Source organism: Pedobacter chinensis, from assembly GCF_003339865.1.
Lineage (GTDB): Bacteria > Bacteroidota > Bacteroidia > Sphingobacteriales > Sphingobacteriaceae > Pedobacter > Pedobacter chinensis.
This window is the reverse complement of record NZ_QPKV01000002.1, coordinates 230,687-346,029: the sequence shown is the minus strand read 5'-3', so window position 1 is coordinate 346,029 and position 115,343 is coordinate 230,687. Positions and strand designations below refer to the sequence as shown.

The following is a 115,343-nucleotide window of genomic DNA, read 5'->3' as shown; positions in this document are numbered from 1 at the left end:
CCTTTTAACCCACTTTGAATCACATCTCCACTAACATCGAAACGGCTTAAAGGGAGGGAACTTCCATCATCTAACTTTAAATATCCACGTTCTGAGCCGTTTTTGGCAATCAATAAAAACGGTTGCCTTTTTAAATCAAATCTGGCAATGCCGTCTCCATCAGTTTTTGTAGTGAAAATAATTTGTTTCTGATAATCCATCAGCTCTAAACTTACCCCACTTAATGGCTTTGCCGTTAATAAGTCTGTTGCCACGATGAACATACTATTATCATTACCGCGTTTAGCAACCAAACCGATATTTGAGGCAATTAAATTTCGGCTGGCCCAGCGTTGAGTAGTGTAAAATGATTGTGTACACGGGTTGTCCCTATCATTCCAACGGTAATTATTTGGATAATAATTGTTGTAACGCATCCAAAAATCATCATCTTCATCAATCTTTTCGCCATAGCCATCATATTCTTCATATTCGTTTTTGCCATCTCCATCTTTTTCTTCTCCTGCTTTACAGTTGTATGCGTTATATTCTTGCCTGAAAGCGATGGTAACGCGATACATTGCACCGGGCTCGGTACGAATCATTTTATCCAAATCTAAAGTGAAACGATTTTTTTTATGGAGATTTAGTGCCTTATCTTCATCCAGTCGAATGGTTTTCTGTAAAATTGGTTTTGCTACACGACGAAGTTCGTTTCCGTCTTTATAACTGTTTGTCTGAAAAAATTGAGGGATATTATTTTCATACACTTTAATAACTGTAATATCAACAGCCTTAAGATTAATGGCCTCGAATGGTAAAACCAATTTGCCGGAATTTGGTAAAATGGTTCCTGCGCCGGCTATGGTAACGGCAGGAAGTTTATCTTCAAAAATAAGATTTGTGGTTTTGCCGCCTGTTAATGTTTTTCCATTGATATTTTTTACACCTGCATTTACATTCAAGGTATAATTTCCTTTTAGTTCTTCTGCAGCATAAACTTTAACCTGACTGGCATCTATTGTATAGCGTAGATCGCTTAAATTGCCAAGCGAAATCATTCCAGTTAGGTCCTGTCCGACACCAATAGGTTCTGAAAATTGCACCAGTGCATAATCTTCCTGGCCCTGAATGGCTTTTATAGCTAAAATCTCAAATTTATTTAAGGCAGGAATCCGAATTTCTTCACTGCCCTTTTGTTCAGCGTTAATGGCATCGCCATCCCAATTTATCTTTAATGTTTGGTCAGAATTTTTCTTCCTGATACTGTCAATTGTAAATTTTGATGTGTTTTTTGCCGGATCATGCTGCCATTTCACTTTTAATTTCTGGTCGGAATCCAATTCAATAATTTTCTCAATTCTGGAGGTTTCTTCAGCGTCAGCAGTAGCAACCTCTCCAGTTAATTTCATGTAATCCAATGAAGTATTATTTTGAGAAACCAAACCATTTTGCGAAAGCATTACACCGGGTGTAATTACTTTGAATGTAAAATCAAAATCTTCCAGACCTTTCTCCGTAACGGAAACTTCCGATAGCCTGAAAGTAGCCTCGTATTCTTTACCCGGCTTTAGATTTTCATCAGGTCTGAATTCCACCGTTTGTGGATCAATCCAATAAGTTTTACCAGAAATAGATGGAGAGAAATCAAATAGTTTACGTGAATCTGCTTTTCCCAAATCCTGCATTCCAGTTGCGGCATTTGCTAAATGAAGTCTGATAAAACTCTTTTTAGAGATAGTTCCTGATGTGTAAGCTTCAACATATTTTGCATAAGCCTGATTTTCTTCATTTGTTTTCTTTTTTCGATTGAAATAAATGAGCACTATTGCAGCAATTGAAATAGCAAGTAAACCGATAAAAATAAATTTCTTTTTGGAGGATGATTGGTAGGTAGAGGGTTGTTCCATTTTTGAAAATTACAATTAGATATAAATGGAAATTAACTAAAATTCTCGTTAAAAGAAATTATGTTGATAATTAAACGCCCAGGTTTTGTTCCTTTGCTATGATTTGGATAAGTTTACAACATCAACCTAATTTTAACCAGATATGATTAAAAAAATATTGATTTTTTCAGGCCTGATTTTATTTGCAAATTTCTCTTTTGCGCAAAAAAAAGAAGTAGAAGATGCCGTTACCAGGTTAACCGAATTGATGGTTTCGCCTGATAGTGCAGCTCTTGACAAAATGATTTTGCATAATTTAAGCTATGGCCATTCAAGCGGAAAGGTACAAACCAGGCAAGAGTTCATACATTCATTATTATCTGGAGAATCTGATTTCGTTGATATTAATTTAACTGACCAAACCGTAATTATTCATGGTAAAACCGCTTTAGTTCGTCATACCTTAAATGCTAAAACAAACGATAAAAATGTTCCTGGAGACGTTAAATTATATATTTTATTAATCTGGACTAAAGAAAAGGCAGGGTGGAAGTTGCTTGGCAGGCAGGCGGTTAAGGTACCTTAGGCCTGTTCATTAATTCATCAGTATCACTAGTTCATTGGTATCATTGTTCATGTTGTATACCTAATGAACTAGTGACACAAATGAACTATTTTATCATCACTCCAGGCCTGTTAACCAAGGGAATTTTAATCAAATTAGAATCAATAATACTTTCGGGTAAGAAGATGAATTTCTTATCGTAAATGGTTTTGCCGATATAGTAACTTAACCAGTATTCATTTGTCAGTCCAAAAACTTCAGGATCAATCGCTTCAACGCCAGCAAAAGAATTGGCGGTCATATCGCCTATAAAATGCCTCAAAACAGAAGTTTTAACTTGTTTCCCATCTTTTTCGCCATATCCTTTGGAGCTAATTAAAACATTGCTAATCGGCTCATTTTTTAAGTTTACAAGATATACCGTCCAGTTTTTTACTTCTGGAGTTTCGCCCATCAACACAACAGCCATTGCGATATCTTCAACCGTATTTTCAGGTAAATCTGCTTTCATAATAATAGTCTGGTCATCACTCTGAATTCATTTCAGAGTCTTTCTCGCAGAAAAATGCTGAAACAAGTTCAGCATGACAATATTATCTTTATTTCTTTTTCGCCACTGCTTTTTTAGCAGGAGCTTTTTTCTTTGCCGGAGCCTTCTTTTTAGTTTCAAAGGCATTCGGAACCTGTTCCTCAATCATTTTCTTAACTACATCCAAATCAATATCTGCAAGTTCTTCTGCAGTGTATTTCTGTTTTGTGGCCTCATTGTTCCTCAGTTTTAGCATGAGCTTTCCAAAACGGATGAATGGGCCCCAACGGCCATTTTCAATGGAAATTTTCTCGGCATCCCAGGTTTTGATATATCTATTGGCTTCTTTTTCTACTTTCTTACTGATCAGGGTTTCAATATCAGCCTGAGTGAGATTGTCGAAATCATAACCTTTTGCCGGAATGTTAATGAATAAATCGTTCCATTTTATAAACGGACCAAAACGGCCTTTACCTTTTGTTACACCCAAGCCCTCGTAATAAGCGATAGGCGCATCAGCATCCATTTTTTCCTGAATAATTTCTGCCGCTCTTTCATAAGTAACAGAAAGCGGGTCTTCATTTTTAGGCAATGAAATAAAAGCATCGCCCCATTTTACATAAGGGCCAAAGCGGCCAACCCCAATCATTACTTCCTTTCCTTCAAAATCAGGTAATTGAAATGGAAGCTTAAACAATTCCAGTGCATCATCTAAAGTGATGGTAGCTACCGATTGGTTTCTCATTAAACTTGCATATTGCGGCTTTTCTTCTTCGTCAAGCTCACCAATTTGTACCAATGGTCCGAATTTACCAACCTTTGTGTAAACGTTTTTACCAGTTGCAGGATCCAAGCCCAATAAACGTTCCCCTGTGGCACGTTCAGCATTTTCTAAAGTGGTTTCAACTTCTGAGTGGAAAGGGCTATAGAATGAACGCAACATTTTTGTCCATTCCTGCAAACCTTGTGCAATCTCATCAAACTCTTTCTCTACTTTGGCTGTGAAATTAAAATCTACAATTCCTTTGAAATGTTCAACTAAGAAATCGTTTACCACTTCACCAATATCAGTAGGGAAGAGCTTTGATTTTTCAGCGCCTGTAATTTCTGACTTTGTTTCTTTTCTTACCGTTCCATTTGCCAAAACGATAGAAGTGAACTGACGTTGCTTACCATCTCTATCCTCTTTAACTACATAGCCACGATTTTGAACCGTAGAAATGGTTGGTGCATAAGTAGATGGACGGCCAATGCCCAGTTCTTCTAATTTTTTAACCAAGCTGGCCTCAGTATATCTGGCTGGCGGGCGGGAATAGCGCTCCGTAGCCTGCATTTCTTTCAAAAATAATTCTTGTCCTTTAGCTAAAGGAGGTAAAATTGAACCACCTTCTTTTTCTTCTCCGTCTTCATCATCTGTAGATTCTAAATAAACTTTCAAGAAGCCATCAAACTTTAAAACCTCACCTTCAGCAACCAGGTATTCTTTTCTGGTTGATGCTGTTATTTGAGCTGTTGTTTTTTCAAATAAAGCCTCGCTCATTTGAGATGCAATGGAACGTTTCCATATCAAATCATATAAACGTTTTTCTGAAATATCTCCATCTACGGTATGTCGATCAAAATAAGTCGGACGGATGGCTTCATGAGCTTCCTGCGCACCTGCAGATTTTGTTCTGTAAACCCTTTGTTGGTGGTATTTATCTCCGTAAGCGGATTTAATTTCAGCTGCTGCAGCATTTAAAGCCGTTTCAGATAAATTTACAGAGTCAGTTCTCATGTAAGTGATTTTACCGGCTTCGTAAAGTCTTTGTGCAACTTGCATGGTTCGTGCAACAGAAAAGCCTAGCTTTCTTGATGCCTCTTGCTGTAAAGTTGAAGTGGTAAATGGGGCCGCAGGATTACGCTTAGCTGGTTTAGTTTCTAAACTGGTAATATCAAATGTTGCAGTGGCACAATCTTGAAGGAATTTTTCTGCATCCACTTCGCTCTCGAAACGTTGTGGCAATTCTGCCTTAACCGTTTCTTTTCCCTTTCCTGTAGAAAATTGAGCAGTTATTTTATATGCTGCAGCTGCCTTGAAATTTTGAACTTCTCTTTCCCGATCAACAATTAAACGTACAGCAACAGATTGAACGCGGCCTGCTGAAAGCGATGGTTTTACTTTTTTCCATAAAACGGGCGAAAGTTCGAAACCCACCAATCGATCTAAAACACGACGTGCCTGTTGTGCATTTACTAAATTATAATCAATGCCTCTCGGACTATCAATTGCTTTTAAAATGGCAGGCTTGGTAATTTCATGAAAAACAATGCGTTTTGTTTTTTCCTGTTTTAAACCTAAAGTCTCAAACAGATGCCAGGAAATCGCTTCTCCCTCGCGGTCCTCATCGGATGCTAGCCAAACCATTTCGGCTTCTTTAGCGAGTTTTTTTAGTTCAGCTACCAGGCTTTTCTTATCAGCAGGAACTTCGTATTTTTGAGCAAAATTGTTCTCAATATCAATCGCCATATCGCCTTTGGCTAAATCCCGAATGTGGCCATAGCTGGATTTCACCAGGAAATCTTTACCTAAATAGCCTTCTATAGTTTTAGCTTTTGCGGGTGACTCGACGATTAATAAATTTTTGGCCATGAAATACGTTTTTGTGCAAATAAAGCTATAATTAAAGTATAAATCCAAACCTTAGTAATAATTAATACAATTTTTTTTTGAAATTTTTAAATAATTGTTGTCATATTTTAAGATAAAATGTATTTAAATCATTGGTTTTTAGAATAGATTTTTGAAAGGCAATAACTTTGGTTCCTGGGTTTGGTCTTGCTCCGGCCGCTGTTTTAAATCTTCAACCTCATGCCCCTGCAATGACAGTGGTTAAAATGATTGGAGCTTGTGATGGAACAGAAATCACTAAACAGCTCTTGCTTAGATCTAAGTTTTTGAAATCACAATGTATTATTTACACCAACATTACTTCACTAAAATCTATTTGTACCTATATTCGTATATAAAAATAAAAAACAATGATAAGCACTATCCTCATCCTATTAAACTTTTTGGTGTCGCCGCCCAAAAATGTTTATGATTTCAGTTTTAAAACCATTGATGGCAAAGAAATCAAATTATCGAAATTTAAAGGCAAAAAAATTCTGATTGTTAACACCGCATCTAAATGTGGTTATACCCCTCAGTATGAAGATTTAGAAAAACTTCAAAAACAGTATGGTAAAAAAGTGGTTTTAATTGGTTTTCCGGCAGGTAATTTCGGCGGACAAGAATTTTCTACCAATGCGGAGATTAAAGAGTTTTGCACTGGGAAATATAATGTCTCATTCTTAATGGCTGAGAAAACAAGCGTAAAAGGAGATGATATCAGTCCGCTTTTTAAATATTTAACTGCTCAAACCAATACTGAAGAGCAAGGAGATATTAAATGGAATTTTGAGAAATTTTTAATTAATGAAAAAGGTGAATTGGTACACCGTTTCCGTTCTAAAACAAAACCTTTAGATGAGGTAATTGTAAAGAACTTATAAAGGTTAGGGTTTAGAGTTTAGGGGTTAAACTCTAACCTCTAAACCCTAACCTCTAAACCATACACTCACCTCGCTTAGTTTTTCTCCAAAATGGTTTTCCAGGCTACCGCGCTTAATATGGCTCCAGCTATCGGTGCTGCAACAAACATCCAAACTTGTTCCAGTGCTTCTCCGCCTGCTAATAATGCGGGGCCAATGCTACGCGCCGGATTTACTGATACTCCGGTAATTTTAATGCCAACGATGTGAATTAAAACCAGCGAAAGTCCAATGGCTAAACCGGCGAAACCTCCATTAATGTTTTTTGTAGAAGTTGCGCCGAAAATAACCAAAAGGAAAATGAATGTAAAAACAGCTTCTGCAATAAAGGCTGCAGTAGCATTGTATTCTGCCAGATAATCGGCTCCCCAACCATTTGAGCCCAAGGCCCAGGGTTCCATTTCGAAATTTGCTTGATTGCTCACGATTAAATAAAGTAATGCCGCTCCCGCAATACCTCCTAATATTTGTGCCACTATATAATAAGCTGCTTCACCGGCTTTCATTCTGCCTGCCACAACCATTCCAATTGAAATTGCAGGATTAATATGACAACCGGAAATATGTCCTATTGCATAAGCCATCGCGACAACTGATAAACCGAAGGCAAAAGAAATGCCTAGCAAACCTACACCCGTTGTGCCGTCTGCACCCGCAATTACAGCGCTGCCACAACCCATTAAAACTAATACTAAAGTGCCAAGAAATTCGGCACTGAATTTTGAGAATTTACTCGTTTCCATGTTATTTTTATTTAAAAGATTTTAAAAAAAACAACAATAGGGGGAGATTTAAATCAAATGTAGTAGAAAAATCGCAATATTAAAATTCTTAAATAATTAAGAATTCGATTTTTTTAACAAATTTTTTGGCAAGAGAAAGGGGCTTAAATCCTTAAGCCCCCAATAAACCAAACAAACTATTTATGAAGTATATAAATAACCAATACTTCAAAAAAAAGTTTTGAGAAAATACATTTATTCGTTTTCGTAGAATGGCAGATTATGAAAATGACCGAACTTTATTGAATTATCCGATTAAAAGAGAAGGAGTTGATCTGGTTGATATAATTCAGGATTAAAATGATAAGACGATTTATTCTCTTCATTTTTACCAATGTAAAACACTTCTGTTTCTTCATATCTGGAAGCCACCTTAACGAAGGTTTTGCCTGCCACACTTTTAAAAATACGCTCCACCAAATCCGGATCGTTATTATCTTTAGATAAATGGCTGAGCAAAAGATGGCTCATATAAGCAGGCTTATGGTTTCGGAACAATTCTAAAGCCTGTGCATTGCTCAAATGGCCATGACCACTGGTTATCCTTCTCTTCAAAAAATAAGGATAACTTCCATTCGCCAGCATTTCTGGGCAATAATTGGCTTCTAAAAAAGCTGCATGGCAAGTTTTAAACTCATTGATTAATCTATCGCAAACAGAACCAATATCTGTAAAAACACCAACCCTTACGCTATCACATTCAATGGTAAAGCTATAAGGATCTGCCGCGTCATGAAATTTGGAAAAAGCAGAAATATTTAAATTTCCAATTTGAAATTTTTGTAAATGAGAAATTGAAAAAGTATTGTTCTCGTTTAATAATAGTTTGCTGCTTTTTAAAGTAGGTGTGCTAATATAAACAGGGAGTTTATGTTTTTTGGCAAAAACACTTAATCCTTTTATATGATCGCTATGTTCATGAGAAATAAAAATGGCTTTGATTTTTTGAAGTGACAAACCAAGTCGGTTTATTCGAAATTCTACTTCTTTGCATGTTAAACCCACATCAACCAAAATGGCTTCATCATCGTTACCAACATAGTAACAATTGCCATTGCTTCCTGAATTTATTGAAGTAAAATATAATGCCATTTTCTGTGGCGCAAGATACGGGTTATTTGCTTACAGATAAAGGTAAATTATACTTTCGTTCCGTTGTGTTCAACCAACCTGGAAAGTAATGGTAAAAAGGCTTGTATTAATGTAATCTCTTCAGATGAAAATATTTTTTCCATTGTTTGCACAAGCCATTCTTCTTTTACTTTTCTGCTGGCAATAATATGTTTTTCTCCAAGTTTGGTTAAACTGATAAATACTTTTCGCTTATCTTCTTTACTGGGATACCTTTCTACGCATTTTGCATCAAACAAACGGTTAATAATTTGTGAAATGGCTTGTTTTGATACCCGCTCCATTTCGGCCAGTTCCGTTGACAACATTTTACCATGTTGCTCTAAAAGCGACATAGTCAGCAGTTCGGCATTGCTAAATTCAGAACTCACGTTCTGCTTGCGAAGCTGTCTTGTTAGGCGGGTAACTGTACTCCGTAATTTTGCGGCAATTTCTTGTGTTTGCGTAGGCATTATATAGTAAATAAACTTTACAAATATAGTTTTAATATATATAAAAAATGCGAAGTTGCCTACTGATTTAATTTGTTTTATGGTTTTAATATGATAAAAAAACAGGTTATCTGCTTTATTGAGTCAGGATAAATCATTACTTTTGTAAAGTTACTTTACTATTTTATACATGAGTATTTTTCGTTCATTAAGACATTATAATTACAGGTTATTTTTTACAGGACAAGCTATTTCTTTAGTTGGCACATGGATGCAACGAGTGGCGGTTAGTTGGCTGGTTTATCGTTTAACAGGTTCTGCGTTTCTTTTAGGTCTGATCACTTTTCTAAGTTTAATCCCATCTTTAATTTTGGCTCCATATGCCGGGAGTTATGTGGATAGACATAACAAATACAAGATCTTAATCATTACACAAGTCATTTTGATGTTGCAAGCCGGAGCATTAGCCATCATGATTTGGTTTAAAGTGTATGATATGTTTTGGATTGCAGCACTGTCATTAGTTCAGGGTTTGGTAAATGCCTTTGATGTAACGGCAAGGCAATCGCTAATGGTTAATTTAATTGATGATAAAGAAGATTTGCCAAATGCAATTGCGCTCAATTCATCGGTTTTTAATGCAGCAAGGTTAGTTGGTCCGGCTTTGGCAGGCGTAATTTTAAGCACCCTTGGCGAAGATATTTGTTTCCTTATTAATTTTGTCAGTTTTATAGCAGTACTTGGCTGTATGATCATGATGAAGTTAAAGCTTACCAAGCAAGTTAAATCAAAAGAAAATATTTGGTTTGATCTCAAAAAAGGATATGATTATTTAAAGGCTTCGCCAGATTTGGCCTCTATGGTGTTAATGATGGCAGGATCGAGTTTGTTGGTTATTCCTTTTACAACTCTGCTGCCTGTTTTTGCAAAAGATATTTTCAATGGAGATGCTACCACTTTTAGCTGGTTTGAAAGTGCAGCAGGTTTTGGTGCTTTTTTCGGTGCAATTTATATGGCCACATTGAAAGCTAATCAAAATCTACAAAAAATCGTAATTTTTTCCGGTATTTTACTTTCTGCATCGGTGGTGGCTCTGGCAATCTCGCCAACATTGATTATGGCGTTAATCTGTACAGGTTTAGCAGCTTTAGGATTAATGGCGCAAAACTCTTCTATAAACACTTATCTGCAAACCCATGCCGAAGATACCATGCGTGGCAGAACGTTAAGCTATTACATAATGGCCTACCAGGGAGTGTTGCCAATTGGAAGTTTGCTTATGGGCTATTTGGCACATCAGTTTGGTACGCAATCAGTGGTTGCTTTTGAAGGCGTTGCAGGTTTACTCATTGTTGGTGCTTTCGTTTATAATGAAAAGCATCGAAATGATATTAAACATAATGCAATTTCTTTAAGCTAATGAATCACTAGCTTACAATCTACCATTACCTTTTGATAATCCTGAATTCCGATTTCTTTATTGATTAATTGAAGCAGCAGCTTGATTGCATTTTCTCCAACAGATTCTGGATTTTCTTCAACTGACGCAATTGGGGGAGAATCCAGGTAGCTAATGAAAGAAGTGTTCCCAAATCCAATACATTCAATTTCTTCAAAATTAGGATGATTTGATGATCTCAGATACTTAATGGCATCAAATAATATCGGCTCTTTAAAAGCTACCAGGGCGGTTGGCATATTCTCAGGATTTGCGAACAGGTTCTTTATCGCTGAAACCGTATTTTCCTGATCAAAATCTGTATAAGCAACAAGTTCAGCAGAAAATGGCACATTATTGTCTTTTAATGCATTAATATAGCCGTTAAAGCGATCATGGGTAAAATTGATCATTTTTGGTCCTCCTAAATAAGCGATCTTTTTATGCCCCCTGTCAATTAAGAATTTCGTTGCCTGATAACATCCCTGAAAGGTATTCCCTAAAACTTTATGACAGTTTAAATTAAAACTTGGGTTTCTGGTATAATAAACAACCGGAGTGCCCATATTCTCAAACTGATCAAGATGGGCAAAATCTTGTGTGTTTTTAGAAATAGCTACAATTAAACCATCAACACGGCTTCTTAAAAGCATGTTGGCAGACTGGATTTCTTTTTGCAAATCATCATGAGATTGACTAATGATAACATTGTACCCATTTTTAGTGGCAAATTGTTCCACTCCATAAATACTTCTTGTAAAAAAGTGATCCAGCAGGTTAGGTAAGATAATACCAATAATCCGCGATTTTTTTTCCTTTAAATTAATGGCAGATTTATTCGGCGTGAAATGTAAATCACGAGCCATTTCCTGAACACGTTTCTTGGTATACTCGTTTATGGTTGGGTAGTTATTTAATGCTTTAGATACTGTTGATACTGACATCTTTAACTTTTCAGCCAAGAACTTTAATGTAACCGGGGTATTATTCGTCATCTTTTCCAATCTCAATGCATAGATAAGAAAAATTTTGCAATTATTTCAAACGTTTGAAATATGGTTAGAGTGTGTTTTATGGCGTTTTAAGCTATTTAAAAACGCTTTTATGTGTTTTCCTTTTCTAAATTCGTTACCGCTAACACTAACTAACCAAATAAATACGATGAAATCATTACTCAATCACCAGCATTCGGAAACAGCATTCAAAAAAATGTTCGGACATGTACAAAAAGTCAGGTCGTTTTTTATATCTGTAATACTACTTCCCGATGACAAAATCATACAATTTTAGAGGTCATTTATTTAAATAAACAAGCCTTTATTTCTTAAGACCTCAAATTTATTGAGGAGCAAAATCATACAAAATCTTTGAAAATTTAAAGTGGGTTTAATCACCGTAAATTATTCAAAGCAATGTAAGTGCACATTAAATTTCAAACAAACAGATTTAATATTTATAACAATTATGGATAGACTTTACATTTTGAAGCGGGTTTTGCCATTTGCAATGTTCGAAAGCATTCAGCGATCAAAAATCCTATATTCATTTACTTTTCTTTTACTTGTTGCCTGCTCTTTTTCTGCTTTTGCGCAGTCAACCGTAACAGGAACAGTTAAGGATAACAAAGGAGTAACTTTACCAGGCGTGAGTGTTCGGGTTAAAGGCACTTCGGTAGGTGCTGTAACGGATAACGATGGGAAATTCTCGATTAAGGCATCAGACAATGCTACATTAACATTTACTTACATTGGTTATACCAACAAAGAAGTGGCGGTAAATGGCAAAAGCACATTAACGATCATTCTGGAAGATAATTCCCAGGGATTGGATGAAGTAGTGGTAGTTGGTTATGGTGCTCAAAAGAAATCAACTTTAACTGGTGCTGTGGCCCAAATAGGTGCTGAGGAGATCATGAAATCGCCAACCCCAAACCCAACCAATAGTTTAGTGGGCAGGCTTCCTGGTTTATTAGCTGTGCAAACCAGTGGGCAGCCAGGAGCAGATGGTGCTTCTTTAAAGGTAAGAGGGGTTGCAACTTATGGTGTGAACAATTCAGCAATTGTGGTGGTTGATGGAGTAGAGCGACCAAGTTTTTCAGATGTTGATGCCAATGAGATCGAAACCATTACGATACTAAAAGATGCAGCCTCAACGGCAATTTATGGTATTCGTGGTGCAAATGGTATTATTGTAATTACCACAAAACAAGGTAAAATTGGTGCACCAAAAGTAACTTATACTGGTAATTACGCATTGCAAACTTATACAGGGCTTGCGGTTGGTTCACCAGCTTTAGAAAATGCTACACTATTAAATCAATCTTACATTAATGATGGTAAGCCGCCTTATTTTACCGATGCTGAATTACAGAAATTTAAAGATGGCTCTGATCCCATTGGCTATCCGGATGTACAGTGGTTTGATTTTTTAACAAGAAAATATTATTCCCAAACTCAGCATAATGTTAATATTAATGGTGGTACCAGAGTTGCAAAATATTTTGTTTCTGCCGGTTATGCTTTTCAGGATGGTATTTTTAAGAAATTTGAATCTCCATATGGCATCAATACTGTTCCAAACTACAATCGTTATAATTTCCGTTCAAACGTAGATTTAACTTTAAATAAAGATTTTACGGTAGGTATTAAATTAGGTGGTCGTTTTGCTAATAGATATCAACCATCAGGATTAAGATCATCATCAGTATTTTCTTACGATACAATAGAAGGGATGATTTCCCGTATTCTCCAGGTTCCGGCTTATGCATATCCGGTAACATTACCTGATGGTAGAATTACGGCAAACCCAAATATTGGTACCAATATCTGGAATCCTTATGCCGTGCTAACCCGGTTTGGAACACGTAACGATGATAATAATACCATAGAAAGTACATTCAACTTAAACTATAAACTGGATTTCATTACCAAAGGATTAGGATTTAAAACGGTTTTTGGTTATGATTCATATTACAATAATATTGAAAGAAGAAATGCCAACTGGGCTGCTTACGTGTATAATCCGGCAACTGGTCAGGCTACTTTATCAACCGATACCCGTAACCGTGATGAACCTTTAGGAGCTGTTCAGGATGGCGGTGTTACAGAAGGTAGTACAAATATGAACCTGCAGGTGGGATTTGATTACAATCGCAGCTTTGGAAATCATAATGTTAGTGGATTATTTTTAGGAACAAGGCAATTGATTAAATCGACAGGTAATACTGCATTTACCGCACCTCCAAGGGCATCTCAAGGTATTGCAAGTCGTGCAACATATAATTACAATGAGCGTTATTTCGCAGAATTCAATGCTTCCTATAATGGTTCAGAGAACTTCAACTCGGGTTTACGTTATGGTTTTTTCCCGGCGGTTTCTGCGGGCTGGACATTAACCAATGAGCCTTTCTGGAAAAAGAACGATGTGTTAACTTATTTTAAGCTTAGGGGAAGTTACGGTTTAGTAGGTAATGACAGAATTTCTCAGGATCGTTTCTTATTCTTAACCAATTACTCTACAAATGCTTCTGGAAGTGCCCAGGCGGCACCTTTCGGTAATCCATTATCAATTACCAGTTACCCAACACTTTGGATCAGTGACCCTCAGTTTTTTGGGGCAAGTATTAATGCACTAGGAAATGATCAGGTAACCTGGGAAACCGGAACGAAAAGAAATATTGGCTTTGAAGCCCGATTACTAAAAGATAATTTAAAAGTTACGGTTGATTTGTTTGATGAAACACGTAGAGATATTTTAACTCCATCATTAAGTGGCCTGGCTTTATTTGGTCATACCTATCCAAATTTAAATAAGGGAATTGTATATAATAAGGGTTATGAGATTGAGCTGGATTATCAAAAACAAATTGGAAGCGTGACACTAGGTTTAAACACGCAATTAAGTTTTGCCAGAAATAAAATTTTAGAAAACGATGAACCTGATGGTTTACCATTTTCTGCTGCAAGAAAAGGAACCAGAGTGGGGCAGTTTTTCGGATATAAAAGTGACGGGTTTTTCCAATCTGTCGCAGATATTGCTGCATCGCCAAAATTGCAAGGCTATAGCCCAATTCCTGGTGATTTAAAGTTTAAGGATTTAGATGGCGATGGTGTAATTACCAGTTTAGATCAGGATGCTATCGGATATTCCAATACGCCGGAATATGTTTACAGCTTCAGTCCTAGAATCATATATAAAGGATTTACGCTTTCTGCACTATTTCAAGGTGTGGCAAATGTAAGTTCAAATGTGATTTTAAATGAGCAGAACAATGGTCAGCAAATGTATCCTTTCATGACGGAGGCCTGGACACCGGCAAATGCAGCCAATGCAACCTGGCCGGCATTACACGCAAGGGGAACAGCATCATTAAACTATGCTTTGAATGATTTCACGCTTCAAAACTCCGCGTATTTGAAAATCAGAAATGTCGAATTAGCCTGGAACTTACCAAAGAGATGGTCATCTGCAGTTAAACTAAGCAATGTTAGGCTCTTTTTACAAGGACAAAACCTCTACACATGGACTAAATACAGGTTCTATGTAGATCCTGAAAATGTGAACACCATTAATACGGCTTTCCCGTTACAGGCACTTTACCCTAGTTCTAAGATTTACAATTTTGGTTTAAATGTTCAATTCTAAGAAAATGAAAAACTATAAGATATTTACCGCAATCATTTTGTTAACGCTGTTCTCCGTATCCTGCAAAAAGGATTATTTGGAAAGAACGCCAGGTGTTGCCATCAGTGAGGATGAGATTTTTGCAGATCCTGCGCTGGCCGCAAGATTTGCAGATAATGCATATAATTATGTAATTACAAAGTATGTTCGCTTTAACGACCATCGTGGCTGCACAGCTCAGGCTTCGGATGAGGCCGTTTCCGGAAACTCTGAAGGATCGGTTACTTCCCTTAACAGAGGCTTATATCACGATCATTCTAACGGACCATCATTAAATGATATTTATGGTGTATGGCGTTTAATGTACGCAGGAATTGCTGTTCATAATAAAATGCTGGCCAGAATTGGCGAGGTTCCGCCATCTCCAAATGCAACAGTTCCAATTTTTGATGCCAAACGTGTGGAAGGCGAAATGCGTTTTTTACGGGCTTTATCATATTTCGAACTCACTAAAAGATTTGGTGGTGTTCCGATTGTAGATAGAGTTTATGGCGTAAACGAAGATATTAACCTTCCAAGAAGTTCATTTGCCCAGGTGACCCAGTTTATTCTTAGCGATTTAGATATTGCAATTACCAAATTAGGTAATGATGCTGATTACAGCGCTTCAAATTATGGCCGTCCAACAATTGGCGCTGCCCAGGCTTTAAAAGCCCGTGTTTTGTTGTATGCTGCCAGTCCTTTGAACAATCCAACAAACGACAAAACAAAATGGCAGGCAGCAGCAGATGCTGCAAAGATTTTAATGGATGGAAGATATCAATTGCAGGCCTCTTATGGAGATTTATTAAATGTTCCTTCATCTCCCGAGTATATCATGATCAGAATTAAAGGCAATACACCTTTGGCAGGCGAAATGATGCAGGATTTTTCTATGTCGCCAGGTTCTGGTGGAGCGCAGGGACAAATGAATCCTACACAAAACCATGTTGACATGTATGAAATGGCGAATGGAAAACCCATTACCGATCCTACCTCTGGTTACGACCCGCAAAAACCTTATGAAGGAAGAGAGCCACGTTTCTACGATAATATTATTTATAATGACAGGCCTTGGCAAGGTGGTAAAATTGAAATGTGGTCTACTTTAGATGCACAAGGTAGAACGCTTTATGGCAAGGATTATAACCCAACTATTACCTATACAGCTACCCGCTATTACTGTAAAAAATACTGGCCGGAAGTTTATAGAACGGTTGGAGGAAGCACAACATTATTAAATTATATCTATTTCCGTTATGGTGAAATGATGTTAAACTATGCTGAAGCACAAAACGAAGCCGTTGGTCCGGATCAAACAGTTTACAATCAACTCATTGAAATTCGTAAACGTGCCGGAATACAACCTGGAGCAGATAATCTTTACGGTTTAAAAGCCAGCATGACCCAAACCGAAATGCGTGCAGCAATCAGACATGAACGTGCTATAGAATTGGCTTTCGAAGATCATCGCTGGTATGATATCATGCGTTGGAAAATAGGATCAGAAACAATTGCAGTGCCCATGAAAGGTATGGATGTAGTGAAGCAATCAAACGGAAGTTTTACCTACACACCAATTGTTTTGAGTGCCACTTTCCAAAAAACCTGGACAGAAGCACAAAACCTTTATCCGATCCCTAGAAATGAGATTTATAAGAGTAAGGGTGTATTAACACAAAATCCAGGTTGGGAATAATCAGTTTTTCTTATACGCTTAAAGATTTATTCAATATGAAATTTATAAAATCAAAATATATAGTTTGTCTCTTACTCTTATGGGCTTCCATGCTCCACGTTTACGGACAACAGAAGCCTGATGAAAGTTTAACAGTTAAGGGGAAAGTTTTAGATCAAAACAATCAACCTTTGCCAGGAGTGGCTATTTCTATTCAGGAAGATAAAACGAACAAATCTGTATCAACTGCCGCTGATGGTACTTTCTCCATTGATGCAACAACCAGTGATGTTTTGGTATTTCAATACGCAGGGTACAGAACTTTGCTTAAACCAGCAGGGGAGGCAAATAATAACGATATAAAACTCATCAAGGCTTTAATTTATGCTGGTGATGATGATAATGTTTATATCCCTTTTGGAGTAAGAAAGAAAAGAGAGGTTACGGCAACGATCAGTACAATCAAAGCCGATGATCTTCCTCAAATTCCTTCTTCCTCATTAACCAATGTATTTACAGGTCGGTTACCTGGATTAGCCATTTATCCAAGCGGTTCTCAGCAGCCTGGTTATGATGTGTCTAGCTTTCTGGTTAGAGGTCGTTCTTCCTATAACAGTAATCAGGAACCGCTCATTTTGGTTGATGGTATTGAACGGAGTTTTAGTGCGATGGATTTAGGTGAAATTGAGAGTGTAAGTGTTCTAAAAGATGCTGCAACTTTAGCCTGGTATGGAATGTATGGCGCAAACGGGGTAATTTATGTGAAAACCAAACGTGGTAGTGCTACTTCAACCAAGGTAACGGTAGATGCTCAGGCAGGTTTGCAGGCACCTTTGGCCATTGCATCCCCTCTCGATTCCTATGGTTATGCAACACTTTATAACGAAGCATCTGTAAATAGTGGTGGTGCAGCAGTTTACAGCCCTGCAGCATTGCAAGCTTATCAGGATGGTTCAGATCCGATTAAATATCCGAACAATAATTTTGTTAGAGATTTTACTAAAAAAGTTGCTCCAACTCAACGCTATGTGGCATCGGTAACCGGTGGAAATGCTTTTATCAAATACTATACCTTATTGAGTGCTTATCAGCAAGGTGGTTTTTACAAAGGTGGCCACAATGACACTTACGATGCCAATACTAATTTTACCCGATATAATTTAAGAACCAACCTTGATTTGCATGTAAATAAAAATCTTGATGTGGCTTTGGATATTGGTGGAAGGATTACCAACTTAACTTTTCCAAATGCTGGTACGGCTAATTTCCTGAACACCGTTTATTCAACGCCTGCCAATGCGTTTCCAATTTTGAATCCTAACGGATCTTATGGCGGAACATCAATTTTCACTGCAAGCAATCCTTTAGCAATGTTAGAGGCTGGTGGCGCCAGTACAGATTTATTGCGGAATATGATCGCAACAATCAGTGCTAAACAAAAAATGGATGGTATTTTAAAAGGCTTATCAGCTGAGGTTTTTTATGCTTATGATATTGCAGGTTTATATCGTTCGGGCTTTAGCCAGGCATATTCTACTTCAGAATTAAGTTCAACAGGTTCTTATGCTACTTATGGAACGGCGGCTAAAGTAAACTATCAGGGTAACTCGTTCTCTGGAAACATTAGGAAGAGCGAGTTTTGGGCTGGTTTTGATTATAACCGAACCTTTGGAAAACATGATGTCAAATTCAGTACAAGGGTTTCCAGAGCAAACTTTTCATCTTTCGGAAATTTAGATGTAAGAAGAGAAGGCTGGTCTAACCGTTTATCTTATAATTTCATCCAACGTTATTTTATAGATTTAACAGGATCATATGTAGGATCAGAAAATTTTGCTCCAGGCTCCAGATATGGATTTTTTCCGGCAGCTTCTGCCGGATGGATCATCTCTGATGAGAATTTCATGAAAGGATCAACAGGTTTTCTTGACTTCCTGAAAATCAGAGGATCGTATGGTTTGGTAGGTAATGATGCGATTGGATCGGCAAGAAGATTTGCTTACAATGATTTCTTTAGCAGAAGTACAACCGGGTATAACTTTGGTACATCTTACACAGGTGTTAGTGGTACTGGTCAACTGGCATTGGCAAATCCATACTTAACCTGGGAAAAAGCTTATAAAACCAGTGTTGGTTTTGATGCTAAAATGTTTAAACAGTCATTGTCAATCAGTGCCGATTATTTCCATGAATATAGAAAAGACTTAACAACGGGTTCTTTGCTGCCAAGTTTACTGGGGCAAAGTTTGATTTACGTAAACGAAGGTGCGGCTAAATATGAAGGTTTTGAAGCCGGAATCAACTACAGTAAAAAAATTGGTCAGGTAAGCCTTAATGTTTTTGGAAACTTTACATACAACATCAGTGAAATTCTTGCAATAAACGAAGCCGCTAACTTACCTGCTTATCAAAAATCGATTGGACATCCTATTTCGAGTGTTATTTCGCCTGCTGCAACAGCTAATACAGCTGCAGGTTATATCAGCAGTATGTTAATTTCAGATGGTATATTCCAAAGTCAGGCTCAAATTGATGCATCGCCAAAACAAATCTTTTCAAGAGATGTAAAACCTGGAGATATTAAATATGTAGATCAAAATGGAGATGGAATCATTAACGATTTAGATCGGGTAAGAACTGATTTCAACTTTGTACCTAAAGCATATTTCGGTTTCGGTTCATCTGTTGGCTTTAAAAATTTCGACATCAACTTCCTGTTCCAGGGAACAAGTGGCAGATCGATTACCATTCAGCAGTTGGTTAACGCAGGAAATGCAAATAATGGCTATTTGAATCAATTCAGTGTTGATAGATGGACACCGAGCAATCCAGGTGCTCCATATCCTCGATTACTACTATCAGATAGAGGCAATAATACAGTAAACTCCGATTTCTGGATTCGTTCAGGTGATTATATCAGATTAAAAAATGTTGAGTTAGGTTATTCGCTACCTTCTTCTTTCACTAAAAAATTGAAAATAGGGCAATTGCGATTTTATGCAGGAGGCTTAAACTTGTTAACGTTTGATAAACTCGGAGATCTTAATATCGACCCTGAATTGCCTGAATCTGGTTTTAATTCATCATATCCCTATATGAAAATATATTCATTCGGTATGAACTTGAAATTTTAATGGATAAGAAAATGAAAAAAAATATATTCTATTTAATCCTTGCCATTGTTGCTTTACAATTTGCAGGATGTAAAAAAGATGGCTTCTTACAAGATGGATCGTTTAGTGGGGGTAATGATATTACTCAGGCACAACTCTGGGCCAATCCTGATTATGCCAGAAACTTTTTGAACAACGTTTATTCAGAACTTTCTGATCGCTACAATGTAGATAATGCCGGGGCATTATTCGCATCAGGTTCTGATGAAGCCGTTAATTCAAACCTAAACTCCAATGTAAATATTTTGAACAACGGCACCTGGGGCCCAGCAAGAACATTTGATGACGTTTACGCCAGTTTATACGTTGGTATTCGCAAAGCCAATATGTTTTTGGAAAATATAGATGGAAGCGCAGTTATTCCATTAGATGAAGTTTTACCTGCAAACGTAGCTGCCAATCAAACTTATGCCGCTCAGGTGAATCGTTTGAAAGGACAGGCTTATTTTTTAAGAGCATTTTTTCAATTCGAATTGCTTAAACGTTATGGCAGTTTTGTGATTGTTACCAGAACGTTAACGGTTGATGATAATTTAGATTTACCGCGAAATACATTTGATCAATGTGTGGCACAAATATCTGCCGATTGTGAAGATGCAATTTCACGATTACCATTGTCTCCAACAGAATGGAATGTTTCAAACAGAGGCAGAGCCACACAAACTGCTGCCATGGCATTAAAAGCAAGATTATTGTTGTACGCAGCAAGCCCGCAATACAATCCATCAGGAGATGTTACCAAATGGCAGGCAGCAGCAGATGCAGCAAAAAGATTAATGGATACGAATAAGCATAACATTTATTCTTCTTATCCAAATATCTGGCTATGGAATGCCGGTGCTTATAACGTGGAGACTATTTTTGCAACCTCAACACTTAATACCAATACCATTGAGGTTAATAATGCACCTATTAGTTATGATGCTGCAAACGGACGAACCAATCCAACTCAGGAATTGGTTGATGCTTTTGAGATGAGAACCACAGGGAGGCCAATTACCGATCCTTCATCAGGTTACAATGCAAGTAACCCATATGACGGCCGCGATCCTCGTTTAAACTTCGCCATCATTTACAACGGACAAACCTTTAAAGGTAGGCCTGTTGAAACTTTTGTTGGAGGTAGAGATGGTTTGAATTTAAATGTTAATGCAACCAAAACAGGATATTATCTACGTAAATATTTAAGTGAAGGCGCATCCTGGGCAGGAACAACAACCAATATTCGTCGTCCCTGGATATTTTTCAGATACGCTGAAGTGTTGCTAAATTATGCTGAAGCGCTTAATGAAGCTCAGGGCGCAACTGCACAAACTGAAATTTTAAGAGTGTTAAACCTGATTAGAAATAGAACAGGTGTTCAAATGCCACCTTTGCAAACCACTAATGCATCAGCTGCAGGTTATGTTGCTCCAACACAAGTGGAGTTAAGAAAAAGAATTCGCAATGAACGCAGGGTGGAGTTATGTTTTGAAGAACATCGCTTTTATGATGTTCGCAGGTGGAAAGAAGGCGAGCAAACCTTTAATAAACCCGTTACCGGAATGAGGATTACGCAAGTATCGGCAAACAACTTTACCTATACACCATTTACAGTAGAAAACAGAGTTTTTACAGCACAAAATTATTTATATCCAATTTCTCAAAACGAATTAAACAGAGCACCTGCGTTAGGACAAAACCCTGGCTATTAATCATAAACTAAATTTTGCTCAAATTTAGTCGGACGGCGGCAACGCCGTCCGTTAATTAATTGTTAGTTTTGAAAAGATCAATTAATTAATATATTAAAACACAAGTTATGCTAAAATCAACCTATAGAATTCTTTTAATCTGCTTATTGCTTTTTACGTCAATCAGTTACGCTCAGGTTGCTTCTATACAAAATATTCAAGCTCGTAAAATCCAAAGTTTAAATGGAAAATGGAATTATATTATAGATCCTTACGAGAATGGATATTATGATTACAGGCATGATCCATTTGATAAATCAAAAACCGGTACAGGAGGCTACTTTGACGATAAGATTCAAAAGGATAAATCAGAATTGATTGAGTATGACTTTGACCATTCTCCACAAATGAACGTTCCGGGCGACTGGAATTCTCAATCTGAAAGACTAGAGTTTTATGAAGGAAATATCTGGTTGCGCAAAAAGTTTGATGCTAAACCTGAAAAAGGAAAAAAATACTTTATTTATTTCGGTGCGGTAAACTATGAGGCTCATGTTTATCTGAACGGTAAAAAATTAGGTATTCACAAAGGCGGTTTTACTCCATTTCAGTTTGATGTAACCAATAACTTAAAAGTTGGAGAAAATTCTATCGTGCTAAAAGTTGATAATATTCGCAAGCAGGATGAAATTCCAACAGTAAATACCGATTGGTGGAATTACGGCGGCATTACCCGCGATGTTTATTTAGCGGAATTTCCAGATCATTTTATAAGTGATTACAAATTGCAACTCGTTAAAGGCAACAACAATTTACTGAATTTTTCAGTGAAGCTGGCAGATGCAACGGCAGGACAGGAAGTAACGCTTTCAATACCTGAACTGAAGCTTGAAAAAAAATATAAAACAGATGCTGAAGGAAAAATAGCTGATGAGTTTACCTGGAATAATTTAAATCTCTGGTCGCCGGAAAATCCGAAACTTTATGGTGTAACAATCAGGAGCGATAAAGAAAACATCAGCGATAAAATTGGTTTCAGAACCATCGAAGTAAAGGGCGATAGTATCCTTTTGAATAATAAATCGGTTTTTTTAAGAGGAATTTCCCTTCATGATGAAAACCCGCTTCTGGCCGGTCGTTTACGTTCTGAAGGTGATATGCGTATGATGTTGCAGTGGGCAAAAGACATGAACTGTAATTATGTTCGTTTGGCGCATTATCCACACAATGAAGAAATGATTCGTTTGGCCGATGAAATGGGACTATTGGTTTGGGCCGAAGTTCCTGTTTACTGGACCATCAGCTGGACTAACCCCTCAACCTATGCAAATGCCAAGCAACAACTTACTGATTTAATTTTAAGAGATAAAAACAGGGCAAGTGTTATTGTATGGTCAATTGGAAATGAAACACCATTAAGTGATGCCCGCCTGAGTTTCATGAGTAATTTAGCAGAAACCGCCCGTTCTCTGGATGATAGCCGGTTAATAGCGGCAGCATTAGAAGTTCATCGCGAAGGAAATTCAATTATTTTAAATGATCCGCTGGGAGAGAAGATTGATTTAGTGAGCTTTAATGAATATGCCGGGTGGTATTGGGGTGGAACGCCTTCAGAAATCACAAAGTATAGTTTCAATATTAAGTATACCAAACCTGTTGTAATAACTGAATTTGGTGGCGATGCTTTAGGTGGTTTCCATGCTGATGAAAATACACGATGGAGCGAAGAATATCAGGAAGCATTATATAAAAACCAAATTACCATGTTAAGCAAAATCAGTGCTTTACGTGGAATGACACCATGGATCCTTGCCGATTTCAGGTCGCCAAGAAGGCAACACCCCATTTATCAGAATTTTTGGAACCGTAAAGGATTGATCAGCGAAACAGGCAAAAAGAAAAAAGCTTATTATGTGCTGAAAGATTTTTACGATCAGATGCAGGTCAAATACAAATAAGATGATAAGATTAAAGAGTGTTAGTATGATTTCGAAATTGATCATTTCGGTATCATTTTTAAGCATATCGTGCGCTAAATACAAAAGCACAACCATTGATGCTGTTCCTGTTCTTCCAACAGTTGAAACTACATTGCAAGGCAATATGCCTTTCCCAATGGGTGCTGCGGTTAATGTTAGTTTACTGAAAAACAATATTAACTATCGAAATCTTGTTACAAAGGAGTTTAACAGCATAACGGCAGAAAACGCAATGAAATTTGCTTCACTCCATCCATCAAAAGATACTTATACCTGGAGTGATGCAGATTATTTAGTTGATTTTGCCATTGCAAATGGAAAACGTGTTCACGGACATACTTTAAACTGGTATAAATCATTGCCTGATTGGGTAGAAAATTTTCAAGGCACAACCGCCGAATGGGAAAATTTATTGAAAACTCACATACAAACAGTAGTTGGGCATTTTAAAGGTAAAGTGGTTTCCTGGGATGTTGTAAATGAGGCTATTAATGACGATGGAAGCTTTAGGAATACTATTTGGGTACAAAAACTGGGTGTTGACTATATTGGTAGAGCATTTCAGTACGCTCATCAGGCCGACCCTAATGCCTTACTTTTTTACAACGATTATGGTCATGAATTTGGACCAACCAAAAGGACAGCCATTTTAAATTTAGTAAACGATTTAAAAAGCAAAGGCATTCCTATTGATGGAATTGGTTTACAAATGCACATAAGAGTAACCCAAAATGATGCTAATTTAACTGCGGCAATTTCCACTGCTGCCGCTACAGGATTAAGGGTTCATATCTCTGAAATTGATATTGCTTTAAATCCTGATAATATTCAGAACATGACTTACACAGCAGCAATGGGTGACCAACAAGCCGCAAAATATAAAACGATTGTAAAGGCTTACCACGCCATTTCAAAAGCACAACAATTTGGCATTACCCAATGGAATGTCACTGACTCAGATAGCTGGATTCCATCGACCTATAACCGCCCGGACTGGCCATTGCCTTTTGATGCATTGTATCAAAAGAAAGCAGCTTATCAGGGAATTTTAGATGGTGTAAAATAGAAAATATATAAACATGAGAAGATACCTACCATTAGCCTTAATTTTAGTGTTACCTTTTTCTTCTGCTCTGGCGCAGGATAAAAAAATTGAAAAGAAGGTAGATTCAGTTTTAAAACTGATGACTTTGGATGAAAAAATTGGTCAGTTAAATCAATATACAGGTGACAGGGATGCAACGGGGCCTATTACCAATAATCCAAATAAACTAAAAGATATCAGAGATGGTAAATTAGGCTCAATGCTTAACGTTCGTGGCGCTAAAGAAACCCGCGAAGTTCAGGAAGTTGCGATGCAATCGCGAATGAAAATTCCTTTGATTTTTGGTTTAGATGTTATTCACGGTTATCGCGTTACTTTTCCAATTCCATTAGCTGAAGCTGCAAGCTGGGATTTAGAAGCGATGGAGAATGGTGCACGCGTTGCGGCCAGAGAAACTGCTGCATCTGGTGTACACTGGACATTTGCACCAATGGTGGATATAGCCCGCGATCCACGCTGGGGTAGAGTAATGGAAGGTGCCGGAGAGGATACGTACCTGGGTTCGAAAATTGCTTTTGCGCGTGTAAAAGGTTTTCAGGGCAAAGGTTTAGGCAATCTTGATGCTATTATGGCTTGTGCTAAACACTTTGCTGCTTATGGAGCAGCCATTGCAGGTAGAGATTATAATGCTGTTGATATGAGTGAACATACTTTATGGGAAACTTATCTTCCGCCATTTAAAGCTGCTGTTGATGCTGGTGCAGCTACTTTTATGAACTCTTTTAACACTTTAAATGGCATTCCGGCCACAGGAAGTTCTTATTTACAACGCGATATTTTAAAAGGCCAATGGAAATACACTGGCTTTGTAGTGAGCGATTGGGGCTCAATTGGTGAAATGATTGCACATGGTTATGCAAAAGACAAAGCAGAAGCTGCTGAATTAGCCATTAAGGCGGGTAGCGACATGGATATGGAAAGCAGGAGTTATTTACCAGGCTTAGCTAAATTGGTGGCCGATAAAAAAGTATCTGTTTCTCTAATTGATGATGCTGTCCGCAGAATTCTTCGCAAGAAATTTGAATTGGGTTTATTCGATGATCCTTATCGTTTCAGTAACGAAGCCCGCCAGGAAAAGGAATTAAATGCTCCTGAAAACAGAAAGGCGGCTTTATCTATGGCTGAGAAAAGCATTGTGCTTTTAAAAAATGAAAATCAGATTTTACCCTTATCAAAAAGTCTGAAAAAAATTGCAGTGATTGGTCCGCTGGGTAAATCTGAAAAAGATATGCAAGGATTTTGGTCAATTGCCTGGGAGAACGATAAACTGGTTTCGCTTTATGAGGGATTAAAAAATAAAGTAGGAGATAAGACCGAATTGCTTTATGCAAAGGGCTGTGAAATTTCCGATTCCTCTAAAACAGGTTTTGCTGAAGCTGTTCAGGTTGCAAAACAAGCTGATGTAATTGTAATGGCCGTTGGCGAAACATTGGATATGAGTGGAGAAGCAAAAAGCAGAGCTAATATTCATATTCCCGGTGTTCAGGAAGATTTAATCAAAGCTATTCAGGCCACAGGAAAACCTGTTGTGGTGTTGGTAATGGCCGGCCGGCCGTTAATTTTCAACTGGACAGCAGATCACGTTCCTGCAATTATGTACACCTGGTGGTTAGGTAGCGAAGCTGGTAATGCAATGGCTAATGTTTTATTCGGTGATTACAACCCAGGCGGAAAATTACCCATGACTTTTCCCAGAGATGAAGGGCAGATTCCTTTGTATTACAATTACCTGAGCACAGGTCGTCCTGCCAAAAATGATAAAGACACACGTTATCGTTCTGCGTATCTGGATATGCCTAACAGCCCGAAATTTGCATTTGGTTATGGGTTAAGCTACACTACATTCGATTATTCAGGCTTAACATTAAGTAAAACGCAAATTACTGCAAATGATAAAATTTCAGTGAGTTTTACGCTGAAAAACACAGGGAAATATGCTGGTGAAGAAGTTGTTCAATTGTATTTGCAGGATAAGTTTGCTTCGGTGGTCCGGCCTGTAAAAGAGCTTAAAGACTTTCAAAAAGTAATGTTGAAGGCGGGAGAGAGCAAAACCATCAATTTTACTATAGATAAAGAAAAGCTCTCGTTTTACAATCAACAATTAAAATGGGTAGCCGAAGCAGGAGATTTTAAACTGATGATTGGAACAGCATCAAACGACATTAAGCTGGAAAAAGATTTTACATTGGTTAATTAAGAAAGATTTGTTCGCAAGAATGGATGTTTAACTGAACGGCATTTCAGGACAGAAAGGCGTGATGCATAGAACATATACTATGAACGGTCGTCATCCCCAATTTAATTGGGGCCCTAAATGCGTTGGCTTTGCGTACGCCTTTGGATGATGCTATAAGGAGCTGAACTGATTACTTAGTAGCTTACAGGGCAGCATAACGATAAGATGAAAAGACTGGCAAAATTATTTGCAATAAAAAAGAAACAAATGTTAAAAGCGAAATCAATTTTATTTATACTATTCTTTACCATATCAGGTTTGAATAGTTTTGCGCAAGATGCTGGTCGAAAAGCCATTAGTTTAAACGATCAATGGGAATTTCAAAAAGAAAACGGTTCTGTTGAGCAGGTTAATATTCCCCATACCTGGAATAACAAAGATGTTTTAGATGATACACCGGGTTATTATCGCGGTTTGGGAATATACAAAAGAAAATTAAAGCTGGATGAATCGGCAAAGGATAAAGATATTTTTCTGGTATTTAATGGAATAGCTCAGGAATCTGAAGTGCTAGTGAATGGTAAATCTGCTGGTAAACACATCGGAAGTTATGCAAAATTCATTGTTCCGATAAAACAATTCCTGAACTACACTAATGACGTTATTGAGGTTAGGGCCAATAATCGTTTCAATGAAGATATCCCGCCATTAACTGCCGATTTTACCTTTTTCGGCGGAATGTACCGTAATGTTACTTTATTAATAACCAATTCAGTTCACTTTTCTCAACATGAAAATGGAAGTTCCGGGGTGTTTATTACTACTCCACAAGTTTCGGCTGAAACAGCTGATGTTAACATCAACAGTTACATTGAAAACACTTCAACACTAGCCAGGAAATTACAAATCAATACCACAATATTTAATTCAAAAGGCGAGGAGGTTGCCTCTCAAACTGCTACCCTTAGTTTAAATAAAGGCGAAAAAAAGTCTGTTAGTCAGAATGTTAAATCGATTAAAAAACCAGAATTATGGTCGCCGGAAAACCCGTATCTGTATCGCGTTGTTACAAAAATTATCGATTCTAAAACAAAGGTTGTTGTTGATCAGGTTTCCAGTCCACTCGGTTTTCGTTGGTTTAAATTCGATGCAGATAAAGGATTTTTCCTGAATGGTAAATCTGTTAAATTAATTGGTGCAAGCCGGCACCAGGATTATGAAAACCTGGGGAATGCAACCCCCGATGCTTTGCAGATTAAAGATGTAGAATGGCTTAAAGCAATGGGTGGAAACTTCTTAAGAGTGGCGCATTACCCACAAGATCCATTAATTTTAGAAGCTTGTGATCGTTTAGGGATTCTGGCGTCAGTAGAAATTCCGGTTGTAAATACCATTACGGAAACCGAGGCATTTACCAACAACTGTCTGAATATGCAAACGGAGATGATCAAACAAAATTTTAATCATCCGAGCATTATCATTTGGGCATATATGAATGAAATTTTACTGAGGTTGAAGTTTTCAAACGATAAGCCTCGGCAACAAATTTACTTTGACCATGTTCGTGAACTGGCTCAAAAGTTAGATTCATTAACGAGAAGGTTAGATCCATCTCGATATACATTATTGGTTAATCATGGTGCCTGGGATATTTACAACAAAGTAGGTTTAACCAAAATCCCGATGATAGTAGGCTGGAATTTGTATTCCGGATGGTATTCCGGCGTTCCTGCAGATTTTGCTAAGTTCTTAGATCGCCATCATAAAGAACTACCCAATACGCCATTTATGGTAACGGAATATGGAGCAGATGCTGATCCGAGAATCAGATCTTTTGCACCAATTCGTTTCGACAAGAGTATTGAATACGCCTTACAATTTCATCAGGTTTATTTAAATGCCATGCTGAACAGGCCTTTTGTTGCGGGCGGAATGGCCTGGAATCTGGCTGATTTCAATTCAGAAACCCGTGAGGAAACCATGCCGCATATCAATAATAAAGGGTTGTTAACCATTGGCCGTCAACCTAAAGATACTTACTTCCTTTATCAGGCTTATTTATCTGGAAAACCGTATTTGAAAATAACATCTGCACAATGGAAAGATCGGACAGGAATTGCAGATTCGGGAGCACTCGCAAGCACACAACCTGTACAAGTGGCCACTAATTTAAAATCAGCTGAATTGTTTTTAAATGGAAAAAGCTTAGGGACTAAAGAAGCAGTCGATCACATTATAGACTGGAATGTACCATTTATCAATGGCCTAAATCAGTTGAGAGTGGTTTCCGGTGATCAGAATGATCAGGCTGATATCAATTTCCAGCTACAGCCTTTTAAGTTTACAGATTCGAAAATTGCTTTTACCAACATGAACGTGCTTTTAGGTTCCAAACGTTTCTATATCGATGAAAAAGAACATCAGTTATGGATGCCTGATCAACCTTACAGAGTCGGTTCATGGGGTTGGATAGGTGGCGAGCCTTACAAAGGAACCAATAACCGGATCATGTATGGTAGCGATAAAAATATTTTGGGTACGGATAATGATCCAATTTACCAAACACAGCAAGTTGGTATTAAGCAATTTAAGTTCGATGTTCCGGATGGGGAATATGAACTTGCATTACACTTTGCGGAACTGGTTGGTGGCGAATCGAAAGAGGCATTGGCTTATAATTTAGATAATAACCACAAAAAAGAAGCAGAAGAAAAGAGAGTTTTTAGTGTTTCAATAAATGGCTCTTCTTTCATGAATCAGGTAAACCTTGCCGCCGATTTTGGTTACACAACTGCCGTACAAAAGAAAACAAGAATTACAGTTCAAAATGGAAAAGGGATTGTTATCGATTTTAATTCCATTGAAGGCAAAGCCGTTTTAAATGCAATTCAATTAAGAAAAGTGTACTAATCAAATGTTAAATAAAACGAAATATATAATCTTTACAATCTTTCTGATTACAAGTCAGTTATCTTTTGCACAACAATCAATCCGACTAAACGGTGATTGGGAGTTTTTGAAACAAGATTTAGGTGGAATTTGGGAGGCTGTTCGTCCGGTTGGGTTAGGTAATCCTGAATCTGTTCCACTATGGCAAAACGTGAATTTGCCACATTGTGTAAACGCAGAAGATGCTGTTGACCCTGATGTGAATTATTACCAGGGACCATCCTGGTATCGCACACAATTAAAAATTGAAAATCCTTATCAAAAAGGAAGAACGATTTTGCATTTCGAAGGTGCGGGGCAAAAAACCGATGTGTATGTTTATACAACCAAGGTTGGCTCGCATGTGGGCGGCTACGATGAATGGACAGTTGACATTACCGATGCAGTTGCAGCATTTCAAAAAACTGAAGTCTATCAAAAACAGTTTAAAGGTAAAGTGCCTGTTTCCATCCGTACCGATAATTCCAGAGATCTGGAGATGATTCCATCCGACCTTTCTGATTTTAATGTTTACGGAGGAATTTATCGCTATCTTAATTTAGTTTACGTACCTGCACTTTCTGTTGATAAAATGTTTGCTAAAGCAGAAGTTGATGCACAGGGAAAGCTAGGTAAATTATCTGTTAAAGCAAGATTTTACAATCCAGCTGGCGTAAATGATGCCCGGGTTCAGTTTAAACTTATTGATCCTGCAGGCAGGGTGGTTTCCAAAGGCGAGAAGCGCTTGAATAATCTTACTGCTGACATTGAATTGTGGAACCTGGAAGTTAAGAAACCCCAATTATGGTCAACTGATCACCCATTGCAGTATCGCTTGCAATATGAAGTGATTTCTCCAACGGGAAATTATAATGGAGAAGAAAAAATTGGTTTCAGGCATATTGAGTTTGTAGAGAAAGGCCCATTCAATTTAAATGGAAAACGTTTGTTGTTACGTGGCACGCATCGCCATGAAGATCATGCTGGTGTTGAAGCCGCAATGACAGAAGACATGATTCGGACCGAAATGCAAATGATGAAAGATATGGGCGTAAACTTTATTCGCTTGGGGCATTATCAGCAATCCCGCATTGTTTTAAACCTTTGTGATAGTTTGGGCATTCTGGTGTGGGAAGAAATTCCATGGTGCCGTGGTGGTTTAGGTGGCGATGTTTACAAGCAACAAGCTCGCAGAATGCTGACAAACATGATTGAGCAACATTATAATCATCCATCTATTATCATTTGGGGATTAGGAAATGAAAATGATTGGCCGGGAGATTTTCCAGCGTTCGATAAAGAGAAAATCAGAGCATTTATGAAAGAATTAAATGATCTTTCCCATCAAATGGATGCTGCTCGTTATACCGCCATCAGGCGTTGCGATTTTTGTGCAGATATCGTTGATGTGTATTCTCCTTCTATCTGGGCGGGTTGGTATCGTGGTGCTTATACCGATTACAAAAAAGCATCGGAAGACGAATTTTCAAAAGTGAAGCGCTTTTTACACGTAGAGTGGGGTGGCGATAGCCACGCCATGCGTCATTCAGAAAATCCGGATAAAGCGCTAAGCAAAATTAAAACAGGTGGAAGTGCTGATGAAAGAGCGGGCGATGCCTCACTTTATGGAGGTGCAGCCAGAATATCAAAAGATGGCGATTGGAGCGAATCTTATATTACAAACCTGATCGATTGGCATTTAAAAGAACAAGAAAGTATGCCTTGGTTAAGTGGAACGGCTTATTGGCCTTTTAAAGATTTTTCAACACCTGTTCGCCCTGATAATCCCGTGCCTTACATGAACCAAAAAGGTGTAATTGAAAGAGATTTTACCAGAAAAGAAGCCTACTATGTATTTCAATCTTACTGGACAGAAAAACCAATGGCTCATATTTACGGTCATACCTGGCCAGTGCGTTGGGGCGAAGAAGGAGAAGAGAAGATGGTAAAGGTTTATTCGAATGCTACGGAAGCAGAAATTTTCCTGAATGGAAAAAGTTTTGGTTCGAAGAAAAGAAATAGTCAGGATTACCCTGCAGCAGGATTGCGTTGGAATTTTCCGTTTGTTAAAGGCGAAAACACGGTAAAAGTGATCGCTAAAAAAGGAAAAGAAATTGCTACCGATGAAATCAAATTCAATTATCAAATAGAAAAATGGACAAAGCCTGTTGAAATGACTTTAACAAAGGTAGATCAGCAAGGCGATGTTGCCACGGTTGAAATCAGGCTTTTTGACAATAAAGGTGTTCAGTGTTTAGATGCTGTGAACTGGATTAATTTTGGTTTAACCGGAGATGGTAAAATGATTGATAATCAAGGTACTTCTTCAGGATCCAGAAAAGTACAGGCATATAACGGAAGAGCCATTATTAAAGTCAGGTTAAACAAAGGAAAAAGCATCATCTCAGGTTCTTCAGAGGGTTTAAAAACAATTTTTATGGAGTTATAATATGAAAAGAATTATTCCTATACTATTTTTTACAACTGTATTTGTAACTGCGACAGCATTTTCTTTCAAAAAAGATGTTGATCCTGCAAATATGAGGAAGCAGGCTGAAACATTACTGAAAAAACAAGTTTTGGAAGAAGCAGCCTTGGCAATGAAACAAGATCCCATAACGGTAACGGCATCTTCATCGCCGCGAAGCGCAGGAGGAAAGCACGACTTTTTCTCAGAAGCTGATTACTTTTGGCCAGATCCTCAAAATCCTGACGGGCCATATATCAACAGGGATGGATTAACTAATCCTGACAACTTTGTGGCGCATCGTAAGGCAATGATTCGTTTCAGCAAAGTTATCGGTGCCTTAGCATCAGCATATAAAATCACAGGCGATGAAAAGTATGTTAAACAAGCTGTTAAACATTTTCAAGCATGGTTTATAAATGCAGAAACCTTAATGAATCCAAATTTGCTTTTCGCACAAGCGGTAAAAGGAAGATTTACAGGCCGTAATTATGGTATTATTGATACCATTCACTTAATGGAAGTAGCACAAGGAGCTTTGGTAATGGAAAATGCTAAAGCGTTTGATAAAAAAACCTTAAGCGGCGTAAAAAAATGGTTCGCTGATTATATTTTATGGTTGAACACTTCTAAACCTGGCATTCAGGAAAAGACAGTTAAAAATAACCACGCTACCTGCTGGGCCATGCAAGTCGCATCTTTCGCTAAATTATGCAAAGATGATAATATGCTTGATTCCCTGCGTATAAGTTATAAAACAATCTTATTGCCCAATCAAATGGGGATGGATGGTAGTTTCCCATTAGAAATAGCAAGAACAAAACCTTATGGTTATTCTATTTTTAATTTAGATGCAATGACCATGCTTTGCCAAATCCTTTCTACTCCAAAGGATAATCTTTGGGATTTTGAAACGGAAGATGGAAAATCAATCAAGAAAGGTATTCAGTATCTTTATCCATTCATCGCTGATAAAAATAAATGGACTTTAAAGCCTGATGTAATGTATTGGGATAACTGGCCCGTTGCACAACCGTTTTTGCTGTTCGGGGCAGTTCAATTCGATCAGGCGAATTGGTATAGTACATGGGCTAAGTTAGATCATAAACCTCAGGTAGAGGAGGTTATCAGGAATCTACCTATTCGTAATCCTTTAATCTGGTTATAATATGAATTTAAAAATTAAGATAACGTTATTAAGTGTACTGTCATTCAGTATGGTAAAGGCACAAAAAGTTGATGTTGCCAAAGCATTTTCATCAGCAGCAAAACAAACAGATGTACTCATTAAAAATGTAGATTCTGCCCGTTTGATCAAGCCAAATCTGGTTTCGCCAAGAACAGTAGAAAATGGACAGTTTAAAATGGTTATTTCAAAAGACTGGACAAGTGGTTTTTTTCCCGCCGAGCTTTGGTATTTCTATGAATACACAAAAGATAAAAAATGGCTTGATTTAGCCAGAAAATATTCAGAAGATATTAAAAAGGAACAATACAACAAAGGTACGCACGATTTGGGCTTCATGATTTATTGCCCGTTCGGAAATGGTTATCGCCTTACTAAAGACACCGCTTATCGTTCGGTTATTATTCAGGCGGCTAAATCTTTATCAACAAGGTTTAATACCACTGCGGGTGTTTTAAAATCCTGGGATCATAACGGCGATAAATGGCAGTATCCTGTCATTATCGATAACATGATGAATTTAGAATTACTTTTTGAAGCCACTAAAATGACCGGCGATTCATCTTTTTATAAAATTGCAATTTCACACGCAAACAACACGATAAAAAATCATTTCAGACCAGATTTCAGCTCTTATCACGTAGTGGATTATGATACGCTGAAAACCGAAAATATTTTGCAAAAGGTAACCGCACAGGGTTATGCAAATGAATCGGCCTGGGCACGTGGTCAGGCATGGGCGTTATATGGTTACACGATGTGTTATCGTGAAACAAAAAATAAAACTTATTTAGCTCAGGCAGAAGGAATTGCTGGTTTTATATTAAACAATAAAATCACTCCTGAAGATGGCATTCCATATTGGGATTATAATGATCCACAAATCCCAAATACTTCAAGAGATGCATCAGCGGCAGCAATCACGGCATCTGCTTTGTATGAACTTGCCGGATATGGTAAAAATGGAAAGAAATATAAAGCAGCAGCTGATAAAATCTTATATTCATTAAGTACAAAATACACGAGTAAAACAGGAGATAATTATGGTTTTATTTTAGAACACAGCACCGGCCATCGCCCTGCAAAATCTGAAATAGATGTGCCTATAAACTATGCAGATTACTATTATTTGGAAGCGCTTTTAAGAAGTAAATAAATCTAATAGCTTCTCACAATTAAAAACAAACCGAGCCTGTGAGTTCATTAATACCTTTTAAAACAATAAACAACACAATTAATAATTTATACAGATGAAAATTAAGCTGTTTATTCTTGCGCTGTTTAGTGTAATTACACTAAACGCCATGCGATCAGAACGGAAGCCTAAAACAAAAGTTGTGATCGGTTATGTGGGTGGTTATAGAGGCTTAGTGGATATAAATAAAATTCAGGCTGAAAAATTAACACATATTAATTATGCTTTTGTTAATGTGAAAAACAACCGTGCTTTGTTAAGTAAAGAGGCAACAGATACTTTAAATCTGCAAAATTTAAATAAGCTTAAACTTAAAAATCCAAATCTTAAAATCTTAATTTCCATTGGCGGATGGGCCTGGAGTGAAAATTTTTCTGATGCTGCACTTTCAGATACGTCAAGGAAAGCTTTTGCCGAAAGCGCGGTGAAAATCATTGAAAAATATAATCTGGATGGGGTGGATATTGATTGGGAATACCCTGCAATTCCTGGCGAAGAAGGTAATGTGTACAGACCTGAAGATAAGCAGAACTTTACTTTAATGTTAAAAGAAGTTCGGCTTGAACTCGATAGCTTAGAAAAGATACAACAAACCAAAAAGCTTTTAACTATTGCAGTGGGTGGTTTTACCAACTTTATCAATCACACTGAAATGGATAAAGCACAACAATATCTTGATTTTGTAAACCTCATGACATATGATTTTTATAACAGAGATTTTGCCGGTCATCACACGAATCTTTACAACTCGAAAATACGCCCTGCTGAAAATTATGCTGATAAAACCTTCAGAGAGTTTCTAACGGCCGGAGTTCCGGCCCATAAGCTGGTCATGGGAATTGCTTTTTACAGTCGTTCGTTTACATTAAAACCAAACTCAACAAAAGGTTTAGGTGATTCGGTTCTAAGTACTAAGTATGGAAAGGGTTATACCTTTATTAAAGATAGTTTAATCAATCAAAAGGGATTTACCAGATACCATGATAAAGATGCAAAAGCTTCTTATATTTTTAATTCTGTAACCCGCGAATACATGACTTATGACGATGAGGTATCTGTAACGGAAAAGTGCAAGTATGTGAATAAAAATAAAATGGGAGGAGTAATGTTTTGGGAATACGATTCTGATTTGAAAGGGTATCTGCTTGATCAGATTAACAAAAGCTTAAAATAATTAGGTAACGCATGATATGAGTTATTTTCCTAAGAGATAAAACGTTATGAGGAATAGTAAAAACGAGAGATAAAAAATGATATGTAATATTTATGATTTTGTGACTTAAATGGATGATTTATTCGGAAATTCGGATCGTGAAATAAAATAAATGCGTCGTTTGTAAGGCGTTAAACGTAAATAAATAATGATAATGAAACAAAATCTGAGCATCCTATTGGTTTTGGCAACTGCATTTACTGCAGCCGCACAGAACAAAAAAGCCGTTAAAGCAGTCGCAAAAACTGTTCAAACGTATGCGGTTGGCAACAAAAAAGTAACGGTTTACACAACTGCTGAAAAATCTGATTATCGCATCAGTAAAACTGAAACCTTAAGTTTTGTAGAGAATAAACAACCATTTGAAACAGAGCCTTGTATTTTTGTAGATCCGACAGTTAAATATCAAACTTTAGTGGGCATTGGTGGTGCATTAACAGATGCCTCTGCTGAAACTTTTGCTAAGCTTTCGAAAAAAAATCAACAGGAATTATTGAAAGCTTATTATAGCAGAGAGGGCATAGGTTATACTTTAGCGCGTACCAATATTGCCAGTTGCGATTTTTCGAGCGGAAGTTATACTTATGTTCAGGATAATGATAAAGATTTAAAAACTTTTAGTGTCGCGCACGATGAGCAGTTTAAAATTCCATTAATTAAACAAGCTATTGCTGCAGCAGGAGGCAAATTGCCATTATATGTAAGTCCCTGGTCACCACCAGCATGGATGAAAGATAATAATAGTTTATTGCAGGGCGGCCATTTATTGCCAGCTTATCGCCAAAGTTGGGCCAATCATTATGTTAAGTTCATTAAAACTTATGAATCAATGGGAATTCCGGTATGGGGTTTATCTGTTCAAAATGAACCAATGGCTAAGCAGAAGTGGGAATCATGTATTTATACGGCTGAAGAAGAACGTGATTTTATCAAGAATTTTTTAGGTCCAACTTTACATCGGTCAGGTTTGGCAGCTAAAAAATTAATTGCCTGGGATCATAATCGCGATCAGATTTTTCAAAGAGCAAGCACCATTTTAAACGATAAAGATGCAGCAAAATATGTTTGGGGCATTGGTTTCCACTGGTATGAAACATGGACTGGAAGTGATATGCAATTTGGAAATGTTCGCCAAACGCATGAAGCTTATCCTGATAAAGCTCTGATTTTTACAGAAGGTTGTAAAGAAAAATATGACGTGAAAAAATTAGATGACTGGACTTTAGGCGAGCGTTATGGTTACTCAATGATTAATGATTTTAATGCAGGAACCGCTGCCTGGACAGACTGGAACATTCTTTTAGATGAAAACGGTGGACCAAATCATGTGGGGAATTTCTGTTTTGCACCTGTGCATGCCGACACCAAAAATGATAAACTGATTTATACCAATGCATATTATTACATGGGCCATTTTTCTAAATTCATTCGCCCGGGTGCAAAAAGAGTAGGCGCTGCATCAAGCCGCGATAAATTGCAATCTACAGCTTTCTTAAATGCTGATGGAAAGTTGGTAGTCGTTGTCATGAATCAATCAGACGAAAAATTAAAATATAGTTTATGGATTAAGGGTAATGCAGCCACAACAACAAGCTTGCCTCACTCCATAGCCACATTAGTGGTAGAGTAACCAAATAAAAAACAAAATAAAATGGTAAAAGAAGTCGAAAGCCTTTTTTCTTTAAAAAACAAGGTTGTTGTTGTTACCGGAGCAACAGGTGTTTTAGGAGAGGCTTTTATTAATGGATTGTGTGCCGCGAAGGCAACAATTGTAGTCATCGGCAGAAATGAAGATGTAGCGAAAAATAGAGTAGAAGAAGCACGTAATGCTGGTTGTAAAGCCATTTATATTATTGCTGATGTACTTAGCGAACAAAATTTGATTGATGCAAATACACAGATAATTGCCGAATATGGCCGTATAGATGCATTGGTAAATGCTGCAGGTGGCAATGTGGCCGATGCTGTTATTCAACCCACCAGTGATATTTTCGATCTGAATGTTTCTGCCCTAAAACAGGCTTTCGACTTGAATTTATTTGGAACAATCATCCCCACTCAAATTTTTGGCAAAGAGATTGCAAAACATGGCGGCAGTATCGTGAATATTTCATCAGTATCCGCTACACAGGCACTTACCAGGGTTTTAGGATATTCACTTGCCAAGGCTTCTATTGATAGTTATACGAAATGGATGGCAGTTGAGTTGGCCAACCGTTATCAGGATAAAATCAGAATGAATGCTATTGTTCCTGGCTTTTTTATTACCAATCAAAACAGAGCGCTTTTAACCAATGATGATGGCTCCTTAACCTCAAGAGGAGAGGCCATCATTTCAAAAACTCCATTTAAAAGATTTGGAAATCCTGAGGAATTAATTGGGGCTTTAATTTATTTATTAAGCGATGCCTCTAAATTTGTAAATGGCGAAAACATTAAAGTTGATGGTGGATTTTGTGCGTATTCTGGAGTATAATTTATGGAAACGAAATATAAAAAATTAGAACAAACCTGGCGTTGGTACGGCCCAAACGACCCGGTAAGCTTACAAGATGTTAAACAAGCCGGGGCAACTGGTATTGTAACGGCTTTACATCACATTCCCCATGGCGAGATTTGGCCATTGGCTGATATTGAAGAAAGAAAAGAGATTATCGAAGCCGCAGGCTTAACCTGGTCGGTTGTAGAGAGTGTACCTGTGCACGAAGCCATTAAAACCCGCAGAGCAGATGCTGAAAAATATTTGGAAAACTACAGAAATTCATTAAAAAATCTTTCTAAATGTGGAATCAAGATCGTTTGTTACAACTTTATGCCGGTTTTAGACTGGACACGTACACAACTCGATTTGGAAATGGCAGACGGCTCAAAAGCTTTGTACTTCAACTGGATCGATCTGGCAATTTTTGATCTGCATATTTTGAAAAGAGAAAATGCTGAGGCAGATTATTCAGCATCAATTCTTCAAAGGGCAAATGAAAAGTACTCAACGCTTAATGATAAAGAACTGGATGATTTGCGCATCAATGTTTTAATGGGCATTCCGAATGAAAAAGAAATTGAGCTGGAAACACTAAGGGCAAGCATTAGTGAATATGCAGCCATCGGTACAGAAGGTTTAAAAGAGAATCTGAAATATTTTCTCTCATCAATTGCCAATGTTTGCACGGAAGAAGGCATTAAAATGACCATTCATCCTGATGATCCACCTTATCCTATTTTAGGTTTGCCACGAATAGCCAGTACTTTAGCAGATTTCAAATACATCATAAGTGAAGTTGATCAGGCATTCAATGGAGTTTGCTTTTGTACAGGATCTTTAGGTGCCGGAATGAAAAACGATGCTTTAGAGATTTTCAATACAGTTAAAGAACGTGTTTATTTTGCGCATTTACGTAATGTAACCAAAGATGAAGATGGCAGTTTTTATGAGGCAGATCATTTAGGCGGAGACGTTAATATGTACGAAATTATGAAAGCGCTATCTGAAGAAAATGCAAAACGTGATAAATCCATCCCTTTCCGCCCTGATCACGGACATCAAATGCTTGATGATTTGGCCAAACAAACAAATCCTGGTTATTCTGCAATTGGTCGATTAAGAGGCCTGGCTGAATTAAGAGGTTTAGAAATCGGTGTTACCGGAAACTATTAGTTTTATAGCAAAATCAGGCTGCCGCCTTTATTTTGCCATTGAGAAATTAAGGAAATTAAACGCTTTGCTTAATGCTCTTAATTTCTCAATATTGAATTTCTTTGCCGCTTGGAGCCGACAATTATATGTCGCATCGCATCTTGTTAAATGTTAAAAGCAAAAATGCGCTACAATCAATAGTCACCAATTTCAAAAAACATGCCTTCATTTATTTAAAATATTAGGTATGGCTTGAAATTTGAGCGATTGATATTATGGAAAATAAATCAAATCCCGATAAGAAAATATTAAAACCTGCTGTTATTCACGATGATTTACCAGAGGTAAAAAAGCCTGAACATTTGCGAAAAGCCATTCCGGAACATGATAGTGGTTTACCCGAAAACCCGGAAAGAAATTATCATCATGAAGAATTTAAAACATCATCATCGAGCCATGATGAAGTAAAACATGCTGATGATGATATTTGGAATGGAGAAGATGCTTAATTCATTTTGTGCTAATATCGGCAGTCATTAAATAAACATTGTAAGGTTCCCACTGCGACATGGTAAAATATAATTTATCACTCTTATTTTTTAATGGATAAATATAAGGGCAATACAAGCCTTTAAATTCTTTTTCGCTGGCCAATATTTTTAAATCACTCCAGGTTCCGTTAATGTTTTTTGCATCACGATAAACGATTGCATGAAATTTATCCTTTACATTTGGATCGTAAGCCGAATCATAGCTATAAGCAATTATCCATCTTTTATATTTTTCATGATAAAGTAGCGATGCCTCACCAATTGGTCCAGGTATTATAATTGTCGCTTTGCTTTCATCACCTTTAATCCATTTTTTTAAGTTGCTATTCCAATATTCATACTGATTAAGGTTTAGCATGTTTTTTTCCTTGATACGAGCTAAATAACCAGGTCCGCCTCTGCCTGACAGGCTGCCTATCATCAATACATAGCCATCCTTTTTTGCATAACAAACCTGAGAAAATTTACTGTCGCCTTTAAAAGTTATTTCATTTCTTCTCGTCCAGGTTTTTCCATTGTCTGCAGAGGTGTATATAGAAGAAAAATTGGTTAACCATCGGCCATTTCCACCTGCCCAATCATAAATATTCATGTAATGAACATAATCTATGTTTTTAACTCTAATGGCTGCTGTGGGGATAGAGGTGTTATATTTTTGAGGATTGGTTTTGCCACCTGCACAAATTTCGCGAGCACTGCCTTGATCATCTAAAGCCATTGAATCGATTTTTATTCCATCCTCTAAGTAGTCATCACTCGAAAAAGCTAAAACGTTTGATCGCCAATTTGCTCCATTACCTCCACCTTTACCATCTTTTTCAGCAATAAATTCCCTTCCGTGGGTATCACCAAAGAAAATTCCAACTTTTGAACCTTCCATTTGCCAAAAAATTCCAAGATCGGTACCACCAACATCGTACTGTTCAGCAGTATTGTTTGGGCTTGGAAGCTGTTCACCTTTAAGTGGCGTACCAGTTAAGCGAGAAATTTTTTGAATATTATTGAGTTGAAGTTCTTTAGTTTGGTTCTGAGCAAAATTGATTTTAGAAATGCCAAAAAGGATTAATACTGATAAACTAAAAGGTTTTAGTAAATTTTGAAGTTGAATGTTTATCATTTTTGTTTTATTTGGTTAGTTTTCTCGAAAATAAAAACATTCTGATCATTTGAAAGGAATCTAAAGTAAATGTTACTTTGCAAATAGAAGATAGAAAATTTTTTCTTCAACCAAAAAACACATTTTCAAAAAAAAATATAGCAATTACAACACAACAAATGTAATTGAATTCATGCTCCGTTAATATGGAATTATGCCAGGGTTTTAAAACGTTTACTATTATATTTTGTTAAGTTTGATTGAATACATGATCAACATTTTTTGATGCGGAAACTGTTACAACGTTTATTAGGCAATTGGATAATTGGATTATCGAATAAGTTTGGCTCTCGCCCTAACCAGAAACGTATTCATGATGCATTGACCACGCTTTATAAAAAGATTTTAAAAAATCCAGGCAAACGGGGTTTGGTTTTTAAGATCACTACCGCAGATAAGTTCATTATTTTTTCTGATCAGCACAAGGGTGCCAGAGATTATGCTGATGATTTTTCTTTATCAGAACAGAACTACCTGAAAGCACTGCTACATTACAATGATGAAAATTTTCATTACATCAATCTTGGAGATAGCGAAGAACTTTGGGAGAATTTAATGGAATCGGTTATCAAACATAATCAAGCCACTTTTGATATCGAAAAAGCATTTATAGAAAAAAATTCCTTTACCAAAATATTCGGAAACCATGATTTGTATTGGGATAATGATCCCTTAGCTGGTTTTACTTTAAATAGAATTTACGGTAAAAAAATCTCAATATATGAAGGTGCCTTATTAAAAATTCAACTTTCAGGAAAAACACTGGATATATTTCTTACCCATGGCCATCAGGGAGATTTGCAGAGCGATGGAAACTGGTTCAGTAAATGGTTTATAAGTACAATATGGGCGCCATTACAAGCTTATTTACAAATAAATCCGAATACGCCTGCCTATGATAACCAACTGAAAACCGACCATAATCGAATGATGTACAACTGGCAAGCTGAACAAACAAATACGGTGCTAATTACCGGACATACCCACCAGCCTGTATTTGCTTCCCTCACGCATTTAGAACGAATTTATGTTAAACTCAAGCGCGCTACAACTGCCGGTAACCAGCAGGAAATAGATTTTTTGAATGCCGAACTAAAACAGCGGGTTAAGGAAGGAGATATGGCGCCAGAATTTAAACCCTATAAGCCTGGTTATTTTAACACTGGCTGCTGTTGTTTTAGCGATGGCGACATTACCGGCATTGAAATTGAAAACGGCTTTATCCGGCTTGTTAAATGGTCATTCCTTAAAACCGGAACCCCTGAACGGATTTTATTAGAGGAAATGGAATTAGTGGAGTTGTTGGATTAATTGATTTCTTTAACTGATCATGTGAAAATTGAAAACTATTTATTTAACAGGTAATTGCACAAAAAAAGTTGTGCCTTTATTTTTACCCTCGCTCTCTGCCCAAAGTTTGCCCTTGTGCATATCAACAAACATTTTAGCCATGGTTAACCCCAATCCATTCGAGTTTTCTTTATGTGTTGGTATGGCGCTTAAACGGGCAAATTTGATGAATAATTTTTCTAAATCTTCGGCTGACAAACCTACTCCCTGATCTTTTATTGCAATGGTAATAAGGTTTTCTTCAGTTTGATGACTAATCATAATCGCTGTACTTTCATCAGAAAACTTAATTGCATTATGGAGTAGCTGGAAAAACAATACTTTAAGTTTATCGGTATCGCCAAAAATTTCCAATGCGCTATCAATATCAATCACAAATGATTGCTTTTTTTGATTTGCAGTTAAAGCGAGGTTTTTCGTAACAATTTCTAAAATTTCTTTTAAATCAACCTTTACTTTTTGTGGTTTAAAAGAGCCGCTTTCCTTTCTGGCTGAAATTAAAATCTCGTTTAAGCTATCAACAATCTTTTTAGATTGGACATTTATTTTAGAAGCTATTAAAACTGCTTTTTCATCAATATTTGATATTCTTCCAATTAACTCCGATTGCAGAGAAATCGTAGTCATCGGGTTTTTTAAATCATGAATAAGAACATGTAACCGATCATCCTGAGCACTTAACGATTTTCTAATGGCAATTCTGGTTTCTAGTTTATCAATAACCATTTCAGCTAAACGGGCCAGCATTTTTATCTGATTGTTTGATGGTGTTTTAAAAACTGTATCAAAAACATAAATAGCTCCAATGTTAAATCCATCGGGAGATTGAATGGGTGCAACCGCGAAAAATTTTATTTTTTCATTGTCCGAACTAAACTCTTTATTACTGATTACCTGAACATCATTACCTAAAATGGCTAATGAAACCGGGCTATTTTTTCTTTTGGTTTCAACTGCAGCACCAATTTGGGATTTTATAAAAATATTTTCTTCTTCTATAAAACAAATTCCGGCATGAGGTACCTCAAAAATTTCACTGGCTAAACTGCTAATATTATCGAAAGTATTTTCTGCTGGTGAATTTAAAATCTCGTAGTAAAAAAGTTTTTGTAAACGTAATTTTTCATGATCAGGAATAATATTTTCTGGCGACTTGCTTTGCATGGATGATCTCGTTTGAACAGATGTTTATGCTAAGGTAAATATTCTCATCAAAACGATAAAAACAGAAACAATTAACTCGTAAATTAGTTACTATACTACTTGCAAATTATAAGACTGAAAGATTAAATTAGCTACCAAAACATCTTAAGAATGAGATTATATATAGAACGAAAGCCTGTTAAGGTTAACCCAGATACCAAACGAGTTATAGCCCGGTTTTTTTTTAACGGAGAAGAGAGAGCATTAGAAGTAATTAGAAAGGTTTTAGAATTTTCTGATGAAAAAATTTTTTCTTTAATATCTCCCATATTACAAGAGTACTCCAAACGCCACCGCAACATTACAAAGATTTTAAACCGTCATTGCAAAAAATTAAAAAAACAATTTTTAGCCCTGGGAACAGATATGGAAGATCTGGATCAATATACCAGATTGCTGATTGGTGCTTATTTCACACATGAATACTCCATAGAGTCTGCTGCTTTTTTTAATCCCAGCATTGTAGATGATCCTGATCAAACTGATCTTGTTGAAGGAGAGAAAAGAGTGATCATTAGTTTCAGAGCCGTAGGGGAAGGGCATATTTCATCAATTGTGTTTCGCAGAGCACTAATTGATAAGAATAATAATATTCAGGTTTTACCTGTTGGGAACTATGTAGATGAAGCAGAAATTGTTAAAAATGCCATTTATGTAAAGAAATTATTTTTTAAAAAAGCGGCATATGCACAAATAGATCCATCTGTTTTGGAAGAAATAGAAGCCAAGCTTGATGAAAAGTTTGAATACACGAGTTTGAGCAACATCATCAAAGATTCCAAAAGCCTGCATAAAGAAGATCCTACCCGATTGATCGAATATGATAAAGTGCTTTGGCTTTCTGATACCTATCATACCATTACCTTTTCAAAAGATACCGACATTTCAGATCGTGTAATTTTTCCCATATCTGAATTTGAACGTAAAGGAATTGAAGATGCCAGATTTGTTAAGTTTATAAAAGATGATGGAAAGATTCTTTACTATGCTACATATACGGCTTTTGATGGGTCTCTGATCATACCTAAACTGGTACAAACAGCAGATTTTTATGAGTTTAAAGTAATTCCGCTTTATGGTGATGGTGCACAAAACAAAAATTTAGCGCTGTTTCCAAGAAAAATAAATGGAAAATATGTGATGATGAGCAGAATTGATGGATGGAACAATTACTTAATGTTTTCTGATAAAGTAAATGTTTGGGAAAATCCAATACTGTTGAAACAACCAAGATATTGCTGGGAATTAGTGCAGATTGGAAACTGTGGTTCTCCGATTGAAACTGAAAAAGGATGGTTGGTTATTACACACGGTGTTGGGCCTATGCGAAGATATTGTATTGGTGTAGTATTATTGGATTTGGAAGATCCAAGTAAGGAAATAGGACACCTGAAAGAACCGTTAATCATCCCAAATAACGATGAAAGGGAAGGTTATGTTCCAAACGTGGTTTATTCTTGCGGATCGATTATCAGCAATGGAGAATTAATCATACCTTATGGGTTATCCGATTATAGTTCTTCATTTGCCACGGTTAATCTCGAACTGTTATTAAACAAGTTATTGGAAAATAATGATGAATAAATCTTGTTAGTGATTAATAAACAAAATAGGGGTTATCCAAAAGTTCTTCTTTTTTATCCTAACTTCATTTGGAAGCCCTTATTGCCTAACCGCTGTCAGTTTGAGCATAGTAGAAGACCCGCGTGCAAGCATGAATACAATTGAAGATAACTTATTAATGAATAAATCTAATGCAATGGAAAACAAAAAGCAATTCATTATAAACCAATACCTGTAGCTAAAGGATTCTTCGTGCCTGCCATTGACGTTATTTATGAAACACCGTTATTCCGTTGTTCATTTCAATATTGAATTTCCGCTCAGCTAAGCCAAAGTACTGTTTCTTCGTTCCTCTTAAATCGGCCTGACAAATTTTCGGAAAGCATTGGCAAGGCCTTATTACTAACTTTAACAGAAAAATTTTAAGCCGACAGTTTTGTTTCTTTTGCTGTCAAAAGAAAAAAGCCCGTCTGGCCAGGCAAAAGACACCTCGCCATACCCTGTGTAGCTAAAGGATTCTTCGTGCCTGCCATTGACGTTATTTATGAAATACCGTTATTCATTTCAATATTGAATTTCCGTTCAGCTAAGCCAAAGTACTGTTTCTTCGTTCCTCTTAAATCGGCCTGACAAATTTTTCGGAAAGCATTGTCAAGGCCTTATTACTAACTTTAACAGAAAAATTTTAAGCCGACAGTTTTGTTTCTTTTGCTGTCAAAAGAAAAAAGCCCGTCCGGCCAGGACAAAAGACACCCCGCCCTGCGGGCACCCCTCTAAAAGAGGGGGAATTGCAATAAGGACATAGGGTGGGAGCCACGAAATTGACAGTCTTATTGCTTAACTACACATTAATACAAAATATTTTTTTCAGAGAGTTGACAACTTTTTTTCTAATGTATCAGAAAGAAAGTTGTCAACCCTAATCATAAAGATTTAGCCAGGAACTTATTGGCTGCTATATTTCAGGCACATTTATCTTGTTCCACTAAGGGAGAAGATAATGTTTGGTATTCGGCTTCAGCTGCTTTTAGCACAGCCAGATGTGATACAAAATAAGCCAACGTACTTTCTGCTCCCTGATTTCTATTCACACTGCCGAATTGTAATCCATCGGCGCAACCATGAGTTTCAAAATCATACAAAGGAATATGCAGACTGTTTTTGCCTAAAAACCATTCATAACTAATATGCATTAGATTTAAATACTTTTCATCTTTGGTGATTTCAAAAGTTTTGGCATAAAGTAAAACCATAGCCATCGTTTCGAGTGCTTGCTGATCATAAATTGGATTCTTACCATGTTTCTTCATCCAGCCAGCATTACCAACCGGATTTAAGTATCCGTTTTCAAATGAGAAGCTGTTTAGAAACTGAATACTTTCCATTGCAATATTGTACGATTCCATATTTCCTGTTACCTCGTGATGATGCAACAATGCTAATGGTAATATGGCGTTATCATAGGTCAAAATATCTTCAAACCAGTGCCAGTTGCCATCTTTATTGGCATGATATGATTGAATTAAAGATTTAGCCAGGGCATTTACTTCGTTAATTAAAAGTTTATCGCCAGGATGAGCACATAAATAATACGAAACACCGATAATGGTATTCGCAATGCCTCTTAAATATTTTAAATCCTTAAAATGTGAGATGGAATGTGAAAACAATTCTCTTCCAAACTCCCGGTAAGAGTTGTTTGGCGCAACGCAAATAAGGTATCCGAGTGACCAGATGGTTCTTCCGAAGGAATCTTCTGAACCGACTTCATCTAAATAATTTCTGTTAAAACTTAAAAAATTCCTGAAGTTTCCATCTTCACGTTGCATATATTGAATGAAGCTCAAATATACAGGAATGAGTTTTAATGCCTGTTGATTTTTATCTTGTTCATAAGCCATTAAAGCCATAATCAAAGCCCTTGCATTATCATCAATACAGTAACCTTCTTTAAGGTTCGGAATGCCAAAACGAGCATGCTGAATAATTCCGGTATCGTCAGTTAACAAAGAGATATGGCTTAAATTTAATGCAGGCATGCGTTCAACATCAATAATCGGTGGAATGGTTCTTTCAGGTTTTTTACCAGCGGTAACTGCTTCTCTTAAAACATTTAAATAAACATTCCCAATTGCAGGCCATCTCAACTTCAATCCGTATTGATAAGCATTTTGTTTTAATTTTTGATGCTTGCTTTCATCATTTAATAGTTCATTAACAATGGTTGCAAGCTGCTCATCATTTTTAAAATCAAACAACTTTCCACGGTTTTCTGCCAATAATTCTTGTGCATGCCAATAGGGTGTTGAAACTACCGCTGCACCGGCACCAATGGCGTAAGATAAGGTTCCACTCGTAATCTGGGCCTCATTAAGATATGGTGTAATGTATAAATAACAAGCAGTTAAATACTGGTGCAACTCTTCTTCCGAAACGAATTTGTTAACAAAAGCAATGTTATTTTCTACGCCCAAATTTTTAGCTAATGTTTTTAAGCTATCACGATATTCCTCGCCGTTATGCTTTACTACACCAGGATGCGTATTTCCAAGAATGACATATAATACATCAGGATGTTGAGCAACAATTGCGGGAAGTGCTTTTATTACCGTTTCCATTCCTTTGTTTCTGCTGATCAGCCCAAAAGTAAAAAGCACTTTCCTGTTTTTAAACAATGCACTTTCTGAAACCTCGTTATTTAATATCGGTTCGAGATCAGGAACACCGTGCTCAATTAATTTAATAGATGATTTTGGTATTTGATAAATAGTGGTTAAAAATAATATTGCCTTTTTACTCATTACCACAATTTTTGATGATTTTAAAGCAATCTCTTTAATGATGGTTTGTTGCATAAAATTTGGTTCTTTTAAAACCGTATGCAAAATGGTAATGAAAGGCTTTTTAAGGCGATTGATAAAAGAAAGTAAAAAAACGCCACTGTCGCCACCGAAAATTCCAAACTCATGCTCGATAATACAGGTATCAATATCACTTTTATTGATGAAATCTGCAGCTTCTAAATAATCCTGTTGATTTTGTTGGCGAATAACAAACTTTACCTCTTTCGGATACGCGTGTTCATCAAGATTATCTGATTCGTTTAAAGCTACTACAAAACTTTTTTGCGCATTATATGATGGATTTAAGCTTAAAGCGTTAACTAAATTCTGATTGAATGTAGCTAACCCGCATTCGCGTGGGGGATAAGTGGAAATATATGCAATTTTCATAAGTACTTCGATAAATTAATGTACTTATAATAACATTATGAAGGCTAAATGGTTTTGTTTTGAATAGATTTCTGCATATTATGACAAAACAATATGAATTAAGCCCTTGTTAACTATAAAATTTTAATTTTCATCGCTATGAGATCGATTTGGAAAGGTTCAATTGGATTTGGTTTGGTTAATATTCCTGTAAAATTATTTTCTGGCGTACAGGCCAGTCATCTTGATCTGGATATGCTTGATGAACGAGATCACGAAAAAATCCGTTTCATGCGGGTTAATGAGAAAACCCATAAAGAAGTTCCTTTTGATAAAATTGTAAAAGGATATTTCTTAAAGGATAAATACATTATACTTGATAAACATGATTTTGAAGAGGCATCTCCGGAGAAAACTAAAATTATTGAGCTGGAGAACTTCGTGGATATTAAAGAAATCAACCCTGTTTACTATGAAACTTCATACTATACTGAGCCCGAAAAGCAGGGACGAAAAGCTTATGCTTTATTATTGAAAGCGCTGGAAAAATCAGGAAAAGCAGGTGTTGCCCGTTTTGTATTAAGAAATACAGAGAATCTTTGTGTGATCCATCCAAAGGAAAATGTAATTGTTATTACTAAAATCAGATTTGAACAGGAGATTAGAAGTTTATCAGAAATTACTAAAGTTACTGATATCACGATTACAAAAAAGGAAATGGATGTTGGGTTGGCATTAATTAAACAATATAGCTCCAAATTTGATTTAAGTGCATTTAAAGATGATTACAGCAACGAACTTTTGAAAATAATTAAAGCGAAAGCAAAGGGAAAACGTGCTACAGTTAAGAAAATGAAACCTCAAAAAGCCACAAGCGACGATTTATATGATCAATTAATGCAAAGCCTTGGGTCAAAAAAAGGGGCTTAATTTAATTTATCGGGATTCTGGAAATCTATTTTGAATCTTCGGGAACCAAATAAGTTTAGTTTGGAGCAGTTTTATGCTGGCTCCAAACTGAACCTCATCTATTTGAAAGCCTCTTTTAATTGTGCTGCAGCATATGCCTGCGCAGCCTTAGCTTCCGGAACAACAAGGGCCATTCCAAAAAATTCGTGCGTTACGCCCTCATAATTTCTACTGTTCACTTTAACACCTGCATCAGAAAGCTTATTGGCGAACATGGTTCCGTCATCATGTAAAGGATCTATTTCAGCAGTAATGATTGTAGTAGGAGGCAAGCCTTTCAGATTTGCATTTACCAACGATATTTTTGGATTTTGTGACTCGATCATGGTGGTTAAATACTTTTCAGTAAACCAACCCATCATTGCTTTATTAAGTGGTTTTGCCTGCGCGTAAAGTTTATAAGATTCGGTATTCATGTTGGCTTGCGTAATTGGATAAACCAAAACTTCATGTACCGGAATCATGATTTTTTTGTCTCTTGCCGTAATAGAAACATTAGCTGCCAGATTTCCACCTGCACTTTCACCCACAACGGCAATTTTAGCCGGATCTCCTTTTAAACTTGCTGCATTTTTTACCACCCACTCATAAGCCGTAAAAGCATCGTTATGCGCGGTGGGAAATTTATGCTCCGGTGCTAATCTATACGCTACTGATATTACAACTGCTCCAACTTGCTCCGCTAAACCCTGGGCCGATGCATTGTAAACATCCAGGTTTGCAATCACAAATCCACCACCATGATAATAAACAATTAATGGAAATGGTCCGTTACCTGCCTTTGGGGTATATATTCTCAAATGGATTTTTCCACCGCTTACATCAATATCTCTTCCTGTGGTATCTACCTGAGGTTGCGGTATGGTAATGTTGTTTTCCTTAACTAAATCCATTACAGCATCAGTGGGTGTATGATTTTTGCGGGCATCGGTTGGATTAAGGGTTTCTATTGGCTTATCGCCATAACTGGTTAATTTTTCAATAACCGTTTGCATCTCTGTTTTAATGGTTTTCCCCCATTCTGGCGCAGGGCCTGCTGGCTTTAATGCGACTACAACTGATGAGTCGGCCATTACTGAATCTGTTGTATTTGTTGTTCTATCTCCGCTTGTACAAGCAGAAATAGTTATCCCTACTGTACAAAATAAAGCAGAGAGTTTTAATAAATTGTTTTTCATTGGTTGGTTTTTTTGTTTTTATAACTGTTGTTTTCTATAACATTATCAAATAGATAAGAGTTTTTTGACACTTACAACTTTTTAGAATTTAATTAATATACAAACATCTTTAGTAATTAGGTTGTTCTATCAAAAAACTATATACATATGTTAACAGAAATAACAGGATTACCGGATCAGGTTTTTGGAGTTAGGGCAACTGGCGAAGTTACCAGTGATGATTTGAAGAATGTTTTACTTCCGGGTTTAAAGCGCACGGCAGATCGTTTTAATGAAATAAGATATTTACTCGTTTTAGAAACAGATGTAAAAAACTTTACTACAGGTGCATGGGTTCAGGATGCCAAAGCAGGACTTCAAAATTTCACAAAATGGAAAAAAATAGCAGTTGTAAGTCATGAAAAGGGAGTTGAATGGTTTACTGATGTTTTTACAGTAGTAACTCCGGGATCTTCTAAAGGCTTTAAACCCGATGAGATAGAGGAAGCAAAAAGGTGGTTGATTGCTGAAGATTAAAATATTAAAAATTGATTATGAAAAATTCAAAAACATCGGCAGAACATAGCAAAGCTACAGCGCCGAAAGATGAAAAGGCCAAAGGAGCTGATGAAAAAGTAACATCAGCAAAAGATGCTAAAAAAGTAAATGTAACGAAAGATGCTCCCGTAAAACATAAAAAGCCTTAGTAAAATTAATTTATTTTATGAGTTTAGATGCCGGAAATATAAATCGTTTTTATGATAAAGCATACGATTGGATTATAGAAAAAGGTCCTTCGGTTCTTTTAGGGTTTGCCTTGTTATTTCTAGGCCTGTGGCTAATTAAATTATTTAGCAGATGGTCTCGTGCTGCCATGGCCAGGAAATCTGTGAATCCATCTCTTGCCCCGTTTCTTACCAGTCTGATTATTATTACGCTAAGGATATTATTGGTGTTAACCGTAATGCAGATCATTGGCATTCAGCTAACATTTCTAACTGTTTTAATTGGCGGTATAGGGGTGGCGGCAGGTTTAGCACTTTCAGGCACACTTCAGAATTTTGCCAGTGGGGTACTTATTCTGTTGTTAAAACCTTTTGTGGTAGGCGATAATATTATTGCGCAAAGCCAGGAAGGTACAGTAATGTCAATCCAGATATTTTATACCATAGTTAAAACTTTTGATAACCGAACAGTTGTTATTCCAAATAGTAAATTATCTAATGAGGTTATTATAAATATTAGTCGGGAAGGAGTAAGGCGATTGGACATTGAAATTAAATTCAGTTATGGGATTGAATATGATCAGATCGTGTCTGTTTTTAATCAAACGGTAGATGATTTTAAAGAATGCCTGAAAACTCCCAAACGTAGAATTGGAGTGTCTGCTTTAGAAGATAGTGGATATAAAGTTGCAATGAATATTTGGGTAAATGCACATGGTTTTACAGATACTAAATTATCATTTCAACAAGAATTAATGAAAAAGCTAAAACTGGGAGGAGTGAAGTTGCCAGGTATGACCGATTAAAAATGTTACTTTTTTAACAATGCATAAATTTTATCCATCAATTCATCAATGTTAAAAGGTTTGGCCATAAAATCATCTGCTGAAATTCCATCCAAAGTGTAATTGGTAGAATTGTAGCGGGCTGAGATCATTAAAACAGGAATATGACTGGTTGACGGAGTTTCTTTTAATTCCTTTAAAAGTACCCTGCCATCAATATCTGGCAACATAATGTCCATTATAATGACATCAGGATTGAATTCTTGTACATGATCGATAAAATCAGCCCCTTTGTTTAAACCAGCTACATTAAAAGCCTCGCTTTCTAAAATAAGAGTGATAACATCTAAAATTGCATGGTTATCTTCTATAACCAAAATGTTTTTCTTTGCCAAGATTTGGATGATTATTTAAAATTTGAACAAATATAAAATAAAAAATAAATCCTTAAACCGAATATATCAAATTATAGTCATTCTAAAAGTAGGCGCAATATTTGTTAATTCGAAAAATCTGATATTTTTGTAAGATCTAATCCTATTATGAATAAATTTTCTGTCGATTTAACCAATTGTGATAAAGAACCCATCCATATTCCAGGTAAAGTTCAATCGCATGGTTTCTTAATTGCAATTGATAAAACCGATTTTACCATTACTTATTTAAGTAAGAACACAGGAGATTTTCTTGAGGTACCTGCACAGGATTTATTAGAAAAGCCAATTTCAATACTCTCTGATTACGTAAAACAACAGGAACTTAATTTTAATATAGAAGACTTGTTGAAGCTTGGCATTATTAGAAAAAGTTTCGATGCAATTAGTCCATATCCTGTTGAAATCAATGGCAATCCATTTTATATCATCATTAATCCATCAGTAACAGATTGGCTCCTGGAATTTGAGCCACTTACTTTACAATATGATATTCAGAGTTTAATAGGCAGGTCGGCCTCTTCAATGTTGCAGGGTAAGTCGGTTTTGGCTTTACTTAAGGGCGCTGCTATTGAGGTTAAAAAACTGATCAATTATGATCGCATCATGATTTACAAATTTCAGGATGATGGTCATGGCGAAGTTGTGGCAGAAGAGAAGGATGATGACTTGGAGCCGTTTTTCGGTTTGCATTATCCTGCATCAGATATTCCAAAGCAAGCCAGGGAATTATATAAACTGAATTTAACCAGACTAATTGCCAATGTTAATACAGATGATTCTCCGATTATAACATTTAAGGAAAATGCTCCGCTTGATTTAACCAATGGCAGTTTGAGAGCCGTTTCTCCAATTCATATCCAATATTTAAAGAATATGGGGGTTTGCTCCAGTTTCAGTATTTCTTTAATTGTTAATGGAGAATTATGGGGCTTAATCGCATGTCATAATTATAGTCCGAAATTTATTGATTATAAAGCAAGAGAAGGCGCTAAGCTGATAGGCGAAATTCTTTCATCGGCATTGGAATATCGCCAGACAGAAGAAGATTCAGAAGTTATTGAACAGTTTAAAGATACTGCTGCTGTTCTTTTAGAGCATTTGAATAAAGACAAATATTTGGTTGATGCCTTAACATCACATAGTAAAACGCTTTTGGATGTGACCAAAGGAACGGGCGTTGCCATCATTTATGAGAATGTTTTAAAAACAATTGGCCGTGTTCCGGATGATGGGGCTATTTTTGAACTTGCAAACTGGATCAAAACCAACAGTGATGAATCAATATATTATACACATCGGTTATCAGAAATATTCCATCCGGCAAAAGAATATAAAAGTATTGCTTCGGGTATATTAGCTTGTTCGGTAAGCAAAGACCCCGATGAAATTATCATTTGGTTTAAACCTGAGCAGATTACAACTGTAAATTGGGCAGGAAATCCTGACAAGCCGGCTTCTCCGGGAGAGAATGAAATGGCAAGTTTATCGCCTCGGAAATCTTTCGAAATATGGTCGAAAGTGGTAAATAATACTTCAGAAAAATGGCTTTCGGAAGAAATTACTTCTGTTTTACGCCTTCGGGAAATCATTGTTACCTATATTAATAAAAAAGCAAATGAAATTCGGTTGCTTAATGAAAAGTTACAGGCTGCATATGAAGAACTGGATACTTTCAGCTACACCATTTCACATGATTTAAGAACTCCGCTTACCTCAATAAAAACTTACGCAGAATTAATGCTGAAAAATAAAAGCATTGACGATCATGGAAAGAAGATGCTGGACCGGATTTTGACTGGTGCTGATAAAATGAATTTTCTGATAAAGGAAATCCTGAACTTAGCAAGAGTGGGGCGCTCTGAAATAAATTTTGAAACAGTAAATATGCAATCTTTGTTAAATGAGATTGGAACAGAAGTATGGGCAGCTTATAAAGCAGATGGGGCCGAACTTATTTTAGGGCAATTACCAGATTTAAAAGGTGATAAAACGATGATTGCTCAAGTATTTACAAACTTAATCAGCAATGCAGTAAAATACTCATCAATGGTTGATAAACCAAAGATAGAAGTTACTGCGTATGTAGATAGTGGAGAAACGATTTATACCGTGAAGGATAATGGTATGGGAATTGATAACCGTTATTACGACAGGGTTTTTGAGCTATTTAAGCGAATGGACAATGTTAAAGACATAGAGGGAACAGGAGTGGGGTTGGCTATTGTAAAACGTATTGTTGAAAGACATAACGGACGTGTTTGGTTTGAAAGTAAATTAAATGCAGGTTCTACTTTTTACGTAGCTTTTAAAAACAGATAAGAATGAAAACGCCAGATATATTTTATGTAGAAGATGATACAGATTATGCATTTTTTATGCAAAGTGCTGTGCAGGAGGTAAAAAACACATTGGATTTAGCCATAGTTGAAGATGGTAAGGAAGCATTGGCTAAATTACAGGGATTTGCTGATAGTAAAACCAAGCCTAAGCTGATTTTATTAGATTTAAATTTACCCGGTTTATCAGGATTGGATCTATTGAAATTTATAAAAGACATTCCTTATTTGAAAACCATTCCGGTTATTTTATTTTCAACTTCTGATAATCCTGACGATGTTAAGGCATCAATAGAATTTGGAGCCAATGCTTACTTAACCAAACCCGATGGTTATGATAATCTTGTGAAATGTGTACACTCTGTTCACGATTTTTGGTTTAACCAGCATTTAAGATTAAATTAAGCTGATTAACGCATTAAAAGATTCGGATTCATTATTCGAATCTTTTCTTTTTATAACCTTTTAAATTTAGATAAATCCTAATTATGATTGCCAATTTATTGAGAACTCAAACGGCAGAATGCCATGCAACATTAGAATCACTAATGTTTGTTAATGAAATTATGAACAATTCATTAAGCATTGATGATTACAAAAAGCTTTTAACAATCAATTATATCATTCATCAAAAATTAGAGAATAAATTAGCAAATATGCTCGATGCTGATTTGGCCGATAAATTGGACATGAAGAACAGACTAAAATTATCCGCTCTTGAAAAAGATTTAAATTATTGGAAAATTGATAGTTTAACCTTACCAGGTTTGGATTTTGAATTGTTTATTCCGGAAAAAAATAATGCTGAGGTTTTAGGGGCGTTATATGTACTTGAGGGCGCTACACTCGGCGGAAACGTGATTAAGAAGCATATTTTGGCAAATCCAAACTTTGGAGCGCATAAAGAAGGTTTAAATTATTACGGTGTATACGGAGAAGAGTTAAGCACTAAATGGAAAACTTTTGTTTCTGTATTAAATGAAAGTGTTGTAGAAGCCGATTATGAGCGTTGCATAAAAAGTGCAAATGAAACCTTTAATAACTTAATCAAGCTGTCTAAACAGTTAAGCTGAGATGGTTGATTTTGAGCTGTAAAATTTAAAAAATACTTCTATAATACTGCCAGGGCATTTTTTTGATTGTGAAAATGTGCAAAACTTCTTCCAAATTAATATTTGCTTTCTGTTGTTAATTCAAGGTAAATATGTATTATTGAAAAAAATAAATTTTTTAAACCTTAAAAACATCAATTAGCGATGGAAAAATTCTCAAAAGTTAAAGCTGCTGTTGCTGCGATTGAAGCAGATGTAGAAAAATTTTATAATGCTGGCAATGCAGCTGCTGGTACTCGTGTGCGTAAAGCAATGCAAGATCTTAAAGTTTTAGCACAAGAAATCCGTGCAGAAGTAACTGAAAAGAAAAACTCTGGAAAATAATATTTCGCGAGTAAGAAACAAAAAGGGTTCCGTTTTTCGGAACCCTTTTTGCGTTTAGGGATATGAAATAATGCCAACGGCCATCATACTGAACTTGTTTCAGTACTTTAACGGCATGAACGCAAAGCAGTAAAGATGCTGAAATAAATTCAGCATGACGTGGTGGTCAGGCATAACACATAAAAAACGCCAAACATGAACGATCGTCATACTGACCGTACCGAAGCGGAATGCTACGAAGTAAATTATTTCAGGACCTTCATGGCATGAACGCAAAGCAGTAAAGATGCTGAAATAAATTCAGCATGACGTGGTGGTCAGGCATAACGCATAAAAACACCAAAACATGAACGATCGTCATCCTGCCCCTGTACTACCGAAGCGGAAAGCTACGAAGTAAATTATTTCAGAACCTTCACGGCATGAACGCAAAGCAGTAAAGATGCTGAAATAAATTCAGCATGATGTGGTGGTCAGGCATAACGCATAAAAAACACCAAACATGAACGATCGTCATCCTGACCTGTAGCACGAAGCGGAAAGCTACGAAGTAAATCATTTCAGGACCTTCATGGCATGAACGCAAAGCAGTAAAGATGCTGAAATAAATTCAGCATGACGTGGTGGTCAGGCATAACGCATAAAAAACGCAAACATAAACGATCGTCATCCTGACCTGTAGCACGAAGCGGAAAGCTACGAAGTAAATTATTTCAGGACCTTCGCGGCATGAACGCAAAGCAGTAAAGATGCTGAAATAAATTCAGCATGACGTGGTGGTCAGGCATAACGCATAAAAAACGCCAAACATAAACGATCGTCATACTGACCGTACCGAAGCGGAACGCTACGAAGTAAATTATTTCAGGACCTTCATGGCATGAACATATAGCAAGAAGGATACTGAAATTATCTGCTTAAAGCATCGTGTAATTATTTATAAAAAACCTCATTCCAATGCAATTCATTTCTGAACTGATTGATTTTGGTATCTGCACCAATATTCACATACTCTAAACCAGCAATATTTGCAAAATCTAATAAATGTTCGGTGGTCAAATTCTGACTGTAAGCTGTATGATGCGCACCGCCAGCATAAATCCATGCTGCACAACCTGTTTTCATATCGGGAAGTGGTTTCCAAAGTACACGGGCAACAGGTAAATTTGGTAAATCATTTTCAACTTCAACAGCTTTTACTTCATTCACTAACAAACGGAAGCGATTGCCCATATCAATTAAAGATGCATTTAAAGCATCGCCACCACCAACATTAAACACCAAACGGGCAGGATCTGCCTTACCGCCAATGCCTAAGGGATGAACTTCCAGGCTTGCTTTACCAGCTGCCAGACTTGCATCAACCTCAAGCATGTGCGAGCCTAAAACCATGGCGTTTGCAGGATCAAAATGGTAAGTATAATCTTCCATAAAAGCATTGCCACCTGCTAAACCGGCGCCCATTACCTTACATGCACGAACCAATGCAGCGGTTTTCCAGTCACCTTCTCCAGCGAAACCATATCCATCGGCCATTAAACGCTGTGCTGCAATTCCCGGTAATTGGATCATTCCATGCAGATCTTCAAAAGTATCAGAGAAACCCTTAAAATCGCCATCTTCTAAAAATTTTCTTAAGCCCAGTTCAATTTTAGCAGCCTCATAAACCGATGAATGTCTGGCCCCGCCAGCTTTTAAATCATCATCCATCTCATAAGTTTCTTCGTATTCCTTCAATAATTTCGAAATCGATTCGTCATCTATTTCATTAATTACAGCTACTAAATCGCCTATTCCATAAGTGTTTACAGAGAAACCAAATTTCATTTCAGCCTCCACCTTATCACCATCTGTTACAGCAACAAAGCGCATGTTATCACCGAAACGGGCGAATTTAGCACCTTGCCAGTCGTGCCATCCGGCAGCAGCTCTACACCAGGTATCAATTTGTTTTGCCACTTCTTCATCTTGCCAGTGGCCAACTACCACCTTGCGATCTTTACGCATACGGGAAACCATGAAACCAAATTCACGATCGCCGTGTGCACTTTGGTTCAGGTTCATGAAATCCATATCAATCGTACTCCATGGAATGTCACGATTAAATTGAGTATGTAAATGTAACAAAGGTTTTTGTAACACATTTAAACCTCTGACCCACATTTTTGCAGGTGAAAAAGTATGCATCCAGGTCATTACACCAATGCAATTCTCATCAATATTGGCTTGTTGTAAGGTTTCAAAAATTTCTTCAGTAGTTTTTACTATGGGCTTGTATATTACCGAAACGGAGATGCTCTTGTTTTGGTTTAATGCATCTGCCACTTGTCGAGCGTGCTCTGCCACTTGTTTTAGGGTTTCTTCACCGTACAAATGCTGTGTTCCGGTAACAAACCAAACTTGTAATTTTTTTAAATCAATCATTATTTATGTTGTTAAATCGCTTAATTGTTTAATCGGTTAACTGAAATAACATTCAGCTAGTATTTTATCATTTAACTGTTTTGAAAAGCAGGTTCCTGTTTTTCATTGGTTATGGTAGCCCTGCTTTCCGTTTTATTCCGGCCATGAAAAATGGCATGCTCACTCCAATCAGGTTTATTTAACTCAGGTAAACCTTTCTGTTAAACCCGACAGGAGCGATGTATTTTGTGCCTTTCGCAACCCGGGAATATGCTGTTATGCTGAGGTACGGAGCGTCTGTTTCATAGGTTAGGGTGCTTCGTGCCTCAGCATGACAAAGGTGAATTGTCTGTGCACAGGATTAAAGACTCCTGACTCATTTTTGTCCGTAATACGCTCCGGCACCATGTTTGCGCTCATAATGCTTTTCAATCAACGAATCTTTTAATTTCGGTGCTTGTGGATTAATCTGCTGCGTTAACAATGCCATTTGTGCCACGGCCTCCAATACGGCACTGTTGTAAACGGCTTTCTCGGCAGTTTTTCCCCAGGTAAAAGGAGCGTGGTTGCCCACTAAAATCATTTCCACCTCTTTATGGCTTAAGCCTAAGCTTTCAAAATGATTCATAATTTGAAAACCGGTTTCGTATTCATAGTTTCCTTTAATCATGGTGTCATCCATTGGTGGTGCACAAGGAATATCAACAGTTAAATGATCGGCATGTGTGGTTCCATAAATTGGAATGGGCTTTTGCGCCTGTGCCCAGGCTGTGCCATAGGTAGAATGCGTATGTACAATTCCGCCTGTATCTTCCCAATGTTTATATAAAACAGCATGTGTTTTGGTATCAGAAGACGGACGTAAATCTCCCTCAACGGTATTGCCGTCGAAATCAACAATAACCATTTTCTCCGCAGATAAATCTTCATAAGGAACACCGCTCGGTTTAATGGCAAAAACACCTTTAGAACGATCGGCCGCACTTACATTCCCAAATGTGAAAAGTACTAAACCTAACCTGGGCAGTTGCATGTTGGCAAGGTAAGCTTGTTCTTTTATATCCTGATAGTTGCTCATGATAAATAAGGTTTTACATCTTTCTTGTTGTATTTCTCTAAATACCGGCCTAAACCCAAATATTGCTGATAATGCATTCTATACATTTTTTGCTTTTTAATATTGGGCTTGTATTCTTTCTCAAAGCCAGTTCCCATTGCAGCCATTGCAGCTTCAATACTTGGATAAATACCAGCAGCAACAGCTGCAAACATTGCTGCACCAAGCGCACAAGTATGTTCAAAACGGTGAATTCTGATTGGCATTTCCAAAACATCGGCCATCATTTGCATAATGTATGATGATTTCTTCGCTACGCCTCCAATACCAATAATTCCCTTAACCGGAACACCTTGTTCTTTAAACCGATCTACAATGGCTTTTGCGCCAAAACAAGTTGCTGCAGCCAAAGCACGAAAGAATCTTGGTGCATCAGTTCCTAAGCCCAGGCCAGTGATAGCGCCTTTAAGTTCCTGGTTGGCGTCGGGTGTTCTTCTTCCGTTTAGCCAATCTATTGCTAATTCAGCATAATCATCATCTTCTAAAGCTTCGGCTTGTGTACTCAGGTTAGCAATGATTTTACTTTCTAATTCATCTTTCAATGCAATTACTGTTTCTTTATCAATCAAGTCAGATTCAGTGAGTAAATGGTTTAATGGCCAGCAGATTAAGTTTTTAAACCAGGCGTAAACATCGCCAAAAGCCGATTGTCCTGCCTCTAAACCCGCCATGCCCGGAATAACAGAGCCATTAACCTGACCGCAAATCCCACTAATCAGTTTACCATGCAAATCCTGATTCGGAGCGACCAAAATATCACAGGTGCTGGTGCCCATTACCTTACTCAAATAGTAAGGTTCAATCTGCCCGCCAACAGCGCCCATATGCGCATCGAAAGCACCAACACCAACCACTACATCAGTGGTTAATCCCAACTGATGAGCCCATTCTTCGCTCAATGTTCCTGCTGAAATATCAGAAGTGTAGGTGTCAACAAATAACCGATCTCTAGATCCAGCTAAAAGCGGATCCAGACTGCTAAAAAAATCTTCAGGAGGTAAGCCATTAAATTCTTCCGCCCATAAAGCCTTATGACCGGCAGCACAGCGGCTGCGTTTCATGGTGGAAACATCAGTTCCACCACAAAGTAAAAATGGAATCCAATCACAATGTTCAACCCACGATTGAGCGTTGTTTTTAACAGCAGAATCTACTCGCAGAATGCGAAGTAATTTAGACCAAAACCATTCTGATGAGTAAATTCCACCCACATATTTTAAATAATTTAACGAAAATTTGGTGGCGTGTTCGTTAATTTCGGCCGCCTCTTTAACAGCTGTATGATCTTTCCAAAGCACAAACATGGCATTTGGATTTTCTTCAAAACCCGGGGTAAGGGCGAGGGGAGTTCCAGTGGCATCAACAGCAACCGGACTCGATCCTGTTGTATCGACAGAAATTCCTTTAACCAAATACGCAATTTCTGATCCTCCGGCTTTCGCTAAACAATCTTTAATGGTATGGGTTAAACCTTCAATATAATCTAATGGATGTTGTCTGAATTGATTGATAGACGGCTTGCAATATAAACCTTTTTGCCATCGGGGATAAAGAAATACAGAAGAGGAGATTTCTTTTCCGTTAGCGGTATCTACTAAAACAGACCGAACAGAATCCGTCCCGTAATCCACGCCAATTACATAGTTTGCTGTGCTCATAATCCTAAATAATCGTCTAATTAACGTTTATTTATTTGAAATAAAAAATTTAAAGATACTTTGTTACAAGAAACTTGATTAAGTGCTTTATACAAGACTTTTATAAAAAACAAAAGCCTCACATTTCTGTAAGGCTTTTAGAAGGGTAAATGTTTTTACACTTTTTTAGGAGGTAAATCGAAAGCAATGGCTTCATGTTCGAAATGCCCTTTATGTGCTCCATCGCAAAATGGTTTGTTGTTTGAAAGGCCACAACGGCAAATAGATAGTACATCTCTACCTTGTAAACCATAAATGTTTCCGTTTTTATCCACAATTTCAAATTCACCCTCAATTTTTACCGATCCGTTATTGTTGATTGTTAGTTTTGTTTTAGACATCATGTTTTGTTAGTGTGCTGCAAAATTAAGTCAAACTGATCTAACTTGAATGAACAGATTGCAGTTTAGAAACGTTCCGATTAGCTAAATTCCAGAGACTTCTTGACCGATAAATCCAAATAGCAAGTGTCGTACAACAAATTATTGCTCCAGTAAGCTATTAATTTCAGCATTAAACTCTTTAACAAAGTCGGTATAATATTTTCCTGTTGCAGGGCCGCTATAACCCGTATGGATTTGGGCTACCTCACCTTTTTTGTTAATGATAATTGTGGTTGGAAAGGACAGGAAATTATTTAAAGCTGGTAGAGATTCGGCAACCAATTGTTTATCTGGTTTACCGGCAATTACCTGATCATATTGAATGTCAAATTTTTCCCTGAATCTGGTCAATGCCTTTTTTACATAAGCTGAATCGAGTTGCCTTTCATAGTGAATTGCAATGACTTCAACACCACGATTGCGATTTTCTTTGTACCAGGGCGCTATAAAAGATGCTTCATCTACACAATTCGGGCACCAGGTTCCGGTAATTGTTAATATTACCACCTTATTCTTAAACTTTTCATCACTTAATGATATTTTTTTACCATTAACATCAGGAAATGAAAAATCTAAGGTTTTATAGCCTTCCTTTAAAAACGTAAGCTTATAGGCATCAGGCAAAGCCGCATTTTGATTTTGATTTCCACTAAATTCTATATTTCCTCTTGCACTTACCGCTTCTCCTTTTATGGTTCCATCTGTTGAGAAAGTTCCTTTATAATAGGATGGGGAAGAGCCAATAAAACTGGAGAGATAGAAATCATTACCTTCAATAATTCCTTCCAGATAGCGTGAATCTCCTGTAACTCTTAAAAATGTTCCGGTTATTTTATTGCCATTTTGTTTGAAAAGTCCAACTGCATTTTCATCTTTTCCATTTGGCGATTTAAAAGCTACGTCATACGTGCCTGAAAAATCTGCAGTTGGGGCTTTACCAGTTGTTTTAAAACGATAATTGGTTCCTCTGCTTGCAACAACTGTTAACGGCTTACCTGATTGATCTTGCTTTCTTAGTACACCAACTAAAGAATCTCCTTCAATTTTAAAAGCAAGTTCGTTATCAAATTGATCCAATTTAATAAAAATTGAATCGGTGGTTTGATTGACAATACCACCATCAAAACGTTCTTCTGCATTTAAAAAAGTGAGATGAGCTTTCCCTGTATTTTTTGCGTTGATTTCAAAGTTAAAGGGAACTTCTACATCAGGTTTAATTTTGAAAGTGCCCCGCCAGGTACCATTTGGAACAAATGTACTCTTCAGATTTGCATACTGCGCTGGCTGTTTTTTTTGTGTTTGTGCCTGCAGATTTTGTGATAACACACTCGCAAATAACAGAAACAATAAAGATTTTATATTCATGGGATGATCTAATCTATTGGATGATACCAGCAAAGGTAAGCATCAAATTGGCTAAGTAAAAATTTTTTAAATAAAATCTATAGATTTTATAGACTATTTGATTTTTATACTATCTTTGCGCCAGTTATTTTAAAATACTTATCAAGAAAGGTGGAGGGAATGGCCCTATGAAACCTTAGCAACCAGCCTTAAATAGGGTATGGTGCTAATTCCATCCCAAAATATTTGGGGTAGTTAAGTCAGTTGAATGCAAAATTATTAATGATAATATATGAGAGCACTCCTGATTTACGGGAGTGCTTTTTTTATAAGCCACTTGCACTTGATTGATAAGTATTGATTTACAGCTAAAATTAAATTCTGATGAAAAAAACTAACGAGCAAAAATCAATTCAATTAGGTATTTCAAAAACCTGTTTAAACTTTCGAATGTGCCCTGGTATTTGTTGATGTAAATAACAACCAATACCAAAGCTTTCATTCCAAAATAAATTAATTATTCATGCAAATAAAAAAATCGCTAAAAAAGCGAAGTGGAATTGCTTTGCCCTGATTTTTTACATGCGCTTTAACTAATCATTAATTCAATCCCAATTATGTTCAAGAAAATTAAGCTACCGGCAATATTCTTTTTGCTCCTGCTTTCACAATTCGTTCGTGCCCAAAATATAACCATATCGGGTACCGTTAAGGGCCCTTCAGGTGAAACATTACCCGGTGTTTCCGTATTTGTTAAGGGCACAAAACAAGCTGTTACCACTAACAATGATGGTTTATTTACCATTTCAATATCAGGGAAAAGTATATTGGTTTTTTCTTACATCGGGTTTTCAACCAAAGAAATTGAAGTAACGGAAAACTCTAAAACGTTGACTATAACTTTAAATGATGGCGATAATGCACTTGATGAAGTTGTGGTAACCGCGTTGGGGATTTCCAGACAAAAGAAATCGCTGGGATATGCCGTTCAGGAGCTGAAAGGCGAAAGTTTGGCCGAGGCAAAGGAAACTAATCTGGTAAATGCGCTCGCAGGTAAAGTAGCAGGCGTTAGGGTTACCAATAGCCAGGGTGATATGGGTTCTTCCAGGGTGGTTATTCGCGGCGAAACCTCTATCTCAGGAAACAATCAACCACTTTTTGTGGTAGACGGGATTCCTGTAGATAATTCACAACTCAATTCTGCCGGAGCCAGAGATTATGCAAATACCATTTCTGATATCAACGCAAATGATATAGAATCAATAAGTGTTTTAAAAGGCCCAAATGCTGCCGCTTTATATGGTTCCAGAGCTGCTGCTGGTGTTATCATTATCAAAACCAAATCGGGTAAATCAAAAAAAGGATTAGGCGTTACCTTAAATTCTAATACTGTTTTAGAAAGTCTGTTAACCTTGCCAAAATATCAGGATGTGTTCGGTCAGGGTTCAGAAGGAAAGTTTAGCTATGTTGACGGAAAAGGTGCGGGCACAAATGATGGTGTTGATGAAAGCTGGGGGCCAAGAATGGATGGCAGATTGATTCCTCAGTTTTTTTCGAAAGGAGTAGCTGTTCCGTTTGTGGCACACCCAAACAATGTGAGAGATTTTTTTGAAACAGGTTATTCTTTAACTAATGGTATCGCTATAGAGGATGCCAACGAGAAATTCGATTACCGTTTTTCTTACAACAACTTAAAGCAGGTAGGCGTAATACCAAATTCAGGACAAGGGAAAAACTCTTTTACACTAAATACAACATTACGCATAACCCCGAAGTTGAGCATTACAGCCAATGCAAATTATAGTAAGCTTGGTTCTGATAATCTGCCGGGAACAGGTGGTTCAAGATCTACAAGTACCATGTTACAGTTTACCTGGTTTGGCAGGCAAGTGGATATTAATCAGTTGAAAAATTATTTGGATGAAAATGGAAATACTTTCAATTGGAACAATAGTTATTACAGCAATCCTTATTGGGTGGCTTATGAAAATACGGTATCGCAAAACAGAAACAGATTAATAGGAAGTATTGGCTTGAACTACAATATTATTGACGGCCTGAACTTTAACTTCCGTTCGGGAACAGATTATTATAATGATCGCCGTAAAATTAAGATAGCTTATGGCACAAACGGTACGCCATTCGGATCTTACACGGAAAGTGCTTTTACGGTAAATGAAAATAATACTGATGCAACCTTAAGCTATGCCAAACAATTAAATGATGATTTCAGCCTGGAGGCGTTATTGGGAAGTAATATTCGTTCGCGTTATATCGAACAAAACGATCAGAGTGCACCAAGATTAGCCGTTGCAGGTTTATATACATTAAACAATTCAAGAGATCCCTTAACTTCATCAAACAATTATAGCCGGCTTAAATCTTACAGCGGATACGCATCAGCGCAAATTGGATTTAGAAATTATCTTTTTGCTAACGTAACTGCCCGCAACGATTGGTCATCAACATTGCCAGCTCAAAACCGATCATATTTTTATCCATCTTTTAACGGAAGTCTGGTGCTTACAGAGGCTTTTGATATTAAGAGCGATATCCTGGATTATGCGAAAATACGTGGTGGCTGGTCGAAGGTAGGTAAAGATGCTGATCCATACCGCTTAATCAATACTTATGTTTTCGGAGCGCCATTTGGAAGTAATCCACAGCTCACTGCCTCCACAACCGACCTTAATCCAGATTTAAAACCCGAAACAACTACTTCATCAGAATTAGGTGCTGAAGCGGTTTTGTTCAATAAACGACTTCGTTTTGATGTAAGTTTATATAACACGAACAGTTACGATCAGATTCTGAGTGTAGATGTTAGCCAGAGCACGGGTTTTCGCTCGAAACTGCTTAATGCAGGAAAAATCAACAATAAAGGTATAGAGGTACAGTTAGGGATCACACCAGTTAAAAAACAATTTACCTGGGATATCGATGTAAATTATGCCGCGAACAGGAGCAGGGTAATAGAACTTGATAAGGCAGGTTTATTGCAAAATTATGTGGTTGCTACAAATTCTGCTCAGGTAATTGCAGCTGTTGGCCAGCCATACGGAACACTTTTCGGGAATGCATTTTTAAGAGATGCGAATGGAAATATTGTGGTAAATGCTACAGGAACGCCACAAACTGATCCAACCAAAAAAGTTCTAGGTAAATATACTCCGGATTGGATTGGAGGAATTTCAAATACATTCAGCTATAAAGGAATTAGTTTAGGGGTATTAATTGATGCCAGTTTTGGTGGTTCAATTTATAATGGAACTTATGCCACAGGTACTTACACTGGCGTGCTGGCTTCTACATTACCCGGAAGAGGTGCAGAATTTGGCGGTATTTCCTATTATTACCCAGGAAATGTAAAAGCAAATGGAACGGTTAGATTAGCCGATGGTGCTACTGCTCCATCAGGTGTAACCGTTTATGATGATGGAATGATTTTCGATGGCGTAACTGCTGACGGAAAACGTAATGAAAAAATCCTTCCGGCGCAAACGTATTATAAATCTTTCCGTACAATTGATGAAGCCAATATCTTTGATGCTTCCTATGTAAAGCTTCGAGAAATTAAATTGAGCTACAATTTACCTGCAAAATGGATTCGTCCGTTGAGTTTACAAGCCGTATCGGTTGCTTTAGTTGGCAGAAACTTAGCTATTCTTCACCGTAATGTTACTGATATAGATCCGGAAGTTGCTTTTAATACAGGCAACGGCCAGGGTTTGGAAAGTCTTTCAAACCCGACAACACGTACTTACGGAATAAATCTGAACATCAAATTTTAATCTTCCCATCATGAAAAAGAACATCATATATACATTCATTTTATCATCTCTTTTATTGGCATCTTGCGGTAAAGAGCTTGATAAAGTAAACATCAATCCCAATGCTACTGAAAATGCGCAACCCGATTATCTTTTAACTGCTGCTATTAAAAATACTACAGATGCTTATTGGGGCACAACTAATAATATGAATTCCAGTTTGCTTTTTGCGCAACATTGGGCAAAGGTTCAATATACTGAAGAAGATCGATTCATTTATTCCAATAGTAGTTTTACCGCCTTGTGGTCAACTTTATATTCGCAAAGTATTACCGGGTTTAACAAGATTATTGAAATTGGAAATAATACTGATAACCCAAATTATAAAGGCGTGGCCTTGACATTAAGATCATGGTCATTCCTTTTGCTTACCGATGCCTATGGTGATATTCCGTACAGTCAGGCTGGAAAGTTGAACGAATTCATCACGCCTGCGTATGATAAACAAAAAGATGTTTATTTTGGTTTGTTGGAAGACCTCAAAGCTGCAAAAACTGCATTGGATCCAGCAGGAAAAGCAATTGCAGGTGATAACATTTATAATGGAAACATTACCAAATGGAAGAAATTCGCCAATTCGCTAAGGTTGAGAATCGCACTTCGTATTGCTGACAGAGAACCTGCTAAGGCAAAACAGGTTTTAGATGAGATTAAAAGCGATGGCGATCTTTATATAAGTGATAATACAGAAATTGCACAGCTGATTTATCAAATATCTCCACAACAAAATCCGGTTAGTGCTCAGTTTGATACAAGAGACGATTATCGAATCAGCAAAACAATTGTAGATAAATTATTTAGTTTAAATGACCCACGTTTACCGGTTTACGCCAGTAAAACGCAAACTGCTACACCAGAAGAATATGTGGGTTTGCCTAATGGCTTAACCAATTCTGAAGCGAGTAATCTTGGTTTTGCAAAGACATCCAAACCAGGTACATATTTTCTGGCGGCCCAATCGCCGGCTGTAATTTTTAGTTATGCAGAATTATTATTTGATCGGGCAGAAGCGGCCGCCAGAGGGTTGACCACAGAAGATGCAGCTGATTTATATCAACAGGGAATTACAGCATCGTTGAAACAGTTCGGCATTTCTGATACCCAGATAGCAACTTATCTGACTCAGGCTTCGGTGCAATATAATGCATCGAATTATAAAAAGTCAATTGGCGAACAAAAATGGATTGCTTTATTTGGGCAAGGGTTGGAAGCCTGGACAGAAAGGCGCAGACTTGATTATCCTCAATTAACGGCATCGGTAAATACAGTATTGAATGGACAAATTCCCGTTCGTTTTATTTATCCCGGAACTGAACAATCTTTAAACGGGCAGAGTTACAAAAATGCAGTTGCCAGTCAGGGAGCAGATCTGTTAACCACCAGGTTATGGTTTGATGTAAACTAAACATATTGTTATATTAGAGACAAGGCCGCTTCAGCATTTATTTGAGGCGGCCTTGTTGCTTAAAGTGTAGTAAGCTCATCTACAGAATACTAAACCAGATGTATGCTGATGATCCAAATTATTTCCTTGATACTCCATATTCAATTTTATGGTTTTACTCTTTTTTCTTTTTTAGAGTAACAACTTATTCTATTTACAGTTTTCGCATTTAGCCATCATGATTGTCACAATTGCACCGTAAATGGCACATTATTGTTGACGAAATTTATATTGTAATAAAACCAGTTATTATGAGAAAAATAATCGTCTTATCAATGATCACATTAGATGGAGTAATACAGGCACCAGGTGGACCTGAAGAGGATACATCAGGCGGTTTCAAATATGGTGGTTGGACAGCGCCTTACGAAGACGAAGTTTACGACAAGGTGCTGGAAAAAGAGTTGACTCCTGCAGATTATCTTTTGGGTAGAAAAACATTTGAGATTTGGGCCGACTATTGGCCTGAACATGCTGATTTTTGGCCAGGTATTAATGAAGGGACAAAATATGTCTTTTCAAAGACCATGAAAAAATCAGATTGGAAAAATTCTGTATTCATCAAAAGTGTTGCAGATATCAAAAAAATCAAGAATTCAGCAGGTTCTGATATTCACGTTTGGGGCAGTGGTAAACTTATTCAATTGCTATTTAAGAATGATCTGGTAGATGAACTACGCCTCAAAATTCATCCGTTAACGCTTGGCAAAGGAAAAAAGTTGTTTGATAACGGTCCGATTCCGGCAGCATTTACATTAACAGAGAGCATTGTCACACCAGGCGGGGTTATCGTTGCTAATTATAAACGAGCAGGAGAAGTCAAAACAGGCAATGTTGGAACTTAAATAGAAACAGATTGGGTTAATATGAATGGAATTATTCAAACACTAAATATCGGTTCAGAAAGGGCAGAACACGGGTATAAAATCGTCCATCATCTGTCCAGGTTTTATTCCAGGGCGTACCACGGTATTCTTCTGCTTCATGCTCAATACCGAGATCTTCAAGGTTACGGGTAAATGTTCTGTTAGATTGGATGTGGTCATAATTACCATCATATCGAGCCCAATCAGAAGCAATAGCCCTCATTTTTTTAAGATTGCTTGCAGATTCATTGAGCAATAATCTTTTTGATACTTTGATACAAGGAATAGTATTTTTGTTTCTAGATATGACAAACTGTTTAAATAATTAAAGAAACTACATTCGATAAGATGGTTTTGAAAAGTGTGAACCTGATGATATAGATATCTAAAAACGTTGCCAATAACCATTTATTCGTTTTTACAGATATCGGTAAGCTATGGTTTATTAAAGATTGAGAGAAAATAATGGCACTTAAATCATAATATATTAGCTTTATACTGAAATTTCTGCCTGTTCGGCTAACCACAGCACAGATTTGTGTAGGAATCAATAAACTAACTGTTTTTTAATTTATACTAAAGATGGAACATTTTGATATATATTTTCAGGAAATCGACTACGTATTTAGTTTCAGCAGTGTTGGCGTAAGTACCAATACAGAAAACGGCGTTTTAAAATATCAAATTTCAGACTGTCCAGATTAATAAAAGATGAAAATTAATATATTATTGTTAGCACTACTTTTTGTTGGGTGTAATAACGCACCAAAGGAATAACAAAACAATTCGGAATTACGCCATACAGATACGGTAGTTTCAGATAGTTTACAGCGAAACATAACACCCTATGGCAAATGGGAGAACTTTAAAAATGACTCATTGGGCTATCTGGTTAAAAATTTTGTCGACAGGAAGGAAGCTTACAAAAATAAGCCGCTGGATAGGCTTTTAGACATGCTCGAATTGCCTGTGCTGAGTTACGGCACCATGTCTTCTTACCCTCCATACGAAAAAGAGGTTAGGGGTATTAGACTTAAACTTGAAAATGATTTGAGCATTCATCGCAAACTTGAACTCAAAAAAACACCTGTTTTGCTCAATATTTTTTTTTAAAAAGCCATTGGAAGCTGAAGAAGTCGATGCGTTTGTGATTAAAAATAAAGTATCATGGACACCCGCGGTTAGATCTTTTTTTCAAAATCACGTAGTTGAGGATATTGAAATTGTTGCAGACCGAAAGTAATCTCAACAAATAGACAATTAATAATGTTTTGTTGAATAGGCGAAGGCCAACAATAAGCAAATTGTATGTTGTTGGCCTGGCCTTACTAATCTCTTTAATGAATATTTATAAAATTTATCCAACGGAAAGCAATTTCAATCGTCCGGTAAAGATTAACACAAAAAGAGTTTTTATTCAATTATAAGCACGATTACGAAATACTGCAAAAACAAAAAACCACCTTTAAATTAAATAAAGATGGTTTTTGAATTTTCGTGATCCCGCTGGGATTTACACCTAGTGTAAAAATCAACGTTTGCAATATCTTAGAGTGGCTTTGAAATTCGAACTCCCCGAATAACGCACCTTTTTTTTAATTAATAATGGTTGCAAATCCTATAAGTTAAAAATAGTAAAAAAGAATAATATTAACAAGTACCTATGCACGTTTTGTAGCAGCTAGTAGCGGGATTTTACATATTGAGCTTAAAATTACACCTCATGAAATCGACTGAAAAGCTTACTAATTATTACCCACATTCCAATAAGCGGTAGCTCCTGGTTTCCTTTCATCTGTTGCTCTAACAATTAGTGTATCTCCTACATTTAGATCCCCAAAAACTTCAAGTCCTTTTTCTGTACTCATTCCCTGACGCACATCGATCCATTCGGCCTTCCCATTCTTAACCGCAATTACAAATTTACGCTCCTGATTGGTAGTAATAGAAGTCGGAGCAATTACAAATGAAGCGGAATTTCGCTGAAGCTTAAGTTTCACATACGCAAAACTTCCTGCTTTTAACTCGTTATTTGGATTATTGAATTTGTATTCCCATGTCTCCGTACGATTTTGAGGATCAATGGCACCCGCTTTTCGTGCCAACTGAGCGGAAAAGCGCTTATTGGGATTACTTTCAACCCTAAAATCAACATCCTTACCTGTCGTCTCTGCCGAAATATATGTTTCAGGCACTGCAACTCTTAACCTTAAAGTACTTGTATTCTGGATGGTAAATATTGGAGAAGTTTGTCCCACCAAAGCGCCTCTATCTGCATTTCTGGAAGTGACCATTCCATTAAAAGGAGCTGTGATAACTAGGTAACCAGCCACTTCTTTATAAGACTGAGCAAGACTTTTTGCACTTTGATAAGCAGCACTATCTGTCAGCTTCTGGTTCCTGCTTTTCTCCAGATCTACCGGGGCAACAATGCCGGAAGTTTTTGCTTGCGATGCTCTGAATAATCTCTCATAAACATCCTTACTGGACTGATACCTGGACTGTGCTGAGGATAGCGCAGATTTATATTCGGCAGATTTGGTTCTTACCTCTGGAGCATCAATTACCGCCAGCACCTGACCTTTGCGAACCTTATCTCCTATATCCGCCTTGATTTCTTTAATATACCCTTCAACTTTTGGCGTAAGGTTTGCCGTTTCATAAGGTAGTAATTCCGCAGGAAGTTCAATGGACTTATTCACCTCCGAACTTGACAGGATAAATACAGGCACTGTATCTGTCAGTTCAGTTGTTGCTGCATTTTGTGAGGATTTCTTTTCTGTACATGCTGAAAAGCACAGTACAACTATTGATAATTTGAATATTAGCTTTGTCATTTCTTTATAAGTAAAGTTTAACTATTTTTTGAGAATTTACTATTGGGATCATCCGGGTCCAGCGAGAAATGATTGTATTTTTTATAGCCGACAGTAGTTTGATATACTGAAGGCAAAAAGAATAAAACACAAATTGTAGAAGTGATTAATCCTCCTATAACTGCGATCCCAAGAGGAGCGATCATACCATCTCCTATAGCCATTGGAATCATACCCGCAATCATTGCTAATGTCGTCATGATTATAGGTCGTAAACGGCTTTTGGCTGAATGCAAATGTGAATTTTCATTATCACCGTCTTTCCTCAACACTTCTGCATTGGTTACAAACAAAACAGCATTTGCAATGGCGACACCGACTGCCATTATAGTTCCCATATACGATTGGATGTTCATAGACTGCCCCGTAATTAACAGCAACAGCAACGAGCCTGATATCACAGCAGGAATAACAGAAAGCATTACAAATCCAACCCGGAAAGATTGAAAGAATATCGCCATTAATAAAAATACAACAACAATGGCAACGAGTAATCCAAATTCAAGACCATTAAGGGTTTGGTTTAACAATTCAGGCTGACCTCTCACTAAAATTTTAGCTCCCTTTGGAAGACCGGCTCTTAACTTGCTGGCTATCTCTTCCGTTTGTTTGAAGGCAGCACCCAAATCTTTATTGTATACGTTCGCTGTAACTGTGATATACCTTTGCTGGTTCAAACGATCGTATTCGCCTGGCATCGCAATTTTTTTCCATGATGCCACTTCATTCAAAAGATGGGTTTTCCCATTTCCTCCGCCAACCGGGATCATTTCAATTTGAGAAGTAGAGTTCATTTTGTATTCCGGATACTGAACTTGAACGATGTAAGCTGTGCCTGTTGATTTATCAAGCCAATAGCCCGGCGACATAAACCTTGTGCTCGATGTTGCCGCAACGACCGAGCGGGTAATTTGCTCAGAGGTTAAATTAAGCTGCCCCGCTTTGATCCGGTTTACATCTATTTTTATTGCAGGATAATCCAGTGGTGTTGCAATTTGAACATCACGCATATAGGGCAATGCTGAAAGTGCTGCAACCATTTTTTTTGCTGTTGCCTTGCCCTGGTCTAAGTTTTTATTAACTACTGCAATTTCAATAGGATTGGTAGTTCCCATATTTAAGACCTGGCTGGCAATATCCCCCGGTTCAAAAGAGATCACCGCTTTAGGCAATTCCTTTTTTACTTCAGCCCTCAGTTTTTCTTTAAATTCTTCAATACCAATTGATCCTTTATTCAATTTTATTTTGGTGACACTTTCATGTGGCCCACCAGTCCAAAGGTAAATGTAGTTTACTGGGAAACTCGAAGGCTGGGTTCCAACAAATGCCGAGGTTATTTCAATATTCTCTTTGCCAGCAATTCTTGCCGTCAACGCAAGTAGTTTTCTGGTTGCATCTTCAGTACGCTCTAACCTGGTGCCAACTGGTAATCTAAGCCTTACCTGTGTTTGGCCGGAATCTACAACAGGAAATAATTCGGTACCTATTAACATAAAAAACAATACTACCGTGCCTAAGGATAACGTAACAAATACTAAGGTAACACGGGCTGTTTTTCTTGAAACGCGGACAATATTACGCTCGTACCATCCTTTGAATTTTTCATAAAACTTGCCAGATGAAGTTTGTTTGATATGATCTTTCATCATCCAGTTAGCCATTACTGGCACAAAAGTTTGAGATAAGATGAAAGAAGCAATCATAGCGAACGCAACCGCGAGGGATAAGGGAACAAACATCGCTTTTGGCACACCATTCATGAATAGCGCCGGAACAAATACGGCAAGAATACTTAATAATATCAATAATTTTGGTGTGGCAATTTCTTTGGAGGCATCCGCAACTGCCCGGGCCTTGCTTTTCCCCATTTCTAAATGACGGTGAATGTTCTCAATGGTTACCGTGGCCTCATCAACCAATATCCCTACAGATAGCGCCAATCCTCCCAAGGACATGATATTGATTGTTTGTCCCATAAGGTACAATACTGTAGCTGAACACAATAAAGCCAGAGGAATAGTTAATACCACGATTAATGCAGCTCTCTTATCTCCTAGAAAAAGCAAGACCATGAGTCCTGTTAAAATAGCACCAAGTCCACCTTCAAAAAGCAAATTTTCCAAAGCATTCACTACATAATCCGACTGATCAAACTCATAGGAAACCTTAATATCATCAGGAATAGCTGCCTGCATATCAGGTAAAGAAGCTTTTACAAGTTTAACAACATCCCAGGTTGAGGCATCTGCCCTTTTAGTAACAGGTATGTAAACTGATCTTTTTCCGTTAACTAAAGCATAACTGGTGGTCACATCAGACCCAATACTTACCGTTGCGATATCTTTAACATAAACAGAAGCCCCGCTACCTTTTTGTAAAGGCGTATTTTCCAGATCCTGTAAATTTTCAATCACACTATTTTGGGGCGTCAGGTAAGTGCTGTCACCTATGCGCACATTGCCTGCGGGAGATATGGTATTTGAGGTGGCTAAAGACTGCATCACCTGTTCTGGTGTCAATTGGTAGTTACGAATCTTATCCGGGTCTACGTTTACAATCACGGTTTTGTTATTCCCGCCAAAAGGTGGCGGCGCAGAAACTCCTGGCAATGTAGAAAACATCGGCCTTACCCGGAATAAAGCCAGATCTGAGATTTCACCTAATGACTTGGTAGTTGAGCTAAATACTAATTGACCAACAGGCACACTTCCAGCATCGAACCGGGTTATGAAAGGCGGCACGGTGCCGGGAGGCATGAATGCTCGTGATCGGTTTACATATCCCACAACTTCAGCCATAGCCTGAGCCATATCTGTTCCTTCGTTAAACTCAATTTTTATAAGTGCAGCCCCTTGAATGGACTTTGAATCTACATATTTAACCCCAGTGATGTAAAGAAAATGGTATTCATAATATGAAGTAACAAAACCTTCCATTTGTTCAGGAGACAAACCACCATACGGTTGCGCAACATAAACAGTTGGCAATCCTAATTTCGGAAAGATGTCAATCTTACTATTACGAATGGAAATAAAAGAAAAAAAGGCAATTGCGATAACTGCTACAAGAACCGTTATGGGATGCCTAAGCGCTGATATAATGAGTTTCATCTATTGTTGAATCTGTTGAAAAAATAGGTCTAAATCTCCCTTGGCTATGCTGATATCCAGCAAAGAACGCTGAATAACCAATAATGCAGCTGCGCTGTTTATTTCGGCCTGCTGGAGTTCGTACTGTGACTGGGCTAAGCGCGCAAAATCAATCAATCCACTTTCATAACTAAGCTTTAAGCTGTTGAAGGCATCTGTAGCGCTCTTTAAGCGGACAACTTGCTTATTTAAAATAGCAATGTTAGACTTGTATTGTTGCCAGGCAATATCCGTCTGTTTGTTCAGATCTAATTGCAATTGCTTAAGCTTGAACTCATCCGCCTGTACCAACTGTCCATATTGCTTTTTCTTAGCATTCAACTGATAAAACTGGAAGACAGGGAAACTGATCTGTACTCCGGCACCAATGTTACTCCTGCTCAAATTAAACCCATCAGTTTTATTGATCGTCCCTGATGCATTTATTCCGGAACCGCGGCCATATACATTGCCCCAAAACTCTAGCTTGGGTCTCCAGGTCTTCTTTAATTCGTCCAATTTAGCTTCTGTAAGTTCCTTCTGGGCAACAGCGGTAATAAAATAGGGATGTTTTACATTACCTGATGAGGTATCAGCAGATACACTAATATTTTTAAAAGTAGTATCTGTTAGTATTAAATTCCCACTTCTTTCAGCACTTCCAATGAGGCTAGCGAGCACTATCAATTTTTGTTTAAAGGCATTTTCACTTTGTAGCAGCTCTATTTCGGCTTGAGCAAGCGAGCTTTGCATCTGGATGGTATCTACGCCAGGTCTTAATCCTGTTTTAGCTAACACCAAGGCCTGTTCTAAACTGCTCGAATATCTTTTAATGCTAGCGCGGTTATTTGAAATCACCTGCTTAAAGAAAACTGCTTCCAGATAAGTATGGATAGCTGCAAATTGGTATCTGAAGGCCTGTTCGTTATAATCAGCATTGGCAAGCTTAAATTGGGCTGTGGCTCTATCGATAGCCGATTTGCGTTGTCCAAATGAGATTGGCTTCCAGGTCAGAAGAGCAGTAGCCGCCGATCCGGGTACAAAATTCAAATCATTATTTTGAGATGGCGGGCCACTTATCGGCATCATCAGGCCCGGATAGCTCATTCCTGTGATATTATTGAAAGTCGCGACATTTGCCTGATAACCGATATTTAGGTCTGGCATCAGGCCGCGCTTTTCATAATCGATCAACAACTTTTCCGCTTCCGCGTTTGCTTTAGCTGAATTTAACTGGGGTAAATTGTTTTTTACCAAGGATGGCAAATCTTTAAGGGATAGTCGTTGCTGGGCATTTCCATTTATGGAAACCAGGATAAATAAAAACACCAGGAACAAGAAATCAAGGCTCCGTGGTATTCTTAAAACTTTTGTATTCATCGAAATTTGTATGGTTAAATTCTTAACCAAAAATGCACTATACCAAGTTGTTTACATGGTACATTTGAAAATACTACGGTATCATTCCTGTTCTATTCGAAATGTTTTTGGGGTACGATTGGTGAAACGCTTAAAGTATTTAACAAAGTGAGATGAGTCATTAAAGCTAAGTAGGAAGCTAATTTCCGAAATAGTTTTGTCCGTATATATCAGGAGCCTCTTTGCTTCACTGATGATAAATTCAGATAGTACATCAGCAGCAGACAAATTTGCGGCCCTCCGGCATACCGCATTAAGGTTCTGCGGTGAGGTGTTCAGTTCCGTGGCATAATAGGAAACACTATTCTTTAACCGATTTTCCTGACTTAACAATTCCCGAAAAGAATGATAAAGATTCGCTTCGGGAACATTAGCCCCTACAAAAGAACTGCCTTCTACCAGGAGCTTCGCCAATAAAGCTTTCAAAAGCCCTTCAACTATTGGACTAGCGATCGCATTTTCATTTAAACTTTCCTTTGCCAATAATTGAAGTATAGCAGTGATGGTCTCCGTTTCTTTAAGATGAAGCATTTCGGTCTTACTGAGTTTATACAAAAGGGTTTTGATTTCTTTATCTAAACTAACTTCCACAAACTTCCTTTTTATGATCACCACATAACCATCAGGCTCAGCATCTAATTCCCAGTAATGAATTTGTTCCTTTCTTACAAAAAAAATTATTGGCGGAACAATCTTATACCTTTGTGAATCAATAGAATGAAACCCTCCCCCTTTGGAGAGATAAATGATTTCAAAATAGCTGTTATGTTTATGGGGTGTAGTCACCCTTACTTCCTTTTTAAACGGTGCTATCTTGATGATTCTGTTAGAACTTAATTTGTCTTTAACAGCTATGGAGTGATTCATTTAATTATATTAAGAGGAATGACAATCTTGATACCATCCTATTTTCAAATATACCAGAATAATTTATTTCTATGGCCTTAACTTAGCGGCTATTTAACCATACTCTGAAAACCATGTTTCAAAAGACTTTAAAAACTGACAATGCAGGTTCGACCATCATCATCCGGCTAATGATAGGTGCTGTTTTCTTATCTGAGGGGATTCAGAAGTTCTTATTTCCTGAGAAATTAGGGGCAGGCCGCTTTGCTAAAATAGGCTTACCCAACCCCGATTTTTTGGGTCCATTTGTTGGAATCTTTGAAATTACCTGCGGCATATTAATATTAATAGGTCTGTTTACAAGACTTTCGGCTATTCCATTACTCATTATCATGCTAGTTGCAATGGCTACAACCAAAATGCAGTTATACATAGACAATGGCTTTTGGTCTATGCTCCATGACAGCCGGACAGATTGGGCGATGTTATTGGGTAGCATCTTTTTAAATATAAAGGGTGGGGGAAGATGGTCACTGGATAAAAGCTTATGGAACCAGAACAAAAGCCTTTAAAAGACCTGGCAAAACTATTTTTTAAATTAGGCTGCATAGGTTTCGGTGGCCCTGCGGTTCACATTGCTATGATGGAAGACGAAGTAGTGAGAAAACGAAAATGGTTTTCTTCTGAATATTTCCTTGACATGGTTAGCGCAACCAATTTAATACCCGGTCCTAATTCAACGGAAATGACCATGCATATTGGTCATGAAAGAGCTGGATGGAGAGGGCTTTTGGTTGCCGGTCTGTGCTTTATATTTCCGGCAGTAATGATTACAGCTGTATTTGCCTGGGCTCACCAGCAATATGGCAAACTGCCCCAGGTAACCCCCTTTATTTACGGCATCAAACCAGCAGTCATATCTATCATTGTTTCAACGATGATCTCGTTAGGAAAAAAAGCGCTAAAAACTGTCGAATTGGGCGTTATTGGAATTATTGCGGCGGGATTGGCGATATATGGATTTAATGAAATATATATTCTGTTTGGGGGAGGTTTAATAGGTGCCTTAATATATATGGCAAAGTCAACCCGACAATCGTTAAATAGCTTCGCCCCTGTTGCTTTATTACAGATCGGAATGACGTGGACCGATAAATTTGATTGGAGACTTTTTGCGATTTTTCTTAAAATAGGTGCAATACTGTATGGAAGTGGTTATGTATTATTTGCCTTTCTGGATACCGAATTAGTAAAAACTGGACTACTAAGCAAGCAGGAATTGGTCGATGCTATCGCAGTAGGCCAGTTAACACCAGGGCCTGTTTTCTCTTCTGCAACTTTTATTGGCTGGCAGATTGGTGGTCTGCCTGGAGCCATCGCAGCAACGATTGGCATATTCCTCCCTTCGTTTCTATTTGTTTTCTTTTTAAACCCTTTACTCCCTAAACTGAGGAAATCAAAAGTGATGTCCGCATTTTTAGATTCAGTAAATGTTGTTTCTATCGCAGTCATTTTGGCCATTTGCATAGAAATGGGCCAAACATCGATAACCGACTGGAGAACAACTGTAATAGCAATTGCAAGTTTTGCTGTTACCTCATGGTTCAAAAAAATAAACAGTGCATTTATTATTGCTGGAGGCTCTATTTTGGGTTATCTTTTATGGGTTACATTTCCTATATAAAGCCGGACACGTGTTTATTGATCTTATTTTGCCAGTCTTAGTGCTTCTGCAAATTCTCTTGGCAATAAACTAGTTTCGATGGCTTTTGCCGCTTTTTCTACGTCATATTCGACTCTTCTGAATTCAACATGGATGCTATCTTTATCTAAGATTGAGCTATTCCTGTTAAGCGTTAACATCACATAACAAGCTCTTTGATCACCATCTTTTGGTTTACCAACAGAACCTAGATTAACAACATGTTTAAATTTCCCGCCAGGAGTGCTTACGACCCTGTGATAAGGCTTGTGTGAGTGACCAACAAAAAGCACATCGGCATTCGCTTCCTGCATCATGTCCAAGACATAATTTTCCTCCGTATCAATCAATATATACTCATCAATACTACGTGTACTGCCATGAGCAAACACAAGATTAAATTGATCATCATTCTGTTTATATTCTAACTTTATATGCGCTGGAAGCGTTCTTAAATATTCCCGACCGGACTCTTCAATCAGGTGATAAGCATATTTCTTTCCTGGTTCTTTAAGGTTTTCAGGCGTTGTAGTTAATTTTTCAACCTTCTCATCATGGTTGCCTTTTAATGTAGCAATTCCACGCTTGCGTATTTCAGCAATCACTTCATTTGGCCATATATGATAACCAACAAGATCACCGAGACAATAAACAGCATCTGGCTTTTGGTTGTCCATATCCTGTAGCATTGCTTCAAAGGCTGGAAGATTGGCATGTATATCTGAAAATAGTGCGATCTTCATACTTTATCCCTTACGTAACATATCTGCATATCCATTGGGCAAAGGGCTGTCTTCAACAGCTTTTGCCGCCTTTTCGATATCGTACTCAAAGCGAATGAACTCCACTTTAATGCTATCCTTATCGGTTACTGTACTGTCAGGATTGATCGTGAGGATTACATAACCTCCACGTGGGTCTTTATCCTTTGGTTTACCTACCGATCCAATATTGATGGCATGACGGAAATGGTTATTTCCATCTGTACCCGAATTTAGAATACGATGGTAAGGTTGATGGGTGTGACCGAAACACATAATGTCGGCCTCTGCCTGTTCCATAATGCGGAGCATACTTCTCTCGTCGCGGTCTTCAAACAGGTATTCATTTACTTTACGTGGACTTCCATGAACAAAAAGTACATTCCGTTTGTCATGATTCAGCTGATATTCCAGTCTGATATGCGCTGGAAGCGTTCTCAAATAAGCACGTTGTTCATCCTTTACAATTTCATTCGTATAAGATATAGATACCTTGCCCATTTCTTTTTCTTCATCTGTTTTATAAGCGCATCCGCAATCGTCGCTTGATCTGCCGATACCCCAGTCATAATTTCCCGCAATGGTCGGAATTCCCCGTCTGCGGATCTCATCAATCACTTCATTCGGCCAGATGTTATAGCCTACTAAATCGCCCAGGCAATAAATGGCATCTGTGTTTCGTGTTTCCACATCTTTAAAAAAGGCCTCCAGCGCGGGTAGATTTGCGTGGATGTCAGAGAATAATGCAATTTTCATTTTGTTATAGTTTGCTGTTATTTAAATATATTTTTAATGACTGTCCCAACGTTACCGGAAGGTGCTTGTATGTCCAGGATAGCCGAAAGTGTCGGGGCAATATCACTAACCTTTACCTCTAAAAAATCAGTTTCATTTTTGATTACTTTGCCGTACCAAAGGAGTGGCACATTCGTGTCATATCTATAGGTCGATCCATGCGTGGTTCCAGTGCCGGATGGACCTCCCAGATAACCGTTGTTAAACACTACCGTAACATCTCCACACCGCTGAAAGTAAAACCCATTCTGAAGCAATGGGAGCATCCCTGACGGGTTTCCTGAAACCATAATCTGCTCTTTACTATATGCAGCAAGTACGTATGGTTGTTTCATCAAGTAAGTCTTCATTGCAGTAACTACCTCTTCTGAATTGAGTTTATTTTTGGTTAGTGTCACCTGATCAAGGTAAAACTGCTGATTCTTATAAACAGCAACGGGGGATACACCAAACTGGCTTTTAAGGAAAATGTTGAGACTGTCTTTTATTTTAGCACTGGAATAGCCCCCAGGAAATTTATGGTCTTTAAGAAAATTTGGATTGTCTGCTGCCCCATGATCGGCTGTAATACAGATTACATAATTGTCCTTACCTACTTTTTTATCTAGGTATTCAAAAAAATGCTGTAGCTCGTTATCAAACTTGATGTACATATCTGCTACTTCTATAGAACGTGGGCCAAACTGGTGCCCAATATAATCTGGTGAAGAAAAACTAACATTAAGCAGATCGCTTGTTTCATGAGTACCGAGCGCTTCACCTTCAATTGCCGCTTTTGCTAAATCGAATGTTAACCGATTACCATTGGGTGTACTTCTAATCAGGCCTAAATTTTCCTTTTTTCGAATTGCAGGAATATCATGTGGAAATACAGGGGACTGCTCTCCGTTGAATTTACCCTCATAGGGAACATTATCGGCTGTGGCAAAATTCGCATATTCAACAATTGGCAAGGTAGTTTCCCATTTTTCAGAAAGATATTTTTCGGTTAGCTTTTTATCATTGAACTGTACTAACCAAGCGGGTAAATTTTTGGTATAATATGTACTAGAGATAAAGCTTCCATTTGATTCATCAAACCAATATACTCCAGATGCATTATGTCCAGCCGTTAGTATAGCCGCCCTGTCTTTTAATGCAATCCCTATTACCTTTGAACGGAAATTGGTTGCCAAACGCAATTCGTCACCAACCGTTGTAGCCATTAAATTAGTAGCTGATTGCAGCCCTGCGATTGATTCGGAACCTACTGTCTCCACGTTCTCATCTTCCGTACAATATACTGACCTACTTTTATTTTTGTCATACCAATCATTTCCTACAATTCCATTTATTGATGGTACTGAACCTGTTGATATGCTGGCATGCCCGGCAGCGGTATAAGTTGGGAAATAATTATAATTTGCATTTTTATTGTTGTAACCGCCCTTTACAATCCGTTTAAACCCACCTTCCCCAAATTTGCTCCAATATCTGCTGACATAATCTGAACGCATTTGATCTACGACCATCATCACGACAAGTTTTGGTTTTTCTATTTGCTGTGCGTTTAATGATCCTGCAAATCCGGGAATCAATAAAAAGGGTAATAAATATTTTCTCATATAAGTTTTTAATTAGGTTTAATCTTCGATGTTGAGATTTAAATATTCTTCAGCCATTTTAACGGTCTGTTTTGCTGAACGGCCAACACCAATCAAAGTAGCTGAGGCAAAGCCTGTCCAGTTTCCATAGCCGACGAGGAATAATCCTGAAAAAGCTGTTGATTTAGTTTCTATAGTTTCAATTTTCCCGTTTTCATCAACAATGTTTAATGATTTTAGATGATCAGTTGCATATTTAAATCCCGTACACCAGATGATCACATCAAACATCTCTTCGGTACCATCAGGCCATATTACTCCCTTTTCAGTGATGGCCTTAAAACTCAGGTTGAATAGTAGTGCATTCCGCTCCCTGGCCTCGACAACCGGGGGCACCATCACTATTTTACCTAAACTGTATTGAGTAGCATCGAATTCCTTTCCAGACTGCATGGCATGGTATTTTGCAGAGGCTACATTGAAAAGCACCCTGCCATCTACTTCATCCGGTAAATATTCAGGTTTACTCTGCACCGCCCAGACTACTGTTGCCACGTTAGACACTTCGGCCAAAACCTGGGCACCGGAATTTCCGCTACCTACCACCAATACCTTTTTACCCTTAAAATCATCTGAATTTTTATAATGAGCGGAGTGTAATTGCTTTCCAGTGAATAGTTCAGCACCTGTTATCTTGGGTATGAAAGGCTTCTTCCAGGTTCCAGTTGCCGAGATTAAAACTTTACAATGATATAGACCCTCATTGGTTTCTAATTCAAAACCATCACTTGTTTTATTGACATCCTTTACAAGAACAGGCCTTTGTATTTTAATCTTGTAATGTTCTTCATAGGCTTTTAAATAAGCTATTACCTCGTCCTTTAACGGGAATTTACTTTCAGACTTCGGCATCATCCATCCAGGTAAGGAGCTATATTCAGCAGGAGAAAATAACGTTAGAGAATCCCATGCATGTAACCAAGCCCCACCGCTCATGGGTTGATCGTCCAATATCATATAATTTAAGCCGCTACGCTGTAAAAAGTAAGCACAAGCTAGTGCACTTTGTCCACCCCCGATGATAATGATGTCATATGAAGTCATTCCTGTGGGTTTAGTTTAAGGTTACAGGCTAGCATTTGCTGTTTTAAAATATTTTTTCCTGAACCAGAAAGCAAGATTTACCAAAGCAATTAAAGCAGGTACTTCAACCAGAGGGCCGATAACCCCGGCAAATGCTTGCCCCGAATTGATGCCAAATACACCAATGGCAACGGCTATGGCCAGTTCAAAGTTATTTCCTGTAGCAGTAAAAGCAATTGACGTACTCTTAGAATAATCAGCTCCAAAATATCGTCCTGCAAAAAAGCTAACCACAAACATGATGGAGAAGTAAATCACAAGCGGAATGGCGATCCTTACCACGTCCATAGGAATTTGAACAATCAGTTCACCTTTCAGACTGAACATCACTACAATAGTAAAGAGCAGTGCAATCAAAGTGATTGGCGAAATAAGTGGGATAAACTTGTTTTGAAACCATTCTTCGCCTTTAAGTGCAATGAGTGCGTATCTGCTGATCACGCCCATAGCGAAAGGAATACCCAAATAAATACCTACACTTTTTGCTATTTCAGAGATCGTGATATTCACATCAAGACCTTGCAGACCAAAATATGGCGGAAGCACCGTAATGAAAATATAGGCAAACACACTATATAGCAATACTTGAAATATACTGTTCAGCGCAATTAATCCGGCTGCATATTCACGGTTTCCTTCAGCAAGTTCATTCCAAACAACAACCATAGCAATACATCTAGCCAGTCCGATCAGGATCAGACCAACCATATATTCTGGATAGTCACGTAAAAAGGTAATGGCAAGGAGGAACATCAATATCGGGCCAATTACCCAGTTCAGTATTAAAGATACACTCAACACCTTAGTATCTTTAAAGACTTTGCCCATCTGCTCATACTTAACTTTTGCCAATGGCGGGTACATCATTAAGATTAATCCAATTGCCAATGGAATATTTGTTGTACCGCTGGAAAAGGAGTTAATGAAACCTGAAGATGATGGAATAAAAAAGCCTATAGATACACCGATAGCCATGGCTAGGAAAATCCACAAGGTAAGGTAACGGTCTAAAAAGCTTAGCTTTTTTCTTTCACTTGCGGGTGCGCAATTTGTTGCTGACATATCTTATAATGTTTATGAGGTAATCACCTCGTCTTTTAAGTTTTCCTGAACAAAATCAAAGCAATACGATTTAATCATTTCGCTGACCATTTTAAAGCGCCCCATTATTTCGTCTTCAGTGCCAGTTGCCTTTGCCGGATCAGGGAAGTTATAGTGAAATTTTTTAGCTTTAGTCGGAAAGTATGGACAGCTTTCTTTAGCGTTGTCACAAACGGTAATTACAAAATCGAAATCAATATCCATGTATTCGTTGATGTTGTTCGACGTATGGGATGAAATGTCAATCCCTCTTTCATGCATTACTTTAATTGCTCTGGGATTAACCCCATGCGTTTCAATTCCAGCACTGTAAATTTGCGCATTACCGTCTGCGAAGTGTCTCAAATAGCCTTCTGCAATTTGACTGCGGCAACTATTGCCAGTACATAGCACCAATACTTTTTTCATTTATACTTAAATTTAATCTTGACCTGTTATTTTACTTCTTCGTTCTAATAATACTGTATCTCTCCACACTCCATCCATTTTTCCAATTCTTTCCCGGTAGCCGACCTGCCGAAATCCAAGTTTTTCATGCAGCGCTATACTTGGTAGGTTCTCTGGAAATATTCCAGCCTGAAGCGTCCAAATGTTTTCTTTTTCTGTTTCGGTTATCAATTTTTGAAGCAATGATTTACCTACACCCTGACCCCGAAAGCTCTCATGAATGTATACGCTGACTTCTGTTACCCCGGCATAAACACACCTTCCGGAAACAGGAGTTAATGCTGCCCATCCTGCAATAATGTTATTGACAATTGCCAGGTATCTAAAACCGGGAAGATGGGTTTTATCCCATTCTTCCCATGACGGTGCATCTGTTTGAAAAGTCGCTTGTTTTGTCGCTATTCCTTGCAGATAGATTAACCTAATATCTTCCCAATGAACAGGCATCATTTCAATAATCTTCATATTAAAGGTATTAGCAGCAGCCACCACCTGGGGTACAAGCTGCACCAGAAGCCAGATTTACCATTTCAACTTTTTGTTTTTCAGCTGGGACACCACATTTGTCCATTGCAAGACATGCAGTTTTCTTAGCGGTCAAAAGAAAGTTTTCTCCATCATAACCCAAGTCATATTTACCAATGGTCTCTGCCTGATATTCCACCTCAATCTCTGAATCTTCCATTCCCAATACCTTTTCTGAAAGTGAAATGATATTTAGCAGTTTTCCTGCTTTCAACCTGTGGTCATAATCATTAGCATCCCATAATTGGAAATTAGCCACTTTTTCATGGCGTACGGTACCACCACAATCAATAAAGTCCTTTGTGATCATTCCTACTTCTGTTACATGGAAATGTTCAGGTACTGAACTGCCATTTTCAAGTTTAAAATTTACACCTTCAGCCGTAGCAAGGATTTCTTTTATTTCCGATAGTTTCATAATTATATATTTAAAGTATTATTGCAATTTAACGATTGATTTGAATAAAAAAAGGTTAACAGCAAGCTGTTTCTCCTTTATATTCCCCAAGAAACGCACCTAATTGTGTTTCCAATAATTTCCATGTTTTTGGATTGATACAATAACAAACGCTAACACCTTCTATTGTGCCCTGTATAATCCCTGCATTCTTCAGCTCTTTTAAATGTTGTGATATCGTAGCCTGAGCTAATCCAAGTTCACCAACGAGATCACCACAAATGCATGTATTAGAAATCAGTATTCTTTGAAGAATAGCGATACGTGCAGGATGAGCCATAGCCTTCAATAAAGTTGCAAGCTGGTTCTGCTCATCTGTAAATATTTCTGTTTTTGTAAGTCCCATAATTTTATATTGCAATATTACGATGAATCTTGACATATTCCAAATTTTTTATATAAAAAAAGTTCTTCTTCTTCAAAAATGAATTTGATTGGACAATGTTCCTGATCCGGTTAAGTGCTATTTACATAAGCGTTAGAATGTGTAAATTTGAAAAAACACTTTCAATCAGCTGCTTATGAGTATTAGCTATTTTAAACTCCGTGACCGTTTTGATTTTAGTACTGACACCTTGGACATTGGAAACCCCATATCTTGGAGCCGTAAAAATTTTTTAAGGCATTTGTTTATAAGAATTTTTGATGTCAGAGAAGAGCGCATTGAAAAATTTTACCAACGGCATCTTAATTACTATTTGGAACAACATCCCAACGGCAACGAAGAAACTTTTTTTAGGCATCTATGGGATTTGATAGATCGTCAACTTAAAGTACTACTGCTAAAAGATATTTATGACAAAGACCATATCCGAAATGAGCGTGAAATCCGAAAGCTTAAAAAATTCACCGAAGTATTGATCTCACATGACCAGTGGAATTTACATAAATCTACAGAAGCAGTTGTAGCAGCGCAGGAATTAGAAATCCATGCCTTAAATCAAAAGAACACCCAGTTAACAGCAGACTTAGCAGAATACCGGCAATTTGATGGTTACATTTTAATCAGAGACGGGCAAGCATTGGCTTTACTAGATTTATGCATAAAAATGCAAATGCTGAAAGCCACAGACGATGGAGCTTTCTTAATTACTCCTGCACAAAATACTTGGGCAAAGATGATCAGTAAATACTTTAGGGAGGTTGATAATCAAAATACAGGTCAGACCAAGGAAATCAAAATAGAAAGATTAAGGTACTATTTACGGGGTATTGACCCTAAAGACCCTAGAAAAAGGGAACACGAGATACCGAAAAAACATCAACTTTACACGATCTCCCGATCAAAATAAATAGATAAGAGTTTTGTGGTTTGCCGAAATCCACCAAAGAAATAGTTTTTTAATCAATTGGTATTGAGCTGTTTAATTAACTAAGGCAAAGACATCCAAATCAATCATTTTACCACCCAGACTTCGTGGTAAATTAAAGTTAGTTCCATAGCATTCTTTTGTTCCAAAACAAAGGTTATGGAAATCACGAACAAAAAATTCCCTTCCCATTGCATACATGATGCAATCAGTGCGGTTCAACTTGGCGGATCATTGCTTAGGCTTGATAGTTCCTAAGCGCTAAGCTGGATATACAGCTAACTCATTAGCTGTATATCCAGCCTAACAACCCCATAGTTATACCGTTACTCAGCTATAATATACACTAAAGAGTATACTAATCATCAATTAAAGGAGAAATAAGAATGCAACTGGAAATTATCACGAAAGACGATTTAAAGCAGTTTAAGAATGAACTGCTGAACGACATTAAAGATATTGTTAAACCACAGGAAAAAGCTCAGCAATGGCTGAAAAGTGCCGAAGTGCGCAAGCTGCTGAACATCTCACCTGGAACCCTGCAAAACCTGCGCATTAACGGTACGCTACGATTTACAAAGATTGGAGGCATGATGTATTACAAACTGGAAGACATCAACAGGCTATTAGAGGGAGGTAACCAATGACAGAAACAGGAACCCATTACAAGGTGGCGGACTACGGCAAACTGGTCAGGCGCATGGGTGCAGACAGCCGGATACTGGCTACCCATGTCAGCCTATTCGCCGCACTTTTTGTCTGCTGGCAGCATGGGGGATTTATCAGCCCTTTTGCAGTTACCCGCAAAAAACTGATGGCCTATAGCAGGATCGCATCGATTGCCACATATCACAAATGCATCAGAGAACTGGATGCATTTGGGTACATCAGATACCAGCCATCTTATAATCCGATCAGGGGAAGCCTGGTCTACTGGCCGCCCAGTTGATGTGGGCAGTAGACCAGAAAAAGGTGCCCGGAAATCCCGGCGAAGTTTTGAAGCCTGACGCTCCTTAAAGGAGCTTTCCGGGCATGGAAACCGCATAGGTTTGCCGAAGCTTTTAGCACGTCAAACTTATGCGCTTTGTAAGGAGCGAGTTAATGTTTTTGCTATACAAAAACCCGGATTCACCCTAAAGGGATGCCCCGGACTCGCTCCCGTTGGTCGGTTAAAAAAAGAAAGGATCTACTACAGATTTGGAAAGGAACACAGCGCATGAAAACAGCGACAACTGGTAGTGAAATAAAGAAAAAAAGGGTACCCGGCAGACCCAAAAAAGCGATTAGCCGTAGTGACCTGCTCATGATCCGGTTAACCCCAACGGAAAAACAACTGATCGGGCAACGGGCAAAAAATGCGGGGCTGAAACCCAGTGAATGGTTCCGCAGGGCGGCAAAGAGTGCAAGGGTTTTTCCCCGCTTTACCCCAGAGGAAAGCGGATGGTTCAGGATGCTATCAGGGATGGCAAATAACCTCAACCAGTTGACCCATCTTGCCCATGTGGAAGGGTTGCCTACGCTGGCTTTAAAATGCCAGGCACTGGTCAGGCAAATAGAAGAACTGTTAACCAAACTCAACAGCCATGATCGGTAAACCGATCACAGGAAGAAGTTTCGGGGGCTGTGTCCGCTATATCGTAGATAAGCCCGAAGCGAAGATCCTTGTTGCCGAGGGTGTAAGGATGCAGAACGCAACCACGCTAACCAATGATTTTAACCTGCAACGCAAAATGAGGCCGGAGCTGGGCAAGGCGGTCGGGCATCTGGTCTTAAGTTGGAGCAACGAAGACCTTCCGAAACTGACAGATGAGATCATGCTGAAACATGCCAAAGAGTATATGCAAAAAATGGGTATCCGGAATACGCAGTATGTAGTGGTACGTCACCATGACAAATTACACCCTCATCTACACGTGGTTTATAACCGGGTCGATAACAAGGGGGCGACGATCACCGATAAGAATAATTACGCACGCAATATCAAAGCCTGTAGGGAGCTTACCTTAAAATACGGTTACCATTGGGGCAAGGGCAAAGAGCAAGTCAACAGGCAGGCTTTAAATGGCAAAGAAAAGATCAGGTATGAACTTTACGATGCGATCAAGGCCGCTATGAAAACGTCCACGAACTGGAAAGAATTGGAAGCGAAGCTGACCGTTCGGGGTATTGGTATCGCCTACAAATTTAAAAGCGGCACTAAAGAAGTGCAGGGCATTTCCTTTGAAAAGGGCGGGCTGAAAATGAAGGGTTCCGCCATTGATAGGAGTTTAAGCTTTTCCCGTATGGATGCACAGTTGAACCGCAACCAGCAGGTACAGGATTACCATGCCGCAAGGGAGGCGCATCAGCCCTCATTGGCGCAGCAGTTGCGGGAGGCAATCCGGCAGGGCATTCATGCCGAGCATGGGCATAGTCCGAATGCGTCTGGTGTAGTTGAAAACCTGTTGAATATCCTGCTTAGCCCGGAGTTTGTTCCATCGGCACCAGACCCAGTCGGAGACGCAGAAATATCCCGCAGGAAACGAAAGAAACACGAGGCAGAGCAATCCCAAGGAGTAACCAGATAAATAAACAAAAATTCACCAACAAAATTCAATGTTATGGAACAGGACGAATTAGAAGAAAAAGTAACAATGGCAGAAGAGCTTATTCTGGGCTTAGTTAAGCGAATGGAAGTCATTGAAAGCGAACTGCCAGAATTTTTAAAGTCGTTTTTAGAACAGTATAAAGAGACTTTAGCTAACATCTCTGGCCAGATAGAAAAATCCAACAAGCGTTATGACGATCAGAAAATCAGCCAGCAGATCTATCAGGTCAAAGACCTTGTGGGTACCATGCCCAAGGTCGTTACCGTAAAAAACGAACATCACCACCATTTCGGGGCATGGTCAAAAAACCTCATCATTGGTGTAGCAGCCTGTTTCCTAATCACAGCCTCATCTTTCGGAACAGCTCTGTACCTGAACCACGAAAATAATCGCATGAGTGCCAATGACATCAAGTTTCGTGCGATCAGGCAGACAGCTCCCACTTGGGGGCATTGGGCAGATACGACCTACATCCGTAATCCTAAGACAATGGAAGAGAATACCATTAAGCTGGAAGCCGAGGCGTTGGAAAAAGCCTATGCGGAAGAAGTTGCCAGACAAACGGCTGAAGAGGCGAAGCAAGCTAGAAAGCGACTGCATTCGCTGAAAAAGAAAGATTGAGTTTGTTTATGTGAAATGATAAATGTATGAGGTGCGACTAAATGCTATCTAGGTGATGATTTGAAATAATTTGCCATTCAACAAATAATGAATGGCAAATCAGAGGGGGCGATCATTTCAAACCCTTTGTTTTTTTTAATGGTAGAACTGTATAACTATCCAAATAATTTGAGCAGGTCATCTTTTCCTAGGGATTTTAATATCCCTTCATCGGTCGGGATCAGTTCACCAGCAAGTTTTCTTTTCTTATCCTGTATCTCCAAAATCTTTTCTTCTAAAGTGTCTTTACAGATCATACGGTAGGCCATGACGTGTTTATCCTGCCCAATACGATAACAGCGATCGATTGCCTGATTTTCTACAGCGGGGTTCCACCAAGGGTCTACCAGATAGACATAATCGGCAGCGGTCAGGTTTAATCCTGTTCCGCCTGCTTTTAGGCTAATCAGAAATACCCTGCAAGCTTCATTTTCCTGAAAGTTGGTTACCGCATCTTTTCTTTTATTCAATTTCGTTTTTCCGTCCAGATAGGAATAATCTATGCCCTGCTGTTCCAGTCCCGATCTGATTAAGCCTAACATTCCGGTAAAAGCTGAAAAAATCAGCAGCTTATGGCCTGTTGTTTTCTCTATAATGTGCTCCATAAGTTCCATGATCTTACAAGAATGTCCATTAAAATCAGGTGCATCTTTGATTAACACAGGAGAGTTACAAATTTGCCTAAGTGTCATTAAGCCTTTCAATACGTACAGCTTAGAATTTTCAAGTCCAATAGTGTTAATTTTATCGTTCAGATAAGCTTTAAACTGTTTACGGTACCTGTCATAAATTTTTCGCTGGGCAGGTTCCATTTCGCACCATATCGTCATCTCTGTTTTAGGTGGCAGATCAGTAGCTACCTGTTTTTTAGTACGCCTTAAAATAAAAGGCTTTGTCATTTTTAGCAATGTTCCAGCCCGCTCGTTATCCTCATTGTCTCCCTTTGCTGCAAGGTTGTCCTTAAACATTCTTAGGCTACCGAAAAATCCGGGGTTCACAAAATTCATGAGTGCATACAGATCGGAAGAGCTATTTTCTACAGGTGTTCCGGTTAGTGCAAGTCGATTTTGAGCCTCTAAGAGCATTACCATTTTAAACTTTTGTGAAAATGGGTTCTTAATTGCTTGCGCTTCATCCAAGATCACATAATCAAAGCTGATTGTGAGTAAAAATGTAATATCGACGGCAGCTGTACCATAGGAAGTTATAATAAGATCATACTTCTTTAATTCAGATACATCCTTTTCCCGCACGGTTCCATGAAATACCAGCACATTTAATTGCGGACAAAATTTTGCCGCTTCTTCCTGCCAGTTATATAGCAAAGACGTTGGGGCTAACAGTAGATGCGGAGCATCAGCCAGCCCTTTATTTTTAATATATTGAAGCAGGGAAAGTACCTGTAATGTTTTTCCCAGCCCCATATCATCAGCCAGCAGACCGCCCCACCTTAAGGAATGCAGGTGGCACAACCAGCTATAACCTATTAACTGGTATGGCCGCAGTACCGCATTTAGATTGCCGGGAATGGGTACAAGCGGTATTTTTTCCTGCTCACTGAATAGCTTTTCCCTTGCAGCAACCATTTTCGCCAGATCAGGCCTTTCGGCTTTGTTATAAAGCTGGTCTATCAAAGTATAGTGTTGCCCGGCAAGTTTTACACCTTTATCGGTCAGTGTACCACTTCGGAAAACGGTACTTAGCTTTGTAAAAAAATCATCGGGTAAATGCGCAGTCTTTCCATTGGAAAGCGTTAAGGTAGTGGATCGCTTTTTAAGGGCTTTCTGGATTTCTTCCGGGCTTAGTTCAACTTCGCCAAAAGTCACAGATACTCCAATATCAAACCAGCCTTTTTCTTCCTGCACGTTTACAGCTATATCCGGTAGTTGTATATGGAAATCAATTCCCGTGAGGTTTTCCAGACCAGTAAAAGTAACATCTGGATCATAGAGGTTATAGATCGTCCGGGCAAACCAGAGTTCAGTTCTAAGGGTATCTTTGGACAGGTAAAAATAGGGCAATGCTTCCTGTTGCCTGAATGCAGGGTGCAACTCCATAAAAAAAGCTTTAAAAGCGGATTCCGCCGCATTGTTACGTTGCAAGACTTTCACTTGGCCATTTTTAATTTGTAGCAATTCCATGCCACCGGACTGAACAGGAATGTCTAATCCTCCCTCGTATAATATCTCCGGGATAAAAGCAACATATTCACCTTGATCCAGCGTCCTGATGCGTTTTGATTTTGAAGTAAGCACCTGCGGCGCTGTTCGTTTTGTCAGCTCGAACGTTACCGGATAATTCAATGCCAGTTTTAATAAAATGAGTTGGTTAAACTCTTCAAGGTCATTTTCAAGAACGGTAAAAGTTCCTCCGGCTTTAACCAGTTCGCCGATGGCCTGGCCTTCTTCCATGCTAAAAAATTGGTAAAACAAACCGGATACCTGTTCCAGTGAAAAGAAAAATGGATCTCCGGCAGGCAATACCTCGCCAATTTCAAAATCGGTTCCGTTTAATTGTACATTAATTTTAAGCCTGTAATGCCCCGTATGTTGGGAAAAGGTAAACCGGAATGATACCCGTTCATCCGATAGCGCAATCGGTCTCATCGTGTTTTTTGGGAGGCTCCCTTTGTAGGCCAGCTTATTATAAAAGGTGTGGTAAAACAGTTGACCTCGCGCTTTCAACACTGGCACTATTCTTTTCCAATAGTTAAAAGCGGTATGCCGCAAGGCTGTTCTTTCTTCATCGGAAGCATATTTGTATTGCTTGTGTACCGTTTCAAAATTTAAGAGCTGATCAAAATCACGGCTGTAGGAATGTAGTAATTTACCTGCTGAATCCAAGCGCTCCGGTGCAGTTGCAGGATCATAAAAGTTGGCGAAGGATTTTATAGCCGTACCGTCCGCATTCCTTAGTGCCTGGCAAGGGATCAGAAAAGGGACATTAAAACCAGAGTGCGTCGCAATGACATAAGCCACCAGACCGGAATCTTCTTCATTTGTTTTTACTGGCAATGGGAAAAACGAAGGGTACTGTATAAAGCGTCTGGGCTCTATAGCACTTTCGTAGTTATAGATATGGCCGTATTCTGGTTTAGGTACAGCCGTAACACTATATTGGTAATGCGGTTTCAGCGTCAGATACTTTTCAAAGAAAGCGGTATCGTTATAGGGATATTTTTTAAAACGCTCAAAAAAACCAAAATCCCTTCTTTCAATCATCTTGGTGAATAATTTGGTAACGTGCCAGCAAAGCCGTGTGACTTCAGTTCCGCAGTTACAGGACACCAGGATATAATCTTTGATCATGATGATTTCCTGCTGATGATAATCCCGCCATCCTGAACGAATGGTCAATGTACGGCCTTTAAACCGTGTAATTTCATAGCTACAGTACGGGTAGTTTCCCGCTTCCGGTTCTTCTACGGTGATCAGATCAGCCGGGTGTGGTAAATGTGTTACCTCATCCAGCAGTAATTTGTAAGGGGTTGATGCTTTCCTTTTTGGTGTGTTTTCTGGGTTTTTATTGTTCATCTTGAGCAGTATTTATCAGGCGTTCATAATTGTCCATCCAGTTTGCAAAAGTTTCTTCCTCAATGGCGTGCAGTTCTTTGACCCGGTCAAAAAGAATATCCAGGTCGGCACGTTCGATAGTGTATTTCTCATGATACCTGTAGCCCAGGTAAGCACCTTCAAATATGGTCAACAGGCGTTCGTCTTCAGCACTGCCGTTATCCATCAGTAAGGATAATTCCGTGGTGAGGCGTAAGGTGAATTTAAGCAATGCTTTTATGCTATGGGTCGTTTTGTCTTGCGTGGTTAGCGACCTGTTTAACGCCCTTAGAGATAGTTCGGCGGCTTGGTGCAGCATGAAGGCCGATAATATCACGTTCTCATTTCGGTAGGTCTGGGCAGCAGTATAAAAGGTTTTGGCTTTGGTAAGCCCGGTAGAAAAGTCTTGTCTGGTCTTTTCTATTTTTTCAGTCCTGCTATCCAGTCGCAATGCTGGCAAAGGCTTGCTACCGTCATCGTATACCAGGCTTTCAGCATTACAGGCCATGGAAAAATAAATATGTCCTTCACTGACCATCTTATGAAAAAAAGAGCTTTTAAATAAGGTACAGCTCAAATGAAGGTGTTTGAGGAACGCGAATTTTACGATAGTCTCTATTTCCTCGAATGTCTGCGGATATTTTTCAGGGATGACCAGGATCAGATCAGCATGGTCTTTACCATCCGGGTCACTTCGATGGTTTAAGCAGTAAATCTTTTCCGGCTCGATAACATCTGCAATAAAGTTGATAACTGCCGGGAAGTTCTTTTCGGTAAATCTCATCAGCGGGATAGGGTTGACCATTAGAGCGGCCTCTTCTTCCTCATCTTCAAATTTGAAATCCCCGGCGTGATGCAGTTTAATGTAAGGCAGAGATTTAGTTTCACAGACCAGCCCCATAGCCTCTATCGTTTTCTCTATATATTCCCTGATCAATACCGTTTCATAGACTTTTTCATCATAGATGTCATCTAGTTTCACGTCACCTTTTGTACAATACAAAAGAGAATCTAAAATTGCTCTCCAATCGTCTAAACTCTTGAAGTTGAACAACTCTTCTAAAAATATACGCACATCATTTAATTCAGTTCCAGATAACGTCCGAAAGTGCAGCGCCGGAAACGGCTTGTTTTTCAGTTCCGTATACAATTCAAAAGGGTGGTCTGAAAATCGGTAAAGCGGGTGATCGGCATTTAGTTTTAGATCTTCCTTGCTGTCCTTTAGGATGTAAGCCAGTTCCAGTAGCTTGACAAACTGCTGTTGATTATAATAATAGCTTTCCCTTTTGCCGAAGTGCTGGTCGGAACAGGCTGTTTTAATCAGGTCGATCATTCCAAAGCGGAAAGATTCAATATGGTTTTCGTCGCAGAAAAAGCATACGATTTGAAAATGCGGATTATTTATATCTTTTTCTTTTAAATAGCGGAAAGAGGTTTCTTCGCTAACGGTTGGTTCTTGTTTCATGTTAGGCTTTAATTAGTTCAAGCCAAAGAACCAAAACCTGCAAAGTCTATATTAATTTTCCAGTCCATTTTTTAGACGATTTGGGGCATATTTTAAACGCTATTTCAGACGGAAACTCAATCCAGATGGTTTGCTTTTATGTTTGAAAAGATATAGTTATCTTTGTGTATTAACCCCCTTTAATACACGGATCATGAAAGTAATATTAGATATTAAGGACAGTAAGGCCGCTTTTGTAATGGAGCTATTGAGTAGCCTGTCTTTTGTTAAGGCAAGGCCACTTTCCGATGAAAATGCTGTTTTAGTTGACGAGATTAAAGAAGCGGTTGAAGACCTTAAATTGGTACGTCAGGGTAAACTTAAAGCCCGTCCTGCAAGGGATTTGATCAATGAGCTATAATGTCTATACCTTACGCCCCTTTGATAAGCAGCTAAAAAGGTTGGTAAAGAAATACCCCTCTTTAAAAAAGGAATATATTGATCTTATTGATTTTTTAGAGAATAATCCTGAACAGGGCACAGCGATAGGCAACAAGTGTTATAAAATCAGGTTAGCCATTGCCTCAAAAGGAAAGGGCAAATCCGGCGGTGCCAGAGTGATCGCAAATTTGGTTATTGAAGATGACGCTGTTTATTTGCTAACCATTTACGATAAATCTGAAAAGTCTAATTTAACAGATGCGGAACTGGCCGAGCTGTTAAAACAGGTTCCCGAATAAAGCGACAACTAATTTATTTTACCACACAACAGAAGATTTATTACATTTGATTCAAATTACCAATATATGAGTACTACAACTGATCGTCCAAATAAAGTGCATGAAGGCAGAAACGTCAAGCGTTTTCGTGAAATGATGGGGATTAAACAGGAAGGCCTTGCCGCTTCTTTGGGTGAGGAATGGAGCCAGAAAAAGATTTCAGTTCTGGAATCCAAAGAAAAAATTGAAGATGAACTTTTAGCTGAAATTGCCAAGATATTGAAGGTACCGGAGGAGGCAATCAGGAATTTTGACGAGGAAAGAGCTGTAAATATTATATCTAATAATTTCTCAGATTTTAAAGATAATGCAACGGCTAATGCGCCTTTTAATTATTATCCAACATTCAATCCATTAGATAAATTAATGGAAACGGTAGATGAACTTAAAAAACTTCATGCAGAAAAAGAAGCACTCTACGAGCGTTTATTGAAAGCACAGGAGAATAAATAAGAATTAGACGAGGATATTTTATTCCAGGAAAGCCATTGCAAACCGCAATGGCTTTCTACTTATAATAGATTTTCTAAAAAAGACCCTAAATTTATATTCCCCACGCACGGTGCGGCCTGCGAAACCCCTTCTCCCACGGCCAGCCCGCAGTTCTCGCTCTGGGCATTTACGGAAAGTAGCACTCGGGTTCTCCTCCTTAAAGACAGGGCTGCAAAGAAACCAAAGATGTATGTCAAATTTGTCAACTACCGGATTTTCCGATGCGTTTGAGTACAACAGTGCCAAGTAGCCCAGCAAGAACTGAAGCGATTAAAATTCCATACTTGGCCTGATCGATGAAAACCGGGTTTTTGAAAGCCAGTCCACTTACAAATAACGACATCGTAAAGCCTATACCCGCAAGCAGTGCAACCCCGGCGATGTGCTTCCAATTGGCTTGCTCTGGAAGGCTGGCCAATTTGAGTTTAACCATAATCCAGCAAAAAAGAAGAATCCCTGCAAATTTTCCTATTATCAATCCTGCTGCCACACCAATTGATACCGGATTTATGATAGAAGAAAAGAAATCTGATCCGATAACGATACCAGCATTAGCTAAAGCAAATAATGGCATGATACCAAAAGCGACCCATGGATGCAGGGCGTGTTCAATTGTTTGTAAGGGTGTCTCAGCAGCCATGCTTAAACGCTTTACGTTTTGTATGGTTTTATTTTGCTTAGGTGTGATAAGACTTCCTTTTTCCGGTATGTCCGTCTCAAAATCATAGGAGAGCTTCCTAAGATTATCTGAATAAATTTGTTCATTTATTTTAGTCACCGCAGGAATAGTAAAAGCTACTAACACTCCGGCTATTGTTGCATGTACACCGGAAAGCAGAAATCCTATCCAAACACCGATGCCTATAATTAGATAAAACAGACTGCTTCTTATGCCTATTAAATTACCTGCGATTAAAATCAAAAGGAAACCGCCACCAACGGCGAGAGATATGAAATTTATTTCAGCTGTATAAAAAAAGGCTATTACAAGCACAGCTCCGAGATCATCTGCTACGGCCAATGCGGATAAAAATACTTTTACTGAAACTGGAATGTTCTTACTTGCCATGGATAAAAGTGCAAGGGCAAAAGCTATATCGGTTGCCATTGGAATTCCCCAGCCATGATCAGCATCCGTACCTTTATTTATTGCAAAATATATCAGTGCAGGTAATAACATCCCCCCAAGCGCCGCAGTCATGGGTAAGGATGCTTTTTTCAATGAAGAAAGTTCTCCTTCCATAAATTCCCGCTTCAATTCCAAGCCAATTACGAAGAAAAAAATTGCCATTAATCCATCATTAATCCAGATGTGGATTGGGTGGGTTAGCATAAAGTTATCAAACCCCACTGAAAAATTAATGTGCCACAAATGCTCATAAAATTCATGGTAACCAGAATTTGCCCAAACAATAGCCACAATGACACTAGCAAGCAACACGATGCCGCTGGTATATTCTAAATGAATGAATCGGCTTACCGGAGCCATGATTTTATCTATTGCTGATTTCTCCATATCGCCAAAGATAGAATATATAAAATAAATCATTTTCGCAGAAATGCTGTTTTTTTATATCTTTGCAGTAATCGAAATGAGAAAAAAGGATAAAGTTTCATATAACCGAGTGACAAAGCACTGATTAATATCAGTACATCTTTTTATGCACTAGCTGTTCTAAGCAAGGCAAATTCTCTATATCCAAATTTTTAAAACAGTTTTTTATTTGAAATTCCTTTTGGCATTTCTAAAAGTTTAAATGTCGTTCAGCTCCAAATGCTGTTCGAAATTTTTATTGAATCTTTTATTTTTCACTTATATACTTTATTACATGACTAAAACTTATCTAGGTCTCTTTGACTTTTCGCAAAAGATTAATTACAAAAATGAAATTCTTGCAGGTTTAACGGTTGCGATGACAATGATGCCGGAATCCTTATCCTTTGCCATACTTGCCGGATTTCCTCCTCTGGTAGGCTTATATGCTGCCTTTATTATGGGGCTAATCACCTCGATATTTGGCGGTAGGCCAGGATTGGTTTCAGGTGGTGCGGGTGCAACAGTTGTGGTACTCATCGCACTAATGAAATCCAACGGCATCGAATATGTATTTGCCGCCGTTGCGCTAGCAGGTATTATTCAAATACTTGTCGGTGTCCTTAAATTGGGAAAATTTATCAGGCTTGTACCACAACCTGTAATGTACGGGTTTGTAAATGGTCTTGCGGTAATTATCTTCATGGCGCAGTTAGAACAATTTAAAACCGTTGTAAATGGGCAGGTTAGTTGGCTAAGTGGTACACCTTTGATGATTATGGCGGGGCTTGTTCTGTTAACCATTGCTATCGTGGTCTTTTTGCCTAAAATCACAAAAGCTGTCCCGCCATCACTTGTGGCTATTGTCGTTGTTTTCCTGTTGGTCTTCGGATTAAATATTGACACAAAAACGGTTAAAGATATCGCATCTGTTAGCGGAGGGTTCCCACCTTTTCATATTCCTATGATACCGTTTAATTTAGAGACACTTCAAGTTATATTTCCATATGCGTTGATTATGGCCGGGGTAGGTTTAACTGAAGGCCTGCTTACTGTTAATCTGGTAGATGAGATGACGGGTACAAAGGGCAACGGCAACAAAGAGTGCATTGCGCAGGGAGCAGCGAATATAGCTAACGGCTTTTTCTTTGGTATGGGAGGATGTCCGATGATCGCCCAAACTTTAGTGAACCTGTCCGCTGGTGCAAGAGCCAGGTTGTCGGGTATAATTGCTTCTCTTACTATCTTAGCCATTATTTTATTTGGTGCGCCAATTATTGAGCGTGTACCAATGGCAGCCTTAACCGGAGTTATGATTATGGTAGCGATAGGAACGTTTGAATGGGTTAGTTTCCGTATCATCAACAGAATGCCCAAACAAGATATTTTTGTCGGAATACTGGTTGCGGTGATTACAATTTGGCTTCATAACCTGGCCTTAGCGGTCTTGATAGGCGTAATTATATCAGCATTGGTATTCGCCTGGGAAAGTGCAAAACGAATCCGTGCAAAAAAATATATAGACGAAAATGGTGTGAAGCATTATGAGATCTATGGCCCGCTATTTTTCGGTTCCGTTGCAGCATTTAATGAGAAATTCGACGTACAGGAGGATTCCAATGAAGTCATTATTGATTTTAAAGAAAGCAGGGTTGCCGATATGAGCGGCATAGAAGCATTGAATAAACTTACCGAGAGATACCATCAGCTGGGTAAAAAACTTCATTTAAAGCACCTTAGTAAAGATTGCATACTATTGCTAAAAAATGCTGGAGACATTATTGATGTGAACATCATTGAAGATCCAACTTACCAGGTAGCGACTGACAAGCGACAATAATATAAATTAAATGCCTGTTCATGAATAAAGTATACATAGATTATATCATGTACAACATGAACAGGCAATTTTGTGATCTTAATCTGCGGCTTATCTTATGAATTTTCGGCTATTTCTGCATAAGATCGTAGTTTTCCCTTATTTGGAAATGCATAAGGTGACATTTTATAAATGTGTTAAATGATACTTCCCTAACCATTAAACTTTATTGCCAATAAATATTTTTGGAACAGCAATACGCTGTGCTGAATAGATTCCAGAACTACCACTAAATAAATAAGCGGTAAAACAAGCGACTGCAAAAAACAAAGTGTATTCACTTCCAAAAAGTTCAACCCCCATAATTGTACAGGCAAGCGGTGTATTTGTTGCACCAGCAAAAACAGCTATAAAACCTAACGCAGCAAAGAGGCTAACGGGCGCATCCAATAATATGGAGAGTGCATTGCCTAAAGTAGCTCCGATGTAAAATAAAGGTGTAACCTCTCCGCCCTTAAAGCCTGTTCCTAAGGTTAGCGTTGTATATATTGTTTTCCATAACCAGCTCCAAGTATCAGCACCACCAAGATGAAAAGCAGAAGGAATTGTGATTGCCCCAGGATATTCGCCATCGACACCTAAACTTAAATAATCAGGTTTGCCGATGACCAGGGTTAGCCCGATAATTATTAACCCTCCGATGACAGGTATCAACCATTGTGTTTTAATTACTTTGGAGAAGAAGGCTTTAATTTTATGTACCGCTGTAGCAAAAAGATAACTAGCCAAACCGAACAATGCAGAAGCAAAAATGATCTTGGCCAGCAAAAGAATGTCTAGCGGCAGGTAACTGGAAAGAACATAGTCACTTTTAGGCAAAATGTCAATATGATATAAAGTATGATGAATTCCCCATGCAGAAACTGTCAAATCTCCGATCACACTTGCAATCAACACAGGGAGAAGTGCATTGTATTTGATCTTTCCTATTGTAAGCACCTCCATTGCAAATACTGCACCTGTTAGTGGGGTGCCAAATACCGCACCGAAACCAGCCGCTATTCCCGCTGTCAAGACAATCTTCGTATCAAGCTCATTCAACTTAAACCACTTGCTAAACATCCCAGCAATACTTCCGCCGATTTGTACTGCTGTACCTTCGCGTCCGGCCGAGCCCCCAAATAGATGAGTAATTACTGTTGTGATTAATATCACGGGCGTCATCTGTGGGGGTACACCACCACCTGGTTGATGGATCTCATCCATTATCAGATTGTTGCCTTTTTCCGAAGACCTACCAACAGATCTGTATATGAAATGGATGGCTACCCCGGCAATTGGCAAAAGGTAAAGTAGCCAGGTATGGCTGAACCGAAAATGAATAGCCCAGTTTAGTAGCCAAAGAAATAAGGCAACAGTACTTCCTATTGCTATCGCAATAGGAAGAATCAGTAATGTCCAGCGAACTGAAAATTTTAAAATATGGAAATGCTCGAATGAAAATTTGTTTTTCATCATTGATAATTGATGTTCAAAATTATAATTTTTTATAAAATGTGTTTATTCCTGCAAATGTGGCTTGAGCGCCTAGCTCTTCCTCAATACGTAGCAGCTGATTAAATTTGGCAACCCTTTCAGATCTACAACCGCTTCCGGTTTTGATATGTCCCGCACCTGTCGCTACAACAAGATCTGCTATGGTTGTATCTTCAGTTTCGCCACTGCGATGCGAAATAAAGCAATTATAGCCATTGCTTTGCGCAAGTTCTACTGCCATTAGCGTTTCAGAAACAGTGCCGATCTGGTTCAGTTTTATTAAAACACTATTAGCTATTTTCTGACTAATTCCCTGTTGAATAATTTTTGGATTGGTGCAAAATATATCGTCGCCAACTAGTTCAACCTTATCTCCCAAGATGCGTGTGAGCTTTTCCCAGCCTTGCCAATCATTTTCACCCAGTCCGTCTTCCAATAGTATTATAGGATATGAGTTTAGCCATTCTTGCCAAAAAATGATCATTTCATCTGTATTAATTGTTTCTTTTGAACTTTTATAAAATTCATATTTACCGTCCTTCCACATTTCGCTGGTTGCCGGATCAAGACAAAGCGAAACATCTCTACCGGGAGTTAATCCTGCCTGAACTATAGCTTCCATTATGATTTGGACAGCCTCTTCATTTGAATTCAAATTAGGTGCGAATCCACCTTCATCGCCAACTCCGGTATAATACCCCTTGCTTTTCAACAAACTTCTCAATGAATGAAAAACTTCTTCTCCCATGCGGAGGCTTTCCTTAAATGAAGGAGCATTATGTGGAGCAATCATAAATTCCTGAAAATCTATATTGTTATCAGAATGTCTTCCACCGTTAATAACATTCATGCAGGGAACGGGCATCACATAATTTTCCTTGTCTACAAGTTGTCTGTATAATGGTATATTGTTTGCAACGGATGATGTTCTGGCATAGGCAATAGAAGCTGCCAGCATTGCATTGGCACCCAACCTTGATTTGTTTTCAGTTCCGTCAAGAGCAATCAAATGTTTGTCAAAATCATCCTGATTGTCAAAAGATAAGCCAACAAGGGATTTTCTTACCTCTATATTAATTCCATTCACCGCTTTTTCCACCCCTTTACCATTATAACGTTTAGGATCTCCATCCCTTAGTTCAACTGCTTCTTTTTGCCCCGTACTCGCACCGGAAGGAGAAATTCCTCTTGCCGTAACTCCATTTAGTGTCATTTCTACCTCTACAGTAGGATTTCCTCTTGAATCTAGGATCTCGCGGGCATGAATTTTTGTTAATTTCATATTTTTAGATTTAAACGATGATATTTATTTTTTTTTAGATGGATTAAAAGGATGATCGGAATTCCATACACTTTAATTCTTTGCAAGAAAAGTCAATGGGTATTACGTCTTTTAAGAGGGTCTAAGCTTGAATTTTTGCCGTATAAATAATAAATGCATTAAGAATAATAGGGGCTCTGATCCTTTACTATCGAAGGTTGGGGAATAAGGAAAATTGGAATAGCCTCGATTAAAATAGATAGGTCGAATTTGCTGCATTCTAACAAATTGCAGTGACCAATTAGGCATTCTTTGTTTAAGACAAAATCCGAAAATATTGTTTCCTGAAAAAGGGAAAGAAGGCTGAGCTGATACTGACTTATTTTTTTTCACCTACAATAGTTTATTCCATTAGGCTTAATTACCCATTGGAGTATATTGTAGGCGCCATCAGCTTTTAAAAGCGGTTGAATAGGAAGGACACCATTTCCTGCCGCTAATATACCTATTAAATTGTTATTGTATTGAAAAAAGCAAATTATTCTGCGATCTGCTACCAAAATATGTTTATTATGACATTCCCCTAAAGCCTCGTTTATGGGGCGAGCATATCCAAATACTAAAGGGGTGCAATTATTGCAACCCCTTAACAAATACAAAACAAATTGGTATTAATTCTTTTACAGAAAGTCAGAAAGCTTCTTCCATATAAGTTTTTACTATATATTTTTCCCGGATTAAGGCAATGTCTTCGCTTATTTTCGATTCGGTCACTTCATTAGCTTTGATATGTTGGGCAACAAATTTTCCCATAAGCGGCGCCATATCTTCACTTACTTTGGTGTCCAATACCTTTGCATATAATTGCGTGGTACGTATGTTGGTGTGACCAAGCATTTTAGACACGCTTTCGATAGGTACGCCATTCAATAAAGTTACCGTAGTACCAAAAGTCCGTTTTGCTATCCGGTTGCCCAATGTTTTATTAACCCCAGAAAGTGCCGCAATTTCGACTAGGTATTCGTTCATCTTTTGATTGCTGGAAATTGGTAAAGCCCTGTTGTTAAGGAGGCAATAAGGATGATCTTTATATTTATCAAGAATACTTGCCGCTATTGGAAGCAAGGGTATTGCCACCCTTGTATCTGTTTTTTTTCGGTAGGTAAATATCCACCTTTCTCCGTCAACCCCAATACTTACATCGGCTAGTTTAAGTTTTTGAACATCCGCATAGGAAAGTCCAGTGTAGCAACTGAACAGAAAAAAGTCCCGTACCTGCGATAACCTGTTAGTAGTAAACTGTTTTTGGGTAATCTTCTGCAATTCATCAGCGGTTAAAAACTCCCTGTGGACAGGTTTGGATTTTAACGTATGGCCAAAGAATGGGTCAGTACTGATCCATTTATATTTCCGGCAGATGCTGACGATCTTTTTGAGATTTTTAATATGCTTGTTTGCCGTATTGGTATCATTTTCCTTTACCGTATGCAGGTAGAAGTCAAAACCGTCGATAAACTCGTGGTCTATACGTTTTACGTTAAAGTCCGATTTATTGTATTTGGCGGCAATGTATTCTTCCACATGTCTTTCCAGCACCTCGAATCTTCTAAGCGTTCCAGGCGCATATTCTTCTTTCTCCACCAATGCTTTCATTTTTTCATTGTGGGTTTTAATGGCCTCCAATATGGTGTGTGCTTTTTCTTCTTTGCCCAAGAATTTGCATTTTACACTATCGGCGGTTATTTCTGCTCCATCCACGCTTAGCTGGCTATGTGCTGCATAAACTTCCGCTTTCATATTTTCCAGATAGGCATTCAGTATTTTAACTTCTTCCTTTGTACCGATGACTTTTCCGGCTTTTGCATTCCACCGCTCTGGCTCGCAATTTCTGCTTGTTGACATTTCCGCACGAATCCCGTCAACCGTAATTCTTAAAAAGATAAAGTAAACAGCCCCTTTTGTGTAGTTTTTTGGCCTTTTCAAAAAGAAAAGCACGCTAAAATTAGTTTTCATAACGATAACATTAAGGTTAAACAAAAATAGCTTTGCAGTTCCATTCACACAAGATGTTTATCTATTAAACTAGTTGAATATCAATACTTTAATATAAATTAGGGGAGTTTGATATTATAAAGAACGACGCTCCGAATGACGCACATTTTATATGCGATTTCGTGCATATTTTGGCATAACCCGCAAAAGCAAAAACCCTGCAATCATTTGATTTGCAGGGTTTTAGTTCTCTTTGATATTGTTTCTTGTGATCCCGCTGGGATTCGAACCCAGGACCACTACATTAAAAGTGTAATGCTCTACCAGCTGAGCTACGGAATCATTTCCTTTTGTTTAAGGAGGTGCAAATATAGAGATAAATATTAATCGTGCAAATAATTTTTTGCAATTATTTAAGCTGTTTTATTTGATGTTGAAAAAATGGCAAGTCAAGTGCTTGATTAATAATTTTGTAACACCCCTTATAAGGTAAATGTTTTTTTAAATTATTTTTCTGGTCTGGGAATAAAATTCAGAAATGACTGAAATTGTGCCTTGTGCTTGTTTCTATCCAGTTTAAAATAGAAGGCACCACGTCGCGAACTTGATTTGTCTTTTTCAGTTTGCTTAATTAACAGCCCGCTTGCAGTAATTTTACGAATGAAGTTACGATTATCAATTGGCGAATCATAAACCTGCTCATACAGTGCCTGCAATTGTGGGATGGTAAATTTCTTGGGCAAAAGCTCAAATAAGATAGGATGGAGTGCTGCCTGATAACGGATTTTAGCCATTGCTGCTTTAACCATTTCATTGTGGTCAAAAATTAATGCAGGTACCTCTTTCAGCTTAAACCATTCTGCATGGTATTGATCATTAATTTGTTTGCTATATTTATTAATATCAATCAGTGCAAAATATACCACTGAAACCGTTCGTTCAATTGGATCACGATCGGGGCGACCATAAGTATGGAGTTGCTCCAGATATACATCGTGAAGGCCCGTTAATTCTAAAAGAATTCGTTTTGCAGCGCCATCCAGATCTTCATTTTCACTGATAAAACCACCCATTAAACTCCATTGGTCTTTTACGGGCTCAATTGCTCTTTTAATAACCAAAAGTTTAAGCTGATCTCCATCGTAGCCAAAAATGATGCAATCTACAGCAACAAGTACTGGTTTCTGATTTAAATATTTTGCCATTTTAAAAAGAGAGCTTAATTTTTTGTCGTTGTAATCGGTAATATAGCCTAAAATGTTAGGATATCCATTAAATTCTTCAATAGTGTGGGTTGTGGTCAATACCATGCATTTCATTCCAGCATTGAGGGCCGATTCCACACCTTTTGGTGCATCTTCAAAAACCAGACAATCAGCTGGCTTTACTTTCAGGGCTGCCGCTGCCTTTAAAAATGTTTCAGGATCAGGTTTACTGGTTTTAACATCATCGGCACTGATAATCGCAGTCAGATAATCACGAATATGTAATCCATCTACCACAAAATCGATGTTAAAAGGAATGGCAGCAGAACCAATAGCCATTAAAATATTGTTTGCCTCCGCTTTCTTCAAAAAATGATCTAAACCGTTAATCAAAGCCAAATGTGGTAAATACCCTTCCTGATATCGTTTTTCCTTGTTAACCGATAATCTTTCCACTTCATCGGCACTAAATTTATCATGACCAAAAACGCGTTCTAAAACTTCTTTGTTTTTGCCATACATTTCTTTTTTAACAGTTTCATAGTCCAGATTTGCACCTAAATCTTCATTTATAATCGAATGCCAGGCTAAGGTATGATACTTCATATCATTTACCATTGTTCCATTTAAATCGAACAAAAAAGCTTTGGGCTTGAAATTCAAATCTTGCATAGGCTGCTAAATTATGTGATTTTTTTGATGGTTTGAAAATCAGCTCAATATTAACCGAAATTATTGATAATCGTTAAAGCAACGTTAATTTATTTTTCATACTTTTAGCCTTAACCAAAATAATCTTTATGAAACCATCATGATTTTCAAAATTCCTTTGGGGTTATTGAGTGCCAACAGAAAATAATAACGATACGAATAATCATATCAGGGCATTTGAAAAATAAATCATGATTGATCCTTACCTTTAAAAACCCAAGAGATCACTAATTAATAATTATATACAAATGAAAAAAACATTTTATAAAGGCTTGCCAATCGCCGCATTTTGTTTAGCTGTTGTTTTATATTCCTGTCATTCAAAAAACGATAAGGGCACTGAAACAACGGCCGTAACAGATTCTCTGAAATATAACACCACAATTGATGGAAAAAATGTTAAGCTTTATATTTTGAAAAATAAGCAGGGTGCCCTGGTTACCATCAGCAATTATGGCGGAAGAATAATTTCGCTTTTAGTACCTGATAAAGATAATCAACTTACCGATGTGGTTTTAGGTTATGACAGCATTGGTACTTACCGTAAAAAAGGAGAACCGTTTTTTGGTGCATTAATTGGCCGCTATGGAAACCGGATAGGAAAGGGGAAGTTTAAAATAAATGGTAAAGAATATTCACTTCAGCTTAATGATGGCCCGAATACGCTACATGGCGGAACTGATGGCTTCTTCTCTAAAGTTTGGGATGCAAAGCAGGTTGACGGACAAAAACTGGAGTTGCATTATCTTTCTAAAAATGGGGAGGCTGGTTATCCTGGTCAGCTTGATGTAAAGGTTACTTACACTTTAACTGATGATAATGCTTTACAAATTGATTATTGGGCTACCACCGACCAGGCTACTGTGGTTAATTTAACCAATCATGCTTATTTCAATTTAAACGGGGAGGGGAACAAAACCATTCTGGATCATGAATTGATGATTGATGCAAATGCTTACACACCTGTGGATTCCACTTTGATTCCAACAGGTAAATTGCAACCTGTAGCTGGAACAGCATTCAATTTTAATAAAGGCAAAACCATTGGAAAATCAATTGATGAAAATAATCAGCAGTTAAAATTTGGCAAAGGTTACGATCATAATTTTGCTCTAAATAAACATGATGGCAAAACACCGGTGGCTACTGTAAAAAGCCCTGTAACAGGTATTATTTTAGAGGTTTATACCACTGAACCAGGGCTACAGTTTTACAGTGGCAACTTTTTAACTGGCGAGGATAAAGATGGAAAAGGCGGTAAATCTTACCCGCATCGTTCAGCTTTTTGCCTGGAAACCCAGCATTTTCCTGATGCACCAAATCATGCTAATTTTGCATCAACAGTGCTTAAGCCAGGAGAAACTTATCAAACAAGTACCACTTATAAATTTTCAAAATAAAATTTAAACAAGATAAGGCTTAAATGGCCTATCCTGTTTAATTAAAAGCTGATTTAACATAATAAACAGCACTGTTCATAACAGTTCAAGCTGGTAAAAATGATTAATTTGCTCCATTGATTTCTAACCAATAAAAATCAGTAAAATGAGGTCATTAGCCACGAATATGAAAGGATGTTATAAATAATGAAAGTAGGGTTGTTTGTGCCATGTTATATTGATCAGTTTTATCCTAATGCTGCTATAGCCACATTGAATTTGTTAAAGAAGCTTGGTGTGGATGTTTATTATCCATTAAATCAAACTTGCTGTGGCCAGCCGATGGCCAATTCTGGCTATGAGCATCTGACTAAAAATTGCAATAGCTTATTTATTCAGAATTTTGCCGGGTTCGACTATATTGTATCGCCATCAGGTAGTTGTGTTTTGCACATTAAAGATCATCTGCATGATGATCAGCGAGAGCAGGATGCGCGCAATATTCGCCATAAAGTTTATGAATTGGTAGAGTTTTTAACTGATGTATTAAAAGTTGAAAATATTACCGCTTCATTTCCATACAAAGTTGGGTTACATCAAAGTTGCCACGGGCAAAGAGGACTGCATCTTTCTTCGATGACAGAACTGGTTGATGTTCCTTTCTCAAAACCTATGCAACTATTGAATCAGGTTAAAGGGTTGGAAATTATTGAATTAACACGTCCTGATGAATGTTGTGGTTTTGGTGGTACTTTTTGCGTGGCAGAGGAGGCTGTGTCAGCAAAAATGGGAAAAGACAGGGTAGAAGATCATCTAATGAATGGTGCGGAGTTTATTACTGCCGCAGATATGTCCTGCCTGATGCACATGGAAGGGATTTTGAAACGTAAGAACAGCCAGGTTAAAGTATTGCATATTGCTGAAATATTAAATGCTGAATAAGATGAGTAGTAGCATTAAACATCCAGCGTTGTCTGATATTTTTAATAAAGATGAAGCGCGTGTAAACTGGCATGATGATACCCTTTGGTGGATCAGGGCCAAACGTGATAAGGTAGCCCATGGTATTTCTGAATGGGAAATATTAAGAGAAACTGCATCACAAATTAAAAACAATGTACTATCTAATCTTCATGATTATTTAATGGTGTTTGAGGCTAATGCACAAACCAATGGCATAAAAGTACATTGGGCAGCCAATGCCGAAGAACATAACAAAATTGTACTTTCTTTACTGCAAAGCAAAGGCATTAATCAAATGGTCAAGAGCAAATCAATGCTTACTGAAGAATGCCATTTAAATGAATATTTAGAACGAAATGGCGTTGATGTGATCGATTCGGATTTAGGAGAACGCATTGTTCAGCTGGCGAAAGAACCACCCAGCCATATTGTTTTGCCCTGTATTCATAAAAAGAAAGGAGAAATCGGACAAATATTTCATGAGCACCTGGGCACTGAAGCTGGTGTTTCTGACCCACAGATTTTGACAGAAACTGCCCGGATTCACTTGCGTGAAACCTTTTTAACACGTCGTTCGGCTTTAACAGGCGTAAACTTTGCTATAGCAGAAACAGGAGAATTTGTAGTTTGTACCAATGAGGGCAATGCAGATATGGGCGCACATCTGGCTGAAATCCATATAGCCAGTATGGGAATTGAGAAATTGATTCCAAAGAAGAAACATTTAAGCGTTTTCTTAAGGCTATTGACCAGAAGTGCAACCGGACAACCCATTACCACTTATTCCAGCCATTTCAAAAAGCCCCGTAAAGGACAAGAAATGCATGTCATTTTGGTTGACAACGGCAGAAGCGTGCAACTAGGCCGTGAGGATTTTAGAAACTCGTTAAAATGTATTCGCTGTGGTGCTTGCATGAACACCTGCCCGGTTTACCGAAGAAGTGGCGGACACAGTTATCATTATGCCATTGCTGGTCCGATTGGGGCGATTTTAGCGCCTAATTTGAATATGAAGGAATATTCAGATTTACCTTTCGCCTCAACACTTTGTGGTTCTTGCACTAACGTTTGTCCGGTTAAAATTGATATTCATGACCAACTTTACAAATGGAGGCAAGTGATCGTAAAAGGCGGTTATACCTCTACGGCAAAAACTGTAGCTATGAAAGTGATGGAGTTCACATTATCTTCATCGACACGATTTAAATTAGCTGGTAAAATTGGGAGGTGGACATTGAAGAATGCGCCTTTTACCGTGAATAATCAATTAAACTTATGGTTTAAGAATAGAGAAATGCCAGAAGCACCAAAAGAATCATTTTCTGAATGGTACAAAAAGAATAATAAATAGTCGTCATCTCTATTATAGTGTGAAGAAATGTAAATTACAATTTGTTGGTAAAATACCAGCCGAAATTTAGATAAAACCCTTAATAACCAAAAACAAGCTATAGTAAATTAAATGAGCAGAGCAGCAATATTATCAGCGATTCTAAATAACCAACCTAAGCAAATATCATTACCAAAAGATTTACAATTTGATTTGCCAGCCGGAGCTGCAGTAACTGAAAAATTCATTCAAATGGTTAATCTTATTGGCGGTAGGGTAGTAGAAATTCAGAGAGTTGAAGATATTAATCTTTACGCTTCAGAACACTTTGGGGCAGGCGAGCGATTGGTAACACCAATAGAAGAACTTGATTTTTATACTCCGTTTACTGGCGAGGAGCTACCGCATCAATTTGTAAATACTGAATTTGCAGTATTTGAAACTCACTTTGCCGTGGCAGAAAATGGTGCAGTTTGGATTACCGAAGATCGAATGGGCGCCAGGGTTTTACCATTTATTTGCCAACATTTAGGTATGCTGGTTTCAGAAGAAAACATTGTTTCCAATATGCACGAAGCTTACAATTGGATTGGTAATGCTGATTATGGATTTGGAACTTTTATCGCTGGTCCATCGAAAACTGCAGATATTGAGCAGTCGTTGGTTTTAGGCGCTCATGGCGCAAGAAGTATGACGATATTTTTGTTGAAGAATACATTTTAAAGTATAGCCGCAGATTCGCAGATTATGAAATTGGAGGTATGACGACCATTCATGTATGATGTTTTAAGCGCTTGGTTTAGCCGCCACGTCATGCTGAACTCGTTTTACAAGTGTAAGTATAACTTTAAAGGTCTTGTAGCTACTTCGTGGTCAGCATCTTTCCTGTTATGCGTTCATGTCATTAAGTTTTTGAAACAAGTTGAGATGACGACCGTTCATGTATGGCGTTTTATTAGCATCATACTTAACTATCACGCCAGTCTGAATGCAAATAATACATGGTTCAAAAGCTTTCCATTTTGCCATGCTTCAATTGTGCAACAGGTTATCTAAATTTGACTTATATACTATATGCCTTAATCATTTCATCAGTAACTTTTGTTGCACGGCTGGTATTTATGTCGATCAGTACGTAATCAAAAATACCATCTGATGCTACTTTGCCCGTTTTCTTATTAATGATTTCGAATTGAACAGAGCATCCCTTATCATGCATCGTTAAAATTCCGGTTCTGATGAGCATTAAATCATTCATTAAAAGTGGGCGCTTAAAATTAATGTCAACGTGACTTACTACCCAACCTAATCCCTGTTTGGTAAAATGTTCCCAGGGCATTCCATAAAATTTTTCCATCTGCTCGTAACGGGCCGCTAATACATAATCCAGGTATTTGCTGTTGTGTACATGATTAAACATGTCTATGTCATCAGGACGTACACGTAATTCGCTTTCGAAAATGCTATATTGATTCTTTTCCAATGGATAAATGTTTTGTGCAAAAGTATTAATAAAGTTGGTTGTAAAAATAATACTTGACAAAATGTAAAGTTGGTGTAATGTATTAGTTGCATTTTTCGTATTTTTGATATGAAATGGGAAAATTAACTTTATATGATACTTCAATTCCACGCGAAAAAATTGTAGAGGAGCGCGAAAGTATTTATTTAAGTCGTACCCCTGAGCAGCGTTTTTTTAGTGTTTTGCAACTCAACTATATTTCGGTTACCATGAATGGCGGCCAACCTATAAAATCTCCTCAGGGAAAAGGAATAATCATTCGTAAGCCAAGCATTTAAGTTTAATATGTCTTTTGATAAAGAAAATCCAGAAATGCTTTTGTTGTTGGAAACATTTGAGCAGTTTGATTTACATTATCTTATTGTTGGCGGTTTTGCCGTAAACCGTTACGGCTACAACCGTACTACCGGCGATTTAGACATTTATTTAAAGGATACAAAAGAAAACAGACAAAATTTGATTGATGCTTTAGATAAGATGGGATATGGTAAATATGATATGCTTTTGGATGTTCCTATTATTGCCGGTTATTGCGAAGTATTAATGAATGATGGAATGTATGCAGATTTAATGACCGATATTCCCGGCCTCGATAAACATAAGTTTGATGAATATTTTCAAATGGCTACTGTTGATGAAATAAATGGAATTAAAGCCAGATTTCTTCATTATAGCCATCTTTTGGATAATAAGCGGGCAACCAACAGGCCAAAAGATCAAATTGATGTCTTAGAATTAGAACGTATCAATAAGAAAAACTAAGTTTTTTGCGCGATCTTTACTTTATAAGCCCGGCTTAGCGGAAATACTTTTTGTTTCACTTGCCAAATGAGATTGCTTCGTTGTTCCTCCTGGCAATGATGACAAATGAAGAGGAATAAGAAGATAGCAGCCGAATGAAACTTGAATATAGCTTTCCAAATAATCAATCTGTTAGCTCATAATTTATATCATTTAATAACCCTTGCTTATAAACAAAAATAGCTTTATCTTTGCGCCACAATTAATTAATTTTTTATCGCTTTAATATTATTCAAGAAATGTATTTAAGTTCAGAAAAGAAAGCCGAAATCTTCAAAAAACACGGCGAAGTAGAAACCAACACGGGTTCTGCAGAAGGTCAGGTAGCGTTGTTTACATACCGTATTGCGCACTTAACAGAACACTTAAAGAAAAATCGTAAAGATTTCTCCACACAGTTGTCACTTCAAAAATTGGTAGGTAAACGCCGCGGTATTTTGGCTTACTTATACAAAAAAGATATTGAGCGCTATCGTGCTATCATCAAAGCTTTAGAGCTGCGTGATATCATTAAACAAAAATAAGCGCAAGTTTATCATAAAAAGCCATTCTTTAGGGAATGGCTTTTTACTTCCCGAATAAAATTTATTTTAAGGGATTTTTACAGATGGGATTTTAAATCTTATCTTCGTTTGCAAAAACAAAAACATATATAAACAACGGTGTGTAAAAAGAGGAAAACACGCCATAATTCTAATTAAATGAATGTAATAAAAAAATCGTTCGATTTGGGCGATGGCAGAATTGTAGAAATTGAAACTGGTAAATTAGCAAAACAGGCTGATGGCTCAGTGGTAGTAAAAATGGGCGATACCATGTTGTTAGCAACTGTGGTGTCTACCGTTGGTGCTAAACCAGGTACTGATTTTTTACCATTATCAGTTGATTATCAAGAAAAATATGCGGCAACTGGCCGTATTCCAGGAGGCTTTCTACGTCGTGAAGCAAGATTATCTGATTACGAAGTTTTAATCTCCCGTTTGGTTGACCGGGCTTTACGTCCAATGTTCCCAAGTGATTATCACTCTGATACACAAGTGATGATTTCGTTAATTTCTGCTGATAAAAATATCATGCCAGATTGTTTGGCAGGTTTAGCGGCATCGGCTGCATTATCAGTTTCTGATATTCCTTTCAATGGTCCGATTTCTGAAGTACGTGTTGCTAAAATTGATGGTCAGTTGGTAATCAATCCATACGCCAGCGATTTAGAACGTGCTACTTTAGAGTTTATGGTTGCTGGTTCGGCATACGATATCGGTATGGTTGAAGGTGAATGTGATGAAATTCAGGAAGAGGAAATGGTTGAGGCATTGAAATTTGCACACGATGCCATTAAAAAACAATGTGCTATTCAGGTTGAATTAACTGAGGCTACCGGCAAAACGGTTAAACGTGAATATAATCACGAAGACCATGATGCTGATCTAAAAGCTAAAGTTTACGCTGATACTTATGATAAAGTTTATGCTGTAGCTAAATCTGGTTCTGGTAAAGATGAACGTGCTGAAGGTTTTACTGCAATCATTAACGAATTCTTTGAGGCAATGCCAGAAGATACTCCTGATTTGACAAAAGCAATGGCTAAACATTATTATCACGATGTTCAGTATGATGCTGTTCGTAATTTGTTGTTAGATGAAGGCATCCGTTTAGATGGCCGTTCTACTACTCAAATTCGTCCAATCTGGAGCGAAATTGGTTATTTACCAGCTGCACACGGTTCAGCGGTATTTACTCGTGGCGAAACACAATCACTTACATCGGTTACTTTAGGTAGTAAAGATGATGAGCAAATGATTGATGGAGCTTTCTTTAACGGTTACCAAAAATTCTTATTGCACTATAACTTCCCGGGTTTCTCAACTGGTGAGGTTAGACCAAACAGAGGTGCTGGCCGTCGTGAAATTGGTCACGGTAACTTAGCCATGCGTTCTTTGAAAAAAGTATTGCCTCAGGGTGCTGAAAATCCATATACAATCCGTGTTGTTTCTGATATCTTAGAATCTAATGGTTCATCATCAATGGCAACAGTTTGTGCTGGTACATTAGCATTAATGGATGCAGGTGTTAAAATCAAAGCCCCTGTTTCGGGTATTGCGATGGGTTTAATTACTGATGAGAAAACCGGAAAATATGCAATCCTTTCTGATATTTTAGGTGATGAAGATCATTTAGGTGATATGGACTTTAAAGTAACTGGTACTGAAAAAGGTATTGTTGCATGTCAAATGGACTTAAAAATCAATGGTTTATCTTACGAGGTTTTAACAAAAGCTTTATTACAGGCTAAAGAAGGCCGTTTACACATCTTAAATGAGATGAAGAAAACA

General features: G+C 37.9%; 91 protein-coding genes, 1 tRNA gene, 1 pseudogene and 2 riboswitches (2 of these 95 running past the window's edge). Of the genes and pseudogenes, 52 read left to right on the top strand and 41 right to left on the bottom strand.

Features of this window, described 5'->3' with window-relative positions:
- Nucleotides 1-1,889 carry the start of an MG2 domain-containing protein gene (locus DU508_RS02695; RefSeq protein WP_115401299.1) on the bottom strand. Its footprint begins 3,697 nt before the window's first position, so the window shows 1,889 of its 5,586 coding nt (coding positions 1-1,889); it begins with the start codon at nt 1,887-1,889; its stop codon lies beyond the left edge, outside the window.
- A gap of 142 nt (nt 1,890-2,031) precedes the next feature.
- On the opposite strand from DU508_RS02695, the gene DU508_RS02690 reads away from it, so the two are divergent.
- On the top strand, nt 2,032-2,454 hold the full coding sequence (locus DU508_RS02690; protein ID WP_115401298.1) for a nuclear transport factor 2 family protein: 423 nt from the start codon (nt 2,032-2,034) through the stop codon (nt 2,452-2,454).
- A gap of 85 nt (nt 2,455-2,539) precedes the next feature.
- On the opposite strand, the gene DU508_RS02685 is transcribed toward DU508_RS02690, so the two are convergent.
- Both DU508_RS02685 and topA read right to left on the bottom strand, forming a co-directional pair.
- Nucleotides 2,540-2,944 carry a hypothetical protein gene (locus tag DU508_RS02685; protein WP_115401297.1) on the bottom strand — a complete coding sequence of 135 codons (405 nt, stop codon included), beginning with the start codon at nt 2,942-2,944 and terminating at the stop codon, nt 2,540-2,542.
- Nucleotides 2,945-3,032: 88 nt separating this feature from the next.
- On the bottom strand, nt 3,033-5,594 hold the full coding sequence (gene topA / locus DU508_RS02680) for a type I DNA topoisomerase (RefSeq protein WP_115401296.1): 2,562 nt from the start codon (nt 5,592-5,594) through the stop codon (nt 3,033-3,035).
- 389 nt (nt 5,595-5,983) lie between these two features.
- Between topA and DU508_RS02675 the strand changes: the two genes are divergently transcribed.
- Nucleotides 5,984-6,496 (top strand): glutathione peroxidase, encoded by a 513-nt coding sequence (locus DU508_RS02675; protein WP_115401295.1) that lies wholly within the window; start codon nt 5,984-5,986, stop codon nt 6,494-6,496.
- A gap of 74 nt (nt 6,497-6,570) precedes the next feature.
- Here DU508_RS02675 and aqpZ read toward each other — a convergent pair whose 3' ends face one another.
- The 3 genes from aqpZ to DU508_RS02660 form a co-directional block, all read right to left on the bottom strand.
- Nucleotides 6,571-7,278: an aquaporin Z gene (aqpZ, locus tag DU508_RS02670; RefSeq protein WP_115401294.1), complete on the bottom strand. Its 708-nt coding sequence runs from the start codon at nt 7,276-7,278 to the stop codon at nt 6,571-6,573.
- A gap of 294 nt (nt 7,279-7,572) precedes the next feature.
- Nucleotides 7,573-8,409 (bottom strand): MBL fold metallo-hydrolase, encoded by an 837-nt coding sequence (locus DU508_RS02665; protein ID WP_115401293.1) that lies wholly within the window; start codon nt 8,407-8,409, stop codon nt 7,573-7,575.
- Between the two features lie 47 nt (nt 8,410-8,456).
- Nucleotides 8,457-8,900, bottom strand: coding sequence for a MarR family winged helix-turn-helix transcriptional regulator (locus DU508_RS02660; RefSeq protein ID WP_115401292.1), 444 nt, complete (start codon nt 8,898-8,900; stop codon nt 8,457-8,459).
- A gap of 169 nt (nt 8,901-9,069) precedes the next feature.
- On the opposite strand from DU508_RS02660, the gene DU508_RS02655 reads away from it, so the two are divergent.
- Nucleotides 9,070-10,299, top strand: coding sequence for an MFS transporter (locus tag DU508_RS02655; RefSeq protein WP_115401291.1), 1,230 nt, complete (start codon nt 9,070-9,072; stop codon nt 10,297-10,299).
- Here the strand turns inward: DU508_RS02655 and DU508_RS02650 are convergent.
- The gene (locus DU508_RS02650; protein WP_115401290.1) at nt 10,296-11,312 is read right to left on the bottom strand and encodes a LacI family DNA-binding transcriptional regulator; all 1,017 of its coding nucleotides are present in this window, start codon (nt 11,310-11,312) and stop codon (nt 10,296-10,298) included. The two genes, DU508_RS02655 and DU508_RS02650, sit on opposite strands and share 4 nt — an antisense overlap.
- 469 nt (nt 11,313-11,781) lie before the next feature.
- Here DU508_RS02650 and DU508_RS02645 point away from each other — a divergent pair, with 469 nt between their 5' ends.
- The 16 genes from DU508_RS02645 (at nt 11,782) to DU508_RS02570 (ending at nt 39,895) form a co-directional block, all read left to right on the top strand.
- Nucleotides 11,782-14,961: a SusC/RagA family TonB-linked outer membrane protein gene (locus tag DU508_RS02645; protein WP_115401289.1), complete on the top strand. Its 3,180-nt coding sequence runs from the start codon at nt 11,782-11,784 to the stop codon at nt 14,959-14,961.
- A 4-nt stretch (nt 14,962-14,965) separates the two neighbouring features.
- Nucleotides 14,966-16,678: a RagB/SusD family nutrient uptake outer membrane protein gene (locus DU508_RS02640; RefSeq protein WP_115401798.1), complete on the top strand. Its 1,713-nt coding sequence runs from the start codon at nt 14,966-14,968 to the stop codon at nt 16,676-16,678.
- A 35-nt stretch (nt 16,679-16,713) separates the two neighbouring features.
- Nucleotides 16,714-19,791, top strand: a complete 3,078-nt coding sequence (locus DU508_RS02635) for a SusC/RagA family TonB-linked outer membrane protein (protein WP_147273580.1) — start codon at nt 16,714-16,716, stop codon at nt 19,789-19,791.
- 11 nt (nt 19,792-19,802) lie between these two features.
- Nucleotides 19,803-21,524 carry a RagB/SusD family nutrient uptake outer membrane protein gene (locus DU508_RS02630; RefSeq protein ID WP_115401797.1) on the top strand — a complete coding sequence of 574 codons (1,722 nt, stop codon included), beginning with the start codon at nt 19,803-19,805 and terminating at the stop codon, nt 21,522-21,524.
- A 107-nt stretch (nt 21,525-21,631) separates the two neighbouring features.
- Nucleotides 21,632-23,461 carry a glycoside hydrolase family 2 protein gene (locus DU508_RS02625; protein ID WP_115401287.1) on the top strand — a complete coding sequence of 610 codons (1,830 nt, stop codon included), beginning with the start codon at nt 21,632-21,634 and terminating at the stop codon, nt 23,459-23,461.
- A 1-nt stretch (nt 23,462) separates the two neighbouring features.
- On the top strand, nt 23,463-24,548 hold the full coding sequence (locus DU508_RS02620) for an endo-1,4-beta-xylanase (RefSeq protein WP_115401286.1): 1,086 nt from the start codon (nt 23,463-23,465) through the stop codon (nt 24,546-24,548).
- Nucleotides 24,549-24,561: 13 nt separating this feature from the next.
- Nucleotides 24,562-26,784, top strand: coding sequence for a glycoside hydrolase family 3 N-terminal domain-containing protein (locus DU508_RS02615; RefSeq protein WP_115401285.1), 2,223 nt, complete (start codon nt 24,562-24,564; stop codon nt 26,782-26,784).
- A gap of 246 nt (nt 26,785-27,030) precedes the next feature.
- Nucleotides 27,031-29,673 (top strand): glycoside hydrolase family 2 TIM barrel-domain containing protein, encoded by a 2,643-nt coding sequence (locus DU508_RS02610; protein WP_158542117.1) that lies wholly within the window; start codon nt 27,031-27,033, stop codon nt 29,671-29,673.
- A 4-nt stretch (nt 29,674-29,677) separates the two neighbouring features.
- The gene (locus DU508_RS02605; RefSeq protein WP_115401283.1) at nt 29,678-32,140 is read left to right on the top strand and encodes a glycoside hydrolase family 2 TIM barrel-domain containing protein; all 2,463 of its coding nucleotides are present in this window, start codon (nt 29,678-29,680) and stop codon (nt 32,138-32,140) included.
- 1 nt (nt 32,141) lies between these two features.
- Nucleotides 32,142-33,326, top strand: a complete 1,185-nt coding sequence (locus DU508_RS02600; RefSeq protein WP_115401282.1) for an alginate lyase family protein — start codon at nt 32,142-32,144, stop codon at nt 33,324-33,326.
- A gap of 1 nt (nt 33,327) precedes the next feature.
- Nucleotides 33,328-34,500 (top strand): glycoside hydrolase family 88 protein, encoded by a 1,173-nt coding sequence (locus DU508_RS02595; protein ID WP_115401281.1) that lies wholly within the window; start codon nt 33,328-33,330, stop codon nt 34,498-34,500.
- 94 nt (nt 34,501-34,594) lie between these two features.
- Nucleotides 34,595-35,713, top strand: a complete 1,119-nt coding sequence (locus tag DU508_RS02590) for a glycoside hydrolase family 18 protein (protein ID WP_233509382.1) — start codon at nt 34,595-34,597, stop codon at nt 35,711-35,713.
- 193 nt (nt 35,714-35,906) lie between these two features.
- Complete coding sequence (locus DU508_RS02585) at nt 35,907-37,382, top strand: glycoside hydrolase family 30 protein (RefSeq protein ID WP_115401280.1); 1,476 nt, start codon at nt 35,907-35,909, stop codon at nt 37,380-37,382.
- 21 nt (nt 37,383-37,403) lie between these two features.
- A complete protein-coding gene (locus DU508_RS02580; protein WP_115401279.1) occupies nt 37,404-38,228 on the top strand; it encodes an SDR family oxidoreductase in 825 nt (274 codons plus the stop codon).
- Nucleotides 38,229-38,231: 3 nt separating this feature from the next.
- Nucleotides 38,232-39,407 carry a mannonate dehydratase gene (uxuA, locus tag DU508_RS02575; protein ID WP_115401278.1) on the top strand — a complete coding sequence of 392 codons (1,176 nt, stop codon included), beginning with the start codon at nt 38,232-38,234 and terminating at the stop codon, nt 39,405-39,407.
- Between the two features lie 254 nt (nt 39,408-39,661).
- Nucleotides 39,662-39,895, top strand: coding sequence for a hypothetical protein (locus DU508_RS02570; RefSeq protein WP_115401277.1), 234 nt, complete (start codon nt 39,662-39,664; stop codon nt 39,893-39,895).
- Nucleotide 39,896: 1 nt separating this feature from the next.
- On the opposite strand, the gene DU508_RS02565 is transcribed toward DU508_RS02570, so the two are convergent.
- A complete protein-coding gene (locus DU508_RS02565; protein WP_115401276.1) occupies nt 39,897-41,054 on the bottom strand; it encodes a DUF4185 domain-containing protein in 1,158 nt (385 codons plus the stop codon).
- 264 nt (nt 41,055-41,318) lie between these two features.
- On the opposite strand from DU508_RS02565, the gene DU508_RS02560 reads away from it, so the two are divergent.
- Nucleotides 41,319-42,404 carry a metallophosphoesterase gene (locus tag DU508_RS02560; RefSeq protein WP_115401275.1) on the top strand — a complete coding sequence of 362 codons (1,086 nt, stop codon included), beginning with the start codon at nt 41,319-41,321 and terminating at the stop codon, nt 42,402-42,404.
- Nucleotides 42,405-42,443: 39 nt separating this feature from the next.
- Here the strand turns inward: DU508_RS02560 and DU508_RS02555 are convergent, their stop codons facing one another.
- Nucleotides 42,444-43,607 (bottom strand): sensor histidine kinase, encoded by a 1,164-nt coding sequence (locus DU508_RS02555; protein ID WP_115401274.1) that lies wholly within the window; start codon nt 43,605-43,607, stop codon nt 42,444-42,446.
- A 150-nt stretch (nt 43,608-43,757) separates the two neighbouring features.
- Between DU508_RS02555 and DU508_RS02550 the strand changes: the two genes are divergently transcribed.
- Nucleotides 43,758-45,230: a glycoside hydrolase family 130 protein gene (locus DU508_RS02550; RefSeq protein ID WP_115401273.1), complete on the top strand. Its 1,473-nt coding sequence runs from the start codon at nt 43,758-43,760 to the stop codon at nt 45,228-45,230.
- Nucleotides 45,231-46,171: 941 nt separating this feature from the next.
- Here the strand turns inward: DU508_RS02550 and DU508_RS02545 are convergent.
- Nucleotides 46,172-48,442, bottom strand: a complete 2,271-nt coding sequence (locus tag DU508_RS02545) for a glycosyltransferase family 4 protein (RefSeq protein WP_115401272.1) — start codon at nt 48,440-48,442, stop codon at nt 46,172-46,174.
- A 138-nt stretch (nt 48,443-48,580) separates the two neighbouring features.
- On the opposite strand from DU508_RS02545, the gene ku reads away from it, so the two are divergent.
- The gene (gene ku / locus DU508_RS02540) at nt 48,581-49,351 is read left to right on the top strand and encodes a non-homologous end joining protein Ku (RefSeq protein WP_115401271.1); all 771 of its coding nucleotides are present in this window, start codon (nt 48,581-48,583) and stop codon (nt 49,349-49,351) included.
- 98 nt (nt 49,352-49,449) lie between these two features.
- Here the strand turns inward: ku and DU508_RS02535 are convergent, their stop codons facing one another.
- Nucleotides 49,450-50,568, bottom strand: coding sequence for an alpha/beta hydrolase (locus DU508_RS02535; RefSeq protein WP_115401270.1), 1,119 nt, complete (start codon nt 50,566-50,568; stop codon nt 49,450-49,452).
- Between the two features lie 147 nt (nt 50,569-50,715).
- On the opposite strand from DU508_RS02535, the gene DU508_RS02530 reads away from it, so the two are divergent.
- The 3 genes from DU508_RS02530 to DU508_RS02525 are packed head-to-tail and all read left to right on the top strand — an operon-like array spanning nt 50,716 to nt 52,078.
- Nucleotides 50,716-51,084, top strand: coding sequence for a SpoIIAA family protein (locus DU508_RS02530; RefSeq protein WP_115401269.1), 369 nt, complete (start codon nt 50,716-50,718; stop codon nt 51,082-51,084).
- Between the two features lie 17 nt (nt 51,085-51,101).
- The gene (locus DU508_RS23750; RefSeq protein WP_158542116.1) at nt 51,102-51,254 is read left to right on the top strand and encodes a hypothetical protein; all 153 of its coding nucleotides are present in this window, start codon (nt 51,102-51,104) and stop codon (nt 51,252-51,254) included.
- Nucleotides 51,255-51,271: 17 nt separating this feature from the next.
- The gene (locus DU508_RS02525) at nt 51,272-52,078 is read left to right on the top strand and encodes a mechanosensitive ion channel family protein (protein ID WP_115401268.1); all 807 of its coding nucleotides are present in this window, start codon (nt 51,272-51,274) and stop codon (nt 52,076-52,078) included.
- Between the two features lie 5 nt (nt 52,079-52,083).
- Here the strand turns inward: DU508_RS02525 and DU508_RS02520 are convergent, their stop codons facing one another.
- Nucleotides 52,084-52,452, bottom strand: coding sequence for a response regulator transcription factor (locus DU508_RS02520; protein ID WP_115401267.1), 369 nt, complete (start codon nt 52,450-52,452; stop codon nt 52,084-52,086).
- A gap of 147 nt (nt 52,453-52,599) precedes the next feature.
- On the opposite strand from DU508_RS02520, the gene DU508_RS02515 reads away from it, so the two are divergent.
- The 4 genes from DU508_RS02515 (at nt 52,600) to DU508_RS02500 (ending at nt 56,266) form a co-directional block, all read left to right on the top strand.
- The gene (locus DU508_RS02515) at nt 52,600-54,813 is read left to right on the top strand and encodes an ATP-binding protein (protein WP_115401266.1); all 2,214 of its coding nucleotides are present in this window, start codon (nt 52,600-52,602) and stop codon (nt 54,811-54,813) included.
- Between the two features lie 2 nt (nt 54,814-54,815).
- On the top strand, nt 54,816-55,235 hold the full coding sequence (locus DU508_RS02510; protein ID WP_115401265.1) for a response regulator: 420 nt from the start codon (nt 54,816-54,818) through the stop codon (nt 55,233-55,235).
- An 83-nt stretch (nt 55,236-55,318) separates the two neighbouring features.
- Nucleotides 55,319-55,903: a biliverdin-producing heme oxygenase gene (locus DU508_RS02505; RefSeq protein WP_115401264.1), complete on the top strand. Its 585-nt coding sequence runs from the start codon at nt 55,319-55,321 to the stop codon at nt 55,901-55,903.
- Nucleotides 55,904-56,086: 183 nt separating this feature from the next.
- Nucleotides 56,087-56,266 (top strand): hypothetical protein, encoded by a 180-nt coding sequence (locus DU508_RS02500; protein ID WP_056096518.1) that lies wholly within the window; start codon nt 56,087-56,089, stop codon nt 56,264-56,266.
- Between the two features lie 933 nt (nt 56,267-57,199).
- Here DU508_RS02500 and araA read toward each other — a convergent pair.
- The 5 genes from araA to DU508_RS02475 form a co-directional block, all read right to left on the bottom strand.
- Nucleotides 57,200-58,690, bottom strand: a complete 1,491-nt coding sequence (gene araA, locus DU508_RS02495) for an L-arabinose isomerase (protein WP_115401263.1) — start codon at nt 58,688-58,690, stop codon at nt 57,200-57,202.
- Nucleotides 58,691-59,045: 355 nt separating this feature from the next.
- The gene (locus DU508_RS02490; RefSeq protein WP_115401262.1) at nt 59,046-59,747 is read right to left on the bottom strand and encodes an L-ribulose-5-phosphate 4-epimerase; all 702 of its coding nucleotides are present in this window, start codon (nt 59,745-59,747) and stop codon (nt 59,046-59,048) included.
- On the bottom strand, nt 59,744-61,444 hold the full coding sequence (locus DU508_RS02485) for a ribulokinase (protein ID WP_115401261.1): 1,701 nt from the start codon (nt 61,442-61,444) through the stop codon (nt 59,744-59,746). The genes DU508_RS02490 and DU508_RS02485 overlap by 4 nt, the downstream gene beginning before the upstream one ends.
- A 155-nt stretch (nt 61,445-61,599) precedes the next feature.
- Nucleotides 61,600-61,824 carry a CDGSH iron-sulfur domain-containing protein gene (locus DU508_RS02480; protein WP_115401260.1) on the bottom strand — a complete coding sequence of 75 codons (225 nt, stop codon included), beginning with the start codon at nt 61,822-61,824 and terminating at the stop codon, nt 61,600-61,602.
- A gap of 141 nt (nt 61,825-61,965) precedes the next feature.
- Nucleotides 61,966-63,231, bottom strand: a complete 1,266-nt coding sequence (locus DU508_RS02475; RefSeq protein WP_115401259.1) for a peroxiredoxin family protein — start codon at nt 63,229-63,231, stop codon at nt 61,966-61,968.
- 135 nt (nt 63,232-63,366) lie between these two features.
- Nucleotides 63,367-63,472, top strand: a riboswitch (SAM riboswitch).
- A 355-nt stretch (nt 63,473-63,827) separates the two neighbouring features.
- Here DU508_RS02475 and DU508_RS02470 point away from each other — a divergent pair.
- From DU508_RS02470 to DU508_RS02460, 3 genes are all read left to right on the top strand, one after another.
- Nucleotides 63,828-67,001 (top strand): SusC/RagA family TonB-linked outer membrane protein, encoded by a 3,174-nt coding sequence (locus DU508_RS02470; RefSeq protein ID WP_115401258.1) that lies wholly within the window; start codon nt 63,828-63,830, stop codon nt 66,999-67,001.
- Nucleotides 67,002-67,011: 10 nt separating this feature from the next.
- Nucleotides 67,012-68,445 (top strand): SusD/RagB family nutrient-binding outer membrane lipoprotein, encoded by a 1,434-nt coding sequence (locus DU508_RS02465; RefSeq protein WP_115401257.1) that lies wholly within the window; start codon nt 67,012-67,014, stop codon nt 68,443-68,445.
- A 290-nt stretch (nt 68,446-68,735) separates the two neighbouring features.
- Complete coding sequence (locus DU508_RS02460) at nt 68,736-69,329, top strand: dihydrofolate reductase family protein (protein WP_115401795.1); 594 nt, start codon at nt 68,736-68,738, stop codon at nt 69,327-69,329.
- A gap of 31 nt (nt 69,330-69,360) precedes the next feature.
- On the opposite strand, the gene DU508_RS02455 is transcribed toward DU508_RS02460, so the two are convergent.
- The 5 genes from DU508_RS02455 to DU508_RS02430 all read right to left on the bottom strand — a co-directional run bounded on the left by DU508_RS02455 (nt 69,361) and on the right by DU508_RS02430 (nt 77,640).
- Entirely contained in the window at nt 69,361-69,573 is a 213-nt protein-coding gene (locus tag DU508_RS02455; protein WP_115401256.1) for a hypothetical protein, read from the bottom strand.
- 1,522 nt (nt 69,574-71,095) lie between these two features.
- The gene (locus DU508_RS02445; protein WP_115401254.1) at nt 71,096-72,187 is read right to left on the bottom strand and encodes an efflux RND transporter periplasmic adaptor subunit; all 1,092 of its coding nucleotides are present in this window, start codon (nt 72,185-72,187) and stop codon (nt 71,096-71,098) included.
- A gap of 17 nt (nt 72,188-72,204) precedes the next feature.
- A complete protein-coding gene (locus DU508_RS02440) occupies nt 72,205-75,336 on the bottom strand; it encodes an efflux RND transporter permease subunit (protein ID WP_115401253.1) in 3,132 nt (1,043 codons plus the stop codon).
- Nucleotides 75,337-76,734 (bottom strand): TolC family protein, encoded by a 1,398-nt coding sequence (locus tag DU508_RS02435; protein WP_115401252.1) that lies wholly within the window; start codon nt 76,732-76,734, stop codon nt 75,337-75,339.
- A gap of 81 nt (nt 76,735-76,815) precedes the next feature.
- On the bottom strand, nt 76,816-77,640 hold the full coding sequence (locus tag DU508_RS02430; protein WP_115401251.1) for an AraC family transcriptional regulator: 825 nt from the start codon (nt 77,638-77,640) through the stop codon (nt 76,816-76,818).
- A gap of 113 nt (nt 77,641-77,753) precedes the next feature.
- Between DU508_RS02430 and DU508_RS02425 the strand changes: the two genes are divergently transcribed.
- Entirely contained in the window at nt 77,754-78,191 is a 438-nt protein-coding gene (locus DU508_RS02425; protein WP_115401250.1) for a DoxX family protein, read from the top strand.
- Nucleotides 78,167-79,303 carry a chromate efflux transporter gene (gene chrA / locus DU508_RS02420; RefSeq protein WP_115401249.1) on the top strand — a complete coding sequence of 379 codons (1,137 nt, stop codon included), beginning with the start codon at nt 78,167-78,169 and terminating at the stop codon, nt 79,301-79,303. Before DU508_RS02425 ends, chrA begins: the two co-directional genes overlap by 25 nt.
- A 23-nt stretch (nt 79,304-79,326) precedes the next feature.
- Here the strand turns inward: chrA and DU508_RS02415 are convergent, their stop codons facing one another.
- Genes DU508_RS02415 through DU508_RS02375 form a run of 9 tightly spaced genes read right to left on the bottom strand, consistent with a single transcriptional unit; the run spans nt 79,327 to nt 86,479 of the window.
- Nucleotides 79,327-80,064, bottom strand: a complete 738-nt coding sequence (locus tag DU508_RS02415) for a metallophosphoesterase family protein (protein WP_115401248.1) — start codon at nt 80,062-80,064, stop codon at nt 79,327-79,329.
- A gap of 3 nt (nt 80,065-80,067) precedes the next feature.
- On the bottom strand, nt 80,068-80,838 hold the full coding sequence (locus tag DU508_RS02410; RefSeq protein WP_115401247.1) for a metallophosphoesterase family protein: 771 nt from the start codon (nt 80,836-80,838) through the stop codon (nt 80,068-80,070).
- Between the two features lie 17 nt (nt 80,839-80,855).
- Nucleotides 80,856-82,481: an alkaline phosphatase PafA gene (gene pafA / locus DU508_RS02405; RefSeq protein WP_115401246.1), complete on the bottom strand. Its 1,626-nt coding sequence runs from the start codon at nt 82,479-82,481 to the stop codon at nt 80,856-80,858.
- Between the two features lie 18 nt (nt 82,482-82,499).
- A complete protein-coding gene (locus DU508_RS02400; protein ID WP_115401245.1) occupies nt 82,500-83,564 on the bottom strand; it encodes an ArsO family NAD(P)H-dependent flavin-containing monooxygenase in 1,065 nt (354 codons plus the stop codon).
- A gap of 21 nt (nt 83,565-83,585) precedes the next feature.
- The gene (arsB, locus tag DU508_RS02395) at nt 83,586-84,665 is read right to left on the bottom strand and encodes an ACR3 family arsenite efflux transporter (RefSeq protein ID WP_115401244.1); all 1,080 of its coding nucleotides are present in this window, start codon (nt 84,663-84,665) and stop codon (nt 83,586-83,588) included.
- Nucleotides 84,666-84,677: 12 nt separating this feature from the next.
- Nucleotides 84,678-85,112 (bottom strand): arsenate reductase ArsC, encoded by a 435-nt coding sequence (locus tag DU508_RS02390; protein ID WP_115401243.1) that lies wholly within the window; start codon nt 85,110-85,112, stop codon nt 84,678-84,680.
- Nucleotides 85,113-85,124: 12 nt separating this feature from the next.
- Nucleotides 85,125-85,616 carry a GNAT family N-acetyltransferase gene (locus DU508_RS02385; protein ID WP_115401242.1) on the bottom strand — a complete coding sequence of 164 codons (492 nt, stop codon included), beginning with the start codon at nt 85,614-85,616 and terminating at the stop codon, nt 85,125-85,127.
- Nucleotides 85,617-85,626: 10 nt separating this feature from the next.
- Complete coding sequence (locus DU508_RS02380; protein ID WP_115401241.1) at nt 85,627-86,094, bottom strand: DUF6428 family protein; 468 nt, start codon at nt 86,092-86,094, stop codon at nt 85,627-85,629.
- A 55-nt stretch (nt 86,095-86,149) separates the two neighbouring features.
- Nucleotides 86,150-86,479, bottom strand: a complete 330-nt coding sequence (locus DU508_RS02375) for an ArsR/SmtB family transcription factor (RefSeq protein WP_115401794.1) — start codon at nt 86,477-86,479, stop codon at nt 86,150-86,152.
- Nucleotides 86,480-86,654: 175 nt separating this feature from the next.
- Here DU508_RS02375 and DU508_RS02370 point away from each other — a divergent pair, with 175 nt between their 5' ends.
- From DU508_RS02370 to DU508_RS02345, 6 genes are all read left to right on the top strand, one after another.
- On the top strand, nt 86,655-87,425 hold the full coding sequence (locus DU508_RS02370; protein WP_115401240.1) for a hypothetical protein: 771 nt from the start codon (nt 86,655-86,657) through the stop codon (nt 87,423-87,425).
- 404 nt (nt 87,426-87,829) lie between these two features.
- Nucleotides 87,830-88,090 (top strand): helix-turn-helix domain-containing protein, encoded by a 261-nt coding sequence (locus DU508_RS02365; RefSeq protein ID WP_115401239.1) that lies wholly within the window; start codon nt 87,830-87,832, stop codon nt 88,088-88,090.
- Nucleotides 88,087-88,392, top strand: a complete 306-nt coding sequence (locus DU508_RS02360; RefSeq protein WP_115401238.1) for a hypothetical protein — start codon at nt 88,087-88,089, stop codon at nt 88,390-88,392. Before DU508_RS02365 ends, DU508_RS02360 begins: the two co-directional genes overlap by 4 nt.
- Before the next feature lie 267 nt (nt 88,393-88,659).
- Nucleotides 88,660-89,037: a MobC family plasmid mobilization relaxosome protein gene (locus DU508_RS02355; protein ID WP_158542115.1), complete on the top strand. Its 378-nt coding sequence runs from the start codon at nt 88,660-88,662 to the stop codon at nt 89,035-89,037.
- On the top strand, nt 89,027-90,010 hold the full coding sequence (locus DU508_RS02350) for a relaxase/mobilization nuclease domain-containing protein (RefSeq protein WP_115401236.1): 984 nt from the start codon (nt 89,027-89,029) through the stop codon (nt 90,008-90,010). The genes DU508_RS02355 and DU508_RS02350 overlap by 11 nt, the downstream gene beginning before the upstream one ends.
- A 33-nt stretch (nt 90,011-90,043) precedes the next feature.
- Complete coding sequence (locus DU508_RS02345) at nt 90,044-90,652, top strand: hypothetical protein (protein ID WP_115401235.1); 609 nt, start codon at nt 90,044-90,046, stop codon at nt 90,650-90,652.
- A gap of 155 nt (nt 90,653-90,807) precedes the next feature.
- Here DU508_RS02345 and DU508_RS02340 read toward each other — a convergent pair whose 3' ends face one another.
- Nucleotides 90,808-94,224: a DEAD/DEAH box helicase gene (locus tag DU508_RS02340; protein ID WP_115401234.1), complete on the bottom strand. Its 3,417-nt coding sequence runs from the start codon at nt 94,222-94,224 to the stop codon at nt 90,808-90,810.
- Entirely contained in the window at nt 94,214-95,707 is a 1,494-nt protein-coding gene (locus DU508_RS02335; protein WP_115401233.1) for a HEPN domain-containing protein, read from the bottom strand. The genes DU508_RS02340 and DU508_RS02335 overlap by 11 nt, the downstream gene beginning before the upstream one ends.
- 193 nt (nt 95,708-95,900) lie before the next feature.
- Here DU508_RS02335 and DU508_RS02330 point away from each other — a divergent pair, with 193 nt between their 5' ends.
- The 3 genes from DU508_RS02330 to DU508_RS02320 all read left to right on the top strand — a co-directional run bounded on the left by DU508_RS02330 (nt 95,901) and on the right by DU508_RS02320 (nt 96,918).
- The gene (locus tag DU508_RS02330) at nt 95,901-96,107 is read left to right on the top strand and encodes a hypothetical protein (protein ID WP_115401232.1); all 207 of its coding nucleotides are present in this window, start codon (nt 95,901-95,903) and stop codon (nt 96,105-96,107) included.
- Nucleotides 96,097-96,426 carry a type II toxin-antitoxin system RelE/ParE family toxin gene (locus tag DU508_RS02325; protein WP_115401231.1) on the top strand — a complete coding sequence of 110 codons (330 nt, stop codon included), beginning with the start codon at nt 96,097-96,099 and terminating at the stop codon, nt 96,424-96,426. Before DU508_RS02330 ends, DU508_RS02325 begins: the two co-directional genes overlap by 11 nt.
- A gap of 66 nt (nt 96,427-96,492) precedes the next feature.
- Nucleotides 96,493-96,918 (top strand): helix-turn-helix domain-containing protein, encoded by a 426-nt coding sequence (locus DU508_RS02320; protein WP_115401230.1) that lies wholly within the window; start codon nt 96,493-96,495, stop codon nt 96,916-96,918.
- Nucleotides 96,919-97,159: 241 nt separating this feature from the next.
- On the opposite strand, the gene nhaA is transcribed toward DU508_RS02320, so the two are convergent.
- Nucleotides 97,160-98,473 carry a Na+/H+ antiporter NhaA gene (gene nhaA, locus DU508_RS02315; RefSeq protein ID WP_233509380.1) on the bottom strand — a complete coding sequence of 438 codons (1,314 nt, stop codon included), beginning with the start codon at nt 98,471-98,473 and terminating at the stop codon, nt 97,160-97,162.
- A gap of 313 nt (nt 98,474-98,786) precedes the next feature.
- On the opposite strand from nhaA, the gene DU508_RS02310 reads away from it, so the two are divergent.
- Entirely contained in the window at nt 98,787-100,331 is a 1,545-nt protein-coding gene (locus DU508_RS02310) for a SulP family inorganic anion transporter (RefSeq protein ID WP_115401229.1), read from the top strand.
- Between the two features lie 198 nt (nt 100,332-100,529).
- Here DU508_RS02310 and DU508_RS02305 read toward each other — a convergent pair whose 3' ends face one another.
- The 6 genes and pseudogenes from DU508_RS02305 to DU508_RS02280 form a co-directional block, all read right to left on the bottom strand.
- Nucleotides 100,530-101,828 (bottom strand): voltage-gated chloride channel family protein, encoded by a 1,299-nt coding sequence (locus DU508_RS02305; RefSeq protein WP_115401228.1) that lies wholly within the window; start codon nt 101,826-101,828, stop codon nt 100,530-100,532.
- Between the two features lie 19 nt (nt 101,829-101,847).
- Entirely contained in the window at nt 101,848-103,128 is a 1,281-nt protein-coding gene (gene eno / locus DU508_RS02300) for a phosphopyruvate hydratase (RefSeq protein WP_115401227.1), read from the bottom strand.
- Between the two features lie 413 nt (nt 103,129-103,541).
- A riboswitch (Fluoride riboswitch) is annotated at nt 103,542-103,607 on the bottom strand.
- A gap of 190 nt (nt 103,608-103,797) precedes the next feature.
- Nucleotides 103,798-105,120, bottom strand: a complete 1,323-nt coding sequence (locus DU508_RS02295) for a site-specific integrase (RefSeq protein ID WP_115401226.1) — start codon at nt 105,118-105,120, stop codon at nt 103,798-103,800.
- A 248-nt stretch (nt 105,121-105,368) separates the two neighbouring features.
- Nucleotides 105,369-105,441: transfer RNA gene (locus DU508_RS02290), tRNA-Lys, on the bottom strand.
- Between the two features lie 164 nt (nt 105,442-105,605).
- Complete coding sequence (locus DU508_RS02285) at nt 105,606-106,304, bottom strand: NUDIX hydrolase (protein WP_115401792.1); 699 nt, start codon at nt 106,302-106,304, stop codon at nt 105,606-105,608.
- A gap of 3 nt (nt 106,305-106,307) precedes the next feature.
- Nucleotides 106,308-106,976 (bottom strand): annotated as a pseudogene (locus DU508_RS02280) (HAD family hydrolase); the annotation flags it as partial.
- A 287-nt stretch (nt 106,977-107,263) separates the two neighbouring features.
- Between DU508_RS02280 and DU508_RS02275 the strand changes: the two are divergent.
- The 4 genes from DU508_RS02275 to DU508_RS02260 all read left to right on the top strand — a co-directional run bounded on the left by DU508_RS02275 (nt 107,264) and on the right by DU508_RS02260 (nt 111,410).
- Entirely contained in the window at nt 107,264-108,415 is a 1,152-nt protein-coding gene (locus DU508_RS02275; protein ID WP_115401225.1) for an aldose epimerase family protein, read from the top strand.
- Between the two features lie 186 nt (nt 108,416-108,601).
- Nucleotides 108,602-109,336: a (Fe-S)-binding protein gene (locus DU508_RS02270; RefSeq protein WP_115401224.1), complete on the top strand. Its 735-nt coding sequence runs from the start codon at nt 108,602-108,604 to the stop codon at nt 109,334-109,336.
- A gap of 1 nt (nt 109,337) precedes the next feature.
- Complete coding sequence (locus tag DU508_RS02265) at nt 109,338-110,708, top strand: lactate utilization protein B (RefSeq protein ID WP_115401791.1); 1,371 nt, start codon at nt 109,338-109,340, stop codon at nt 110,706-110,708.
- Nucleotides 110,709-110,819: 111 nt separating this feature from the next.
- Nucleotides 110,820-111,410, top strand: a complete 591-nt coding sequence (locus tag DU508_RS02260) for a LutC/YkgG family protein (RefSeq protein ID WP_115401223.1) — start codon at nt 110,820-110,822, stop codon at nt 111,408-111,410.
- Between the two features lie 340 nt (nt 111,411-111,750).
- Here DU508_RS02260 and DU508_RS02255 read toward each other — a convergent pair whose 3' ends face one another.
- On the bottom strand, nt 111,751-112,170 hold the full coding sequence (locus tag DU508_RS02255; RefSeq protein ID WP_115401790.1) for an acyl-CoA thioesterase: 420 nt from the start codon (nt 112,168-112,170) through the stop codon (nt 111,751-111,753).
- 113 nt (nt 112,171-112,283) lie between these two features.
- Here DU508_RS02255 and DU508_RS02250 point away from each other — a divergent pair, with 113 nt between their 5' ends.
- The 4 genes from DU508_RS02250 to pnp form a co-directional block, all read left to right on the top strand.
- Nucleotides 112,284-112,487 carry a hypothetical protein gene (locus DU508_RS02250; RefSeq protein ID WP_115401222.1) on the top strand — a complete coding sequence of 68 codons (204 nt, stop codon included), beginning with the start codon at nt 112,284-112,286 and terminating at the stop codon, nt 112,485-112,487.
- Between the two features lie 7 nt (nt 112,488-112,494).
- On the top strand, nt 112,495-112,971 hold the full coding sequence (locus tag DU508_RS02245; RefSeq protein WP_115401221.1) for a hypothetical protein: 477 nt from the start codon (nt 112,495-112,497) through the stop codon (nt 112,969-112,971).
- 278 nt (nt 112,972-113,249) lie between these two features.
- Entirely contained in the window at nt 113,250-113,534 is a 285-nt protein-coding gene (gene rpsO, locus DU508_RS02240) for a 30S ribosomal protein S15 (protein ID WP_115401220.1), read from the top strand.
- Nucleotides 113,535-113,711: 177 nt separating this feature from the next.
- A protein-coding gene (gene pnp / locus DU508_RS02235; protein ID WP_115401219.1) for a polyribonucleotide nucleotidyltransferase crosses the window boundary here: on the top strand, nt 113,712-115,343 show its 5' portion. The gene runs 504 nt beyond the window's last position; only the first 1,632 of its 2,136 coding nucleotides appear in the window; its start codon is at nt 113,712-113,714; its stop codon lies beyond the right edge, outside the window.

Bases quoted from the DNA above. Each gene is read 5' to 3' on its own strand.
- DU508_RS02690 (WP_115401298.1), top strand. From the start codon at position 2,032: ATGATTAAAAAAATATTGATTTTTTCAGGCCTGATTTTATTTGCAAAT.
- DU508_RS02685 (WP_115401297.1), bottom strand. From the start codon at position 2,944: ATGAAAGCAGATTTACCTGAAAATACGGTTGAAGATATCGCAATGGCT.
- topA (WP_115401296.1), bottom strand. From the start codon at position 5,594: ATGGCCAAAAATTTATTAATCGTCGAGTCACCCGCAAAAGCTAAAACT.
- DU508_RS02675 (WP_115401295.1), top strand. From the start codon at position 5,984: ATGATAAGCACTATCCTCATCCTATTAAACTTTTTGGTGTCGCCGCCC.
- aqpZ (WP_115401294.1), bottom strand. From the start codon at position 7,278: ATGGAAACGAGTAAATTCTCAAAATTCAGTGCCGAATTTCTTGGCACT.
- DU508_RS02665 (WP_115401293.1), bottom strand. From the start codon at position 8,409: ATGGCATTATATTTTACTTCAATAAATTCAGGAAGCAATGGCAATTGT.
- DU508_RS02660 (WP_115401292.1), bottom strand. From the start codon at position 8,900: ATGCCTACGCAAACACAAGAAATTGCCGCAAAATTACGGAGTACAGTT.
- DU508_RS02655 (WP_115401291.1), top strand. From the start codon at position 9,070: ATGAGTATTTTTCGTTCATTAAGACATTATAATTACAGGTTATTTTTT.
- DU508_RS02650 (WP_115401290.1), bottom strand. From the start codon at position 11,312: ATGACGAATAATACCCCGGTTACATTAAAGTTCTTGGCTGAAAAGTTA.
- DU508_RS02645 (WP_115401289.1), top strand. From the start codon at position 11,782: ATGGATAGACTTTACATTTTGAAGCGGGTTTTGCCATTTGCAATGTTC.
- DU508_RS02640 (WP_115401798.1), top strand. From the start codon at position 14,966: ATGAAAAACTATAAGATATTTACCGCAATCATTTTGTTAACGCTGTTC.
- DU508_RS02635 (WP_147273580.1), top strand. From the start codon at position 16,714: ATGAAATTTATAAAATCAAAATATATAGTTTGTCTCTTACTCTTATGG.
- DU508_RS02630 (WP_115401797.1), top strand. From the start codon at position 19,803: ATGAAAAAAAATATATTCTATTTAATCCTTGCCATTGTTGCTTTACAA.
- DU508_RS02625 (WP_115401287.1), top strand. From the start codon at position 21,632: ATGCTAAAATCAACCTATAGAATTCTTTTAATCTGCTTATTGCTTTTT.
- DU508_RS02620 (WP_115401286.1), top strand. From the start codon at position 23,463: ATGATAAGATTAAAGAGTGTTAGTATGATTTCGAAATTGATCATTTCG.
- DU508_RS02615 (WP_115401285.1), top strand. From the start codon at position 24,562: ATGAGAAGATACCTACCATTAGCCTTAATTTTAGTGTTACCTTTTTCT.
- DU508_RS02610 (WP_158542117.1), top strand. From the start codon at position 27,031: ATGTTAAAAGCGAAATCAATTTTATTTATACTATTCTTTACCATATCA.
- DU508_RS02605 (WP_115401283.1), top strand. From the start codon at position 29,678: ATGTTAAATAAAACGAAATATATAATCTTTACAATCTTTCTGATTACA.
- DU508_RS02600 (WP_115401282.1), top strand. From the start codon at position 32,142: ATGAAAAGAATTATTCCTATACTATTTTTTACAACTGTATTTGTAACT.
- DU508_RS02595 (WP_115401281.1), top strand. From the start codon at position 33,328: ATGAATTTAAAAATTAAGATAACGTTATTAAGTGTACTGTCATTCAGT.
- DU508_RS02590 (WP_233509382.1), top strand. From the start codon at position 34,595: ATGAAAATTAAGCTGTTTATTCTTGCGCTGTTTAGTGTAATTACACTA.
- DU508_RS02585 (WP_115401280.1), top strand. From the start codon at position 35,907: ATGAAACAAAATCTGAGCATCCTATTGGTTTTGGCAACTGCATTTACT.
- DU508_RS02580 (WP_115401279.1), top strand. From the start codon at position 37,404: ATGGTAAAAGAAGTCGAAAGCCTTTTTTCTTTAAAAAACAAGGTTGTT.
- uxuA (WP_115401278.1), top strand. From the start codon at position 38,232: ATGGAAACGAAATATAAAAAATTAGAACAAACCTGGCGTTGGTACGGC.
- DU508_RS02570 (WP_115401277.1), top strand. From the start codon at position 39,662: ATGGAAAATAAATCAAATCCCGATAAGAAAATATTAAAACCTGCTGTT.
- DU508_RS02565 (WP_115401276.1), bottom strand. From the start codon at position 41,054: ATGATAAACATTCAACTTCAAAATTTACTAAAACCTTTTAGTTTATCA.
- DU508_RS02560 (WP_115401275.1), top strand. From the start codon at position 41,319: ATGCGGAAACTGTTACAACGTTTATTAGGCAATTGGATAATTGGATTA.
- DU508_RS02555 (WP_115401274.1), bottom strand. From the start codon at position 43,607: ATGCAAAGCAAGTCGCCAGAAAATATTATTCCTGATCATGAAAAATTA.
- DU508_RS02550 (WP_115401273.1), top strand. From the start codon at position 43,758: ATGAGATTATATATAGAACGAAAGCCTGTTAAGGTTAACCCAGATACC.
- DU508_RS02545 (WP_115401272.1), bottom strand. From the start codon at position 48,442: ATGAAAATTGCATATATTTCCACTTATCCCCCACGCGAATGCGGGTTA.
- ku (WP_115401271.1), top strand. From the start codon at position 48,581: ATGAGATCGATTTGGAAAGGTTCAATTGGATTTGGTTTGGTTAATATT.
- DU508_RS02535 (WP_115401270.1), bottom strand. From the start codon at position 50,568: ATGAAAAACAATTTATTAAAACTCTCTGCTTTATTTTGTACAGTAGGG.
- DU508_RS02530 (WP_115401269.1), top strand. From the start codon at position 50,716: ATGTTAACAGAAATAACAGGATTACCGGATCAGGTTTTTGGAGTTAGG.
- DU508_RS23750 (WP_158542116.1), top strand. From the start codon at position 51,102: ATGAAAAATTCAAAAACATCGGCAGAACATAGCAAAGCTACAGCGCCG.
- DU508_RS02525 (WP_115401268.1), top strand. From the start codon at position 51,272: ATGAGTTTAGATGCCGGAAATATAAATCGTTTTTATGATAAAGCATAC.
- DU508_RS02515 (WP_115401266.1), top strand. From the start codon at position 52,600: ATGAATAAATTTTCTGTCGATTTAACCAATTGTGATAAAGAACCCATC.
- DU508_RS02510 (WP_115401265.1), top strand. From the start codon at position 54,816: ATGAAAACGCCAGATATATTTTATGTAGAAGATGATACAGATTATGCA.
- DU508_RS02505 (WP_115401264.1), top strand. From the start codon at position 55,319: ATGATTGCCAATTTATTGAGAACTCAAACGGCAGAATGCCATGCAACA.
- DU508_RS02500 (WP_056096518.1), top strand. From the start codon at position 56,087: ATGGAAAAATTCTCAAAAGTTAAAGCTGCTGTTGCTGCGATTGAAGCA.
- araA (WP_115401263.1), bottom strand. From the start codon at position 58,690: ATGATTGATTTAAAAAAATTACAAGTTTGGTTTGTTACCGGAACACAG.
- DU508_RS02490 (WP_115401262.1), bottom strand. From the start codon at position 59,747: ATGAGCAACTATCAGGATATAAAAGAACAAGCTTACCTTGCCAACATG.
- DU508_RS02485 (WP_115401261.1), bottom strand. From the start codon at position 61,444: ATGAGCACAGCAAACTATGTAATTGGCGTGGATTACGGGACGGATTCT.
- DU508_RS02480 (WP_115401260.1), bottom strand. From the start codon at position 61,824: ATGTCTAAAACAAAACTAACAATCAACAATAACGGATCGGTAAAAATT.
- DU508_RS02475 (WP_115401259.1), bottom strand. From the start codon at position 63,231: ATGAATATAAAATCTTTATTGTTTCTGTTATTTGCGAGTGTGTTATCA.
- DU508_RS02470 (WP_115401258.1), top strand. From the start codon at position 63,828: ATGTTCAAGAAAATTAAGCTACCGGCAATATTCTTTTTGCTCCTGCTT.
- DU508_RS02465 (WP_115401257.1), top strand. From the start codon at position 67,012: ATGAAAAAGAACATCATATATACATTCATTTTATCATCTCTTTTATTG.
- DU508_RS02460 (WP_115401795.1), top strand. From the start codon at position 68,736: ATGAGAAAAATAATCGTCTTATCAATGATCACATTAGATGGAGTAATA.
- DU508_RS02455 (WP_115401256.1), bottom strand. From the start codon at position 69,573: ATGAGGGCTATTGCTTCTGATTGGGCTCGATATGATGGTAATTATGAC.
- DU508_RS02445 (WP_115401254.1), bottom strand. From the start codon at position 72,187: ATGACAAAGCTAATATTCAAATTATCAATAGTTGTACTGTGCTTTTCA.
- DU508_RS02440 (WP_115401253.1), bottom strand. From the start codon at position 75,336: ATGAAACTCATTATATCAGCGCTTAGGCATCCCATAACGGTTCTTGTA.
- DU508_RS02435 (WP_115401252.1), bottom strand. From the start codon at position 76,734: ATGAATACAAAAGTTTTAAGAATACCACGGAGCCTTGATTTCTTGTTC.
- DU508_RS02430 (WP_115401251.1), bottom strand. From the start codon at position 77,640: ATGAATCACTCCATAGCTGTTAAAGACAAATTAAGTTCTAACAGAATC.
- DU508_RS02425 (WP_115401250.1), top strand. From the start codon at position 77,754: ATGTTTCAAAAGACTTTAAAAACTGACAATGCAGGTTCGACCATCATC.
- chrA (WP_115401249.1), top strand. From the start codon at position 78,167: ATGGAACCAGAACAAAAGCCTTTAAAAGACCTGGCAAAACTATTTTTT.
- DU508_RS02415 (WP_115401248.1), bottom strand. From the start codon at position 80,064: ATGAAGATCGCACTATTTTCAGATATACATGCCAATCTTCCAGCCTTT.
- DU508_RS02410 (WP_115401247.1), bottom strand. From the start codon at position 80,838: ATGAAAATTGCATTATTCTCTGACATCCACGCAAATCTACCCGCGCTG.
- pafA (WP_115401246.1), bottom strand. From the start codon at position 82,481: ATGAGAAAATATTTATTACCCTTTTTATTGATTCCCGGATTTGCAGGA.
- DU508_RS02400 (WP_115401245.1), bottom strand. From the start codon at position 83,564: ATGACTTCATATGACATCATTATCATCGGGGGTGGACAAAGTGCACTA.
- arsB (WP_115401244.1), bottom strand. From the start codon at position 84,665: ATGTCAGCAACAAATTGCGCACCCGCAAGTGAAAGAAAAAAGCTAAGC.
- DU508_RS02390 (WP_115401243.1), bottom strand. From the start codon at position 85,112: ATGAAAAAAGTATTGGTGCTATGTACTGGCAATAGTTGCCGCAGTCAA.
- DU508_RS02385 (WP_115401242.1), bottom strand. From the start codon at position 85,616: ATGAAGATTATTGAAATGATGCCTGTTCATTGGGAAGATATTAGGTTA.
- DU508_RS02380 (WP_115401241.1), bottom strand. From the start codon at position 86,094: ATGAAACTATCGGAAATAAAAGAAATCCTTGCTACGGCTGAAGGTGTA.
- DU508_RS02375 (WP_115401794.1), bottom strand. From the start codon at position 86,479: ATGGGACTTACAAAAACAGAAATATTTACAGATGAGCAGAACCAGCTT.
- DU508_RS02370 (WP_115401240.1), top strand. From the start codon at position 86,655: ATGAGTATTAGCTATTTTAAACTCCGTGACCGTTTTGATTTTAGTACT.
- DU508_RS02365 (WP_115401239.1), top strand. From the start codon at position 87,830: ATGCAACTGGAAATTATCACGAAAGACGATTTAAAGCAGTTTAAGAAT.
- DU508_RS02360 (WP_115401238.1), top strand. From the start codon at position 88,087: ATGACAGAAACAGGAACCCATTACAAGGTGGCGGACTACGGCAAACTG.
- DU508_RS02355 (WP_158542115.1), top strand. From the start codon at position 88,660: ATGAAAACAGCGACAACTGGTAGTGAAATAAAGAAAAAAAGGGTACCC.
- DU508_RS02350 (WP_115401236.1), top strand. From the start codon at position 89,027: ATGATCGGTAAACCGATCACAGGAAGAAGTTTCGGGGGCTGTGTCCGC.
- DU508_RS02345 (WP_115401235.1), top strand. From the start codon at position 90,044: ATGGAACAGGACGAATTAGAAGAAAAAGTAACAATGGCAGAAGAGCTT.
- DU508_RS02340 (WP_115401234.1), bottom strand. From the start codon at position 94,224: ATGAACAATAAAAACCCAGAAAACACACCAAAAAGGAAAGCATCAACC.
- DU508_RS02335 (WP_115401233.1), bottom strand. From the start codon at position 95,707: ATGAAACAAGAACCAACCGTTAGCGAAGAAACCTCTTTCCGCTATTTA.
- DU508_RS02330 (WP_115401232.1), top strand. From the start codon at position 95,901: ATGAAAGTAATATTAGATATTAAGGACAGTAAGGCCGCTTTTGTAATG.
- DU508_RS02325 (WP_115401231.1), top strand. From the start codon at position 96,097: ATGAGCTATAATGTCTATACCTTACGCCCCTTTGATAAGCAGCTAAAA.
- DU508_RS02320 (WP_115401230.1), top strand. From the start codon at position 96,493: ATGAGTACTACAACTGATCGTCCAAATAAAGTGCATGAAGGCAGAAAC.
- nhaA (WP_233509380.1), bottom strand. From the start codon at position 98,473: ATGGAGAAATCAGCAATAGATAAAATCATGGCTCCGGTAAGCCGATTC.
- DU508_RS02310 (WP_115401229.1), top strand. From the start codon at position 98,787: ATGACTAAAACTTATCTAGGTCTCTTTGACTTTTCGCAAAAGATTAAT.
- DU508_RS02305 (WP_115401228.1), bottom strand. From the start codon at position 101,828: ATGATGAAAAACAAATTTTCATTCGAGCATTTCCATATTTTAAAATTT.
- eno (WP_115401227.1), bottom strand. From the start codon at position 103,128: ATGAAATTAACAAAAATTCATGCCCGCGAGATCCTAGATTCAAGAGGA.
- DU508_RS02295 (WP_115401226.1), bottom strand. From the start codon at position 105,120: ATGAAAACTAATTTTAGCGTGCTTTTCTTTTTGAAAAGGCCAAAAAAC.
- DU508_RS02285 (WP_115401792.1), bottom strand. From the start codon at position 106,304: ATGGCAAAATATTTAAATCAGAAACCAGTACTTGTTGCTGTAGATTGC.
- DU508_RS02275 (WP_115401225.1), top strand. From the start codon at position 107,264: ATGAAAAAAACATTTTATAAAGGCTTGCCAATCGCCGCATTTTGTTTA.
- DU508_RS02270 (WP_115401224.1), top strand. From the start codon at position 108,602: ATGAAAGTAGGGTTGTTTGTGCCATGTTATATTGATCAGTTTTATCCT.
- DU508_RS02265 (WP_115401791.1), top strand. From the start codon at position 109,338: ATGAGTAGTAGCATTAAACATCCAGCGTTGTCTGATATTTTTAATAAA.
- DU508_RS02260 (WP_115401223.1), top strand. From the start codon at position 110,820: ATGAGCAGAGCAGCAATATTATCAGCGATTCTAAATAACCAACCTAAG.
- DU508_RS02250 (WP_115401222.1), top strand. From the start codon at position 112,284: ATGGGAAAATTAACTTTATATGATACTTCAATTCCACGCGAAAAAATT.
- DU508_RS02245 (WP_115401221.1), top strand. From the start codon at position 112,495: ATGTCTTTTGATAAAGAAAATCCAGAAATGCTTTTGTTGTTGGAAACA.
- rpsO (WP_115401220.1), top strand. From the start codon at position 113,250: ATGTATTTAAGTTCAGAAAAGAAAGCCGAAATCTTCAAAAAACACGGC.